Source organism: Lacinutrix venerupis (assembly GCF_001971745.1).
Classification (GTDB): domain Bacteria; phylum Bacteroidota; class Bacteroidia; order Flavobacteriales; family Flavobacteriaceae; genus Lacinutrix; species Lacinutrix venerupis.
This window is the reverse complement of sequence record NZ_CP019352.1, coordinates 1,235,857-1,351,199: the sequence shown is the minus strand read 5'-3', so window position 1 is coordinate 1,351,199 and position 115,343 is coordinate 1,235,857. Positions and strand designations below refer to the sequence as shown.

Sequence of the window (115,343 nt, the reverse complement as noted above, 5' to 3'; positions counted from 1 at the left end):
TATGGCTACCAACGTATTACAGACCGTATAGATAGTTTAAAAGAAGTCCAAAATATTTATAGTATTTCTCTGGCTACAGATTATTATTACACTTGGGTTATAGAAAAAAACTGGTTTGTTACTCCTGCAATTTCTCCAGGTATAGGTTTACGTTTTACAGATTATAATTTAGATAAATTTAATGAGCAAAACACCTTATTTACCACTGCTTTAAATTTAGGGTTATACTTTGGTTATACTTCGCCAAATATGGTTATTGGAGCTAACTTTAATTTCGATTCTAAAGCATCGAATGCAAAAACTAAAACAAATATTATTAGCGATAGAAGTTATGCTAAGCTTTATTTTGGCTATAGATTTAATGCACCAGCTTCAGTAAAAAAACAAGTAGATTGGATAAAAGATAAAGTAAAAAAATAATAGCTTAAAGATTCATTTCTTTAATACTTTTAATACGGTTTCTTTCTAAAAAGGCATCGATAGTTTCAAAATGTTCTATAACACGTTGATCTTTAAATTCGAATACTTTTTGAGATAAACCTTGTAAAAAATCACGATCGTGAGATACTAAAATTAAAGTACCATCAAAACTTTGAAGCGCTTCCTTTAAAACATCTTTACTTCTTAAATCTAAATGGTTTGTTGGCTCATCCAGAATAAGCAAATTAACAGGCTCTAATAATAGTTTTACCATTGCTAGCCTTGTTTTTTCACCACCGGAAAGCACACTTACTTTTTTATCTATATCGTCTCCTTTAAACATAAAACGACCTAAGATATTTTTTATTTGAGTTCTTACATCTCCTTTTGCTACTGCATCCACAGTTTGAAAAACAGTTAAGTCTGTGTCTAATAAAGCGGCTTGATTTTGCGCAAAGTAACCTACTTGCACATTATGCCCTAAACTACACTTCCCTTCTACTTCAATTTCGCCTAAAATAGATTTAATCATTGTAGACTTTCCTTCTCCATTTCTACCAACAAAACAAACTTTTTCGCCTCTAGCTATAGAAAAACTAGCATCTTTAAAAACAGAAACATCGCCATAGCTTTTAGATAAACCTTCTACAATTACAGGATAATCTCCAGAACGTTGTGCTGGTGGAAACTTAAGTTTTAATGCAGAATTATCTACTTCATCAATTTCAATAATTTGTAATTTTTCTAGCATTCGCTCTCGAGAAGATACTTGGTTTGTTTTAGAGTAAGTTCCTTTAAAACGTTCTATAAAAGCCATATTATCTGCAATAAACTTTTGCTGTTCTTGGTAAGCTTTTATTTGGTGGCTTCTTCTATCTTCTCGTAATTGTAAATAGTGAGAATAATTTGCTTTATAATCGTAAATACGTCCCATAGTAACTTCTATAGTACGATTTGTAATATTATCTATAAACGCACGGTCGTGAGAAATAACCATAACCGCATTAGCTTTATTAACTAAAAAGTCTTCTAACCAAATTACAGATTCTATATCGATATGGTTTGTAGGCTCATCTAAAAGAATTAAATCTGGTTTTTGAAGTAGTATTTTAGCTAATTCAATACGCATACGCCAACCTCCAGAAAACTCGTTTGTTAACCTTGTAAAATCTTCTTGTTTAAAACCTAAACCTTTTAAAGCTTTTTCTACTTCGGCATCGTAATTTACATCTTCTAAAGCATAGTATTGCTCACCTAACTCACTTACCTTTTCTATAATAGACATGTACTCATCGCTCTCGTAATCTGTTCTAGTTTCAAGTGCTTTATTTAATGCGTCCATTTCGCTTTTCATTTTAAAAATGTGAGCGAATGCTTTAGATGCTTCTTCAAAAACAGTACAATTATCTTCGGTTAACAAATGCTGCGGAAGGTATGCGATTACAGTATCTTTTGGATGACTTATTTTACCTCGAGTAGCATTTTGTACTCCTGCAACAATCTTCATCATAGTAGATTTTCCGGCACCGTTTTTTCCCATAAGTGCAATTTTATCGTTAGGGTTTATAACAAAATTAACATCGCTAAATAAAGTTGTACCACTAAATTCTACTGCTAAATTATCTACTGTAATCATGTGTAATATTTTGTAAAATTTTAAGCTGCAAAACTAAGAAAAAGCTAAAGATTACTTTTATATATTTTATTAAATTAAGCATTACAAGTTTCTTTTAACATTATTAAAACCTTAATAATTTTAATACAGCAAAAAACTGCCCTTTACATTTTGTTTATTAGTTTATATTTACACTTCGCTTAACTTTTTATGAAGAAAATAATTGCCAAATACAAAGACAGTAAATTTAGAATGTTTATAATGGAGCATAAAAAATATGCACCAATATTTTTTTTTATAGCTGGTTTTATTTTCGATACTTTAACACTTGGGCGTGTAGATAGGCTTTACGATACCGTAGTATTGTGCCTACACATGACCTTGCTTACTGTTACAATTTACTTGTATAATTTAGCAGATGACGGTAAGTGGCAAAACACATTGTTAGGACGCTACGAACTCTATTTACCACTAGCTATACAGTTTTTTTTTGGTGGCCTTTCTAGCGCATATGTTATTTATTTTTTTAGAAGTGTTTCGGTTTCTAAAACAGTTTCGTTTTTTATTTTATTGCTTTTATTGCTGTTTGCTAATGAGTTTTTAAAAAAACGAATTGCAAATAAGTATCTACAATTTAGTGTGTATTTTTTTATAAGTTTTACATTCTTTTCTTTTATAATTCCAGTGTTTATAAAAGAAATGAATACTTCTATTTTTCTTCTCTCTGGCTTTGTTAGTTTAGGTATTACTTTAGCATTTATAACATTTATTTATGGCTCAAGCCCAAGTACTAGATTAGAAATACACTATGCAAAACTTGTTGGCATTATTATATCTATTTACATATTTATAAATTCATTTTACTTTTTAAACCTTATTCCTCCAGTACCTTTAGCATTATCTAATGGTGTTGTAGCACACAGCGTTATTAAAAGAAATAATAAATATATTGTTACATACGAGGCAGAAGAATGGTATATTTTCTGGCGAAAACACAGAGAAAAGTTTATACACAAACCAAACGATAAAGTTTATATTTTTGCTTCTATTTTTGCTCCAACCGATTTAAAAAAGCAAGTACTACACAGGTGGAAATGGTATAACAAAAACACTAATACTTGGGAAACTATTGAAGATATTGGCTACAATATTACAGGAGGAAGAGATCATGGTTTTCGTGGTTATACTTACAAAAGCAATGTAAAAGAAGGCCTTTGGAAAGTAGAAGTTATTACCGAAGAAGAATTAGTTTTAGGTGTTATAGATTTTGAAATTATTACCGATAGATCGTTACAACCAAAACGCTTGGTTGAAAAGCGGTTTTAAATTGCAGTGACATGATTTCATTAAAAAAATACACTAAATTCGTCTATCGTCTGATATAAAACATTAAAACGATTTCATATCTGGCAGAACATTGGCAACAAGCTGAAACAATTGAAAGAACCTTATGAAAAATTTAATCATTCTACTTTTTCTTATGCCAGTTGTATTAATGGCACAAGATAATTCTTTGACAATATTTAAATCATTGGAAAATTATACTTGGAAAGCAGAAGGAACTTGGGGAGATGGAAGCAAATTCAAACAAGAGATAAGTTTGAAATTTTCATTAGACAACAAAATAGTTATAGTTGAATCCTTGGGATTCACGAATAAAGAACAAACTGAATTCGGTTTAAGAAATCACGGAATCAGACAATATGACGAAAAATTAAAAAAAATAAGGTTTTGGGAGTTCGATATTTTTGGCAATCTAACAGAAGGAACTGTGGAAAGCGAAGAAAAAAACTTGAAATACATGTATGATTACGGAGGAACATTTGTTACGGAAATGTGGATTTATAAAGATGAAAAAACATACGACTTCATTGTAGGAGTTTATGAAAATGGAGAATGGAAACAAAAATTTCTTGAAACTGAATTTAAAGGTAAAAGTAAATAAAGCCTGACAGCCAACAAAGACTATAATTAGTTACTTGTTCTCACCTACTTCTGAAAATCCTTGCGGACTTTCTATTCGGTTTTTTATTTGCTAATTTAGGTACTTAAACACGTAACCTCCCATACACAAAAATTAAATTTTATAAAGTTGACTTGGTTAAAAAAATACAATAACTTCGTCTATCGTCTGATATAAAACATTAAAACGATTTCATATCAGGCGGAACATTGTAATGCATTAGACGAAACCAAAACTGCATGAATTTATTTAAACATTTAAAACCTAAAAACGAAAAAATTCAAGTTAACCTCGGAATTAAGGAATTAAAAAAAACACTTGATTCAAAAGGAAAGAATTTTCATTTTAAATGGCTATCTGAAAATAGTTTTATAATCAGTTTGAATTTTTCTTTTGGTTCAAACCTTCTGTTTGACGTTAATTATGCAAATACAAAAAGTGACATAATTGCTGAGGGAAAAATAGCTGAAATAAATGATTCTGAATCGACAATAATTTTAAAAACGAAAAGCAAATATTGGCTGACTTTTATTCTTTTTCTGCCAGTTTTAGTACTGTTTTTTGAATTGACTTTTGATTTAGGTATTCCTCTTCCATTTTTCTTTGTTTTCCCGATTGGTTATGTCATCCTAATAAACTTCATAAAAACTGAGGACGAAAAGCTGATTAATAAATTTAAAGAACACTTAAACGAGGAAATAAATAACGCATTACAACAAAGTATATAAAAAATTGCTATTTTGTGCTTAACCAATGTTAGTTGCTTTGTTTGCTAGCTTCTGATTTTCCTTCGGAAAATCCTCGCACACAAACACGCAACTTTCCATATACGTAACCGATAGACGAAATTCCTAAAACAGACTTTTAAAGTTTATCAAAATTACGCTGTATGTTTCTAACCAATTCTTCTAAACCATTTAATTTAAGCATATAAACGGTTTCAAGCATTTCGCCTAATTTTCCTTTTGGGAAACCTTTGTTATGGTACCAAACCACGTAATATTCTGGCAAATCTATTAAATATCGACCTTCGTATTTACCAAAAGGCATTTTTGTATGAGCTAATTTAATAAGGAAGGTTTTATCTGGCTGAAGTTGCATTATCTGGATTTAAACTTTTCTAAGCGTTTTAATTCTGTATTTACAAAAGTCACCCACTTTGCTTGTTCCTCTTTGTTAATAGAGTAATTGGTTTCTGTATCGTACAAATTTTGCATTTTAGACAAATTTATATTGGCTTCTTTATGTAATTTATCTAAATCTTTAGCTACAGTAGCAGATGTTTTTAATTTAGAAATATCTTCGCGTAAATATCTTACGTTTAATTCGGTTATATTAAAATGAAATTGCTCATGATTTAATATATGGTTATTTACAACCTCTTTTTTACACCATGAATGTTCTGGATAGAAATGAGCAAAAACCTTTGTTTTAAAACCTGTAACACCACGAATACTGCTTTTTTCTATAGAGTAACTAAACGTTATGCCAGATGCTGTTACAGCTGCTGCATGAGAATTTATATCTGGCTCACCTTTAAAATCGGACCATTTTAATTTATGGCTTTCTTGCCATGAAAATTCTGAACGGTCGCTTTGAAAACATAATAAAAAACCAATAATAAAAAGAAATTTACCCATAAACTTAGTTATATATAACCAATTGAAAACGAATAAATTCTGCTATTTATTGCTTAACTTCTTCAATTACTAAGTCTTTGTATTGTACTAAATACACGCTCTCATTGTAATAGCCACCAAACAATTTCTTTTTGTAAGCAAATTTATTCTCTATATAAGAGGTCATTGGAGCGTCTTCTACAGATTGGTATAAATCCTGAGAGGTTGCCAAACGTAATACCACATCCATTGTTAAATCGAAACCACGAATGGCATAAGCATTTGGAGAAATATTATATTTTTCTTTATACTCTTTTACAAATGAATTATTAGTTTCTGAGTTTAACATTTTTGAAATTGAAGGATAAGTAAAATTTAAATTAGATAAATGATAGTTATCTACCTCATCATGCTCAAAAGCTTTATTTTCGTTGGTAGTTGCTAAAGTAATTTTTGTGCCTTCTACTTGTAATCCATTAAGTAAGCTTGATACATTAGACACAAAACCAGCATTATCGGTTTCTAAAAACACAACGTTATTACCAGGCTTTATTACGCTTACTAAATCTTGCTCTACTACAAAATATTCATCCTTTTGTGTTTTCTTGTCTAAACGAGAATTTACTAGTTTTGCATTAGCAAATTTATTTTTAAGGTTTGTACTTGAGGCTTTTCTTTTTAAATCTGAAACTATTATAATTTGAGCAGTAGAATCTGCTTTAAAATAATCTATAATTTTAGATTTTAAATCGGCATCATTTGGTCTAGACTGAAAAACATTACGACCAATATTTACAGTTTTAACAACTGGCGAAATTATTGGAATATTATCTTGTTCTAAAGCACTTGCAGCTGTATTAAAATTATTTGGTAATAAGGGTCCTATAACTGCATGCGTGTTAGAGAAATCGTTATTTCTTATAATAGAACTTACTTCGCTTAATCTATTTTGCGTATCGTAAACATCTACTTTTAAATTTACACCTAATCTTTTAACAGAGTCTAAAGCTATTAATACACCAGAGTAAAAATCTAAAGTAACACCTAATGTTCTATCATTTTTAATTTTTGATTTTGAATCGAAAACAGAATCTGTATTAATTTTATTTAGCGTAAAAGGTAACATTACAGCTATATTTTTAGTACTACTGTCTGTTACATTATTAGATAATTGTACAATTTCTGAAACATTATCAATGCCATTAGATTGTGAGTTATCTATAGTTGTATTATTTGCAATAGTATCTAAAGGTACTTTTAAAATCATACCTTCTTTTAATCCTGTTGTGGTAAGTTCAGGATTTAAACGTTCTAAATCGGCTTGTTCTAAACCTAATTTTACTTTTAATCTATAAAAGCCTTCTTTTGGTAATACTTTGTAATAACTGTATTGCTCATCGAAAGTTTTTACTTTATTGCTCTCTAAATTTGGAACATTTATTGTTTGACCAGGCTTTAACATGCTAGGCATGTTTGGATTTAATGCTTCTAGTTCTTGTACTGTTATACCATATTTATATGCTATTCTCCATTTTCCTTCCTTAGGTTGTACAACATATGTAGCATTTTTTGATTTTATATATTTAGTTACCGTTTTAAAAACAGGAATTTGAAGTTTGTCTCCTTTTCTAAGATTATTGGCATATAAAAATGTATTATGCTTTTTAATATCTTCAATCTCTACATTGTACTCTTTTGAGATGCTAAACAAGGTTTCTTTTCGTTTTGTTTTATGCTTAATGTAATGGTCGAAAGTTTTTTCTACAATGGTATCTTGGGCTGTTTGTACTGGTGCTACAGAGGTAACTGCTTCACTACTTTCGTTTGGGATAATTAAAATAGCATTAGGCCTCAATTTTTCTTTAGCATCTGGATTTAGTTTTAAAATGTCTGTAGTAGATACTTTATAATCTTTAGCTATTGTCTCTAATGTTTCTCCAGATTTAACTCTATGTGTATTATACTTTTGTGCATTTACAGAGGCACAAGTAAAGAATAATAATAGGCTAAGTATATATATTATTTTTTTCATATGTTTATTATACGTTAAAAGTTGCGTTAGCGGTTGCAGTGGCATCCTTTTTTGCAAAGTAATCCCAAAACTAGTTTGGGATTACTTTGTAAAAAAGATATAACGGAAAACGTGACCCTTGTGGTAACGCCCAAAAATTATTACTAATTTATATATATTATAATGTTATTAATAATAAAAGAGTGTGTTACTCCCACTCTATTGTTGCTGGTGGTTTACTACTAATATCGTAAACTACTCTATTAACACCTTTTACTTTATTTATTATATCGTTACTGGTTTTTTGCAGAAACTCGTATGGTAAATTTACCCAATCTGCAGTCATTCCATCTGTGCTTTCTACTGCTCTAAGTGCTACACATTTTTCGTATGTACGCTCATCTCCCATAACACCAACACTATTAACTGGCAATAAAATTGCTCCTGCTTGCCAAACTTTATCGTATAAGCCAGCATCTTTTAATCCGTTTATAAAAACGGCATCTACTTCTTGTAAAATACGCACTTTTTCTGGAGTAATATCTCCCAAGATTCTTATGGCTAAACCTGGTCCTGGAAAAGGATGACGCCCTAACAGTTGTTTGTCCATTCCCATTGATGCTCCTACTCTACGTACTTCGTCTTTAAACAAGAGTTTAAGTGGTTCTACAATTTTAAGTTTCATAAAGTCTGGCAATCCACCAACGTTATGATGACTTTTAATTGTTGCACTTGGTCCTCCTGTTGCACTTACACTTTCTATTACGTCTGGATAAATTGTGCCTTGTGCTAAGTAAGTAACGTTTTCTATTTCGTGTGCTTCATCATCAAATACTTCTATAAATACACGACCTATTGCTTTACGTTTTTCTTCTGGATCACTCTTTCCTGCAAGTGCATCCAAAAAGCGTGCCGAAGCATCTACACCTTTTACATTTAAGCCCATACCTTTGTACTGCTCTAAGACATCGGTAAATTCGTTTTTACGTAATAAGCCGTTATTTACAAATATACAGTACAGGTTTTCACCAATAGCTTTATGCAATAACATTGCAGCTACAGAAGAATCTACACCTCCAGATAAACCAAGAACTACTTTATCGTTTCCTATTTTATTTTTAAGTGCTTCTACTGTTTCTCCCACAAATGCATTTGGTGTCCAATCTGGATTAACATTAGAAATATCTATAAGAAAATTTGATAGTAATTGTTTTCCATCTGTTGAGTGGTATACTTCTGGATGAAATTGTATTGCGTATGTGGTTTCACCTTCTATTTTATATGCTGCATTTTTAACATCGTGTGTACTTGCTAAAAGCTTTCCGTTTTCTGGTAAACTTTTTATAGTATCACTATGGCTCATCCAAACTTGGCTTCCTGATGAAATGCCTTTTAAAAATGCATCATCTTCCACAAAACTTAAATTTGCTCGACCATATTCTCTAGTATTAGATTCTGCCACTTCACCTCCTGAAAAATGAGCCAAATATTGCGCTCCGTAACAAACAGCGAGCATTGGTTTTTTTCCACGGATACTTTTTAAATCTGGATGAAAAGCATCTTTTGATCTTACAGACATTGGACTTCCTGAAAGGATAACCGCCTTGTAATCATCAATATTTTCTGGAATTTTATTGAAAGGGACTATTTCGGAATAGATGTTAAGCTCTCTAACTCTGCGCGCAATAAGTTGTGTGTATTGCGATCCGAAATCTAAAATAAGTACTTTATCGTGTTGCATGCGCAAAAATAGTAATAGATTTTTAATTTACGAATGTAGACTTGTGAATTTTAAATTAAATTGTTAACACAGTAAACTCGCCGTCTAAAGGTTTTAAATTTTTTATTAATTCTGGTATTAAATCTTCTCCAAACTCTAAATACAATTCGCTAAAATTAGTATTACGCTCTTGTAAACTTTTATTTGGAAACAGCTCATTTTGCAAATCTGTTATTCGCATAACATGATCTTTTAGTTTTCTCTTTTGTGCTGTTAATAAACGTTTTTCTAAATTCTGCAAACCATTTATTTGCTTTTTTTCTTGTGAAGATACTGCTCCAACAAAAGACTCATCGGTTTGTTTAGCTAAATTATATAAATCTTTAAATTGATTTTTAAGATGATTTATTTGTGGCGAAAAATCGATATCTATATTAGAAATTTCTCTTACCTTTTTGTTTATAAAAGATTCTCGTTTTAAGAAAATATCTTTGTTTGATATATTTAATTTTTCGAGCTTTTGAGCTTGTTGTTTTGTTTTTATTAAAACAGAATTACGTAGCAACAACATAGGAAAAACTACATGATGTGCTTTAAAATTAGATTTTAATTGAAACCAATACGCTAGTTCTCCTCCTCCACCAATATAGCATAGATTTGGTAAAATAACTTCTTGATATAATGGTCTTAATATTACATTAGGACTAAAACGCTCTGGTACCTCATCGAGATGTTTTAACAACTCACTCTTACTCCAGCTTATGTTTGTATTTAATACTTTATAAACATTGTTTTCTAAAACAATACGCTCCCTAATACCTTCTCCAATATAAAATAAATTTATTGCTCTTGGGTTTACTTGTATTCCAAAATCTAATGCTTCAATTTTAGCATTAGTTTCTAATACATTTTGTTCTGAAATTTGCTCCAACAATTCTTTTTGCATATGCGGAACAAATAATCGTTTTAGCGCTGTATTATTAGCTTCTACAATTACTAATCCATAGTCTTTAAATAACTCGTTTGCTATGTAAAATGTAGCTTTTGCTAACGTATTATGCTCTAAATAACCTTTTTTAAATAGAGCCCTTAGAGTTTCGGCATTTTTACCAATACCTAATTCTTTAGAAAAAATATTAAACACATCTTCTAAGCCTTCGGTTTTTAATTCTCCAACTGCGCCTGAAGCTTCAAGGTTCCATTGTATTTTTTTCCCTTTGAAATTGAAATAATTTATTTCATCAAAATCATGATCCTCGGATGCCATCCAATATATTGGTACAAAATTATGGTCTGGAAATTCTGTTTTTAATTGTTTAGCTAAATTTATTGTAGATACAATTTTATGTAAAAAATATAACGGTCCTGTAAATAAATTTAATTGATGTCCTGTTGTTACAGTAAACGTATTACTACTTTGCAGATTATTAATATTACTAAAAGTAGTTTTAGATGTTTCAACACTTTTATATTGTTCTTTTAAAACATTTACTAAAACGTCTCTAGTTTCTTGCTTAAAAGCAGTGCTTTTTTCTTTAATTTGAGCCTGAAAATTTTCAAGTTTTGGAAAACGATTATAAAAAGGCTTTAGCGTTTCAGCTTCAGCTAAATAATCACAAATAAGTTTAGAAAAATATCCTGTGTCTTTAAACGAAATATTTTGTACTGGCATAAAAAAAGGTAATTCGGTGTAAATATAAGACTCTTTAGACGAAGTATAGTCTTAAAATTAACATAAAAAATGAAGATAATCTCCTTTGGTTTCCTTAACTTTAAATGGTATATAATTACGCTACAGCATGATGAATAACAAATATTTTACAGCAAATAAACTTTATATTTTAATTTCTTTTTTTTTATTAATCTTTTCTTTTGGTTTTGCACAAAACATAGTTGAGTTTAAAGGAAAAGTGGTTGATACAGATACTAATAATGCTTTAGCTCTAGCCGATTTAATTGTTATTGGCACAAACATTAGTACGATTACAAATAGTGAGGGAGAGTTTTTACTAAAAGTACCTACAGAATATATGGACAAATCTGTTTTGGTATCTTATTTAGGTTATAAAAAACTACAAATACCGCTTTCTAAATTTAAAGAATATAATACTAAAATTGAACTAGTTATTGCTGCTACAGTGCTTGCTCAAGTAGATGTTAACGCACCAAAAGACGCCTTAAGTTTGGTAAAAAAAACATTAAGTCTTAAAGCAGAAAATTACTTAAATAATGAAACTGTAATGACTAGCTTTTATAGAGAAACTATAAAAAAAGGAAATAGAAATGCTTCGCTTTCTGAAGCTGTTTTAAAAATTTACAAACAACCTTACACATCTGGTAGAAAAGACGTTATTGAACTTGTAAAAGCCAGAAAAAACACAGATTACTCCAGATTAGATACTCTAGCGCTTAAACTACAAGGTGGTCCTTATAGTGCATTAAGCACAGATTTAATAAAGTATCCAGAGTTTGTTTTTAACGATACAGATATTAATGATTATAACTTTAGTTTTAATAAATCTACACAAATAAATAATAAACTGGTTTTTGTGGTTAATTTTAAACAAAAAGAAAATATATACAGACCAATGTATTATGGTAAATTATATATAGATGCAGAAAATTATGCACTAACAAGTGCTATATATAATTTAAACGTAAGCAACAGAGAACTATCAAGCCAACTTTTTGTTAGAAAAAAACCTAATAAAGCAACTGTATATCCTACAAATGCATCGTTTCGTGTAAATTATAGAGTAAAAGATGGAAAATGGTATTATGGTTATAGTAATATAGAACTTTCATTTAAAGTGAAGTGGGAAAACAAATGGTTTAATAGTCGTTATACTTTACAAAGTGAAATGGCTATTACAGATTGGAATAGAAATATTACAGAAGATGTAGGCAAACCAAAAAATAGGTTAAAAAGATACAGCATTTTAGCAGATGAGGCTTCTGGTTTTGCTGATTCTGAGTTTTGGGGAGAATACAATATTATAGAACCCGAAAAATCTATAGAATCTGCTATTAAGAAAATAAGCAGGCAGTTAGAAAAATCTTAAATTATTATAAATACTCACGGTATTGAAGCACTCTAAAATCGAAAGTATTAAACTTAGGATTGCTAGCTTTAAGTTGCTTGTATAAAGGATTACTACCTATTGAAATATTAGCAGCGCCAGAAGAAGATGTTAAAGAAACTGTTTTAACAACTCTATTTTTTAATGCTTTTTTTGAATCTTTGTTTTCATTATTGATAACAAATTCATGAATTTTAGGAGTATCGTTAGATATTAATTGTAGCTTTAAATTATATGCTTTTATATGCTTTCTAAAAAAGTACTCTGGACCATTTTTAGAACGTCCTCCAATAAAAAGTAGCGTTTCTATATTTGGATATTTTTTTAGATACCCAATAATATCTCTAAGTTTAATATTTTTCATTCCTAAATCTGAAGCATCAATTTTTTCACGCTCGCAACTTTCTACAATGTCGCAAACACCTATTTTATTATTAATTAAAAAATTTTTTCTTTGTTGTATAGCTTCTTGAGAATTATCGTAACGTAAATTGAGATTGTGTATTTTATCTATAAATAACCATAAACTATTATAATAACTACCATAACAAAAATCAACATCTTTTTCTAGTAAATTTCCAGTAGTAAATCTTGGAGGTGGTAATGTTCCAACAATAAGTTTTTTAGTGTCGTGTTTAATAAATGGTTTGTATGGATGCTTGTGCTTAAACATTTAATTCAAACTTTTTATAAGCTTTTCTACCTCATTAATAGTTGACCTGTATTTATTTTTGTTAGGCTTAGTCATGTGCTTAGACTCTGTAGATATTTCATTTAAAATATCTTTTGCTGCTTCTAGTTTATTATTCTCTATATAAAATTTTGCTAATACTAATCTCTCGGTGTAATTAGAATAACGCTGATCTATAGATTGTAAATGCTTTTCGGCAGCATTGGTTTGTCCTGTTTTATGTAATGCCAAACCATAAATAAATTCTGACTTCGATTGTTTAAATTCCGGATGACTTTTAAGCTTTGCGCCGTAAGAAATGGTATTATTATAATCTTTTAAATTATAATATGCAGCTATTAATTTTTCTAATATAAAATAATTGTTCTGGCTTTTATCTTGTAAAGCCACTTCGTAATGCGTTATGGCATTTTTATAATCTTTCATTTCAAAAAAAGCGTCTGCTAGATCTAATCTATTTTGAAATGTCTCTGAAAAATGAAGTCTTTTCTCTAAATCTTTAACCTTTTTTGTTGGTATTAAAACCGAAGTTAAATTCTCTTTAATAATATTAGCATCGCGCTTATTATAAACTTGAGTTACTAAATATATTAAACAACCAATTACAGGGATAAAAAGGATTAAAAAAATCCAGTAATATTGATTTCTATATTTTATAACATGATAAATACAAAAAGCTTGTAAAGCAAAAATTAAGTAATAATACATTAGTTAAAATTAATTTAAAGTGATAAATATACTAAAGTAACTCCTAAAATATTTGCTATCTTTAATCAATTCAATATTATATAGAACTATGGGAAGAGGAGATAAAAAAACAAAACGCGGCAAAATTAGCAGAGGAACTTTTGGTGTTAGACGACCAAAAATTAAAAAGCGAGTGCGCCCTGAAACTAAAATTGAAATTAATAAAAAAATTAAGCCATAATTATCTTGTAAATACCAAGTGGTTTTTACTAGACAACTCATCGCTTAATCCATAACCTTCGGTTTTAAATCCTTTTAAATCGTCTATTGTTTTTGCGTTAGTATCTACAATATATCTAGCCATTAAGCCTCTTGCTAATTTAGCATAAAAGGCTACAATTTTATATTTTCCGTTTTTAAACTCTTTAAAGTCTACAGTTACAACTGGTACTTTTAACGCCTTAACATCTATTGCTTTAAAGTATTCTTTACTTGCTAAATTTACAAAAACCTCATCGTCTTGTAATTCTTCATTAAGTGCTTTTACAACGTCTTTTTTCCAAAATTCATAAAGATTCTTTTTGGTACCAATAGGCAATTTAGTTCCCATTTCTAATCTATATGGCTGAATTAAATCTAAAGGTTTTAAAATACCATACAAACCTGAAAGTATTCTTACTTTATCTTGTAAAATGTCTATTTTATCTTTTGAAATAGTATAAGCATCTAATCCTTTATAAACATCACCACTAAATGCGTAAGCTGCTTGCCTTGCATTCTCTGTAGTAAATGGCAATTGCCACTCTTGATTACGCTCGTAATTAAGCTGCCCTAAAGCATCACTAACATGCATTAATTCTGAAATTCCTTTAGCAGATTTCTTTTTAAGTACTTTGCTAATTTTCTCAGACTGATTTAAAAATTGAGCTTCTGTATAATTCTCTGTTGGTAATTTGCTTTCAAAATCTAAAGATTTTGCTGGTGATAATACTAATTTCATAAATTCTTTTTTCTATTACGAATTTACAATTTACCTTATAAAAATTAACTCAATAAAAATGAATTGTTCTATACAATTATAAATATTGATTATAGGTTAATTGCGTTAGGGATTGATGCGGCATCCTTTTTTTGAGACACGTAAAAAAAAGATATAGCGGAAAGCCCGACCTTTAGGTAACGCCCAACTAAGATTCTAAGTGCGTACTATAACCTCTCCACTTCTCTATACAATCTTGCATATCCTTTGGAACAGGCGTTTCAAAACGCATAAATTCTCCTGTTTTAGGATGCTCGAAACCTAAAGTTTTTGCATGCAGTGCTTGTCTTGGTAAAATTTTAAAACAGTTTTCTACAAATTGCTTGTATTTGGTAAAGGTTGTACCTTTTAAAATACGCTCACCGCCATAACGCTCATCGTTAAAAAGCGTGTGCCCAATATGTTTCATATGTACACGAATTTGGTGTGTTCTTCCTGTTTCAAGCTTGCAACTTACTAAGGTTACATAGGTTAAACGCTCTAATACTTTGTAATGTGTTACGGCAGGTTTTCCTTTATCTGCTTCATCATCAAAAAACACAGTGTTTTGTAATCGGTTTTTAGGATGCCTACCAATGTTGCCTTCAATGGTACCTTCATCATCAGTTATATTTCCCCAAACAATAGCCACATATTCGCGCTCACTGGTTTTATCTTTAAACTGTTTAGATAAATGTGCCATGGCATGTTCGGTTTTTGCAACCACTAATAAACCACTAGTATCTTTATCTATTCTATGTACTAAACCTGGTCTATCGCTAGAATTTTTTGGTAAATTATCGAAATGATAAATTAAACCATTTATTAATGTTCCAGAATAGTTTCCATGTCCTGGATGCACTACAATACCTGCTGGTTTATTAACTACCAAAAGTGTATCGTCTTCGTAAACAATGTCTAAAGGCATATTTTCTCCAACCAATAAATTCTCGAATGGTGGATGAGAAAACAGTACACGAATTTCGTCTAAAGGCTTTACTTTATAATTAGATTTTACAACAACATCGTTTACATAAATATTACCATCTTTAGCAGCTGCTTGAATTTTATTTCTTGTAGCATTTTCTACTTTATTCATTAGCCACTTATCGATGCGTAAAGGCCCTTGACCTTTATCTGCTGTAAATGCATGATGCTCGTAAAGCGTTTCTCCTTCTTCGTTTTTTTCGGGTAATTGCGGTGTGTAATCTGCCATTATATTAGTTTGCACGATTTCCGTTTCCTAAAACAACATCTATTTTAGAGTGCTTAGGCAACAAGGTTCCTGGTTTTAATACTTTTCCGTTATAGCGTAAGCTTAAAACCTCATCTTTTCCAATATTATCTATGTACGTTTTTTTACCAATTTCAAATTCTAAAGATTCTAAAGTTGGTCTTGCTTGACGAAATGTACGGTTTATAATATCTGGCACAGGAATTTTACGATAACCAGAAGGATTAAGTGTAATGTAAATTTTTCTATTTTCTTTTACGTTTTCTCCTGCTGGAGGATCTTGTTCTATTACAGAATATTTTGGGTAATCTGGATTAAAATTTGCTGAATCTTGTATTTCCATAACCAAGTTATTTTCATCTAATTCAATTTTTGCAACATCTATAGATTTTCCTGTTAGGTTTGGAACTGTTTCAAAATTACCATGGTTGGTAGTAAGATTCAACCATTTAAAAATGATAAAACATAAAACTAATACTGCAACTATAGCTAAACCTAGTTGTTTAAAAAACGTTTTACTAGTAAGAAATTTAATTATACTCATTGGTTGATTTAAGTTAAAAATACTGTGGCAAATATATAAAAACAAAAAGGTTTTCGTTTGCTATAAAATAAATGATATTTTAGCTAAACTAATAAATTGCGAGCTTATTATTAAGCTTTAATATTATTATACGAAGTTTAACTGTTTTAAGATTACCGTATTTACGGAAACTAACAATGAAAAAAAATATTGCCATAATAATGGGAGGCTATTCTAGCGAATACCAAATTTCTTTAAAAAGTGGAAATGTAGTTTATAATACTTTAAGTAAAGAAAAATATAATGTTTACAGAATACATATTTTTGAAAACAAATGGGTTTATGTAGATGATTATGATACTGAATTTACAATTGATAAAAACGATTTTTCTGTTTTGGTTAACGAAACAAAAATTAATTTCGATTGTGTTTTTAATGCCATTCATGGCTCTCCTGGAGAAGACGGATTTATGCAATCTTATTTTGAGTTAATTGGCATACCACAAACAAGCTGCAATGCTTATCAAGCTGCTCTAACTTTTAACAAACGTGATTGCTTGAGCGTATTAAAACCATATGGTATTTTAGCAGCAGAAAGTTATTATCTAAACCTAGGAGATAGTATAAATGAAGAAGATATTATTACAAAGGTAGGTTTACCATGCTTTGTAAAAGCTAATAAAGCTGGTAGTAGTTTTGGAATTTCTAAAGTACATAAAAAAGAAGATTTAAAAACCGCTATAGACCATGCTTTTAAAGAGGATGATGAGATTATTATAGAATCTTTTCTTGATGGCGTAGAGGTTTCTGTTGGTGTTATTACCTACAAAGGAGAAACTAAAGTTTTACCTATTACCGAAATTGTAAGTGAAAACGATTTTTTCGATTATGAAGCTAAATACCTTGGCAAATCTCAAGAAATTACTCCTGCAAGGTTAACTAAAACACAAGAAGATAAAGTAAATACTCTTGCCAAAAAGGTTTACGATGTTTTAAAAATGAAAGGCTTCTCTAGAAGCGAGTTTATTTTTAAAGATGATGAACCACATTTATTAGAAATAAATACTGTTCCTGGTTTAACTAACGAAAGTATTTTACCACAACAAGCCGCAGAAGCTGGCATTTCTATGGCAGAATTATTTGAAAGCGCTATCGACGAAGCTTTAAAATAATTTAATAAAGATATCTAACTTTAGATTGTGTTTAAAGTTAAATACATTGCAAAAACTAAACAATTTAATTATATTATAATTACTTAGAATAAAACTATTAAAACAACAATCATGAAACGTGCACTTTTTCCAGGATCTTTTGACCCTATAACTCTTGGACATTATGATATTATTAAGCGTGGTGTAAAACTTTTTGACGAGGTTATTGTTGCCATTGGAGTAAATTCTGAAAAAAAATACATGTTTTCATTAGAAGACAGGAAGCGTTTTTTAGAAGAAGCTTTTAAAAACGAACCTAAAGTAAAAGTTGTTACTTATAAAGGATTAACCATAGATTTTTGCAAAGAAATGGAGGCAAAATTTATTTTACGTGGTTTAAGAAATCCAGCAGATTTTGAGTTTGAAAAAGCTATTGCACATACTAATAGAAAACTCTCTAAAATAGAAACCGTTTTTCTTTTAACTGCTGCAAGAACATCATTTATTAGTTCTAGCATTGTTAGAGAAGTAATACGCAATAATGGAGACTACACTGTTTTAGTTCCAGATAGTGTACGGGTTAAACAATAAATTCTAAAAAAAAAGCGAGCCAATTGGCTCGCTTTTTTTTAGAATTTATATTCCGAAAGTGGTTTTGGAAATTCCTCTGGATTAGCTGCTAAATGGTAGCGAGGATCATCTATATCCTCAACAATTACCTCTCTAAACTTTGGACTAGCTTTATATAGTAAAATTTTACAATCTTCACTTAAATGTTTTAGCTTAATCTTTTTTCCTTCTGTTTCATATTTTTCTACTAAATTAAAAATAGCTTCTATTGCAGAGTGATCACTTACACGAGATTCCACAAAATCAATCTCAATATTTTCCGGATCGTTTTTAGCATCAAACTTTTCGTTAAATGCTTGAATACTTCCAAAAAATAACGGTCCCCAAATTTCATAAACTTTAGTTCCATCTTCTTTAATACGCTTTCTTGCTCTAATTTTCTTAGCGTTTTCCCAAGCAAATACTAAAGCCGATATTATAACTCCTACAAATACCGCTACTGCTAAATCTACAAAAACAGTTACTAAAGACACAGTAATAAGTACAATAGCATCAGACATTGGTATTTTTTTAAGTATTCTAAAACTAGACCATGCAAACGTTTCTATAACCATCATAAACATAACTCCTACTAAAGCAGCAATTGGCACCATTTCAATTAATTTATCGGCAAAAAGAATAAAAGATAATAATGTTACAGCCATCATTATTCCCGATAAACGTCCTCGACCACCAGCATTTATATTAATTACCGTTTGACCAATCATACCACAACCACCTGTTCCACCAAAAAGACCAGAAACTATATTTCCAGCACCTTGTGCCACACATTCTCTATTTCCATTCCCTCTAGTTTCGGTTAACTCGTCTACCAAATTCATAGTCATTAAAGACTCTATTAAACCAACAGACGCAGCTAAAAATGCAGGTAATGCAATAAACTTTAAAGTATCAAAATTAAAAGGCAATTTTTCCCAAAGCTCTAAATTAGGTGTTGGAAACTCTCCTTTTAAACCAGTTCCTCCTCCTTCTACTATGTAAGATCCAACCGTAGAAACATCTAAATTAAAACCTACAACTATAAAACTAGTAATTAAAATTGCTGTTAACGCTGCAGGAACTTTTTTAGTTATTTTTGGGAGCACCCAAATTATTCCCATAGTTAAAAGCACTAAACCAATCATGGTATATAACTCTGAACCTTGCATGTAAGTACTTACATACTCATTTACACCAGCATCTGATACTTGTAAAGATTTATGAGAGAACATTTTTACTTGAGCCATAAAAATAACTATAGATAAACCGTTTACAAAACCCATCATTACTGGATGCGGAATCAAACGTACAAAACGTCCTAATTTAAAAACTCCAGCAAATATTTGTATTATTCCCATTAATACAACACATGCCATAAGGTAAAAGAAACCCATATTTTCTATAGGCGTATCCATTAACATACCTTTTGTATGTCCATCTGCAATCATACTAACAAAAATAACTGCAACTGCTCCAGCTGCTCCAGAAATTAAACCTGGTCTACCTCCAAAAATTGCTGTAATTAAACCAATTATAAAAGCACCAGATAATGCCATTAACGGATCTATTTGTGCAACAAACGCAAAGGCTACAACCTCAGGTATCATAGCTAACGAAACGGTAATTCCGGCTAAAACATCATCTTTCGCATTGGGTACTATTTTTCTAATAAACTCTGTCATTGTCCTATTTTTTGAAGCTGCAAAAGTACGTTTAATTACTAGATAGACAAAGTCGCTTATTCTATATTTGTTTACTTTTAATTTTTAAAATAATTAATATGAAAAAAATTGTTGCGCTTTTACTTGTTGTGTTTAGTTTTAATTGTAAATCTAAAAAAGAATATAATTTTACATCGGTTTTTGAAAAATCTAATGGTATAGAAACTGCTACTTACTTTGAAACTATTGAGTTTTACAAAAACTTAGCTGCTGTTTACCCAACTATTTCAATTGATTCTATAGGTATAACAGACGCTGGAAAACCACTTCATATTATAACCTATAATAAAGATGGCGTTTTTAAATTTTCGGAAATAAGAAAAAACAAAAATATACTTTTAATAAACAACGGAATACATCCTGGAGAAAGTGATGGTATAGATGCAACTATGTTACTCTATAGAGATTTAGCCGAAGGAAAAATAGAAACTCCTAAAAACACGGCTTTAGTTACTATCCCTATTTACAACATTGGTGGTAGTTTAAATAGAAACTCTACAACACGAACAAACCAAAACGGACCTAAAGCATACGGATTTAGAGGAAATGCTAGGAATTTTGACTTAAATAGAGATTTTATAAAATCTGACACTAAAAACGCTAAAACATTTGCACAAATTTTTCACTTAGTAAAACCAGATGTATTTATAGACAACCACGTAAGTAATGGTGCAGATTACCAATACACATTAACACATTTATTTACACAACACAATAAACTTGGTGGAGATTTAGGACATTATCTACACACTAAAATGATGCCTAATTTAGAACAAAAACTTGCTGAAAAAAAATGGGATATTACTCCATATGTAAATGTCTATAATAAAACTCCAGACAATGGTTTTTCTCAATTTTTTGATTCTCCTCGTTATTCTACAGGCTACACAACTTTATTTAACACACTTGGTATGATGGTGGAAACACATATGCTAAAACCCTACAAGCAACGTGTATATGGTACTTATGAATTAATGAAAAGTATGATTGAAATTATTGAAAATGATGGCGAAACAATAAAAAAGTTACGAGTTGAAGCATATAATAAACTTATGGCTCAAAAAACATATCCTTTACATTGGGAAATTGATACTACCAAAAATTCTCAATTAAAATTTAAAGGCTATGAAGGAGAAATGATTACCAGCGAAATTACTGGCAAAAACCGTCTAAAATATAACAGAAACAGACCTTTTGAAAAAACTGTTAATTATCAAAATTATTTTAAACCAACAACAGAAATTACTGTTCCAAAAGCATATATAATTCCGCAAGGTTGGTATAACATTATCGAATTATTAAAACTGAACAATACAGAAATAACTAAACTTAAAAAAGATTCTACGCTAGTTGTACAGAGCTATAAAATTGAAGATTATGAAAGCCGTAAAACACCATATGAAGGTCATTATCTTCATTTTAATACTTCAGTGTCTACAACTAAACAAACTATTACATTTAAAAAAGGAGATTACTTGGTTAAAACAGACCAACCTAACTACAGGTATATTATAGAAACTTTAGAACCTCAAGCATCAGATTCATTTTTTAACTGGAATTTTTTCGATACTATTTTACAGCAAAAAGAAGGATTTTCTGCTTACGTATGGGAAGACAAAGCTTTAGAGCTTTTAAAAAGTAATGCAGAATTAAAAATAAAGTTTGAAACTAAAAAAGTAAAAGACTCACTGTTTAAAAATAACTGGTATCAACAATTAAATTGGCTACATAAGCATAGCGAAAATTATGAGAAAGCTCATTTACAGTATCCTGTTTATAGAGTACTTAATTAATTTTTAAATAAAAAAAGACCACTAAATTAATAGTGGTCTTTTTTTTATAGTTTAATAACTATTCAAGCTTTAATGTAAAACTTGAACTTTTTTACTAAAGCTTCTAAAGTTAGATTTAAAGTTTATAATATATAAACCGTTAGAAAGACTATTAACATCTACTTTAGTTTTACCAAAGGTAGAATTATCAAAAGTTCCTCTAAGTACTTGTTTTCCATTTATACTATATACTGTATAATGCATAACCTCTGCATCTAATAATAACAATTCTACATTTAAATTGTTGCTAGCAGGATTCGGATATAATTTAATATCTGTACTATTATCTAAAACAGGTTTAAACTCTTCTTCAGTTGCTTCTTTTTCAATAATTACATCTTTAACAATAGGATCTTTAACATCTCCTGATGCATCATCATTATTTGTTGAAGCTTGTTTTGGTGGTGGTGCTATTACTAAAAATTGCACTCCTACCTCTTCTAAAGAAGCACATAGGTTATTAGAACTTATTAAATTCTCAACATCTGTTGCAGTAGTTTGTTGTAATTGTATAGTAGCTAAATCAAGAGTTGCAGGATTAAATACTAAAACATGTACTCTATAAACACCTAAATCTTGTAATCCTGAAAAAGTAAACGAATTACTTGTTCTCGTCCATCTTTTTATTACTAACTCACCATTTAAGTTAGGTTGAGATAAAATAAATGCTTTATCAAATCCTGATGGTACAACAGCATCTCCATTTAAAGATATATTAATTGCAACAGTAGAACTTAAATCTAATATTGGTAATGTATTAGTACTTAATGATATTGTTCCAGAATCTGCTTCACATGTAACATCCTCTATATCGCTTATTGTAATAGTAATTGTTTCTTCATCACACAGTGTACTGTTACAATAGTTTCCAGAATACATAGAAGCTTTAATTTCAAAAGTACCTGTTCCTAAATTCCAAGAACCTCCACCTGCTGGATAAGTATATGGAATATAGTTTTCAATTATTGAGTATTGTTGGTTTGTTTCTACATTTTCAACTTCAAATCTAACACTTTCTGATGCTCCAGATACAATTGCATCTACATAGAAATTAGATGGTAAATCACTTAACTGATAAGTTGCTCCATCTGTTAAAGTTGTTGTCTCTGTACCATTAGTGAACTGTAATTCTGTTATATCACCACAGTTTTGTTCGTACAATGTAAAGGTGTAACAAATGTAATCGCATTGTGTACCATAACAATTGTCGTATTTGTACACTTTAGAAATAAATTGAAATGTTCCTGTTCCTAAAGACCACGCACCATTTCCACCCGGATAAGTATATGGTAATATATTTTCAGTATTTGTGTAAACTTGACCAGTGTTTAAGTTTTTTATTTTATTGTATGCACTATCTGTCATACCAGAAACAACTACATCAACATAAAAGTTATATGGTAAAGTTGCAATATCATAACTACCTCCATTGCTAATATTAACAGTGTTTGTTCCGTTAGAGAATACTAAACCATCAATTTCACCACAAGAAGGAGTATTAGTTAGCTTAAACCTGATTTTTTCTTTATCACAGTACCATCCAGAGCAACTATTATATTTATAAATTTTTGCTTCAATTTCATAATAACCTGGTCCATAACTCCAAGCACTTCCGCCGTTAGGAAAAGTATATGGTAAATAGTTTTCTTGAATATAAGCATACTGTCCTGTGTAAAGGTTTTTAACCTTAATTCTAGCACTTCTAGAATAACCAGACACTAATACGTTTATATAAAAATTGTTTGGCAAATCTCCAATGTAATATTCTCCACCATTTGTTATAGTTGTAGAAGAATTTCCATTAGAAAATTTAAAACCAGAAATAGAACCGCACCAGGTATCTTCATTAGATATTAAGGTTTCTTCGGTTGTTGCGTAAGATTGTAATGAAAAACACAACAATATTACTGCTAAAAAGTTTTGTAACCTTTTAACTTGAGGGAGTTTTTTAGGTAGTTTTTGTTTCATGATTAATTAATTTAATTTGTAATAACAATCAAACTTAAATAATCATAAATTTATCTTAAAATTTCTCGGTCATAATACATTATTATTCTACGAATGGTGTGAAAAGCAAGATTAAATAACCTGTAAGAAAACTCTCTAAAACAAAACGCTTATATTTTATTACTTTTTGCTTTTTATTAACAACTTAATATTTGAGTAAGAGTTATTTAACGCTTCTAGAGATTTTTCCTTATTTAGCCATTGTACTTTAGTAATACCTTCGGCTTCTTGCGGATATAATTCACCTTTAAAATTGGTTTTCATTTTAAACCAATAGGTAATTTTAATTTTCAATTTATCGTTTCTTTTAAAAAGATGATAAGTAGTCTCTAATGGTTTAACAATTTTTAAACCAGTAACTCCTGTTTCTTCTTCTACTTCACGAAGTGCAGTTTCCTCGATACTTTCATTTTTTTCTGCTTTACCTTTTGGTAAATCCCATTTATTGTTTCTAAAAATAAACAATACTTCATTATTATTATTGTAAACTTTTCCTCCTCCAGCAATAACGTTAGGTAATTTTTTTAAAAACTTTTTTAGTATAGTTTCTTCGTTGTGATGAATAAGCCTAATAGAATTAATTTTCTTTTTTTTAAGTACTTTTATAGCTTCTTCAATATCTACATCTTTTAACAAAAAGTTTTTAAAATCGGTTTCTTTTTCAACTATGGTTGTTAAAATTATAGGTTTGTTGTTTACAAAAATGTAATACATATTTTAGCGTCTAGCAATTGGTTAGCTTTGGTAAAAATATTATTTTTATTTTAGTTTCTTACGTCTTAAAAAAATATTTTTTTAGATTTATAACTAAGCCATAAAGTTAAATTATTGTTTATTTTTGCAATTATGATTTTTGACAAACACATCGCCAGACAAGCCGCAAAGGTTTTACTACAAGTTAACGCTATTAAATTAAGCCCAAAAGAACCATTTACATGGGCTTCTGGATGGAAATCTCCTATTTATTGCGACAATCGTATTATTTTATCATTTCCACCTATAAGAAATTATGTACGTGAAGAAATGGCTAAGTTTATAGAACAGCAATATGGCAAACCAGATGCAATAGCAGGTGTTGCTACAGGAGCCATAGGTATTGGAATGTTAGTTGCAGAATATTTAGGCTTACCTTTTATATATGTAAGACCAGAAGCAAAAGGCCATGGCCGCCAAAACCAAATTGAAGGTTTTATTGAAAGCGGACAAAATGTTGTTGTTGTAGAAGACCTAATTAGCACCGGAAAGAGCAGTCTTAATGCAGTAAAAGCATTAAAAAAAGCAAATGTAAATGTAAAAGGCATGATTGCTATTTTTACTTACGGTTTTGATATTGCCAAAGAAAATTTTGAAGCAGAACATATAGATTTACATACTTTAAGTAATTATGAAAATTTACTTATTGAAGCTGCCGAAACAAATTATATAAAAGAAGATCAATTAGAAACTTTGTCTGCTTGGAATAGTAATCCTAGCGAATGGAATGCTTCTTGATATCTAAATACTATAAAAGAATAATAAAAAATCTAATATGAATTTAGAATCTAAAAAAGTTACTTTAAATAAATCTGCCGAAGACGCTTTTAATTTTTTAAACAACGTTAAAAACTTCGAAACACTTATGCCAGAAAACATAAGTAAATTTGAAATTCTTGACGAAGATAAATTTTTATTTGCGTTAAAAGGCATGCCAGAAATTGTACTTAAGAAAAAAGAAACTGTACCACACAGCAAAATAATTCTTGGAGCTGCTGGCGGAAAATTAGATTTCTCTCTAATTGCAAATATTACAGAAATAGATAGCAATACTAGTGAAGTGCAACTAAACTTTCAAGGAGAATTTAATGCTATGATGGCAATGATGATTAAAGGTCCTATAAGTAAGTTTATAGACACTTTAGCTGGAAACATGACTGTAGCTGTTTAATATAATAAGGTTATTTCGTTTAAAGTAAATTCTTCTATAATTTCATCCTCTAATAAGAGTACTAAATTACCACTTGAAGAAATACCTTTAATAAAACCAGAAAACAAATTACCTTCGGCATTTTTAAATGTTGAAGGTTTATTTTTTCTAAATAATTTTGATTCATAGTCTGCTTTTAATGCTTCAGTAGCACCAGAATCTAAACTTTTAAATGCAATTTTAAACTCAACTATAAACTTATGCATTACTTCATCTAAATCAAAAGTTCTACCACAACTATTTTTTAAGGATGTAGCACTAATTAAATCATTAAACTCTGTTTGGTTAACATTTAAACCTATACCAATAATAGAATATTCTAATTTGCTTTTTTTTACAATATTTTCAATTAAAATACCTGCTATTTTTTTATTCGCTGACAAAATGTCGTTAGGCCATTTTACAAATAAATTAGGAACATTATAATATTTTAATGTTTTATATAATGCAAGCGAAGTAACAATACTAAGATAAAACTGATTAGAAAACTGCAAGTTACTTATACGTTTAAACACACTAAACGTAAGGTTTTCTCCTGCATTAGAAGCCCAAACTTTGCCCATTTGCCCACGTCCTCTATTCTGTTGTTTAGCAACAACAATAGTGTAATCTTCAAGAGTATCTGCGCTACTAATCTCTTTTAGAAAAGTATTTGTAGAATCGATGGCATCAAGTTTGATTATACGCATATAAATTGGTTATCTTCGTTGTTTAAATTTTATAATTAATCTTTATAAAAATTTTAAAGTATAAAGAACCAAAAAATAATAACTTTGCACAAATTAAATATTAGTTAATGGCTAAAAAACAAGTAAATGACGATGCATTAATAACTACAATTATTAGTGGTATTGAAGATGTAAAAGGAAAAGAAACAACTATTCTAGACTTAAGAGAAATTGATAATACTGTTTGCGATTATTTTATTATTTGCGAAGGTACCTCTAATACACAAGTAAATGCAATTGTTAATTCTATTCAGAAAAAAGTAAGCAAAGAGCTTAAAGATAAGCCTTGGCATATAGAAGGAGAAGACAATGCAGAATGGGTTTTAATGGATTATGTAAATGTTGTTGTACATGTTTTCCAAAAACATATTCGTGAATATTATGACATTGAAAGTCTTTGGGGAGACGCTAAAACTACACTTATTGAATCTAAATTTTAAACCCATACATGGCAAATAATAATAAACCGCAAGCTCCAAAAAAACCTAAGTTTAATCCGTATTGGATTTCAGGAGCTCTTTTAATTGCATTAATCGCTTTTCAAATTTTTGGAACAGGCGATACTAATGACAATAAAAAAATAACACCAATAGAGTTTTATCAAATTTTAAAAGATGGTGACGTTAAACAATTTGATGTCATTAAAAACACTGGTTTTGTAAAAGTATACCTTACAGATGCAGCCGAAAAACTTGAAAAACACAAAAAATCTGTTTCAAATAATTTTAGTTTTAGTGCTACTAAAACACCTAACTACATTTTTCAATACGGTAGTTTAGAAAATTTTGAAGATAAGTATACAAGTATTATAGACGAAAATAATCTTAATACAGTTTACGATAACGACAGAGAAGAAAATTTGTTATCAGATTTGCTTTTTAGTTTACTACCATTTATCCTTTTAATCGCTGTCTGGATATTTATCATGCGTCGTATGTCTGGTGGTGCTGGAGGAGGCGCTGGTGGTCAGATTTTTAATATAGGAAAATCTAAAGCCAAACTATTCGACGAGAATACTAAAGTAAAAACAACTTTTAAAGATGTTGCTGGTTTAGAAGGTGCCAAAGAAGAAGTACAAGAAATTGTAGACTTCCTTAAAAATCCAGAAAAATACACTTCATTAGGAGGAAAAATACCAAAAGGAGCCTTACTTGTAGGACCTCCAGGAACTGGTAAAACTTTATTAGCAAAAGCTGTTGCTGGTGAAGCAAAAGTGCCATTTTTCTCATTATCTGGATCAGATTTCGTTGAAATGTTCGTAGGTGTTGGAGCCTCTAGAGTAAGAGACTTATTTAAACAAGCCAAAGAAAAATCTCCTGCAATTATATTTATTGATGAAATTGATGCCATCGGTCGTGCAAGAGGAAAAAATGCAATGTCAGGAAGTAACGATGAACGTGAAAACACATTAAACCAATTACTAACAGAAATGGATGGTTTTGGTACAAACACAAACGTTATTGTATTAGCTGCTACCAATAGAGCCGATATTTTAGATAAAGCCCTAATGCGTGCTGGTCGTTTTGACAGGCAAATACATGTAGATTTACCAAATCTAACCGAAAGACGTGCTATTTTTGAAGTACATTTAAGACCGCTTAAAAAAGTAGACGGTTTAGAAGTAGATTTCTTAGCAAAACAAACACCAGGATTCTCTGGTGCAGATATAGCAAACCTTTGTAATGAAGCTGCATTAATAGCAGCTAGAAACAACAAAAAAGCAGTAGATAAACAAGATTTCTTAGACGCAGTAGATAGAATTATTGGAGGTTTAGAAAAACGAAGTAATTTATTCTCTGTCGAAGAAAAGAAAACCATTGCTTATCACGAAGCAGGACACGCAACTGTAAGTTGGTTCTTAGAACATGCAGATCCTTTAGTTAAAGTAACTATTGTACCTCGTGGACGCTCATTAGGTGCTGCATGGTACTTACCACAAGAAGCCTTTATTACTAGAACAAGCAAATTTTTAGACGAAATTTGTGTAACTATGGGTGGTCGTGCTGCCGAAAAAATTATTTTTAATGAAATCTCTACTGGCGCATTAAGCGATTTAGAAAATGTAACCAAAAAAGCAAAAGCTATGGTTATGATTTATGGCTTAAATGAAAAAGTAGGTAATATTACATATTACGATCCTGCTGGAGAAAGTGGTTTTGTAAAACCATATAGTGAAAATACAGCAGAACTTATAGATAACGAAATTAAAAACATAGTTGAAACGCAGTACCAACGTGCATTAGAACTCTTAGAATCTAAAAGAGATGTGCTAGATAAACTTGCCGAAAGATTAATTGAAAGAGAAGTTATTTTCAAAGATGATCTTGAAGAAATATTAGGTAAGCGTCCTTTTGATACTACTTCTGAAAAACCATCAGAACTATTAAAAAAAGAAAACAATTCTAAAAAAGAGGAAGAAGAATAAACCTTATTTTTATAAAATAGTCTTAAAATCTCAAATTAACGCTATAGTTAATTTGAGATTTTTTATATTTGGTAATTACCTTAGCAGAATAGGTTAATAGCAAAGTTATAAATGAGCATTTTTAAAAACATTTTTCGTTCTAAATCTGATAAAGAAAAAAAAGATATTAGTAACGAAACAAGAGGTAAATACATGCCTCAAGAAAAACTACCAATTGACGAAAGTTTTACTATAAACTTTAAAGCAAACGGTGGTAAGTTTTTATATTGTGAAAATTTAGATGAAATTTACGAAAACTTAAATCTTATTCTTGAAGAAAATAATTGGACAGAAAAAGCTGGTTTTTTTTACGACAAAAACCTAAAAGAACGTTTTAAAAGTTTAAACTTAAAAACAGATGCTTTAAATGCTGCAACTTATTTTTTTACAACTTGCGAAAGTTTAATTGCTAATGATGGTTCTTTACTTATATCATCTCATCAAATAGCAGAATCTAAACTTAGAGAGTTCCCGAATAATTTTATTGTTTTTGCTACTACAAGTCAAATTGTCACAAATATTGGAGAAGGTTTAAGAAAAATTAAAAACAATAACACACAAAAAATACCCACAAACATTACTACAATAAAACACTTTAAAGATCTTGATGAAAAAGACTTTTTAACGTATGGTAGTGCCTCAAAAAACTTATATTTGCTACTTCTTGAGGATTTATAATAAGAACTCATTTATTTTTTAATGAAAGAAACTATAACTAGAGCATTATCTGGAGTACTTTATGTATTACTACTACTTTCATCACTATTAAATCAGCATGCATTAATCATTCTGTTTTTTATATTTGGAATTATATGTATTGCAGAATTTAAAAAACTAATTAGTTTAAAAAGTTTTGTTCCTTACATTATTTTCACGGTTTTATATTTTATTTTTGGGTACTGGCAATTACTCATGAATTCTTCAAAAGGTTTAGACGAAGCCACGCAAATACTTCAAGTTATTACCATATTTGTTCAACTTCTTTTAATTAAAGATTTATTTTCAGAAAAAGTTATTCCACTATTTATAACAAAGCGTTTTATATTAACCACGTTTTATATTTCTAGCGGCTTTGTTTTTTTAATATTAATAGCAAACCATAATCATACCTTTACACCAAAACTTTTATTTGGTTCATTTATTTTGGTTTGGGTAAACGATTCTTTTGCCTATTTAGTTGGAAAAAACTTTGGTAAACAAAAGTTGTTTTCAAGTATATCTCCTAAAAAAACTGTAGAAGGTTTTCTTGGAGGATTATTATTTTCTTGCATAGCAAGTTATTTTATAGCAACATACACGCATACTTTAAATTTTAATAATTGGCTTATTTTAGCTGTAATTATTAGTGTTATAGGTACTATTGGAGATTTAATAGAGTCTAAATTTAAACGTCAAGCAAATGTTAAAGACAGTGGTGTAATTATGCCAGGTCATGGAGGTTTGTTAGACCGTTTCGATAGTATTATATTTGCAGCACCATTTATATATTTATTTTTAAGAATATTACATTATGTTTCATAAAGAAGGCCATAAAATTATTGTCATAACTTTTATACTTATAATCGCGTCTTACATAGCTGTAGATTACTTTATAGATATTAATTGGCTTAAATATATACTGTTTTTCACTTTAGCAATATTTTTATATTTAATTCTTCAATTTTTTAGAAATCCTAAAAGAAACACAATAAATAATAACAACAACGTTTTATCTCCTGTAGATGGTAAAGTTGTAGTTATTGAAGAAGTTTTTGAAAAAGAATATTTTAAAGAAAAAAGACTACAAATAAGTGTGTTTATGTCTCCTTTAAATGTTCATGTAACACGCTATCCTATTAATGGAAAAGTTTTATTTAGTAAATATCATCCTGGTAAATATTTAGTTGCTTGGCATCCAAAAGCGAGTGAAGAAAACGAGCGAACAACTGTTGTTGTAGAAAATGAATCTTACGGTAAAGTATTATATAGACAAATAGCTGGAGCATTAGCAAAACGTATAGTAAACTACGCTAAAGTTGGTGATGAAGCCGTACAAGGTACCGATTCTGGTTTTATAAAATTTGGCTCGAGAGTAGATTTATATTTACCTTTAGATACTAATGTAAAAGTAAGTTTAAACGATAAAGTAAAAGGTGGCGAAAGTATAATTGCCGAATTATAATGACTTCTGAAGAAATAGATATCGCATTTCAAGAAGCTGTAGAGCGTATTAACTCGCATACAGAACCTTTTCCAGCAGACTTTTTGCTACGCTTATATGCGTATTTTAAAAAGGCTACAAATAATTACGAAAGACCAAGCAGCCGCACACCAATAATTAATGCTTTTAAAACTAATGCTCTATTTCAAATTCAAGGCATTACAGAAGACCAAGCAAAACAAACCTACATAGAGCTTGTAAATAATTACTTTTTATATAGAAAGTAAACTTATTATATTTTGGAACAACTAGAATATTTAATTAATCCACTTTCGCTTAGCGGCATTGTATTTATTATTTTAGGAATAATTATGTATAAATTTCCTCCTAAAAAAATAAATATGTTTTATGGATATAGAACAGATACTTCTATGAAAAACCAACAAACATGGGATTTTGCACAAAAGTATTCTTCAAAAAAAATGGTTTTTTGTGGTTGTATAAAATTACTATTAGGTATAGCAATTATTGCATTTAATATATCAAATAAAAATACAATAATTATTAGCTTAATTATTATTGGAGCAAGCGTACTCTACATGCTTTTAAAAACTGAAAAAGCCTTAAAAAACAAGTTTAAAAACTCTTAAATAAAAAGTCGTAAATTATTTTGCGCCAAATATTAATCTATAACAAAATCTAAAACATTTCCTGTGGCTCCATTTGGGAAACTAATTCCTAATAGAGCAGAGATTGTAGGTGCTATATCTGTAATTTCTGTTTTAGTTAAGGTACTTCCTTTTTTAATTCCATTTCCATAAAAAAGTAAAGGAACGTGAGTATCGAAAGTAGAACCAGAACCATGAGTAGAACCTGTTTTACTGTAGCTTATCACAGCAGGATCTTTAACTAAAATTATATCTCCAGAACGTTTTTGGTGATATCCGTTTTGTAACAACGCTTCAATTCCACCAAAAAATGTAGAACTTTGCATGGTTTTAGCAGAATATGCTTTATCAATATGGTTGTAATTTATAACTTCGTTTACAATCGCATATTGTACATCTTCTAACTTTAAATTAAACTGTTTTAAACGAGCTTTATTTAAAAATATTTGATCGTTACTTATATTTTCTATTAAATCTGAAGCCGAAAATTCTTTTACTAAAAAGTTGTTTAATTTTGTTTTAAATTCATCTCTATTAAAGTAACCTGCAGGAATTTTTACACTTTGTAAATAAGCAGGAACCTCTACAGCTCCATGATCTGAAGTTAAAAATAAAGTATACTCTCCTACTCCAATTTTCTCATCTAATGCCTTAAATAAACGTGCTAAATCTTTATCTAAACGAATATAAGTATCTTCAATCTCTTTAGAGTTCACACCAAAATTATGGCCAACATAATCTGTGCTCGAAAAACTAACCGTTAAAACATCTGTAATATTATCTTGCCCAAGTTGCTCTCCATCTATTGCTTTAATAGCAAAATCTGCTACAATACTATTGCCAAATGGTGTTGCCTTAATAATATCGAAACCACCATTTTTATCTTTTAATGTTGCTAAATCATAAGGAAAAGTAGCATTGTCTTTACCTTTAAAACCTGTTTCAAAAACATTTAAATCACTCCCACTTTCTGTATATGTATTAATATCGTATAATGTATTCCATTCGCGTAAATAGCTTTCTGCGGTAGTAGTTGCATTAAAATCGTTTACCCATTGAGGCAGACTATTCATGTAGTAATTTGAAGTTATAAAATTCCCTTCATCTTTTCCTCTAAACCAATATGCAGCATTAGCAGAGTGACCTGCTGGTAAAATTGCACCTCTATCTTTAATAGAAATACCAATGGTTTTTCCTTTTAATTGTGTGTGAAGCCTGTTCTCGTCTGCAAAACTAGTAGTCTTCATTCTACGAGGAGACATTTTCTCTTGGTCTGTATCACTACCAACTGCTACAACTGTAGAATCTTCTGCACAATACACCATTTTTTTACTAAATTTATTGTACCAATTATTAGCAATTATACCATGATTTTTTGGTGAAGTTCCTGTATAAATTGAAGCATGACCTGGACCTGTAAAGGTTGGCACATAGTTATAATGATTATTTTTACAATTAAAGCCATCGTTAATTAATCTTTTAAAACCATCATTTCCATATTTATTATAAAAACGTGTTAAATAATCGTAACGCATTTGGTCGACAACAACACCAACTACTAATTTAGGATTAGCGTTTAAAGTAACCTCTTCTTGAGGTTTAACTTGTATAACACTACTTTGCGCATTACAGTTAAATAGGAATACCGATAAAAATATAATTGATAAAAATCTCATTTTCTCTTATTTTATTTAAGATTTCAAAAATAAACTTTTTTAAATATCTTAACTTAAAATTATCGTTAAATACTTTACAGATTTTTATACATTAGCAATTAATACAATTCAAGTTATTACCTAGCACATAAAGTCTAATCGTTTTAATAATTTTATGCAGTATCTAAATAATATAGGAACATATTTTTTAATGATTATAGAGCTATTTCGTAAACCTACAAAATGGTCTGTAATGCGTCATCTTATTTTAAAAGATATAGACGATTTAATTATTGGTTCTTTAGGCATCGTATCTTTTATTGCTTTTTTTGTGGGAGGAGTTGTTACTATTCAAACAGCATTAAATATAGACAACCCGTTAATTCCAAAAACGCTTGTTGGTTTTGCCACTAGACAATCTATTCTTTTAGAATTTGCGCCAACATTTATGTCTATTATTATGGCTGGTAAAGTAGGCTCTTTTATTACCTCTAGTATAGGAACCATGAGAGTTACAGAACAAATTGATGCTTTAGAAGTTATGGGTATAAATTCTTTAAACTATTTAGTTTTCCCTAAACTTGTTGCCATGGCTTTTTATCCTTTTGTAATTTCTATTGCTATGTTTTTAGGTATTATAGGTGGTTTAACTGCTTGTGTTTACGGCGGATATTCTTCGGTAGATGATTTTATTACAGGAATACAACAAGACTTTCAACCTTTTCATATTGTTTATGCATTTATAAAAACGTTTTTATTTGCATTTGTTTTGGCCACAATACCATCTTACCATGGCTATTATATGAAAGGTGGAGCCTTAGAAGTAGGAGAAGCTAGTACAACCTCTTTTGTTTGGACCAGTGTTACTATTATTTTATTAAACTATTTAGCAACTCAATTATTATTAAGCTAATGATAGAAGTAAAAAATTTACACAAATCGTTTGGAGATGCTCATATTTTAAAGGGCATTAGCAATACTTTTGAACAAGGAAAAACCAACCTAATTATTGGGCAAAGTGGCTCAGGAAAATCGGTATTTTTAAAATGCTTATTAGGCTTATACGATTACGAAGAAGGAAGCATTGAATATAATGGAGAAGTTTTTGCTAATTTAAGTGAAGACAAAAAAAGAGATATGCGTGCCAAAATTGGAATGGTATTTCAAGGCAGTGCATTATTCGATTCTTTAACAATAGAAGAGAATGTTATGTTTCCATTACGCATGTTTACAAAGCTAAAAAAAGACGAAATGCGAGAACGTGCATCCATTGTTTTAAAACGTGTAAATCTTGAGGATGCCCACAAAAAAATGCCAAGTGAAGCTTCTGGAGGTATGCAAAAACGTGTTGCTATTGCGCGTGCAATTGTAAATAATCCGAAATATCTATTTTGTGATGAACCAAACTCTGGTTTAGATCCTAAAACAGCTATTGTTATAGATAATTTAATTCATGAAATTACAGAAGAGTACAATATAACAACTGTAATTAATACACACGATATGAATTCGGTTATGGAAATTGGCGACAGTATAATGTTTTTAAAAGATGGTTTAAAAGCTTGGGAAGGCAGCAAAAAAACCATTTTTAAAACAGATAATAAAATTGTTACAGACTTTGTTTACTCTTCAAACTTATTTAAAAAAGTACGTGAAGCTGTTTTAAAGGAACAAGGTTAATTAATTATGCTCTATATATACTGTATCTACTTTTATTTCCTTTTTTAACCATACACTTAAGGCTTTTTCATTTTTTCTAACTAAACTGTCACTTAAATTTTTATTCCATTTAACACGAGCTACTGGCATAGTATCTATTCTAATAAAATCTCTAGATTCTAACATAGTTGCATAACTAAAGAACTCTAAATCTTTAAATGTAATTTTAGCATCTTTAGCTAAAGTTGTAAAAGACACTGCTCCTTTTAAGTTATTTTTATTTTCTAATTCTAAGTTAAGTGTATTAATATTATTTTGTAATTCTTCAATTTGCTTTTGTAAACCAGCAATAATATTATCTCTTCTATCTAAATCATCGTAAGCACGATCTAAAGATTCTGAAATTCTATCTATACTTCTAGATTTATTAGCGTTAATTACTAATTCAAAATCTTTAAGATTACCGTAATTATTTCCTTTTTTTAATTCATTTTTCAAATCTGAAATTGTAGCTTCTCCTATTTCGCCATTAAAAAACAAACTAATCTTTTTTGTTGCTATATCCATGTTTTCTCGCTGTAACCATAAATTATCATTAGCAACAATTTCATTTTTTATAAAATTATCGTAATCCATTTCATACTTACTTTGTTGTAGTACATTAATAAATGTATAAATAGCAGGAATCATAACCACAATAGCTACTAAAGAAGCAAATCTTGCAATACGCTTACGCTTTGCAGAATTTGCATATTTAAGCATAGGGAAACGTAGTATTTTTAGAACCAAAAATGTGGCAAGAGCAATAAATATAGTATTTATAGTAAATAAATACATTGCACCTCTAAAATATACCCAATTGCCTTTTGCTAAACCATATCCTGCAGTACAAAGTGGTGGCATTAATGCTGTAGCAATAGCTACACCAAATATTACCGAAGCTATTGTTCCTTTTTTTGTTCTTGCAATTATTAGTGCTAATCCACCAAAAAAAGCAATAAGAACATCTCTAATATCTGGACTTACACGACCTAAAAGCTCTGATGTATCTTCACTTAAAGGAAAGAAATAAAAGAACAAAAATGCGGTTAATAAACTTAAAACAATCATGGTTGCTAAGTTTATAAGTGAACGTTTTAACGTATCGATATCATTAATAGCAATAGCTAAACCAACACCTAAAATTGGCCCCATTAGTGGAGAAATTAACATGGCTCCAATAACTACTGCTGGTGAATTTGCATTTAAACCAATTGAGGCTACAAAAATAGAGCATATTAAAATCCATGCTGTTGCTCCTTTAAATGGAATATCGGCTTTTATTGCTGCTATTGTAGCATCTCTATCTGTATCGTGCCTAAAATCTAAAAGTTCTGTAAAGAATTTTTTTATACTCTCGTAAAAGCTTTGCGCCTCTTTTTTTACTGTTTCCTTAGACTCTTTTACAGCTTCATCTTTTCTTGCCGCTTCGGCTTTTGCTGCTTCAATTTTAGCTTCCTCGTCTTTTTCAGACTCGTTAGTAAAGTTAAATTTATTTTCGTCACTCATAGTTTATCCTAAATGGTCTCCAAATTTGTTTTTTACATTTTGGAGTACTTTTTTAATATCTTGTTCTTTTGCTTTTGGAAAGATAAGCAAAACTTCGTCTTTATCTACAATAATATAATCTTGTAAACCATCAACAACTACAACTTTATCTGCTTTGGTTCTTATCATGTTACCTGTAGCGTCTTCGGTTATTGTTCTTGCGTTAACAACAGCATTTGCGTTATCATCTTTTTCTAATTTATCGTATAGGCTTCCCCAAGTTCCAAGGTCGTTCCAATCGAAAGTTGCTGGAATTACATAGACATTTTTAGACTTTTCCATTATAGCATAATCTACCGAAATATTTTCGGCTTTGCCATAATTATCTTTTATAAAATTGTCTTCAAAATCTGTATTATATGTTGCAATTCCATTTTCAAAAAGATTAAATAAATCTGGTTGATTATTTTTAAAAGCCTCTATAACACTTTTTACACTCCACATAAAAATACCTGCATTCCACAGAAAATTACCTTGAGAAATAAAACTTTTTGCGGTATCGTAATCTGGTTTTTCTCTAAACTGTGCTACTGGTTTTATATTACTGTCTGAAGCTTTATTATATTCTATATAACCATAGCCTGTATTAGGAAATGTTGGTGTTATACCTAATGTCATTAAAGCATTATTATTTTCACAAAAATTAAATGCTTGTTGTACATTGTTAGCAAATGCTTTTTCATCTTCAATCCAATGGTCACTTGGTGCCACAATCATTATTGCATCTTTATTTTCCTTTTGTATTTTTAATGATGCATATAAAATACAAGGTGCTGTATTACGCATTGCAGGTTCTAAAACTACTTGTCTTTTAGTAACGTCTGGAAGTTGCTGGAACACCAAATCGTTATAGCGTTCGTTTGTTAAAATAAAAATATTTTCTTTTGGTATTAAAGTAGCTAAACGATTAAATGTTTTTTGTATTAACGTCTCACCAGTTCCTAACATATCATGAAATTGTTTAGGAAAATCTTGTGTACTTACTGGCCAAAATCTTGAGCCTACTCCACCTGCCATTAATATGGCGTAATAATTTTTGTTCATCTTATTGGTTCTACTTCTGCATTTGGGTTAAATAAATATACTTTACCTGTTTTAAGCTCTGTACATTCATAGCGTTTTGTTCGTTTTTTACCTTTTTTAAAAATCTTATTATTTCTAAATATAAAGGTTTCACCCAAAGGTAATTCAAATATAAAGGTTTTATTTTTTGGTTCGTCGAATTGCCTTAAACTTAAGGCGAGTTGCGTGTCTGTATCGCTAGATGCTTTGGGATTTTTAAAGTGTCTAGCCAATAACGGTAGTAAATCCATAGGAAATATTTCTGGATTAATAAATGGCAACATTAAATGTTGAAATGTTCGCTTCCACTCTAAGCCATGAGGTTTTATATGTTTACCATATGTTTTATAAGTTTCGAAATGTGCAATTTCATGAATAAGTGTAATTAAAAATCTGTAGCTATTTAAATTCTCGTTTATAGTTATTTGGTGTTTACCGTTTGGCAATTTCCTATAATCTCCGTGTCTTGTTTTACGTTCTTTCTTTACTAAAACTACTAAATCGTCATGCTCTAAAAGTTTTAAAACTCTAGGTATAGCCTGACTTGGGACGTGGTTTTGTATTGTATTCTCCATTACCACAAAAATAGAATTTATTTTTGATAAAATTACGTAGTTCTACGTATTGTGCTTTGTAAAAATTAGCTTTAGCTTTGAATGATTAACAAACCAAAAAGTGCTTTTAACATATTAAATTTAACGTCTAGTTCCCTATATTATGTGATATAAAACATTGAAATAATTTTATTTTAATGTAACATATTAGCCATAAGTTAAAAAAAGACCTGAATGAAACATTTATTAATTTTATCGTTATTTATTTTAAACACTACTAACCAAATTCCTAAAAACGATAAAATTTATTTAGCTCATGGTTTAGAGCACGGTATAAATCATCTATATGGAGTTTCTGAAATAATAATAAAATCTGATTTTACTTTCTCTTGGAAAACTTATAATACCAATAAAGTTAATTGGAAAAATTATCTTAATGGAAAAAAAATAATCCACATCAATGGAAAGGTTTTAAAAGAAAATGATTTATATGTTCTTAAAGAGGTTGGATCTAATACAAAAGGGCAAAATGAATGGATTGTAAATATTAAAAAAGAGAAAATTGAATTTTATATTAAAGAGAATTCTAAAATAATAAAAACTAAAACTGAATATAAACGAATTAAAACTATTGACAAATAATGTACAACCACAATTACCAATACTAGTCAACTTATAAAAATCCTCACATATTTCTATTCGGTTTTAATTTAATAAATTAGTACTTTAAAAGTTACTAAATTTATACACTTCACTATTGTAGCCAATTAAAACGAACATAAAATGTCAATAACAAAAGAATCGGAATTAAATAGGAATGAAAAAAATTAGTAAAGTTTTTGGAACTACACTAAAACTAATGAGAGAATATGCAAAAATGGGATGTCTACTTAAGAATTGGACTAATATGGTAGTAAAATTCTAAAATCCTACGGAGCAAAATCTTAACCTTATAAAACTTATAATTTTCCTGGATGCACTTACATAAGTATAAATGAAGAAGCTGCTTATGGAATTAATTTGTTAATAAAATTTAGCTACAAAACTCTTAACTAGCCATATCTAAACACGATAAGCTAACTTTTAAAATAGACGCTTTAATTCTATTAAAACTATAAAAAATTAGCTCTATACCACTCTACTTGAGCTTTAACACTCTCTAACAAAGTTGTTTTTGGGTTGTAGTTTAATAATTTTCGAGCTTTATCTATATTAGCTTTAGTACGTAATTGATCTCCAGCTCTAGCCTCTACATTATTAATTTTAATAGTTTTTCCTACTATTTTTTCAACAGCATGAATACCATCTTGTGTTGTATGCTCTACTTCGGTTCCAAGATTTATAATTTCGCCATTTACTTTAGCATCATTACCTATAACACTTGTAATACCATCTACAATATCGCCTACATAAGTAAAACTTCTTAGGTGTGTTGCACTACCATTATATAAAGGAAACTCGGTATTATTAAATGCACAAGCTATTAATTTAGTGTACATTTTTTCTGGGCGTTCACGTGGACCAATTACAGAATATAGTCTTAAAGAGCATGATTTAAATAGTTGCTCTCTACTTTTTTGAAGCACTAATTGCTCTGCTGCTAATTTAGTAACACCATAATAAGATGCTGGTTTAGGTAAAATTGTTTCAGCAAAAGTTGCCTCTAAGCCATAAATAGAAGATGTGCCTATGTTTACAAATAATTTTAAATCTGGTAGCTTTAAAGCATAATCTATTAAATTTTTTGTACCAATTACATTATTGCTTAAATAGTCTTCAAAACTCGATGTGCTTGATAAACCTGGCTGCGCTGCAAAATGAAAAATATAATTTATATCCTTTGGAAGCGCTTCTGCAAAAGCATTATCTCGCAAATCTTTTTTAATTATAGATATATTCTTTTTATTAAGCGCATTTTCATTTAAATGCTTTAGCTCTAAATTATAATATGCCGAAAAATTATCTAAACCTATTACTTCATGACCTAAACCTTTTAATCTCTCACAAGTGTGAGAGCCTATAAATCCTGCTGCTCCTGTTACTAATATCTTCATATTTCTAAATATACAAATACAAAGAAACATATTTTATTTCACACCTAATTTCTATTCTTAAAAAAACAATACATTTGCATTAAATTTTAATTATTAATGACTTATCAATTTACCATTGTTGTTCCTGTTTATAATGAAGAGGAAAATTTATTACGAGTAGAAAAAGAACTCTTGGCATATACAAAAATTGCTACTAAAGCAACTAAAATTTTGTTTGTTAATGATGGTTCTAAAGATAAAAGCCAATCTATTATTGAAACTATTTGTAATAGAAACGATATGTTTTCATTTATTAAATTTAAAGAAAATAGAGGCTTAAGCGCAGCTATTAAAGCTGGTTTTGATTATACAGAAACTGAATTAGTAGGTTATATAGATAGCGATTTACAAACGGCTCCAGAAGATTTTAATTTACTTTTAAAACATATTGGCGAGAATGATTTAGTTACAGGTGTTCGTGCTAATAGAAAAGATAGCTTTGTAAAAAATATGTCGTCTAAAATTGCAAATGGTATTAGAAGAAGTTTTACACACGATGGTATGGACGATACTGGCTGTCCGTTAAAAGTAATTAAAACCGATTTTGCAAAACGTATTCCAATGTTTAAAGGTTTACATCGTTTTTTACCTGCCATGATTTTATTACAAAACGGAAAAATAAAACAAGTTCCTGTACAACATTTTCCTCGTGTTGCTGGTGAAGCAAAATTTGGTGTTTGGAATAGATTAATAGGACCTTTAATGGATTGTTTTGCCTATTTATGGATGAAGAAAAAGTATATAAATTATCAAGTTTCTAAACAAGGTTAATGAGCGACTGGATTATATATAGCATTGGGTTTTTGGCTCAAATTTTATTTTCCTCACGGTTAATTATACAATGGATTACAAGTGAAAAAACAAAACGTGTAGTTACACCAACATTGTTTTGGACATTAAGCTTAATTGCTTCCTTTCTATTATTTATTTATGGATATTTAAGAGATGATTTTGCAATTATGCTTGGACAAACACTTACCTATTTTATTTACATTAGAAATTTACAACTACAAAATCAATGGAAAAAAATACCAGTAATTTTACGATACATATTACTGTTCATGCCACTATTTGTAGGTATATTTTATTTTAATAACAATAGAATAGATGTAAATATTTTCTTTAAAAATGAAGATATTCCTTTTTGGTTATTAGCTTTAGGTATTGTATCTCAAATTATTTTTACTTTACGTTTTGTATACCAATGGTTATATTCTGAAAAACATAAAAACTCTACATTACCTTTTGGTTTTTGGGCATTAAGTTTAATAGGCTCTTTACTTATTTTAACTTACGCCATTTTTAGAAAAGATCCTGTACTTTTTGTGGGCCATATTTTAGGAACAGTAATCTACATTAGAAATTTAATTCTTTTAAAAAATCAAAATGCCAAAATCGCTTAAAATCTATCCGGTTCTTACTATTTGTTTATTTGTAGCAATTATGTTATTGCCAAATTTAGAAGTATTACAAGTATCGATTATGGAAGCGAGAAATTTTATTACTGCTCGCGAGATGCTAAATAACGACCATTGGCTTTTAACCACAATGAATAATGTTGCACGTTACCAAAAACCTCCTTTACCAGCATGGTTTTCGGCTTTTAGTAGTATTGTTTTTGGTACAAAAAGCCTTTTTGCAATGCGACTTCCTGCGGTATTAATGGTTATGCTTGCTGGTAGTTTTATGTATTATTTATCGCGAACTATTTTAAAAGGAAAAACACATAGCATAATTAATGCGCTTATTCTATTAACCTCCTTTTATGTTATTGGGATTACATTTGAGGCGCCATCAGATATTTTTACACATGCTTTTATGCTTGTTGCTATATATTATTTTTTTAAAATTTTTAAAACCGAAAACTATACATGGAAACATGCCATTAAAGCTGGCTTATTTTTAGGGTTGTCTATACTAGCAAAAGGTCCTATTTCTATTTACGCTTTATTTTTACCTTTTTTAGTTGCTTATGGCTTTAGTTTTAAGTATAAAAATTTAGCAAAAAAAACGCCATATCTTATAGGCTCCATTATACTAGGAATTGCCATTGGAGGCTCCTGGTATTTATATGTAAAATTACAGGATGCAACAACATTAAATGCTATTGCAAGTAAAGAAACCAGTACTTGGGGAAACTATAATATTAGACCATTTTACTATTATTGGAGCTTTTTTACACAAAGCGGCATTTGGACTGTTCCTGCCTTTATCTCTCTACTCTATCCGTATTTAAAAAAGCGTGTTAGCCATTTTAAAGCTTATAAGTTTAGCTTAATATGGACTTTAGTTGCTGTAGTTTTATTATCTGCAGTACCTATGAAAAAGTCACGATATTTAATGCCTGTTTTAATTCCTTTAGCATTTAATATTGGATTTTATATTGAATATTTAATAAGAAAATTTAAGGTTTTAAAAGACAAGCGCGAAACCTTTCCTGTTTATTTTAATTTTGGTTTAATTGGTATTATAGGCATTGCTTTTCCAATAGTTATGTGGCTTCTTTTTAAAGAGCAGTTACAAAACCATATGTTTAAATTTATAGTAGCTTCAATTGTATTATTTGCAATTGGAATATTAATTTTTATGCAGCTAAAAGCTAAAGAAATTAAAAATGTATTTTTATTAACTGTTCTGTTTTTTGCTTCAGCATTTATTGTGGTTTTACCTTTAACAGAAGCTTTTAAGAATGAAAATTACAAAAGCCTTTCTACTTTAAATAAAGAAAACCAAATGCGTAATATTAATTTATATGCTTTAGATTATGTTGCTCCAGAATTTATTTGGGACTATGGTGATATAATTCCAGAAATTAAAATAGAAAATAATAATTACACCTTTCCTTTAGATAATTCTTTTGGTCTTTTGGTAAACACTATGACTCCAGAAATTGAAACTAAACTAAGTTTAAATTACAATATAAAAGAAATAGGAACTTATAATTTAAATCGATTTGGAAGCGCTCCAAAACAAGATAATTGGCGTTTAAAAAGTGTATTCTATATACTTAGTCGTAAATAAAATTATACTTTATTATAAATAAAACGCTGCTGAAGATATTTATCTAATCTATAAAATGCGTAACCAGATAAACCACCAAATACAAAACCACTTAATACATCTAGTGGGAAATGTACACCAATGTATATACGGCTGTAACCCATAAACAATGCCCAAATAAGCATAAAATAGATTAAATATTTATACTTATCTTTTAATAATATTCCTGTAAATATAGCTACTGCCATAGCATTGCTTGCATGTCCGGAAAAATAACCAAATTGTCCACCACAATAAGATTTAACTAAACGCATACTGTCTATTAATTTAGCATTATGGCACGGTCTTAATCTGCCAACACCAGATTTAAATAAGTTTGCAACTTGATCTGTAAACGTAATCATAAACACAATAACAATTAATGTAAGTATAAACATTTTACTGTTTAATCTTCTATACATTAAATACACTAAAAGAGCATAAAAAGGAATCCAGTGAAATTTAGCGGTATAAGCCATCCAAAAAGCATCCCAATATACATTACCTAAACTGTTTAGGTATAAAAATAGTTCGTGATCTAATTCTACTAATTGTTCTAACATTTGTTATTTATTCTATTAAGCTGAAGAGATTGCAGTATAGTTTCTTCGTTTTATTTAAGCAATACCGTTATTTTATTCTTCGTAACGCGCTACTTCTCTATCGTAAAAAGCGGTTGCTTCTTTAATCATGTTTTCGGTTTCCATTTCCAATTCCTTTTGGTCATGCTGATCGAAATCTTCTAACCACTCCACTTCATCATCTTCAAGATTAATAATAAACATAGGGAATTCTGTGTGGATTACAAAAATTGCGTTGGGAAAATCGGTATTATCGCCTAATATAAATTTTGGAAGTGTCATTATAGTTTGTCTTTATTTATTTGTTATTAGTCTGTTAGACAAAATTAGTTTTTTTGTAAGATAGTTAAATCTTAAATACAATAAAATTGAAGCAGTTGTTAAACCGGCTAATAAGCCTAACCATATCCCAAAACTTGCATAAGCCTCTTCTTTACCTAAAAACCAACTAATAGGAAAACCTACTAGCCAATAAGAAATAAAGGTTATTATGGTTGGTATTTTTACGTCTTGTAAACCTCTTAAAGCTCCCAAAACAACAACTTGAATACTGTCGCTTATTTGAAAAACTGCTGCTGCTAATAATAATTGTGACGCTATAGACACAACTTCCATATTGTCATTAAAGTTAATGGCATCATCAAAATCTACATAAATTCTTGGTAAATAATCATGAAACAAAGCAAATATTAATGCAAAACCAACAGCAAAAAGAGTTCCTAAAAGAAATAATGAAAAAGCAATACGGCGTAACTCGTGATATTTTTTTAATCCTTTTTGATTTCCAACTCTAATCATTGAAGCTACACTTAATCCCATTGCAACCATAAACGTCATAGAACTTAGGTTTAAAGCTATTTGGTTTGCTGCTTGAGGATTTTTACCTAACAAGCCACTTAACCAAATAGCCGCAGTAAAAATAGCTACTTCAAAAAACATTTGCATAGCACTTGGTGTACCTAAACTTATTATTTTTTTAAGCATTAATTTATCTAAAACAAATAGTTTTATATTGGTTACAAAATCCTTCGATTTGTCTTTTTTCTTGAGCAAATACCATAAATACCATAACATAATAAATCTTGATGCTAAAGTACCATAAGCTGCACCTACAATACCTAACTCTGGAAAACCAAATTTTCCAAAAATAAATAAATAGTTAAGTACCACATTTACAACATTACCAATAATGGTTGCATACATAGGATACTTGGTCATAGACAAGCCATCACTAAATTGCTTAAAAGCTTGAAAAATAATTAATGGAATTAAAGAAAATGCAACCAAATCTAAATATGGTAATGCTAATTCTACAACCTCAACAGGCTGTTTCATTAAATACATTAATGGTTTTGCAAAAAATACAAGTAGAAATAATAAAATACCTAAAACCGAACATAAAAAGATACCATGTTTTAATGCTGATTTTCCTCCTGCAAAATCCTTTGCTGAATCTGCTTCTGCAACTAATGGTGTAATGGCTGTACTAAAACCAATTCCTAACGACATAGCAATAAACATAAAACTGTTTCCAAGCGACACCGCAGCTAATTCTGCAGTACCCAATTGCCCAACCATAATATTATCTATAAAGCTTACAAAGGTATGGCCAAGCATACCCAACATTACTGGTGCCGCCAGCTGCCAGTTGTATTTAAATTCTTTAGTGTAGTTGCTTAAAACCATTTGGCAAAAGTACTGCTTAGGTTTTGGTTTTTGAAGATAATTTTAAAAAGATTAACTTGATGTTTCTACCAAATAAAATCGCTTAGGCATATTATACATTAAGATAATATTAATAACACAATAATAAACGTGTATTTACATAATAATTAAAGTGCCACAACATTTGTTTTTGCTTCTTCAAATTCAGCAATCATTTCTTCCACAATTGTTGCAACCGGTTTTATATCGTGTATTAATCCTGCAATTTGTCCAATTTCTAATTCTCCGTCTTCAAGATCACCTTCAAACATACCTCGTTTAGCTCGTGCTCTACCTAATAATTCTTTAAGCTGTTCTGGTGCAGGCGCTGTTTTATAAAGTTCTTGTAAATCGTTATAAAACTTATTTTTTACTAAACGTACAGGTGCTAATTCTTTTAAAGTTAATTGTGTATCACCTTCCTTTGCATCTACCACAACTTGTTTAAAAGCCTGATGCGCACTAGACTCTTCACTAGCAACAAAACGACTTCCTACCTGCACAGCGTCTGCTCCTAAAACCATACAAGCTAGCATAGCTCTTCCTGTAGCTATACCTCCAGCCGCTATTAAAGGAATTTGCAACTGCTCACGTACCATTGGTATTAATGTTAAGGTTGTAGTTTCGTCTCGACCATTATGACCTCCTGCTTCAAAACCTTCGGCAACAATAGCATCTACTCCAGCCTCTTGAGCCTTTAAAGCAAACTTTACACTACTTACAACATGTACTACTGTAATACCTTTGTCTTGCAACCATTTAGTCCAAGTTTTTGGGTTTCCTGCAGAAGTAAATACAATCTTTACGCCTTCCTCTACAATAATATCCATAATCTCTGTAATATTAGGATATAGCATTGGCACGTTTACACCAAAAGGTTTATTTGTAGCTTTTTTACATTTTTGAATATGCTCTCGTAACACATCTGGGTACATACTTCCTGCTCCAATTAAACCAAGAATTCCTGCATTACTTGAAGCTGATGCTAATTTCCATCCTGAGTTCCAAATCATTCCTGCTTGAATAATTGGATATTTTATATTGAATAGCGTAGTTATTTTATTTTTCAATGGAATTGTTTTATTTTTTTAATTTCTAGATTTTTTTTAATCGAACACACTAATTAACAACTAACTTTAATGTTTTAGCTAAACCTGCAGCTTCAACTTTTAAAAGGTAAACTCCTTTAGAAAAAGAACTCACATTAACTTTGTTGTTAGTTTGAGAAATAGCGCTTTCTAATACTTTTTTTCCTATAACATCATACAAAGTTATTTGTCCTGTTTCGTAAGCGGTTGGTAATTTTATAAATAAGTTATTTTTAACAGGATTTGGATACACTATTAAATCTGTAGTTGTTTCTGGAAAATCTTGCACGGATAATCCTTGAGCTAAAGCCAACGATAAATCTGGAATACCATAACCTAAAAAATAATCTGGATTGTTATATTGTGATGCTGTTTCTCGAACCAATTGCATAATTTCGGCATTAGTAAAATCTGGTAATGCCTGCCATAAACAAACTATACCGCCTGCCATAATTGGTGAACTAAAAGAAGTGCCATTTGCTGTTGATATTGCACCACTTTGACTAATAACATAACTCCCTTGTCCTTGTGCGGCAACATCTGGTTTTTGTGTTAACTGTATAGCACTACCTTGCGAACTAAAGCTTGCATAATTCTCATTACTATCTACAGCTGCAATAGTAAAACTTCCTGGTGCATCACCTGGAGCACTTACTCCATTTGCTCCCGAATTTCCTGCAGAAGTAACCATAAGCATACCTTTTTCGAAAGCAATATTCGCTCCTTTAGAAATATATGTTGTTAAACCATCTAAATCGGCATCGGTATGAGAGTAGTTAGTATTATCATAGTCTTTATAACCTAACGATGTATTTACAACATCTACACCTAAGCTATCTGCACGTTCTACTGCTTCTACCCAATAACTTTCTTCAACCGGATTTTCATTTGGTGCATGTTCTGTAATAAACAAATAATACTCAGCATCTGGTGCTGTACCTACAAAATCATTTTCTATATAACCTACCATATCACTAAGCACTAAAGTACCGTGATTACTGGATGTATTATTATAGACATCTATATCTCTATTTACAAAATCGTAAGTCCCTAAAATATGAGAAGAATCTCTTACACGCTGAAATCCAGCTATAACATCTACTCCTGGAAATCCTGAATCTATAACAGCAACCGTCATTCCTGTTCCTGTATAATCTGAAATATGTAACTGGTCTCCATTAAACATTTGAATTTGGTTTAATGCGTTTCCATAATCAAAAATAACTTGTGCGTTTTCCGTTTTAAAACTTGAAGCTGGTGAACTTGTATTAGTATTTTCTGTTCTAGCGTTTAAACTATCGTCTGCAAAAATAATTTCATCTACAAAAGCTAAATTTTCTAAAGCATTAATATCTGTTTCTAATCCTCGAACATGAACAGCATTAAACCATTTAGATTTAGCTAACACCGTAATTCCTGTTTGAGTTTTTAATTGTGAAATGTAATTTTCGTTTACTGGCACATCTCGTTCATCTATAGGAATATTATGTGCCGCTTTTCGATCAATTGCTTTTTGAGTAAGTATAGAAATTGGGTTTGCTATAGAAGTTTGAACATTTTCTTTATCTAATAAATATACCCATGCATCTTCTTGGGCTAAACTATTTAGTTGAAATAATAAAAAAACGAAACATACAATATTTCTAAACATAACAGAAGGTTTATTTACTGCAAGTTAAGAAATTACACCTGAACCAACTAATTCGTCTTCTAAATACCAAGCTACAAATTGACCTTCGGTAATTGCAGATTGTAAATTTTCAAATTCTACATACATTCCAGACTCTACCTTATGCAATATGGCATTTTCTAAAGGTTGTCTATACCTAATTCGTGCTAAAACTTTTAATGTTTCGTCGGTTTTTAACATTAAATCTGGTCTTATCCAGTGTAACTCTTCGTTAGAAACATATAATGCTTTTTTATAAAGACCAGGATGGCCTTTACCTTGTCCTGTATAAATTACATTCTCTTTTACATCTGTATCTATAACAAATAAAGGCTCAACTTTTCCGCCAACAGAAAGGCCTTTACGTTGTCCCTTTGTAAAATAATGTGCTCCTTGATGCTTTCCAACTATTTCGCCATCTGAAATGGAATACTCTGCTTTTCTGCTTAAATATTGAAGTTCTTCGGTTTTAGATTTAAAAGAGGTTTGAGTTGTTTTGTAATGAAAATTATCTTTAGGAATTTCTACTATAACACCATCTTTTGGTTTTAATTGTTGTTGAAGAAAATCTGGCAATCTTACTTTACCTATAAAACAAAGACCTTGTGAATCTTTTTTGTCTGCTGTAATTAAATCGGCTTGTTTAGCAATTTCACGTACTTCACTTTTTTGTAACTCTCCAATTGGAAATAATGCTTTTGCTAATTGATCTTGAGATAATTGGCATAAAAAATAAGATTGATCTTTATTATTATCTTTTCCAGAGAGTAATTGATATACCTGCTCTCCGTTATTCTCTATGGTTCCTTTTCTGCAATAATGTCCAGTAGCAACGTAATCTGCTCCAAGATCTAAAGCTATTTTCATAAAAACATCGAATTTTATTTCTCTGTTACATAATACGTCTGGGTTTGGTGTACGTCCTTTTTCGTATTCGTTAAACATGTAATCTACAATGCGCTCTTTATATTGCTCACTTAAGTCTACCGTTTGAAACGGAATACCTAATTTTTCGGCAACAAGCATTGCATCATTACTATCGTCTAGCCATGGACACTCATCTGAAATGGTTACAGAATCGTCATGCCAGTTTTTCATAAAAAGACCTATAACCTCATAACCTTGCTCCTTTAACAAATAGGCTGCAACACTAGAATCTACACCACCTGAAAGTCCTACAATTACTCTTTTTTTCATATTATTTTTTCTGCAAAAGCAGTGATATTATTTATAACATTTAGGCATTAATTTACCGTTTGCAAAGATACAAGATTTTAATTTTTTATTACTTATAATAAAAATTTTCAAAGCATGACTTTATTTTTGTTTAATCTTTTTAAAAATACATTTAACAAATATTTTACATATTTTGTTTAATGTTTTTATATTTTTGATAAACAAAACAACAAATAAAATATAATTATTATGAAAAATCTAAAGAAAATCTCTCTTGCTTTATTAGCAATTACATTATTTTGGTCTTGTAGTGATGATGATGACGCGACATCTACAGTACCTGTAACACAACCATTAAACATTGTAGAAACTGCACAAGCTACACCAAGTCTAAGTGTTTTAGTTGATGCAGTTATACAAGCCGGATTAGTTGATGCTTTATCTGCAGATGGAGAAAGAACTGTTTTTGCTCCAACAAATGCCGCATTTACATCTTTTTTACAAGCTAAAGGTTTTTCTTCTTTATCTGAAGTGCCTAACGATGTACTTACACAAATATTATTAAACCACGTTATTGCGGATTCCAATATAACATCTACTGCATTAGCAAATTCTACAGGTTATGCAACTACTATGGCTAGCGGACCAAATAACAGCAATTTAAGTATATTTTATAATGGTAATTCTGGAGTACAATTAAATGGAGTTGCATCTGTTACCACTGCAGATGTTTCTACTACTAACGGTATTGTACATATTGTAGACGAAGTTATAGACTTACCAACTGTAACTACTTTTGCCGTAGCAGACCCGAATTTTGATACGCTTCAAGAAGCTTTAACAACACTAACGCCACAAACAGATTTTGCCAGCATTCTTGCAAGAACTGAAAATAATGCAGATAATATTAATCCAGATTTTACTGTTTTTGCTCCTACAAACGATGCTTTTAGCGATATAACAATTCCTACAGACGAAACAGTATTAACAAATATTTTATTACACCATGTAATTTCTGGTGCCAACGTAAGATCTACAGATTTAACACCTAATGGAGATACAACAGCTCCTAGTCTTGAAGGAGATAATATTACTGTTACACTTCCTGGAACAGGAAGTAATATTGCAGATGTAACAGATGGATCTGGAAATACAGATATTGGTATTATTGCAGTAGATGTTCAAGCAACTAATGGTGTAATACATGCCGTGAACAAAGTATTATTACCTATGTAAATGATATAGTATTTTAATATGAGGCATAAAAAAAACGTTAGATAGATTAATAGCAAGAGTTCTTAATATTAAAATCAAAAGCGCTTAGATAATTATCTAAGCGCTTATTTTTTTACTTTTTCTTATATGGATTTTTACTACGTCTTGTAAAATCTTGCTCTTTTATAAGTTTACCATTTTTATAGAATTTCCAAATGCCGTGTCGTCTATCTTTTTGGTAGACACCTTCTTGTTCTATATTTCCCTTTGTATCGTATATTTTTGCAGGCCCATGTAATTCTCCATTTTTATAATTAAAAACTTTTAAAAGTTTTCCCGACTCTGAGTACCATTTGGATTCTCCATCTACAATACCAGAATTATAATTTTCTTGTTTTGCTAATTGACCACTTAAATAATACGTTTTCTTTAAACCTTCTAGTTTACCTTTAGTATCGTAAAACTCCTCCGTCATGACGACTTTAGATTTGTTGTGGTAATAAACCCATTTTCCTACAAAGGTTTTGCCTCTCATTTTTCCTTCGCTTATTAAATGCTTGGTAGATGAGAAAAATTTTACATCGGCTAAATCACTTGTTTCACTAAATGTTCTGGTTGCAGTTAAAACAGGTTGGTTTTCAATATTTTTATAAAACTTAAATGTTCCAACTTCTTTACCGTGGTTAAATTTACCTTCATAGCGCAATACTTTTGTTCCTTCAAAGTTTTTTTTCCAAACACCATGACGATTACCATCTGCATCCATTTGATTAATATTTTGTGCAGATAAGGTAAATGAGACTAATGCTAATATTAGCAACAAAATTCTATTCATTTTTATATTTTATTTTTTTTGCATCCTTTTAAATAAAGGAGTAAATATACATACGGTTAACGTATTTTTCTTTTTCTAATTGTATAAAACAAAAAAAGCTGCCAAACTTAATATTGTATGGCAGCTTTTATAAAAATTTAATAATATTATTTTTTATTACGTTTTTGAGCTTGTTTTTGCTGCTCTGCCTGTTCCATCATTTCTTTCATTTTTTTCTGGAATTTACTTTCTTTTTTAGGCTTTGCTTTTTGCTCTTGAATTTTAGCATGAATTTTATCTTCATCTAAAATAAAGTTTTTGATAACTATTAATATACCAATACTAATTAAGTTAGATATAAAATAATATAAACTTAATCCTGATGCATATTTATTAAAGAATACCATCATCATTATTGGCGCAAAATAAATCATGTACTTCATCATTTTTGCCATATCTGGCATACCTTCTTGTTGTGGTGCAGACATTTGCTGTTGTCCTGTTGTCATTTTCATATAAAAGAAAATTGCTATAGCTGCTAAGATTGGGAATAAACTTATGTGATCTCCGTAAATAGGAATATCGAAAGGTAATTTTGCAATAATATCGTAAGATGATAAATCGTCTGCCCAAAGAAACTTTTTCTGTCTTAAAGCAAAAGCTGTTGGGAAAAACATAAATAAAGCATAGAAAACTGGCATTTGTATTAATGCTGGTAAACATCCCGCCATTGGGCTTGCACCTGCTTTATTTTGTAGCGCCATAGTTTCTTGTTGCGCTTTCATTTTATTGTTTTTATGTTTTTCGCGAATAGCATCTAATTCTGGCTTAAGAATTTTCATTTTCATTTGCGATAAATATTGCTTGTATTGCACAAAAGACATCGCTAATTTAATAAGCACCGTCATTACAATAATTGCAATACCAAATGGTAAAAATGAGCTTAAAAAGCCAAATAATGGTATAAATAAATATTCGTTAATCCAGCCAAAAAGTCCCCAACCAAGAGGAATACTTTCTTCTAAGTTTTTATCGTAAGGTTTTAAAACTGTACTGTCTGTTGGGCCGTAAAAAAGACCAAAGTTTTGGTTTAATTCATTTCCTTGTAATGCTAAGGTTGTTTTTGCACCAAATGTTTTTGTAAATAAAGTATCTATTGTCTCTTCTTCTACTAAGTCTTTAGAAGTTAACATTACAGATTTTAATGGCTTATCGGCCACTAAAATAGAACTAAAGAAATGCTGTCTAAACGATAACCAATCTAAGTCTTCTACCGTTTCTTCATCTTCACCAGATTGCGATAGTTTGTCTATATTGCCTCCATCATGCTGATAAGTTAAACGTGTATAACGGTTTTCGTAACTTATACTTTGATCGTGACGTTTACTTGTTTGTTCCCAATTTAAATTAATGTCTTGAGATCCATTGATTACATTACTTAATCCTTGAGATTTAATTGTGAAATCTATCATGTAATCGTTAGGTTTGATTACATACAAGTATTCTAAAAACTTAGTTTCAGACACTTTTAATTTCATAGAAACTAAAGTGTTTTCTCCGTTTTTAGTTACATTAGATTGAAACGGTAAATCTTTAGTATTTAATATTCGGCTATCTGTTGTTCCAAAATTAATGTTGAAACTTGCATTATTATCTTTTACTAAATAAATTGGAATAGAATCGAAATCTACAAACTTATTAAGCTTTACTTCAGATAAATGTCCACCTCTTTTAGAGAATGTTAAATCTAAAACACCATTGTTTACAGTAACATCTTCAGAATTTAATCCGGCTCCATATGCAAATGCTCCAAATTTATTTTGGTTTGCTATTTGTTGTAATGAATCTCCTAATGTTTCGTTAGAGAAATCGTCTGCTGTTGTTACTTTAGTATTATCGTTGGCGGCAGCTTCTTTTGCTTTTTTATCTGCTTCAATTTGCTCTTGTTTTGCTTTTTCTTCAGCAGCAATTTCTTCTGGTGATGGCTGGTTTTGCCACATCATGAATAATAAAATACCAAATATAAGTACAAAACCTATAATCGATTTTACATCTAATTTTTTTTCTTCCATATTACTTAAGCTATCTCAAAATAGTTGAGATATAATCTAGTTAGTTTTTTAAAAAGTATATTTTGGACTCTTCAAAAAGTAATCCGTTATTTAATTTATGCCAAACTGACACTTTATTTATTTGTTTTATGCTTTAAGGCTGCAGCTACAAAAGCCACAAAAAGTGGATGCGGGTTTGCAACTGTACTTTTATATTCTGGATGGTATTGTACGCCAACAAACCAAGGATGACTAGGAATCTCTACAATTTCTACAAGACCTGTTTCAGGATTTAAACCTGTAGCAATCATACCTTTAGCTTCTATTTGAGATTTATAGTCACTGTTAAACTCATAACGGTGTCTGTGACGTTCTTTTATAACATCTGTATTGTATAGTTTTCCTACAATACTGTCTTCTTTTAATTTACAATCCCAAGCTCCTAAACGCATAGTCCCACCTTTGTCTGTAATGTTTTTTTGCTCTTCCATTAAATTAATAACAGGATTAGGTGTTTGCTCATCCATTTCTGTAGAATTTGCGTCTTTTAAACCTAATACATTTCTAGCAAACTCAATAACTGCCATTTGCATACCCAAACAAATACCTAAAAACGGAATATTATTTTCTCTTACATACCTAACGGCATCTATTTTACCTTCAATACCACGCTCTCCAAATCCTGGTGCTACTAAAACACCGTCTAAATGAGATAACATGGCTTTTGCATTTTCACCATTTAAATATTCAGAATGTACAGATTCTATAGTAACATTTACTTCTTTTTCTGCACCTGCATGAATAAAGGCTTCTAATATTGATTTGTATGAATCCTGAAGTTCTACATATTTACCAATTAAACCAATGGTAACTTCAGATTTTGGATTTTTATGTCTTTTTAAAAATTCATTCCATTGTGTTAAATCTGGAGTATGGCTTTCTAAACCTAATTTTCTTAAAACAACAGTATCTAACCCTTCTTCTAGCATTAAATTTGGCACATCGTAAATTGTAGATGCATCTATAGATTGCATTACAGAATCTGGTGTTACATTACAAAAACGTGCTAATTTATGGCGAATATCTTGAGACAATTCATGCTCTGTTCTACATACTAAAATATCTGCCTGTACACCACTTTCCATTAGTGTTTTTACACTATGCTGTGTTGGCTTTGTTTTTAATTCTCCTGCAGCAGCTAAATATGGAATTAAGGTTAAATGGATAGATAAAGTATTATTCTCTCCTAATTCCCATTTTAATTGTCTTACACTTTCTACGTAAGGTAAAGACTCGATATCACCAACGGTTCCTCCAAGCTCTGTAATAACAATATCGTAATCTCCAGAACGTCCTAAAAGTTGAATTCTGCGTTTAATTTCGTCTGTTATATGTGGTATTACTTGTACAGTTTTACCTAAAAACTCACCTCTACGTTCCTTATCTATTACACTTTGATATATACGACCTGTTGTAACATTATTAGCCTGACTTGTAGGTACATTTAAAAAACGCTCGTAGTGACCAAGATCTAAATCTGTTTCTGCACCATCATCTGTAACATAGCATTCGCCATGCTCGTATGGATTAAGTGTTCCAGGATCTATATTAATGTATGGATCTAATTTTTGAATTGTGGTTCTATAACCTTGTGCCTGAAGAAGCTTTGCTAAAGATGCTGCTATAATACCCTTTCCAAGTGAAGAAGTTACTCCTCCGGTTACAAATATGTATTTTGTTGAATTTGCCATAGTGCGTTGTTAAACGCGAGCAAATTTACGATATTTTATGAGAATGTTTAAGGTTTAAACTTTTATTTTAGAATGAATTTATTCTTAAATGTTAACCATTTTTATTATAAAACATTAAGTACATAAACAATGTACTGTGAAACTTCTTAATGAAACATAAAGTAAACAATATATATTGTCTCTAAAAAGAAACATTAAGAATATATAAAAAGCGTTTGGCCAAAAATGTATAAAATCATTTTTTAACTAAACGCTTAGTTTTTTAGTACAATAAACGTTGCCTTAAAAAAAATACGCGAACTTCAAATTTAATTTTACCTTTACATAAAACATTAAAAATCTTACCATTATAATTTTAAAATGATAAAACAAAAAAATTACTTGATTGTTATTTGTTTATTAATTTCATTGTTTAGTTTAAAAGCATATTCCCAAATTAAAAAATCTAATAATGAACTTTGGATTGATTTTAAAAACTCGGCTCACAAAATAGGATTTTGTATTTATCATGTAAAACAAGAAGTTTGTAAAGAGCATTTGCTAATAAAAAATGAATTAAAAAAAGTTAGTAAACAAGAATCTGATTCTGACATTTATTATTTTTTATTAAATCCTAAATGGGCAAAAAAGAGGCTTATTGATTACTCGGAAAATAATGACTCTAAACCAGAAGATTTTTTAATACTATTTGATATTGACCAGAATTCTTTTAAAAAATTATACGATTCTACTAAAACATCAAATTCGTATAAAATGTTTTCTATTCTTAACCTAAACGACAAATTTGAATTTAAAACACATAGAGAAACAAATTCTAACATAATATTTTATATTTCTTCAAGCAGAACAAATTCAATTTTAAGTAATACAATGTGGAGAGAATTTATGAGCAATAGACTTGGTCGATTAGATTCAAAAATTGAAATTTCAATAACTGGAGTTAATGCGCTAAATGATTATCGCTATTTTAAAAATTCATTTTTGACTTTTATTGAAAAATAAAAACAATAAACTGTATAATTTCTTTGCCTGTACTTAGACTATAAACATAGTTTAAAATAAAAGTTTAAACTCCTAAACCACCTCAAAATAAAACTTCTACAAATAAATGCATTCAAAATCCAAAACAAAAGAGTACTTTCGCGCAAAAATTAGAATTGCATTATTATGAAGCGCATAAACGAGTATAAAAAGTTATTTGAAGTTGAAGGACAGCCAACACTTAGCGAACTTAAAAAAAAGTACAGAAATCTTGTAAAGGAATGGCATCCAGATAAATTTCAAGATAATGATGCTAAAGCAGAAGAGGCTGAAATTATGAGCCGTAAAGTTATTGATGGCTACCATTTTTTAGTAAGTATTGCTCCTGAAACTAAAGCTGCTAATTTAGAAGAATATAATACCACAATCTCTACTCCTATTATGGATTGGAAACACAAAGGATTGCTTTTAGAGGTTACTTTTTTAGATGGTAACACTTACGAGTACTTTGGTGTAAACAAAGCGTTATATATTAAATTTGCTCAAAGCGATAAGCAAACACGTTTTGCAAAACGTAGTATTTTTAACTCTTTTACTTACAGAAAAATAAAGAAACAAGATGTTGTTGCTTAATTAAAAGTAATTGCTTAATCTCATAAAAAAAGCCTCAAAAAATAATTTTTGAGGCTTTTTTATGTTTTAAAATGTAGTAAAACAATTTGTGTTATTATTCTTTAACACGTTGTAAGTCTAAATCTTGAAAATCGAAACTAAAATCTATATTAGGAGAGATTCCTTTTATTTTAATTCCTTGTGCTTTGCCTTTTTTATCTAAAGCAAATGTTACAAAAGCATCGGCATTCATGTCTTGGTATTCCCATTTTACTGCAAAAATATTCTCTTTATAATACTGTAATTCTCCATTAAGTTTAGGAGATCGCAAAAACCTAATCCATAATTGTCCTTCTTTTTTAAATACCTCTGCTTTACCAAACCAATTGTCTCTATAAAAGCCAATAAAGTTTTTTTGTTTTATCTGTGAGGCATCTGCTGCTGCAACTTCGTCCCAAACTTTTTTAGTAAAATCATCGTTTCCTGTTGAGCGTTGTGTAAAATAATTAGCGTATTTATCTACCCAATTAAAATTGTCTAAACCTAAATAATCATCTGTAATTGCATTTGCTACTGCAGAAAATAATCCAGCACCATCATCGCTAGTATTAGTTAAAATTACCACACCTAAATTTAAATCTGGAATCATTACTGTGTTAGATAACATTCCTGGTAAACCTCCTGTATGTTCTACTTTCATATTGCCTTTTACGTCCGATAAAAACCAACCCAAACCATAACCTGCAAAATGAGAATTATATCTTGGATTTGGATCTGTACTCATTACAGTATGTATACGCCACATTTCGCGATGGCTTTTTTCTGTAAAAAGTTGCTTATTTAAACTATCGCCATACTTACCTTTATTTAATTGTAGCAACATCCATTGAGAAATATCATCTGCATTAGAAAATATACCTCCTGCAGCACCATTCATCATCTCTTTAAAAGTTGGTATTACTCTAATATTTCCATTTTCTACAGTATGAGAGGCAGCTAAATTACTAGTATCTTTTATGTCTGCTAAAGACGCATAACTATTATCCATATTTAAAGGCTTAAGAATGTTTTTTGTAATAAACTCTTCCCAAGTCATGCCGCTTTTTCTAGCAATAAGCTCACCAGCGACTAAGTATAGTAGATTATCGTAATCCCATTTTGTTCTAAAAGCAGATTCTGGTTTAAAATATTGAAAACTGCTTAATAAATCTTCCATTTTAAAATCGGCACCATCTGGAAAAAACATTAAATCTCCCATACCTAAACCTAATCCACTACGATGTGTTACTAAATCTTGAATATTAAAATTATCTTCTACATATTGATTATACATTCTAAATTCTGGAATATGATCTTTTACTTTATCTAACCAGGTTATTTTTCCTTCTTCCACTAAAATAGCTAATGCTGCTGTAGTAAACGCTTTACTGTTTGACGCAATAGCAAATTGCGTATGTTTATTTACAGGTTCTTTTGTTATTATAGATTTTACTCCATATCCTTTATTATGAATTACTTTTCCATCTTTAACAACAGCTACAGCACAACCAGCAACATTAAACTTACTCATTGCATAATTTACTAACGAATCTACTTGTTTAGTATTCATTTGAGCTTTCACCAATGAGGCAAATAGCAAACACACTAACAATATTATATTTTTAAACGCTGTGCTTTTCATAAATATAGTTTTAAATTTAATAGCATAACTATTTCTTATTTTTCTCTTCTATCCACTTACTCATAAACTTAGTACTTTGCAAAGTATGATGCATGAGCATACTTCCAGTAAAATTATTTCTCCTATGTAATTCTATGGCGTTCTGGGTATTTTCTACTTTAAATAAAAAATCTTTAGTGTATAATAATTTATCAAAACGAAGATTAACAATTTTTACACCTAACTTTTGCTTTCCTGCCCAGAAAATTTTATTGGTATAAAGTTCTACTGCTTTTTCTGCAAAATCTTCTGGTGCATCTTCTATAAATCCATTAGGTTCTAAGTTACCATACATTCCTTCTGCTCCAATACTTGTTGTTACACATGGAACTCCATTAACCATTGCGTCTAAAATTTTACCTTTTAAACCTGCTCCGTAACGCAAAGGTACTAAGCAAATTTTGTAATCTTTCATTAGTGTATTTAAGTCTTCTACATAACCTTTTATTAAAAAACCTTCTTTTTCGTTATTTAATTGTTTTGCTTGTTCTGTTACATAAGCACCGTAAATATGAATTTCGGCTTTAGGTAATTTTTTTCTAATTAATGGCCATATATTTTGTTTTAAATGGATCAAGCCATCAACATTAGGTTTATGCAAAAAATTACCAATAGTTATAAAGTGTTCTCTCTTTTTAAAATCTGGTAAAGCTTTTTGTGTTTTTTGAGAAATAGATTCTACCAAAAAAGGGAGATAGCATAGCAAACCATCGTTTACTAAAAACTGCTGCCTTAATATTTGCATTTCTACTTCCGATATTATAATGGTAAGATCGCATCTATAAATACTAGCTACTTCACGCTTTGCAGTATCGTTATACAAATAACTAATATCAAAAACGGTGTTATCTTTTAAGGCCTGTTCTCTTCCTCTTCGTAAACAATGTAAATCTTCTGTATCTAAAATTCTTAACGCTTTTGGGCACTGCTCTGCCACTCGCCATCCATATTGTTCTTCAATCATAAACCTATCAAACAACACCACGTCTGGATTTAGATCTTTTATAAAACTATCGAAACTCGAATTGTTAATTTCAATGTTTTTAGTTTTTATGTTTATTGTCTTTAAATCGAAAGCATTTTCACTTTTTGCACAAGCAGTAGCAAAAGTAATGTCGTAATTTTTAGATTTAAAGATTTCAATTAATTGCATCATTCGACTTCCTGCGGCAGAACTATGAGGTTCTGGCCAAACGAAACCGATAATAAGAAGTTTTTTATTCAAGAGGGATTATTTAATAATGTTCTATTAATATAACGTTTTTTTATAAATTATTGAGGTCTTGGTTGCAATGCATACATTGTACGCACTTGGTTTGCCCATTTTAAAACATCTGAAATTTGCTGGTCGCTTAATTTTGCATCTCCATGTGCCCAAGTGTAAGAAGGTAAAGGCATTTCTTTATCTTCTACCATTTCTATAAGTTCTTCAAACTTATGATCTTTTCTTTTTACTGAAGAGCCTTCCCAAGCAGAGACATTAAAATGTTTTTTCCCATCTTTTACGTGGTTTGATAACCAATAATTTACAGGTGTAATATTACTATACCAAGGATATCTTGTTACATTACTATGGCAATCGAAACAAGTTTCTACCAATATTGTTTTTACATGTTCAGGAGGTTTAGTTTCTTCTAAAAAAGCAGTTACAGACTCTAACGAACCTTCATTTTTTTCAGGCCCAAAAAATTGAGCAACTACAAAAACCACTAATAAAAGTAGTAGAATTTTTTTTACAATCTTCATATAGCTTATTTTTATTTTAAGTTGTTACAAGACCGAAACAATTTACCTAAAAGCTTTATTAAAAAACACTTAAATTATTGTTTCGTTTTCCTTAATTTTATTCCTTAAAAGTAATAATTTCTATTGACTACTGAAGCTTTATACCAAGAATTAAATTATGTAAATCACTCTCGAGAGAAGCGATTATACTATGCTAATTTAATAATTAACAATCCAGATTTATTACCTAAGCTACTGGATATCATGTTTATGGTAGACAATAAAATTTCACCTCGTGCTGCTTGGGTTTTAGAGTTTATGTGCGGAAAAAAATTAAATAAAATAATCCCTTATTTAGATTATTTTACAACAAACATTAGTAAAATACACATAGATTCTGCCGTAAGACCTGTTGCAAAAATTTGCGAATATTTAACAGTAGCATTGTATAACAAGCAAGATAACGACATAAAACACGCATTAACCGCTTTCCATAAAGAAAAAATAATTGAAGCTTGTTTCGATTGGATGATTAACGATGAAAAGATAGCGCCTAAAGCTTACTCTATGAATAGTCTTTTTTTATTAGGTCAAGAGTACGACTGGATACATCCTGAATTGGCAATTATTTTAGAACGCGATTACCAAATGCAAAGCTCTGGGTTTAAAGCTAGAGCCAGACAAATTTTAAAAAAAATTAAGAAATAATAGATTAGTTAATAACTACCTAAAACTTATTTCTTCTAACTTTATACTTTTAACTTTGTTAGCTATATTTGTTGCTTTCAAAAAATTGAAACAAAACAACACACAAACTATGTCATTATCTGCATTAAATGCCATCTCACCAATAGATGGTCGTTATAGAAATAAAGTTGAAGCCTTAGGTAAATACTTTAGCGAAGAAGCCCTTATTAAATACCGAGTTTTAGTTGAAGTAGAATATTTTATCGCACTTTGCGAGCAGCCTTTACCTCAACTTAAAAGTATTGACACTTCTGTTTTTGAAGATTTACGTAAAATTTATAGAGAGTTTAATGCTGAAGATGCTCAAGCAATAAAAGATATTGAAAGCATAACAAACCACGATGTAAAAGCTGTTGAGTATTTTATAAAAAAAGAATTCGACAAACTTGGTTTAGAACAATATAAGGAGTTTATTCATTTTGGATTAACCTCTCAAGACATTAACAACACTGCAATTCCTTTAAGTATTAAAGAAGCGATGAACGATGTTTACGTGCCTCAATATTTTGAAGTATTAAAACGCTTAGAAGCTTTATCTAAAGAATGGGCTACAATACCAATGCTTGCCAGAACACACGGTCAACCAGCCTCTCCAACACGTTTAGGAAAAGAGATTGAAGTATTTGTAGTACGCTTAAAAGAACAATTTAATTTATTAAACGATATCCCAAGTGCAGCAAAATTTGGAGGTGCTACTGGTAATTTTAATGCACATAAAGTAGCTTATCCAACTATAGACTGGAAAGCTTTTGGAAGCCATTTTGTTCAAGAAAAACTAGGATTACAACATTCATTCCCAACAACTCAAATTGAGCATTACGACCATATGGCAGCTTTGTTTGATTGTTTAAAACGTATTAATACTATTATTATAGATTTAGATCGTGATATCTGGACTTACGTTTCTATGGATTACTTTAAACAAAAAATTAAAGCTGGCGAAGTAGGAAGTAGCGCGATGCCACATAAAGTAAACCCAATAGATTTTGAAAATTCTGAAGGTAATTTAGGTATAGCTAATGCTATTTTTGAACATTTATCGGCAAAATTACCTATTTCTCGTTTACAACGTGATTTAACAGACAGTACTGTTTTGCGTAATGTAGGTGTCCCTTTTGGGCATACATTAATTGGTTTTTTATCTACTTTAAAAGGGTTAAACAAACTACTATTAAACGAATCTAAATTTGCTGAAGATTTAGAAAATAATTGGGCTGTGGTTGCAGAAGCTATACAAACTATTTTACGTCGCGAAGCTTACCCAAATCCATACGAAGCCTTAAAAGGTCTTACAAGAACAAATGAAGCTATTACAGAAGCATCTATTTCAAATTTTATTGATACCTTAGAGGTTAGCAACGAAATAAAAACGGAATTAAAAGCCATTTCGCCAAGTAATTACACAGGAATATAATATGCTAACAGACAGACAATCTTTATTTGTAGGAGGCATTGTTGTTACTCTATTTTTTATTGGAGGTTTAACAAATTTGCTAAATAATTTAATTGTAAAGATTATTTTAGGTACTATGTTTTTATTAGTAATTGTAAATATATTTATACCTAAAAAAAATTTGGATGATACAGATGAATCCGAAATAGACAACACTAATTTATTTAAATAAAAAAAGGCTTATCGAGAGATAAGCCTTTTTATTTTTTAGAAACCAAATTACAAATATTAATCTTTAAAGTAATCCATAACTTTTTTAAGTTGACCTTCGGCCACGTCTGCCTTTTGAATTTTAGAAATTAACTTATATAATTTTTCTGGTTGCATATCTTTACCTAAAACTCTTAATACTGCAAACCCAAGTTCTTTTGAGCTTGCTAATACTAAAAACTCATCAACATCATTATTATCGCCTACGGTATTAACAATAAACTTTGTACCATTGTCGCTAAACTCCATTAACTCATTATATCTCTCATCTTTAAAAATAGTTTTTATTTTTTCTAATTCTTGAGCGTAGGTTTCTTTATTTCCTTTTGAAATTTTATATGCTAAAATATTTACTTTCTCAAAAGACTCGTAAACTTGTTTTTGTTCTTCGTCTAATTCTACTTTAGATATATCTAACATTTTTAGAGAAAGATCTAAAGTTAAAAATTCTGGTTTATCTTGATTGTCTACAAAATAACTTTGTATTGATGCTTCGTCTTTACAACTTACTACAGCAAGAGCTAAACATAAGCTTAAACAAACGGTTTTTATAATTGATTTCATGATATTTATAGGTGATGATTGATAAAAAACTAATAACTTATTATTTTTTCTTTTTGTCTAATTCTTTTCCTCCTGGTAAATCGAAAGCATTAATTAGCTTAGATAATTGATTTAAATCTATATCTCCTGTAAAAGAAACTAATACAGATTCCATACCTCTTTTCTTTCCGTTTACATTAACATCTAAATCTTTAGTAACTGCGTCTAAACCATTAACGAACATTAAAAGTTCTGCTACAAAATTTTCATTTCTACCTTCTTTAACATAAAATTTTACAACTACACCATCATCTTTAATTTCCATTAATTCTTCAAGAGATCCAGAGCGTGCTTTAACCCATTTTGCAATATCTCCAGCTACATTTTTATCGTCTGTTGCCAAAGTTTTAAAACTAGTAATACTTTTTACCATTTTCATGTACTCTTGAGCTTCCTTACTATCTGTTTCAATATCAATTCCTGCTAACATTTGAAACATTTTTGGCTTTATAGATGCATATGTTACATTATCACTATTGCTATATTTTTCAAATATATCGGTTTGCGCCATTGCTGTTAATGGCATTAATAGTATTGCTAATGCTAATACAACTAAAGATTTTTTCATCGTGTTTAATTTATTTATTGTGTTCATTTTTCTAATTTTTAAAGTGTTATTTATATAAATGATGTTGAGATTTACTTTAGAATTTATTTATAGTTTTTAAATTCATCACATCACTTTTTATTTTTTATTTTTAAATAAGCGATCCATAGGATTGGTTATTTCTTTTAAGTAGTCAACTTGTGTGCCAGCCTTATTAATTGCTCCTAAATAATTTACTTGCGCTGTACCTTGATTAAGGTGTTTAGACATAATTGCTAAAGCTTCTTTAGCATTTTTAATTTCTGTTTTTTCTGCCGCTGTAAGCATTAGTTCTTCATTATTAAAAGGTTTAGTTATAAAAATTGACACCATTAAAACCGCAACTGCTGCAATAGATAGCCACTTGTAATTAAATACCTTTTTAGATTTTAGTGGTAATTGCTTAGTAAACTGTTCTTTTTGGTTTACTACAAAATATTGAAACATTGGTTTATACATTTCTAAATGTGGCGCTACAGTTTCTTGAGAAAAATAGTTTTTTAACTGCTGCTCTTCTTTTAGTGATGTTTCACCATTTTCGTATTTTTCTAATAAATGTTCTATATTATTTAACACCATAATTATGTGTTTTCGTTAATTTTTCTCGTATTGTTTTTCTTGCTCTTGATAAAGCTACACGTATTGCAGTTTCATTCATATCAAGCATTTTTGCTATATCTTTAAAATCGTACTGTTCTATATCTCTTAATTGAACTACCATTTTTTGTTGCTCTGGTAGCTCTTGCATAATTTTTTCTACCCAATTTAAACTATCATTTAATTCTACTGCTTTTTGTAGAGACACATTATGGTCTTGATAATTATTATGTACAATTTTTAAATTTTGTGCTTGTTTAGACTTTAACTTATCGAAACAAAAATTCTTTGTCATCGTCATAGAAAAAGCTTCAACATTTTTATAATCTTTTATTTTTGCTTTATTTTTCCACAGTTTAATTAAAACTTCTTGTGTTGCATCTTCAGCCTCTTCTCTAGACACAAGCAAACGTTTTGCTAGTCTAAAGACTTTATCTTTAAAAGGCGTTACAACATTTAAAAATTCTAACTGTGTCATTTCTTTTGGTTGGTTTATGTTATTACGACGAACCACTTTCTATTTTGTTACAAAATATTTTTACTTAAATTAAAAATAAGTACTTTTAAGCTGAAAAAGAAAAATTATATACTTATGAAAACTCCCAAGATACTCTTTCTTGCCTTGTTATTACCTACTCTTTTTACAAGTTGTTTTGAAGATTTAGACGACAAAGCTATTAGCTCTATAGATATTAATGAATTTGTCTATCGCGGTTTAGATGCCTATTATCTTTATAGAGATTCTGTTAACGATTTAGTTGAAGATAAAGCCAATAGCGCTGGTTACACAGATTATTTAAACAACTTTAGTTCTCCAGAAGCTTTATTTGAAAACTTACTTTTTGACCGAGAAAATACTGATAGATTTAGCTGGATAACAGACGACTATATTGCTTTAGAACAACAGTTTGATGGTATTACAAAATCTAACGGAATGGAATTTGGGCTTAAACGCTACACGCCTGGTGGTAGCAACCTATATGGTGTAGTACGTTTAGTATTACCTAATACAAGCGCCGAAGCTACTGGTTTAAAACGTGGCGATTTATTTAATGCAGTAAATGGCACACAGTTAACCATTAATAATTGGAGGACGCTGTTAAATCAAGATAATTTCACATTAAATCTTGCCGAATATAATACCAATGGTACTCCAGAAATAGATGACGATACTATTGATACCTCAACAAATACAGTAAATCTATCTGCAATACAATACACGGAAAATCCTGTTTTTAAAACGGCAATACTAAATGTCGAAGGTGAAAACGTAGGTTATTTAATGTACAATGCTTTTACAAGTAATTTTGACAATGCGCTAACTGCTGCTTTTAGTGAGTTTCAAGCTAATAACATACAGCATCTAGTATTAGATTTACGTTACAATCCTGGAGGTTCTGTAAATAGTGCCGCTCATTTAGGCAGCTTAATTACTGGACAATTTTCTGGTCAGGTTTTTGCCAAACTACAATACAATAGCTTGCAACAAGACGATAACTTTAACTATACTTTTACAACAAATACTAGCAATAGTTTAAATTTAAATAAGGTATACATACTAGCAACTGGCTCTTCGGCTTCGGCTAGTGAAATGGTTATTAACAGCTTAAATGCATATATAGAAGTTGTACAAATAGGAACACAAACAGTAGGAAAGTCTCAAGCTTCAATAACACTTTACGATTCTCCAAACTTTAGAAGAACCGAAGCCGACCCAAGACATACGTATGCAATGCAACCTTTAGTGGCTATTACAGTGAATAAAGATAATACCCAAGTACCTGCACAAGGTCTTACTCCTTTAATAGAAATAGAAGAAGAAATAAACAACTATGGTATTTTAGGAGATGAAAACGAACCACTTTTAGCTGAAGCTCTAGCACATATTGCCGCAACTAACCGTATCTCTAACACTCCAAAAGGTAAAAAGACTAAAACTGTTTTTGATAGTAACGATTTGCTTCCGCATACAAAAGACATGTACATTGAGCGTTAAAACCTATTTTAATTGGAGCACAGGAAAAGACTCTGCTTTGGCTTTACATTACTTATTAAAAGATCCTGATTTTTCGGTTGAAAAGCTAGTTACTACAGTAAACGTGCATTACAATAGAGTTACTATGCATGGCTTACCAGTTGCATTATTAAAAAAGCAAACTGAAGCTATTGGCATACCACTTCAAACCATTAATCTTCCCGAACAACCAAATATGGAAGATTACGAAACCATTATGGCAAAAGCTATAAATAATTTAAAAGCTGAAGGCTTTACGCATAGTGTTTTCGGTGATATTTTTTTAGAAGATTTAAATCAATACCGAGAAGATAATTTAAAAAAAGTTGGTATTTCTACAGTATTTCCACTTTGGAAAAAGCACACTAAAAAATTAATTACCGAATTTTTAAACTTAGGCTTTAAAGCTATTATTGTATGTGCTAGTGCTAAATATTTTTCTGAAGATTTTGTTGGTAAAACTATTACTAAAGAATTAATTGATAATTTACCTAAAGCAGTAGATCCTTGTGGTGAAAATGGAGAGTTTCATACCTTTTGTTACGACGGCCCAATTTTTAAAAAACCAGTTCCATTTACAATAGGAGAAAAAATTTATCGCGAATACAATACACCAAATACCGAAACTGAAAAATCTGGATTTTGGTTTTGCGATTTAATTACTGAATAATAAAAAAGCCTGCTAAATAGCAGGCTTTTTTTATTTATATATAGCTTATTTAAGCCTTACATTTAGTTGAAGTAAAAACCATTTGGCGCAACACCAGCTACATTTTCCGATAGTAATTCTCCAGATGTAGAATATTCGTAAAATGTACCATCAGAAGAAAAATCTGCTCCATCACCAATGTATATAACATCATTATTTACAGCAAAACCATACATTACACCATAAGCAGAATCAGATTGATACGTTAGAATAGGTGTTTCAGATACCGTTGTTTCTCCTAAATCAAAACTATAAACAGATGCATCTGAAGTGAAATAAACGGTATTATTATCAATATCTAAGTTTTTTGTATTAGTAATTGATGTTGGAATATCTAATGTATTGGCAACAGTATTATTTACTACGTCTATTTCTATAAACTTACCAGATCCAGTTAAAACGTAAACATCGTCATTAACTACCGCTATAGAGTTTGATGTATTACCATCTCCTAAATCTACATCTGTTACCGTTAAAGTATTTGTATCTACTATAGATACAGAATGCTCTGTCCCATACTGATTATTAGTTGTAATAACCTTGTCTCCCACTGCAGAAATTCTATCTAAGTAGTTTCCAATTAAAATTTGAGAAGTTGAGTAATTAGACAAATCTATTACCGTTAAAAAATCGTCTGTAACAGAACCAAAATCTCCGTTGTTTGTAACATAAGCTTTTCCGTTTACAACTACTCCATATCTTGGCGCTTCTAAATCCGTACTAATAGTAGTAATATATTCAAAAGAATATCTATTTACAACAGTTACAGATCCACTTCCTGCAACTATAAATGCTCTTGTGTCATCAAAAAATATGTTTTGAATAAATGTACCTAATTCTTCAGCATCCGGATTTTCTATTCTAAATACATCGTTTGTTCTAATACCATCATTACTTATAAAAATTATAGAATTTGTTGCAGCACTTCCTCCTCCTTCGTTTAATACAAAATATCCATTTTCATAATCTCCTAAAGGTATCGATGGGATATCGACAAAACTATCATCATCATTACTACAAGAGGTTAAAAAGAAAGCACTTGCTAATGCTAAAAACATTATTTTTTTAAATTGTTTCATTGTATAAATATTTATTAGTGTTTAAAAATTAAAATTTAAGTAAGTATTAAAATGTGTTCCTGGCATAAAACGTCCTAAAACACTTTGGTAATTATGATTGAAAATATTATTTACTTGAGCACCTAACCTGAATTTTTTATTACTTCCAAAAGTATAATCAACTCCAAAATGAGAAAGATAATAAGCATCTACATTATACTTTTTATTATTATCGGATTGTGTAAAAACCTCTCCAACATACAACTGTTGGTAGTATGCCGATAAGCGTTTATAATTATAACTCAATGTTGCTGTAGCCTTATGGTATGGCACATAAATAAGTTGTGTTTCTCGTTCTTGATCCTCGGAAACTGTATAAGCATAAGTACTTGAAAATGATAAATGGTTTTCTCCAAACGATTGCTTAACGTTTAAAGCAGTTTCAATACCATATGTTTTAACATGGTCGGTATTAATTGGCATCCAAATGGTACCGGTTGGCAACCACCTAATCATATCTTTTATATCGTTATAATAACCTGTAAGTGATAAATCTAAATTTTTATAAGTAAAGGTATTTCCTATTTCTACTTGATAAGAAGTTTCTGGTTTTAGGTTTAAGTTCCCACCATCTTGCCAGTACAAATCATTAAAAGTTGGTACGCGATAATTTTTAGAACCATTTATAGATAAAGTATACAAGTCTGAAAAACTGTATTTTAAGCCTAAGCTATATAATAAAGGACTATTGTAATTATTTGTTATTTCTTGTCGTGTTGTAATTTCATATAAAAAACGTTCTCCAATATTATGTTTATACAATAAATTAAAGCCTGTAACATCACGTTTTACCTTATTTATACTAGAACCTTCTCCACTATTTTGAGTGTAATCTATAACAGGATTAATTGTAATATTTTCACCTAACTTATAAGATAAATCGTATTTTAAAACTAAACTATTAACATCGCCATCTGTATAAGTATCTCTTGCTATATTAGAAAAGTATTTATAATTTTCTGTTATATAAGCAACTTTTAACTTTGAAGTAAATTTATCTGTAAGCACAACATATTCTATTAGATTTCGAGTATCTCTATTCTTATATTTTGAAGGTGTTTCGGTAGAAGTTTGTAAAGCAAAATGGCGCTGTCCATCATAAAAACTACTATATACCTTAAGTATATTATTGTCGTTAATTTTATAACCTAGATTTAAACTAAAATTATTGCTATAAAATGCACCGTTTAAATTACTTCTATTGCTATCTACATAATCGTAATCATTTTCAGATTGTAAATAACTAACATTAGCATTAACACTTAATTTGCTTGTAGAATAATGACCTTTATAAGTTGTATTTATAGTACTAAAAGATCCAAAACTTGTACTTATATAATTTGTGTTTTCATTATTATATCTAATCTCATTATTTAAATGTACAGAGCCGCCAATGGCTCCACTTCCGTATAACACGCTTCCACCTCCACTACGTACATCTATATTATCGAAAATTCCAGTATTTACCGTACTAAAATCTGTTTGACCATTAAGTTGAGAATTAATATTTATGCCATTCCAAACAACAGCTGTTTGTTGCGCAGTAGTACCTCTAAAAGAAGCCGAGGATACCATGCCATAACCGTTTTCTTTAAAATAAATAGGCGTATTACTATTTAATAAATGAGTTAAAAGTGCATTTTGTTTTTTTATAACACTGTCTGTTATTTTTAAAACAGACTGCGTATTAGTAAACGTTTTTAATTTACTATCACTCAAAATAACTTCGTCTAAGTTTTGAATAGAGTCTAGCTTAGTTTGAGCCAAACAGCTTAAACTACAAATAATTGTAAATAAAATTAGAATACTTTTTTTCATAAATCTTAAAATCTTTCTCCCGAAGATTCTTTTGATATTGAATTTGGCAGGTCTCCTGACTTTTTTAATGTTATTCTACCTTCCCAGAATTTTTTTCCAGTGGTTTTGAAGTTAATAACACCCTTAAAAAGGCACTCAAACAAGTTGAGCATAAAATTACAGTTGCGGGAACAGTTCAAGTTTTGCACTTGATTCCCTTTTAATCAACTATGCTTAATTGCATAATCGAACCAAAATTCGACGCAAATCTACTCTTTTTGTTTAATCTAACACACAAAAGATTAAATAATCTTATTTTTGAAGTGTAAAAACCTAAGATTTTGAAAAATATACTATTCCTTTTTGTTGCAACTCTTATTTTTTCATGTAAAGAAGAGAAAGCTAATAATATTGAAATACCTCCAGCACATGTTGATAAAAATGAAAATAAAACGATTACTCATGCTGAAGGTTTTACAATTACAAAAAACAAAAACCACTCTATTCTAGAGATTAAAAGTCCATGGCCAAACAGTACACAAACTTTTAAATACGTATTAATTTCAGCAGAAGAAGCTGCAAAAACTACGTTTATAAAAGAGGAATACGATGGTATTTTAATAACACCTATAGAAAAAATAGTAGTAACCTCTACAACACACATTCCTGCTTTAGAACTTTTAAATGTTGAAGAAACCCTAATTGGGTTTCCTGGAACAAATTATATTTCTTCTGAAAAAACAAGAGCTAGAATTGATAGTAGCCTTGTTAGAGAATTAGGAAAAAATGAAGGCATAAATACCGAAGTGCTTTTAAATATAAATCCAAATGTTGTTATTGCTTTTGGAGTAGATGGAAAAAGCAAATCTTTAGAAACCATAAAAAAAGCTAATATTCCTGTAGTTTACAATGGTGATTGGGTAGAAAAATCGCCGTTAGCAAAAGCCGAATGGATTAAGTTTTTTGGTGCTTTATATAATAAAGAAAAACAAGCCGATTCTATTTTTAATCAAATTGAAAAAGATTATACTCAAGCTAAAAAGCTAGCTTTAAATGCTAAAAACAAACCTACTATTTTATCTGGTGCAATGCATAAAGATGTTTGGTATTTACCAAATGGGACAAGTACAGAAGCACAGTTTTTAAAAGATGCTAATACAAACTATTTATGGAGCAATACAACCGATAAAGGAAGTATTGCCTTAAATTTTGAAGTCGTTTATGAAAAAGCAAAAAATGCCGATTTATGGCTGAGCCCTTCTTATTACAAAAGCTTGGAAGCCTTAGAAGAAGCTAACCAGCACTACACTAAATTTGATGCATTTAAAAACAAAAAAATCTATTCTTTTTCTAATACAACTGGAGAAAACGGAGGTGTGTTATATTATGAGTTAGGAACAATAAGACCAGATTTAGTTTTAAAGGATATTATAAAAATTTGTCATCCAGAATTATTAGAAAATTACGAGCCATTTTTCTTTAAAAAACTAGAATAATTGGTAACATCAAAATCATATAAACTGTCTTTTATCATTTTAATAATTGTACTTATTGTACTCTTTTTTGTGAATGTAAGTTTAGGCTCTGTATCTATTCCTTTTAATACGGTTTTTAAAAGTTTAATTGGTAGTACAGACAATTACATTATTCAAAACTACAGGTTACCAAAAGCTATTACGGCTATTTTGGTTGGTTCTGGCTTAGGCATTTCTGGTCTATTAATGCAAACCTTATTTCGTAATCCACTAGCTGGACCTTTTGTTTTAGGTATTACCTCGGGAGCAAGTTTAGGCGTTGCACTAATTATTATGGGATCATCAGTTTTAGGTGGTTTTTTTACAACATTACTTATCTCAAAATGGAGCTTAGTAATTGCCGCAAGTTTAGGTAGTTTTTTAGTTTTACTCACCGTTTTAATAGTATCTTCTCGCGTTCGTGATACTATGGCTATATTAATTATTGGCCTTATGTTTGGCAGCATTACAGCCGCAGTAGTTAGCGTACTATCCTATTTTAGTTCTGCCGAAGATTTACAACAATACATTTTTTGGGGATTCGGCAGCCTTGGCGATTTACAATGGAACGAACTTAAAATATTTGCATTAATTTATAGTTTAGGTTTACTATTTAGTATTGCATCAATAAAAGCATTAAACACATTATTATTAGGCGAAAACTATGCAAAAAGTTTAGGTTTAAACATTAAACAAAGCCGCTTGATAATTATAATAGCAACCAGTTTACTTGCAGGAACAATTACAGCTTTTGCAGGACCAATTGCTTTTATTGGCTTAGCAATACCACATCTTACAAGGCAGGTTTTTAATACATCAAACCATAAAATATTATTACCAGCAGTTTTTTTATTTGGCGCTATAATAATGCTTATTTGCGATAGTATTGCACAATTACCAAACACAGATTACACCTTACCAATTAACGCTATAACTAGTTTAATTGGTGCTCCAGTAGTCGTTTGGTTATTAGTTAGAAAGAAAAAAATGGTGTTTTAACATGGCTAAAGAAACTAAAAATATAATTTTAGAAACCAAAAACTTATCTATTGGTTACAAGTCTAAAAAGACCGAAAATACTATTGCTTCAAATATAAATATAGCACTTAAACAAGGTGAATTAATAGCTTTAGTTGGTGCAAACGGTATTGGCAAATCTACTTTACTACGCACACTTACTAATGTACAACCAAAATTAAATGGCGCTATAACTATTAACGCTAAACCGTTGCAAGATTATGCACAGGTTGAACTTGCAAAAGTGCTAAGTTTGGTTTTAACCGAAACAGTATCATCTAAAAACCTTTCTGTATTCGAACTTATTGCACTTGGCAGACAACCATATACCAATTGGGTTGGAAATCTATCTAAAAACGATATAGACATTGTAAACAAAGCCATTGCACAAACAAATATTGAAGAATTAAAACAGAAAAAATGCTTTGAATTAAGCGACGGACAATTACAAAAGGTAATGATTGCGCGTGCTTTAGCACAAGATACATCACTAATTATTTTAGATGAGCCAACCACACATTTAGATATGTACCACAAAGCATACATTTTAAAATTGCTTCAAAAATTGGCTAAAGAAACTGGTAAAACCATATTATTTTCTTCTCACGAAATAGATTTAGCTATTCAGCTTTGCGATAATTTAATTGTCTTGAGCCATAACAGTTGTATGCAAAACACACCAGAACAACTTATAAATCAAGGTGCATTTAACACTTTGTTTCCAAACGATTTAATAGTTTTCGACCAAACAACAAAAAGTTTTAGAGTAAAGAAATAATAGAAAACTATTACCTTGTTTCTACCTCTTACAACTAAAAAAATTATCTTTGATAAAATTCAATAAAAATAAATGAACGACAACATCATTCTCATAATTGCCATACTAATCGCTGCTATAATTGGTGCATATTTAGGCATGTTATTCACTAAACTTAAAAGTAAGAGTGAAAAAAGTACTTTAGAAGAACGTAATGCTAATTTACAACAGCAGTTTAATGATTTTAAGCAATTTTCGGAAACTGAAAACCAAAAACAGAATCAGAATTTCGAAAATAAAATAGAAGAATTAAAGACGTCGCTTTCTAAAATTGAAGCTGAACGTGAAGAGATTAGACGTGAAAAAGACTTTTTAAGTACCGAACTAGCTAGAAGAAATACAGAATACGAAAACCTTCAAAAGCTAAATTTAAAAAGAGATGAAGAGTTAGAAGAACGCCAAAAACAACTGCGTACAGATTTTGAAAACTTAGCAAATAAAATTTTAGATGCTAAATCTGAAAAATTTACACTTCAGAATAAAGAAAACATAAAGAATATATTAAATCCGCTACAAGAGAAAATTCAAATTTTCGAAAAGAAAGTAGACGATACACACAAGGAAAACTTTGGTTTACATTCTGCTTTAAAAACCCAATTAGAAGGTTTAAAAGAGCTTAATCAACAAATGACAAAAGAAGCTACAAACCTTACTAAAGCATTAAAAGGAGACAATAAAATGCAAGGTAATTGGGGAGAACTTGTTTTAGAACGTGTACTCGAAAAATCTGGTTTAGAAAAAGACAGAGAATACTACGTACAACAAAGTTTTACACGCGAAGATGGTACAAGAGTATTGCCAGATGTTGTGTTGCATTTACCAAACAACAAACGTATGATTATAGATAGTAAAGTATCTTTAATTGATTATGAGCGTTTTGTAAATGCCGAAATGGAAGACAGAAGTCAATATTTAAAGGCTCATATCAATTCTATTAAAAAGCATGTAGACCAATTATCAGACAAGAATTATCAAGATTTATACGATATAGAATCTCCAGATTTTGTATTACTTTTTATACCTATAGAACCTGCATTTGCTATTGCAATTAATGAAGACAATTCACTATATAACAAAGCTTTTGAGCGTAATATTGTAATTGTTACACCTTCTACTCTATTAGCTACATTACGTACTATAGATACGATGTGGAATAACGAAAAACAACAACAAAACGCTATTGAAATTGCAAAACAAGCTGGTTCTTTATACGATAAGTTTGAAGGTTTAGTAAGTGATTTAATGGGTGTTGGCAAAAAAATAGATGCTGCTAAAACAGATTATTCTGCTGCCATGAATAAACTTGTTGAAGGTAAAGGAAACCTTGTTGGACGTGTAGAAAAACTAAAGAAAATGGGTGCTAAAGCAAAAAAAGCATTACCAGAAGCTATTATAAAACGTGCAAACGAAGAAGACTAAACACCTAAAATTAACTAACATAAAATTATATGAAATTTTTAATTAAAACACTTATAGTCATACTGCTAATAATAGCAGGTTATTTTGCTTTTGTTTATTTTGTAACTTACAGCGAAGGTGTTAGAGCTGGAGAATTAGTTAAGTTTAGTAAAAAAGGTGTTTTATTTAAAACTTGGGAAGGCGAAATTAGCCAAGGTGTTAGTGAAGCACAAATATTTAAATTCTCGGTAGAAGATGGAGAAACTCAAGTTATAGAAGACTTAAATAAATACCAAGGTCGTTTAGTAAAACTAAGTTATTTTGAGCGTTACAAAACTTTATTTTGGTTAGGAGACACACACTATTTTGTAACTAAGGTAGAGCTTAACACAACAGAAAACCAGTAACATTATGCCAAACTATATTAAAGTAGATAATTCACGTATTACCATTTCGGAGTTAATGGTGCCAGCACACACAAATTTTAGTGGGAAAGTTCATGGTGGTTATATATTAAGCTTAATGGACCAAATAGCATTTGCTTGTGCAAGTAAACATTCTAAAACATACTGTGTAACAGCATCTGTAGATACTGTAGATTTTTTAAACCCAATAGAAGTTGGTGAGTTAGTTACTATGAAAGCTTCTGTAAATTATGTAGGTAGAACCTCAATGGTTGTTGGTATTAGAGTAGAATCTGAAAACATACAAACAGGAGAAAAAAAACATTGTAATTCTTCTTATTTTACAATGGTTGCAAAAGATGAAAATGGAAAATCTGTTGAAGTTCCTGGCTTAATTTTAAACGATAAAAACGAAGTAAAACGTTATTTAAAAGCCATTAAACGAAATGAAACTAAAAGAACCAGACAGGCAGAATTTAACGATCAAAATTTTTCACATCACAACTACTTAGATCAACTTAAAGATTTAAAAGTGAAAATAGAATTACCTGATAATTTTAAATAAAAAAGCACTTTAAATTAAAGCACTTTTTTTTCATTTTAATATAAAATCTAAAGCTTTACAAAACGCTTAGTTAATTTTATATCTTGATTATCTGATGTTAAGCGTACCAAATACATGCCGCTTTTCCATTTACTAATATTTAATTTTGTATTTAAGCCATTTAAATATTCACTGTAAACACGTTTTCCTAGCAAATCAAAAACTTCTAATTGTAGTTCATCACTTAATGTTGGTATATTAATATTCATTTCATTATTTCCTGGATTTGGAAAAATTGAAAACTTAGTTGGTGTTTCAAATTGTTGTACTCCTAATGTACCTTCTGGAACAACTGTTATTGTCCCAAACATATTTCCAGAATGTGGTTGACAAACAAAATCTGTAGATCCTAAATTTGTAAAAGTATAAGAAAAATTGACACCTGGCGTACTGGTTGTAGCACCACTATTAAAAGTTTCTGTTCCTCCAGAAGACACAACATTATGAGAACCCGAAGCGTACCAATTCCACTCTACCGTATCTCCTATTTCTATAGTTCTATCTGTATTAGCGTTACCAGAAGCACTTGGATTAGAACCAAAACTCCAATCTATTGTAACGGTTTCAACTTGTGCCGCTAAACTTAGAGACATAGTTATGCTTAAAATAAAGAGTAATTTTTTCATCATATTAAGTACATTTATTTATCTAAAAGTACAAAAAAATAATAAAAAAAGCACAGGTTTTAAAAAATAAAAACCTGTGCTTCAGTTAATTAAAAAATTTAATAAGCTTATTTACTTAAATACATTTTACGTCTTGAGTATAAATTGTAGAATTCATCGTCTTTTAAATCGTCTATAAATAAGATGCTTTCTCCAGTACTTTTCATTTCTGGACCTAATTTTTTATTTACATTATGAAACTTATTAAAAGAGAATACTGGTTGCTTAATTGCATATCCATTTAACTTTGGATTAAAGTTAAAATCAGTAATTTTTTTCTCGCCTAACATTACTTTAGTTGCAAAGTTAACATAAGGTTCTCCATAAGCTTTAGCTATAAAAGGTACCGTTCTAGAAGCTCTTGGGTTGGCTTCAATAATATAAACCTTATCATCTTTAACAGCAAATTGTATGTTTATTAAACCTACTGTATTTAATGCTAAAGCAATCTTTTTTGTATGGTCTTTAATTTGTTGCATTACTAAATCTCCTAAGTTAAAAGGAGGTAATAAAGAGTTACTGTCTCCAGAGTGAATACCACATGGTTCAATATGCTCCATAATACCAATAATGTATACATTTTCTCCATCGCAAATGGCATCTGCTTCAGCTTCAATGGCACCATCTAAATAATGGTCTAACAACAGTTGGTTTCCTGGCATACGACTTAATAAGTCTACTACATGCTTTTCAAGTTCTTCTTTATTAATAACAATTTTCATGCCTTGACCTCCAAGTACGTATGATGGCCTTACTAGAATTGGAAAATCTAAAACATCTGCTATTGCAGAAGCTTCGTCTGCTGTTGTAGCAATATCAAATTCTGGATAAGGAATTTCTAATTCTTTTAATAAAGTAGAAAAACGACCTCTATCTTCGGCCAAATCTAATGCTTCAAAACTAGTACCTAATATTTTTACACCGTAACGTTCTAGTTTTTCGGCTAATTTTAAAGCGGTTTGACCACCAAGTTGTACTATTACACCTTCTGGTTTTTCATGCTTAATTATATCGTAAATATGTTCCCAGAATACTGGTTCAAAATATAATTTATCTGCTGTATCAAAATCTGTAGAAACAGTTTCTGGATTACAGTTAATCATGATGGTTTCGTAGCCACATTCTGCAGCAGCTAATACACCATGAACACAACAGTAATCGAACTCGATACCTTGCCCAATACGGTTTGGACCAGATCCTAAAACAATAACTTTTTTCTTATCTGTAACAATACTCTCGTTTTCTGCTTGACGTACACCATCTACTGTTTCAACATCGTTTTCAAATGTTGAGTAATAATAAGGTGTTTTTGCTTCAAACTCTGCTGCACAGGTATCTACCAGTTTATAAACACGATTAATATTTAATTCTTCACGTTTATTATATACTTCACTTTCTAAACAGCCTAACATGTGAGCTATTTGTCTGTCTCCGTAACCTTTTTGCTTTGCTTCTAGTAATAAATCTTTTTGTATAGTATCTATTGTAAAGGTTGAGATTTCTTTTTCAATAAAGTATAACTCTTCATATTGCTTTAAAAACCACATATCAATTTTAGTGATTTCATGAATACGACTTAATGGAATTCCCATTTGAATGGCATCATAAATAGCAAATACACGATCCCAACTAGCATGTGTTAATTTATCTATAATCTGGTCGTAGTTTTTATAACCTTTACCATCTGCACCTAAACCATTACGCTTAATTTCTAGCGATTGTGTTGCTTTGTGTAAGGCCTCTTGGAAACTTCGTCCAATTCCCATTACTTCTCCAACAGATTTCATTTGTAAACCTAAAGTTCTGTCTGATCCTTCAAACTTATCAAAATTCCAACGTGGTATTTTTACAATTACGTAATCTAAAGTTGGCTCGAATAAAGCAGATGTAGATTTAGTAATTTGGTTTTCAAGTTCATCTAAATGATAACCTAATGCTAATTTAGCTGCTACTTTTGCAATAGGATATCCTGTTGCCTTACTTGCTAAAGCAGAAGAACGTGATACACGCGGATTAATCTCGATTGCAATAATGTCTTCTTTTTCATCTGGACTTACAGCAAATTGTACATTACAACCTCCTGCAAAGTCTCCAATATTACGCATCATATGGATAGCCATATCACGCATTTTTTGGTATGTTTTATCACTTAATGTTATTGCTGGAGCAACCGTAATTGAGTCTCCTGTATGAATACCAATAGGATCCATATTTTCAATGGCACAAATAATAACAACGTTATCATTAGAGTCTCTAAGTAACTCTAACTCGTATTCTTTCCAGCCAATTAAGGCCTTATCTATCATAACTTCGTGAATTGGAGAAATCTCTAAACCACGAGTTAAAAGCTCATCAAAATCTTCTTCTTTATATACAAAAGAAGCTCCTGCTCCACCTAAAGTAAAAGATGCTCTAATAATTAATGGGAAACCAAATTCTTGAGCAATTTCTTTTCCTTTTAAATAAGAGGTTGCTGTAGCTTGTGGCGCCATAGGAATACCAATATCAAGCATTAACTCTCTAAACTTCTCTCTATCTTCGGTAATATTTATGGCATCGATATTAACACCAATAATTTCTACATCAAAATCTTTCCAGATACCTTTTTCATCTGCTTCAATACATAAATTTAAAGCAGTTTGTCCTCCCATAGTAGGTAAAACAGCATCAATTTGTGGATGCTTTTTAAGTATTTCTATTAGAGATTTTGTAGTAAGAGGTAACAAATATACATGATCTGCCATTGAAGGATCCGTCATGATAGTTGCTGGGTTAGAATTTATTAAAATAGTTTCTATTCCGTCTTCTCTTAACGAGCGTAAAGCTTGAGTTCCAGAGTAGTCGAATTCACAGGCTTGTCCAATTATAATAGGACCTGAGCCAATAATAAGTATTGATTTTAATTTAGAGTTCTTTGGCATTGTTATTAATTATTATGTGGTGCAAAAATAGTAAAACTTAGATACAAAAAAAGGCGTTACACCTAAGTAACGCCTTTAATATATTAACAATTGTTAATCATTATTTTTTATGTCTAGTTTCAGTTGAAACAGATAATTTCTTTCTTCCTTTTGCTCTTCTACGAGCTAATACCTTTCTACCATTAGCAGAAGCCATTCTTTCTCTAAAACCATGTTTATTTCTTCTCTTTCTTTTCGATGGCTGAAACGTTCTTTTTGGCATTGTCTTATTTTTTTAAATCTGAATTGTAAAATCTATCTCATTTTTGTTTTGAGCATTCCCCAAAACTGAGCGCAAATATACAACGACTTTTTTATTTAGCAAACCTTATTTAAAAAATATTTTATTATGATTTGTTTTCTTAGCAAAAATAAAGGCTTTTGCAAGAAAATAAGGGTATAATAACGTATAATTACATTTTTTAACTAAGGATATTTCAGAAAAATTGAGTTTCTTTGCAGTCTTAAAACAGAAAAATAACGCTAGAAATATGTAGAGCGTTATTAAAACAATAAATATATAACAATGTATAATAAAGTATTTAAATTAATAATTGCAGGTTTAATTTTAGCTACTGCTATTTGGCAGTTTACAGAAGGTGGTATTGGAAACGGTATCATGCTTATTTTTTTAGCTTTAATTTTTGTGTTTCTATATTTTAAAAATGAATTTATTTTACTTGCCTTTTTAAAATTGCGTAAACAAGATTTTCCTGGTGCTCAAAAATGGCTTAATAAAATTAAAAATCCAGAAGCAGCCTTAGTAACTAAACAACAAGGTTACTTTAATTATCTGCAAGGTATTATGGTTTCTCAAACCGATATGAATCTTGCTGAAAAACACTTTAAAAAAGCTGTAAATTTAGGTTTAAGTATGGACCAAGATATGGCAATGGCAAAATTAAACTTAGCCGGAATAGCTTTTTCTAAAAGAAGAAAACAAGAAGCTACTATATTAATTAATGAAGCTCAAAAACTAGACAAAAACAACATGTTAAAAGAGCAAATTAAAGAAATGAAAGCAAACATGAAACGTGCACAAGGAGCACCAAACCAACATTTTGGACAAGGTGGCTCTATGAGAGCGCAGCGTAGAGCATCGCGCAGATAAGTTTTATTAAAATATTTTTACTAAAAGCTCACGATTGTGAGCTTTTTTTATTTTATAATAATGGCGCCCAAAGCTTACAATAAGCTTCTTTTAATTTTTGAATTTTAGATCTATTTTTCCATTCTTCAGGATCCATTTCTATTGCATCTTTTAAATCTTCCATAAAAATAGATTTTAACTCTTTACTTTTATCTTTATCGTAAATAACAGCGTTAATTTCGAAATTGATATTAAAACTTCTATAATCTAAGTTTGAAGTTCCTATTGTAGAAAACACATTATCTACAACCATTGTTTTTGCATGAATAAATCCTTTTGTGTAACGATATACTTTAATGTTTGCGTTAAACAAACGTTGTAAATAAGAGTTTGTAGCATGTTTAGCAATAATAGAATCGCTTTCGTCTGGAATAAGTAGTCTAACATCTATACCACTACGAGAAGCAATTTGTAATGCCATAATAATCTCATCGTTTGGAATAAAGTAAGGTGTTGTTAAATAAACATAATCGTCTGCAGTAGTAATTGCAAAGAAAATAACATCCATAATATTAGACCAATCTGTATCTGGACCACTAGCAGCAATTTGCACCGCTACTGTATCTTTACATTTTTTATTTGGAAAATATTCTTTTGATAGATCTTCTATTTTAGAGTCTGACACAAACTGCCAATTGGTTAAAAACTGTACTTGCAAAGTTATTACTGCCTCACCTTCTAATCGAATATGTGTATCTCTCCAATATAATTTTTTACCTGGTTTATTTACATAATCGTCTGCAACATTTATACCTCCCACATAACCTATAGCACCATCGATTATGGCAATTTTTCTATGGTTACGGTAATTCATTCTACCAGTAAATTTTGGAAATAAAACTGGCATAAAAGAATAAAACTCGACACCTGCGCTTTTTAATTGGTGTTTCATTTTTCGAGAAATACTTGCACCAACATCATCTACACTTAAACGTACTTCTAGACCTTCTTTTGCTTTTTCACATAATAAATTTAATAACTGTGTACCAATATCGTCATCTTTAACAATGTAATATTCTATATGTAAATGGTGTTTTGCTTTTTTTATATCCTCAAATAATCGTTTAAACTTATTTTCACCATTTTTAATAATTTCTACACTATTGCATCTTGTTAATGGTGCTTTATCGCTTTTTTGGAGTAATTGTGCTAAACGAATTTTATCTTCAAGAAAATCGTCTTGTAGTTCTTTTAACTGCTTATTATTTTGTTCTAAATCTTCATTTAAAGATTTTATAATTTTTTGATTTAAAACATTTTTACGGTTAAATATTTTATTCTTTCTATATTCTTGACCAAATAAATAATAAACCAAAAGTCCTAAAAAAGGAAAAAACACTAACACAATAATATATGTTAGTGTTTTTGTTGGATTTAAATTTCTAAAAAGTATTGTAATTACTGCAGAAATTGCAAGTAAATAATTAATTGAAATTATTATTACAAACCAATTATTTTTTAAAAATTCTATCATTTATGGAGTTGTAGAATAATAACCTTTTTCAGGTATATCTATAAAATATTGTTTTCTAGACGCATTATTAAGTTTGTTTTCTCGTAACCAAGGATTATGAATTTTTAATATTTTATAGTTAATTCCCATATCCTTTGCAAACTGAGCAAAATCTGTAACAGCAGTATCTACAGCCACTTTATATGTTGGTATCGCAGAATACAAATCTTTAGTTCTAAAGTTAAAACCATATTTTGCAGGATTAGATAAAATCTCTTTTAAAGCTATTATTCTAAAAACATAACGTCCGGTTTCTTCACCTAAAAGCAAATCGTAATAATTATCTACTTTTTGTTCTTCTAATCGTCTTGAAACACCATAATTTCCGGCATTGTAAGCAGCAGCAGCATTTGTCCAAGAACCTAAACGTTCTTTAGATTTTTTTAAATAATCGCAAGCTACTTGGGTTGCCATTTCTAAATTGTAACGCTCATCTACATTACTATTTACTTCTAATCCATTTTCTTTACCAGTAGCTTTCATAATTTGCCAAAATCCACTTGCTCCAGCAGGAGAACGCGCATTTGTTAATCCGCTTTCTATTACTGCTAAGTATTTAAAATCATCTGGAATACCGTTTTTTGCTAAAATAGGTTCTATAATAGGAAAATATTTTTGAGCACGTTTAAACATTAGCAAGCCATTAGATTGCCAATAGGTGTTTACTAACAACTCTTTATCCATACGTTCTAATATATCCGGATTTTCTAAAGGTACGCGCTCTCCTGCAAAATCTAAATAATCTGGTACTTGTAAGGCATAAACATTATAATCGTTAATAATTTTCTTTTCTAAATTCTCATCTGTTGGTGCTTCTTGTAAAGCATTAATAAATAATAATCCTAAGCATACAAGACCAATACCTGCCAATACTTTTTGTGCAATTTTCATCATCATTTCGTTTTTTATAAATTTATAATAATTTAATTAAAAATTATTCTTTTTCACCTAAAATTAACTTTGGTAAATTTTCGTTAAACCATTTGTATTTATCTATTATCATAATATGTGTTCCATTTTTTACAGTAATACAATTTGTTATGCAATTGTGCGGAAACACTTTGTCTTTTTCTCCATGAATATGAATGGCTTCTGGAATGACTTTATCTTGCTCCCAATTAATAACTTGCTCTATAGACCAATCTAAATAATATTTATCATTAACAGAAAGATATTTTTTATATAAATCTATACGTTTTTTAATTAAATCTCCAAACGAAAATTTTGCCAATAAATCGAGGTTACTTGCTAATTGTGTTGGTAATAACTTATATGCTTTAGTTGTTTTTAAAATTTTAAATCTATTAGGAAGCTCATGCTTAGTTTTTACACTAGAGACTACAAACAATTTCCTTAATTTAATATGTTTACTCATCTCTTGCACTAAAATACCTCCAAAAGAGACGCCTAATAGCACAATATTTTCATGTTTAATATTATTAATCATCCTTAAAGCATAATTACTTAATGTTTCATTTTTAATAGGAATTTCCCATGTAAGTTTATGTAATTGAAACTGATCTTTGGGAAGCGAAATATTATCAAAAATTGAAGGATTAGCCGCCATGCCAGGCATTAAATAAACATGTATTATATCTTGACTCATAAGCTTTTAACAGTAATTAATAATCACTTAAGGATAATTTTACGTATTTTTGTAATGCGTAAAGCTATAAAATAGATGGCACTATTTTTGCTCCCTTAACAATAAATTAAACTTATTATAATATGACTGATGCTGCTGAACTAGTTGACAATGATTTTCTACGTCAATTCGAATTAAAAACCGGGAATGATTTTGCTAAAATTGAATATTCTTTACAAGAACGAAAGATATTTTTAACAAAATTAATTATTCCTGAAGAAGTTACAGACCAAAACTTTGCCGGAAATTTTTTAAAATTGGTTTTTGAAAATGTTGAAGAACGCAACCTAAGTGTTGTACCTACAAGTCCTGAAATTGCTAAGTTTATTAGGCGTAATAGGCAGTATAAAAAATTACTACCTGTTGGATTAAGAATATAATTTATAGATAAACAAAATTAAAACTGAAATTAACGTTTCAGGTTTTTTTATACCAAAATGTTTTCAAATTCAAATCTTACCAAGCCATCATCATCTATACTTTTAAGCTTTACTTGATGGATAGTATTTACTAAATATGGATCCCAAGGTGCTTTTACTTTTACATAATTTTCTGTAAAACCATGTATATAACCTTCTTTGTTTTCGCTTTCAAACAATACACTTCTTGAAGTGTTTATTTGCTTTTCATAAAAAGCACGGCGTTTTTTTGCACTTAAACCGCGTAACATTTTACTACGCTTACTTCTTATATTTTTTGGCACTACATTTTTAAAACTTGCAGCTTCCGTATTATCTCTTTCGGAATATGTAAACACGTGTAAATATGAAATATCAAGTGCATTTAAAAAATTATATGTTTCTAAAAAATGCTCTTCGGTTTCTCCCGGAAAACCAACAATAACATCTACACCTATGCAAGCATGAGGCATGACCTCGTTAATTTTTGCTACACGATCTACATACAGTTCTCGCATATAACGACGTTTCATTAATTTTAAAATATCGTTATGTCCACTTTGTAATGGTATATGAAAATGTGGTACAAATGCTCTAGACTTACTTACAACATCTATTGTTTCATTTTTTAATAAATTAGGTTCTATAGACGAGATACGTAATCGCTCGATACCTTCTACTTGATCTAATTCTTGAACTAATTCTAAAAAAGTATGCTCGTGTTTTTTATTACCAAATTCACCTTTTCCATAATCACCAATATTAACTCCTGTTAATACAATTTCCTTAATACCTTTTGCTGAAATTTCTTGAGCATTTTTTATAACATTTGCTAATTCATCGCTTCGCGAAATTCCTCTAGCTAAAGGAATAGTACAATAGGTGCATTTATAATCGCAACCATCTTGTACTTTTAAAAAAGCACGTGTTCTATCTCCTATAGAATAGCTACCTACATAAAAATCGGCATCATTTATATCGCAAGAATGTACTTCTCCAAAATCATTTTTAGTAAGATCGTTAAGGTAATCTGTAATTTTAAATTTTTCTGTAGCACCTAAAACCAAATCTACACCATTAACATCTGCTAATTCCTCTGGTTTTAATTGCGCATAACAGCCAACTGCAGCTACAAAAGCTTCTGGATTTGCTTTTTGAGCTTGCTTAACTATAGTTTTAAAACGTTTATCGGCATTCTCGGTTACAGAGCAAGTATTTATTACATAAATATCTGCGGTTTCAGAAAAATCTACGCGCTCAAATCCTTCATCTTTAAAACTCCTAGCAATTGTAGATGTTTCAGAAAAATTAAGCTTGCAGCCTAAAGTGTAAAATGCGACTTTTTTATTCATTTTATAGTTTTATCTTTTCCTTACAGAAAGAAATCTCATTATATTTACCAATTAACTCTCGTTTAAAGGAAACGCAAATTTACAATTAAATTACAAAATGATAAAATTGAAAAACAAGCAATATTTTAGTTTAATTAACTATTTAACAGCAACTTGCCTTTTCTTTTTATTTTTTTCTTGTAATAATAAGCATAACACCATAGACAATACTCTTGTTTTTAGATATAATGAACATAAAAACATAGGTTCTTTAGATCCTGCTTTTGCTAAAGACAATGCAGATATTTGGGCTGTAAATCAGCTATTTAATGGTTTAGTGCAAATGGATAGCAACTTAAATGTAAAACCTAGTATTGCAAAAAATTGGTCTATTTCCAAAGATGCACTTACCTACTCTTTTACTCTTAGAGATAATGTTTATTTTCATAAACATAAGCTGTTTGGTAAAGATTCTACACGCACTGTAAAAGCTTTAGATTTCGAATATAGTTTTAATAGACTTATTGACAAAGAAATAGCGTCTTCTGGACGTTGGGTTTTAAATAAAGTAGAGCATTTTTATGCAGAAAATGATAGTACTTTTAACATTAAACTAAAACAACCATTTCCGGCATTTTTAGGTTTATTAACCATGAAATATTGCTCTGTAGTACCAAAAGAAATTGTTGAACATTATGGTACAGAATTTAGAGCAAACCCAATTGGCACAGGTCCTTTTAAATTTAAACGTTGGGAAGAAAATATTAAGTTAGTTTTTAGAAAGAATAATAATTATTTTGAAAAAGATTCTAAAGGAAATAGTTTGCCTTATTTAGAAGCTATTGCTATTACTTTTTTGCCAGATAAACAAAGTGAGTTTTTACAGTTTATTCAAGGTAATTTAGATTTTTTAAACTCATTAGATGCTTCGTACCAAGATGATATTTTAACCAGCAAAGGCGAGTTAAGATCAAAATACAAATCTGCTGTTAATATGATTCGAGGTCCATATCTAAATACAGAGTATTTAGGTTTTTATATGGATTCTGAAATTCCTGAAATACAATCGGAATACATAAGAAAAGCTGTAAATTATGGTTTTGATAGAAAAAAAATGATGACTTATTTACGTAATGGCATTGGCATTCCTGCAAATGGTGGTTTTATACCCAAAGGTCTACCAGGTTATAATGCAGAAATAGGATATTCTTTTAATCCTGAAAAAGCCAAAACACTTATAAATTTATTTAAAAAAGAAACTGGTAATAATACGCCAGAAATTACTATAACTACAACTAGCAATTACCTTAATTTTTGTGAATATATACAACGTGAATTACAAAAAATAGGACTTATAGTGAATATAGATGTTATACCTGCTTCTACTTTAAAAACCGCTAAAGCTAATGGTAAATTAGATTTTTTTAGAGCTAGTTGGGTTGCCGATTATCCGGATGCTCAAAATTACTTATCACTATATTACAGCAAAAATTTTGCACCAAATGGTCCGAATTATACTCATTTTAAAAATGAAAATTTTGACACTTGGTACTCACAATCTTTTACAGAGACTAACAATAAAGCAAGAGAAATATTGTATACTAAATTAGATAGTTTAATTATGCAAGAAGCTCCTATAGTTCCTCTGTATTATGATGAAGTAGTTAGGTTTACTAGGCAAGATGTAAGAAACTTAGGTATAAACCCAATAAATATGCTAGATTTAAAACAAGTCTCTAAAGCAAATATTCATTAGCTATAAATCTATTTTTATATTATACCAATTTTTCTTTTATCTTAACCTCTATTAAAATACCATACACAATTAAATATACACCTATTGCATAAAATAACATTACAGATATATCTTCAAATGGAAGAGGTGTATAATATGTTTTTATTCCCATATTAATTTCAGAAAGCAACAAAAAAATCATAGATAATATTACAACTCTATAACTCTTATTATTTACATCGTTTTTTCTTAGATATGCGAATAAACTTAATAAAAGAGAAACAAAAAAGTAAATTAAAACAGGTATAAAAAACTTACCCAAACCATTATATATAAGATAAAAAACAGAAAACATTAAAATAAAACATCCCACAAAAAAAGGAAATAATTTTACTATACTAAAGTCTCTATAATTAGTAAAACGCAAACAGAATAATATCTTTCCTAAAATAAAAAACAACATGCCTAAAGAAAACATAATATCGTTTAAATGATTAATTACAGCAACACTTGCAACCGTAAAACATATTAAAGCTAATAATGTATAATTATAATTTTTGCCTCTTTTTAACTTCTGATTTTTTAAATAAAAAATTATTAGTAAAATCATTATTATTGGCTTGGTAAAATATCTATACGGAAAAATTTCTAAATTTAGTTTTACCCAAAGGTCTAAGAAAACAAAAGCAAAATAAACAATTATAAAATAAGATTTTTTAATTTCAAAAATTGCTTTTAACATTTAGTATTACAATTATTTATTATCTACTTCTTTTAAAATTCCAAACACAATAAGATATTGCGCTAAACAATAAAAAAACATTATTGTTAGTTTATTGTATGCTATTAATGGATTATAAAACATCTTAAGCATATTAATACTATCTGCAAACATAAATGCTACAACTCCCACCATTACTAACCAAAAACTTTTAGAATTCACTTCTTCTTTTCTTAAAAAAGCAAATTGCATCAATAACATTGCTACAAATAAATAGATAAGAAATGGTATAAAAAAACCACCTAAATTACTATATACAAGAAACATAATTACACTCATATAAGTAAAACAGAACAGTAAAAATGGAACTAATTTAGATATTTTAAAATCTTTATTATTTAAAAACCGTATAGAGTAAAATATTTTTGCAATAGCAAATAATATTCCTGCAATAACAAAATGTATAATATTATTATCGTTACCTCTTATAAAAAAAAAGTCTCCTAAAATAAATAAACTTAATGCAGTAATAACAAGTTTCTTTTTATTAGAGTCTTTTTGTTTAGTATTATAAAGATAAAACACAAGCAAACTTGAGCTTAACAATATTTTTGAAACATACCTACAAGAGTATAAAACATCGCTATTCTTAAAAAAGGCGTCTAGAATATATAAAATAAGATATATAATTGTAAACCTAAATGGATATTTAAAAATAAATTTCATATTCGCATTTGGAATATCGAATATAAAATTTTTAATTTAATTTTAACAAAAAAATACGCACAAAAAAAATCTTTAAATACTCATTTTCAACTATTAAAGTTTAGTCTCTTCTAAACTTTTTAGTCTCTTCAAAAACATGTTCTAAAATAGATTGATCCATATCTGTAAACTCTAATGCTCTTCTAGACATTACTACTTTACACACTTCAAAAGCCTTTTTAGTTAAATATGTTGTAAAGCCTCCACTTCCTCCCCAACTATAACTTGGGACAAAATTTCTAGGAAAACCACTACCAAAAATATTTGCATTCACACCAACTACAGTTCCCGTATTAAACATAGTATTAATACCACATTTACTATGGTCTCCCATCATTAATCCACAAAACTGCAATCCTGTTTTAGCAAAACCTTCAGTTTCATAATCCCAAAGTCTTACTTCTGCATAGTTATTTTTTAAATTAGAATTGTTAGTATCTGCTCCTAAATTACACCATTCTCCTAAAACTGAATTCCCTAAAAAACCATCATGACCTTTATTGGAATAGCCAAACAAAACTGAATTATTAACTTCTCCTCCTACTTTACTATGTGGTCCAACTGTTGTTGCTCCATATATTTTTGTTGCTAATTTTAAGGTAGCATTATCACATAAAGCTAATGGACCACGCACTACAGAACCTTCCATAATTTCTGCATTTTTTCCAATATAAATAGGACCTGTATTTGCATTAAGTGTTGTAAATTCTAACTTAGCACCTTCTTCTATAAAAATATGTTCTGCACCAATTATATTATTAGATTTTGGAATTGGTTGAGACGTTCTATCTTGAGTAATTAATTTAAAATCTTGAGTAATTGCCTCGGCGTTTTTTGAAAAAATATCCCAAGTATGTTCTATTGTTATAGTTTCATCTTCAAATTCGATAGCTTCAAAAGTAGACAAATCTATATCTTCTTGTCCTTCTTTCGTAAAAAAGGCAATAACTTCTTCATCTTTAAAAATGGCTTGATTTTCCTTTAAACCTCTAATTTTTTCAACCAAAGCCTCTGTTGGACAAAACGACGAATTAATCATCACATTTGTTTCCAACTCAACCATTGGCCATTTTTCAGACAAATAATCTTCAGTAACTGTAGTTGTAGTAGTTTGCAAATGCTTTTCCCATTTTTCTCGAATGGTTAAAATACCAACTCTAATGTCTGCAACTGGTCTTGTGTACGTAAATGGTAGCAATTGGTTTCTTGCTGGACCATCAAAAAGAATATAATTCATAAGTAAATTGAAAGGTTTAAGAATTATAAGTTAAAAGCTTTACCATTAACTTAAACTAAAGATTAAAACAAAAGTAGCTTAAATACCGAAAACAAAAAAGCCTTTCATAATTATGAAAGGCTTTTAAATATATTGTAAGCTAAATTATTTTTTAAATTTAGCGTATTTGTTTTTAAACTTGTCAATACGACCAGCCGTATCAATTAATTTAGATTTACCTGTATAAAAAGGGTGAGATGTTCTAGAGATTTCCATTTTTACTAATGGGTACTCAACACCATCAACTTCTAAAGTTTCGCTTGTGTTAGCTGTAGATTTTGTTAAAAAAACGTCTTCGTTAGACATATCTTTAAATGCCACTACTCTATAATTTTCTGGATGTATATCTTTTTTCATCGCTAAATGCTTTTATTGTATTCTAAATTCGAGGTGCAAATTTAATCATTTTTTATAATTCTACACTATTTTTTTAAAAATAATTTAAACTTATTTCTGTAACGTTTTTTTATCTTTGACTACTAACTACTATAATCAACAAAAAAAACACAAAAATATGGAAACTACAACAAAATCATCTGCTACTAATTATGGGTTATATTTAGGTGGAGTATTAGCTCTTGCAACAATATTAGTTTATGCTTTAAAGCTTGAGCTTTTTGCAAGTATAACATTAGGAATTATTCTTTTTGTAATAACATTAACCTTTGGAGTAATTTCAATTATTAAATCTAAAAAAATACAAAATGGTTTTATTAGCTTTAAAGAAGCTTTTACATCTTACTTTATAACAGTGCTTATAGGTATAGTAATTAGTTCTTTAATTTCTTTTATAATTTTTAATTTTGTTGACCCAGAAGCTGCAGAAACATTAAAAGAAATAGCATTAGAATCTCAAGTAGAAATGTTAAGAAACTTTAATCAGCCAGAAGAATCTATTGAAATGGTAGTTGAAGCTTCAGAGAAACAAGGCAACTTATTTTCTATTCAAAATGTATTTACATCTTTAATTGGATACATTATATTTTATAGCATTATTGGACTTATTATTTCTTTAATAATGAAAAGAAAGCCTGAAAACGCATAATAGTTTTATATTTGAAGTATTAATTTCGAAATAATACATGAATATATCTGTAGTCATACCACTACTTAACGAACAAGAATCTCTTACAGAATTACACGATTGGATTGCTAAAGTTATGCAATCCAATCGTTTTTCTTATGAAATTCTCTTTATAGACGATGGCTCTACTGATGAGTCTTGGAAAACTATAGAAACATTATCTAAAGCTAATGCAAATGTAAAAGGCATACGTTTTCTTAAAAATTTTGGTAAATCGCAAGCACTTCATGCTGGATTTGAAAAAGCCAAAGGAGACGTTATTATTACTATGGATGCCGATTTACAAGACAATCCTGAAGAAATACCTGCTCTTTATAACAAAATTACAAAAGATAATTTCGATCTTGTTTCAGGCTGGAAAAAGAAACGCTACGATAATAAATTTACAAAAAATTTACCTTCAAAACTCTTTAATTGGGCGGCCAGAAAAACATCTGGTGTAAAACTAAACGATTTTAATTGTGGCCTCAAAGCCTACAAAAATGTTGTTGTTAAAAATATTGATGTAAATGGTGAGATGCACCGCTACATTCCTGTTTTAGCAAAAAATGCAGGTTTTACTAAAATTGGAGAGCAAGTTGTGCAGCATCAAGCTAGAAAATATGGTGAAACTAAATTTGGAATGGAGCGTTTTATTAATGGCTTTTTAGACTTAATTACCATTTGGTTTATTTCTCGTTTTGGAAAAAGACCAATGCATTTATTTGGCGCATTGGGTGTTATTATGTTTGCTATTGGCTTTGTTTTTTCTGTATATTTAGGAATAGATAAGTTGTTTTTTCATAAAACTGGAAGATTAATAACAGAAAGACCGCAATTTTTTATTGCGTTAACAACAATGATTATTGGTACACAGTTTTTTATTGCTGGTTTTTTAGGCGAAATTATTTTACGTTCTAAACAAAACAAAAAACGATATTTAGTAAAAGAAGAATTAAATTTAAACAACACTGTAATTAACTAACCACTATGATACATATAGAGCCAGAATTGCTAAATAGAGTTAATACTTGGTTAACTCCTACTTTCGATAATGAAACACAATTATATATAAAAGATCTTATAGGTAGCAATCCTAAAGAACTTAAAGAATCTTTTTATAAAGACTTAGAGTTTGGTACTGGTGGCATGCGTGGTGTTATGGGTATTGGCACTAATAGAATTAATAAATATACTTTAGGAAAAAACACTCAAGGTCTTAGTGATTATATGCGCAAAGTGTTTCCTAACGAGAATTTAAAAGTAGCAATAGCTTTTGATTGTAGACACAACAGTAAAACCTTAGCAAAGGTTGTTGCAGATGTGTTTTCTGCAAATAATATTGAAGTTTATTTGTTTGAAAATCTTCGTCCAACTCCTGAGCTATCTTTTACATTAAAACACTTAAATTGCCACTGTGGTATTGTATTAACAGCATCTCATAACCCACCAGAATATAATGGCTACAAAGTATATTGGCAAGATGGAGGACAATTAGTACCTCCTCAAGATGGTGAAGTAATTTCACTTATTAATAAGTTAGATTATGCTGATATTAAATTTAATGCTAATGAGAAACTAATTAACTATATAGGTAAAGAAGTTGATGATGTTTTTATTAATGCATCAGTTAAAAATGGAAGTTTTAACACATTAAAAGAAGCAAAAGAAAACTTAAATATTGTATTTACTTCTTTACACGGGACATCTATAACAGCAATACCAGAAACGTTAAATCGAGCCGGCTACACAAACGTAAATATAGTTGAAGAACAACGCGAACCAAATGGTGATTTTCCAACTGTAGTATCGCCAAATCCAGAAGAACCAGAGGCTTTAAAAATGGCTATGGCATTAGCTAATAAAGTTGAAGGAGACATAGTAATTGGTACAGATCCAGATTGCGACAGATTAGGCATAGTTGTTAGAGATTTAGAAAACAATCTTGTTATACTTAACGGTAATCAAGCCATGATTTTAATGACAGATTTTTTATTAAAACAATGGCAAAGTGAAAACAAAATTAATGGCAATCAATTTATAGGAAGCACTATCGTTTCTACACCTATGATGGGCGTTTTAGCCAAAGCATACAATGTAGAATGCAAAATAGGCTTAACAGGCTTTAAATGGATTGCTAAAATGATTAAAGATTTTCCAAACCAAGACTTTATTGGTGGTGGCGAAGAAAGTTTTGGCTTTATGGTTGGCGATTTTGTTCGCGATAAAGACGCTGTTACTTCTACTCTACTCGCTTGCGAAATTGCAGCTCAAGCAAAAGCAAAAGGCAGCAGCTTATATCAAGAATTAGTCAAATTATATGCAGAACATGGTTTATATAAAGAACGCTTAATTTCTTTAACCAAAAAAGGAATTGAAGGCGCTCAAGAAATAAAACAAATGATGATTGATGCTCGCGAAAATCCGCTTACAGAATTAAATAATTCTAAAGTTGTTTTAATTGAGGATTACCAATTATCAACTTCAAAAAATACAGTTACAGGAGAAACTACTGTAATAGATATTCCAAAATCTAATGTATTAATTTACCACACAGAAGATGGTAGTAAAATTGCTCTAAGACCAAGTGGTACAGAACCTAAAATAAAATTCTACATTAGTGTAAATACTTCTTTAAACAATGTGTCTGCTTTTAAAGAAACGGAACAACAATTGGAAAACAAGATTGATGCTATCATTAAAGATTTGAAATTAAATTAAATGAAAACTCTTACACTATTTAAAACTTTTTTTTTTACTATATTAATTATATCGTGCACTAGCGATGATTCTAGCACTATTGTTCAAGAAGACACTGAGCAAATTTCGCAAATATTAATAAATTCATACACTCCCAATCAAGGTTTTCCCAATGACGTAATAACAATTAATGGAGAAAATTTTAATACTCTAATTTCCAATAATACGCTTTTATTTAATAATGTTATTGCAAATATTACGTCTATTACTACAACCCAAATAAAAGCTGAAATTCCAAATGAACCTGCAGGAAATTATAACATTTCTTTAAATGTAAATGATGAAATTTTTACAATTGGAAATTTTGAAATACTTGATAACTCTAAAATTCTTGTATACTCTCCATTAGGGCAAATACATGAAGTATATACTGGATCTGGAGAATGCAATTTAATAAATACCATTAATTATGATTTTTGGAGTCAAGGAAATTTAAATGTTATAGATTTTTCTGAAGACATTTTATACATTGCCGATTTTTCTTCATCAGAATTTAGAATACTACAATATAACCTAAGTACAAATACTTTAGAAACTACTTCAAATACTTTTAGTAATATTCCTGAACTTACAAGTACAAATTTCCCAGCAATAACAGCTATTAATTTTAATATAAGTGATGGATTACTATATTTATTATTTGCCGGTGACGATCAAGCAAATGAAAGTTTTCCATATTATTTATATACATTTAATCCACAAACTGAAGAATTTTTAAACGCTAACTTAAGTTTTAATTTAGATATAATACGTTCTGCATACATATCTAATAACACTTGGTATTTATCTTCTAATAATAGCTTAATAATAAATATAGACTTACAATCTAGTACAACATCGTCTCAACTAATTAATAAACCATTACATAAAACGTTTAAATATAACAATTTACTATACGGTATATATAAAAACCCTTCTCAAATTGAAGCTACCTTAACGAGTCTGGAAACATCATCTGGAAATTTAACAGATATTTCTAATAATACTTTAGGCTTTTTAAACCCGTCTGGTTCTGGTTTTATAAATACTCAAAACCAGTTTATAGATTTTACAATTGTTTCAAACGACAACAATGGATTTACTAATAACGGAATTTATAAATATAATTTACAAGATAATACACTATATAAGGTATATTTAGAAAACCAAGATTTAGGCTATGGTACTAAAATTTTAAAAGAACTAAATTAAAATTTCAAATTACATAAAACACAAACTTAGACAATGTGTCTGCTTTTAAAGAAACGGAACAACAATTGGAAGCTAAGATTGATGCCATTTTAAAAGACATGCAGCTAAATTAGATGAAAAAAATATTAAATCAATTATTACCTTTTATTAAAAACTACAAAAAACACGTTATTTTAAATGTAGTTTTTAATATTTTAAATGCCTTATTTACAACACTTTCATTTGTTGCTTTAATTCCAATGCTAAATGTTTTGTTTGACAAAACAAATAGAGTTACCAAGGAACCAGAATGGACTGGAATTGGTGGTTTAAAAGATTATGGTAACGATTTACTTAATTATAAAGTAAGTAGTTATTTAGATAACAATAATGCCCAAATGGCTTTAGTTATAGTTATTGCCATAGTAATTATAACCTTTGCATTAAAAAACTTATTTGGCTATTTAGCAAACCAACATGTTATGTATTTAAAAAACGGAGTCTTAACAGACTTACGTAATGATATGTACGATAACATTATTAATCTTCCATTAAGCTTTTATTCTAAAAGACAAAAAGGAGATGTAATGGCTAGAATATTAGGAGATATTGCCGAAATGCAAAATTCTTTATTTATAGTTCTAGAGTTAATAGTTAGAGAGCCTTTAAATATTCTCTTTGCATTAGGAACTATGTTTTACATAAATTGGAAACTATCAATTTTTGTATTAGTATTTATTCCAACAGCCGGATTTATTATATCAAGAATAGGAAAGAGACTTAAAAGTCAATCTTTAACAGCTCAACAAGAATCTGGTAGATTAATTTCTACAGTAGAAGAAACACTAACAGGTTTAAAAATTGTTAAAAGTTATAATGCAGAATCTGTGTTTAAAAACAGTTTTAAAAACTCTGCAAACAGATTATTAAAACTTTCTAATAGTATAGGTTTAAAAAACAACCTAGCTGGACCAGTTAGTGAAATTTTAGGAATAACTACAATAGCCATCTTATTATGGTATGGTGGTAAATTAGTATTAATAGATCAAGTTATAGAAGGCACAACATTTATTGGTTTTATGCTTCTTGCATATGGTATTTTAACACCTGCTAAAGCTATTAGTAAAGCATCATATCGTGTAAAAAACGGAATGTCTGCTGCAGATCGTGTTTTTGAAATTTTGCATCATAAAAATGAGATGCCAGATTTACCAGATGCAAAAGAGTTAACATCATTTAATAATGAAATTACCATTAACAACATTTCCTTTAAATATGAAAACGACTTAGTATTAAAAAACTTTTCTATAAAAGTACCTAAAGGAAAAACCGTAGCATTAGTAGGGCAATCTGGAAGTGGAAAAAGTACTATTGCAAACTTACTAACACGATTTTACGATGTTAACAACGGTAACATATCTATTGATGGTAATAACATAAAACATGTTACAAAAAAATCTTTACGAGCTTTAATGGGATTGGTAACACAAGACTCTATACTATTTAACGATACTATTAAAAACAATTTATTAATAGGTAAAGAAGACGCTACAGAAGAAGAAATAATTGATGCCCTTAAAATTGCAAACGCATGGGAATTTATACAAAACTTACCAAAAGGGATAGAAACTAATGTAGGTGATGCTGGAAACAATTTTTCTGGCGGGCAAAAACAACGCTTAAGTATTGCTAGAGCAGTATTAAAAAATCCTCCAATAATGGTTCTGGATGAAGCTACCTCTGCCCTAGATACAGAAAGCGAACGCCTAGTACAACTAGCATTAGAAAATATGATGAAAAACAGAACCTCAATTGTTATCGCACATAGGTTATCTACAATACAAAATGCAGATGAGATAATAGTGATGCATAAAGGTGAAATTGCAGAACAAGGCAAACATAACGAACTTATAGCCTTAGATGGTATTTATAAAAAACTGGTAGATATGCAGAGTTTTGAATAATTACTATTATTATAAAATTAAAAAGGATAAACAAATGTTTATCCTTTTTTTTGTTTATGTATAGAATTGGGGCTCTAAAACATAAGTATTATTTTCTAATGTAAACATAATTTAAAAAATGTTAGAAAACAAACATTTTGTCTTTTAATCGATAAAAAACATCTTTTAATCGTATTTTTAGTTAAAAATCAGATTAAACAGAAAGCTGTTAAATAACATGTCTTTCTTAAAAAAAAAAAAATTAAATTATATTTAAACCAAATTAAAATTCTGCAGTCTAAAAGAAAATAGCTTAAGTGACAGAAGAACTAGAACTCATATCTCAATTACAATCTAAAGGCAACAAAGATGCTGCATTTAGAGTACTTGTTGCGCAATATAAAGAGCGATTATACTGGCATATTAGAAATATTGTAAAATCGCACGACGATGCAGACGATGTATTGCAAAATACATTTATAAAGGTTTATAAAAATATCGAGAAATTTAAAGGAGAAAGCAAACTTTATTCTTGGTTATATAGAATAGCAACAAACGAAGCTATTACACTAATAAACAAAAATGCAAAACTATTACAGATTACAAATGAAGAGGCACAAAATTTAGCATTAAACAATTTGGAATCTGATGTATATTTTGAAGGAGACGCCATCCAGCTAAAACTTCAAAAAGCAATTGCAACATTACCAGAAAAACAACAATTAGTTTTTAATATGAAATATTTTCAAGAATTAAAATATAATGAAATGTCTCAAATTTTAGAAACAAGTGAAGGCGCTTTAAAAGCTTCTTACCATATAGCAGCAAAGAAAATTGAAGCCTATTTAAAAAACAATTAAACTATTTAATAAATATAGAGTCTTATTAATAGAAACAAAAGAGTTTCCATATTTGGAAAGAAACATGAAAAATGAAAATTTAAATAACGTAAAAAAAACTGGATTTAAAGTCCCTCAAAATTATTTTGAAGAGTTTGAAAATTCAATTTTAACCGAAGCTAAACTTAAAAACTTAGTAAGCGATTCTGGATTTAAAGTTCCAGAAGGCTACTTAGATAACTTTAGTGTTCCTATTGAAAAAGAAACAAAAGTTATTTCTATTTTTAGTAAAAAAAATATGCTATTAGTTTCAAGTATTGCTGCAGCTATAGTTCTATTTTTTAGTTTAAATGTGTTTGATAATTCACCACTATCTTTTGATGATTTAGATACAACAACAGTAGATAATTATATTTTAAATGAAACCGAAATTGGTGATTTAACATCTTTATTTCAAGATAACGAGTTAAGCGAAAATCAATTTATAGATTACTCTTTAAGTGACGAAGCTCTAGATAACTATATAGAAAATATAGATTTTAACGACTTATATTCAGAATAAAAAAATAAAAAATAATGAAAAAAATAATATTAATACCGGTTTTTGCTTTACTACTATCCATAAGTAGTTATGCACAAAAACTTGACAGAGAAAAAATTAAAGCTTTAAAAATAGCACATATTACAGAGCAAATGGATTTATCTGCAAAAGAAGCGCAAGCTTTTTGGCCAATTTATAACACAAAGGAAGAAGCAGAAAATAAATTAAGAGAACAATCTTCGAAAAGACGAAAAGATAAGAAAGTAGAAAATTTATCTGAGACTGAAGCTAAAGCTCTTCTTTTAGAAATGGTTGAAATTGAGAATAAAAAACAAGAATTACATTCAAAATTTATAACCGATTTACTTAATATTCTACCAGCAAAAAAAATAATTGCATTAATGCAAGCCGATCATTCTTTTAAAAAGAAAATGATTCAAGAATACAGACAGAGACATCAAGCAGATAAATCTAAAAAATAAAAAAAAGGCAGCTAATCAAGCTGCCTTTTTTATTATCTAAAAGTTAATTTTGCTATCCTTTTGCTTCCTCCAGCATAAGCCACACTATCATTTATAAAACGTAAAGTATAAAAACCTTCATCGCTTAAATGCGTCCAGCTTTCGCCAGCATTGTTAGAATAATCTATACCTTTAAAACCAACAGCAACTAACTCTTTTGCATCTCGACCAGGAATATATTGCACACAACTTCTGTAACCTGGGCTTTGATTTTGCGCAACTAATTGCCATGTTTTTCCTCCATCTTGTGTTCTTATTTTATTTGCTGTGCTATCTCCTGCTTTTGTGTAGTCTCCACCAATAGCAAAACCATTTTTATCATCATAAAAATCTAGCGAGTAAATACCCGTAGTTTCTTTACCTTGTACTATTGGAGTCTCGAAAACCTCCCAAGTTTTACCTTTATCTGGAGAAAATAATATTCTACTTGCCTTTCCTCCTGTGGCTACCCATGTATTATCACCAACTATAGCAATATTTGTATCGCTTGCTGCAAAAGCTGCTTCACCTTCTTTTGTTTTTGGTAGCACATCGCAAGAGAGCTTGTTCCATGTTTCTCCTCCATCGCGAGTAATTATTATACTCATACAATTTTCTGTGGGATCACCAATAGCAATACCTTCTTGGTTGTTCCAAAAATCGATAGAATCGTAGAATGCTTTTTCATGATTTTCTTGGTAAACTATTTTTTTACCTGAAGCACCTTGTTTAACGAGGTAAGCTGGCGAACCTATTGAAAGGAAAAACGCTGCATTATCTGTATTTGATACTGCTCTAAAATTGAATTTGAGTGAATCTATATTAATGTTATAAGGTGGTGTTATCCAATAACTATTTCTATCTGAGTCATAACTATAACTACCATAACCACCGCTAGCATTTCCATATAACATTTCATCCTTCTCAAGGATTTCTATAGCTCTTACATTTAAAATAGAATCTCTCAATAACATACCTATTTCAACTTCTTTAAACGCTCTTGGTTCTGTTATTTCTTCTTCAACATCAATATCTTTTTTTTCTGTATCTTTTTTACAAGAAACAATAGCTAAAGCAATACAAATTATGGTGATTAGTTTTTTCATATTTAATTGTAAATTTCTATAAATGTAAAAAAGCTTTACGACATAATCGCAAAGCTTTTTACCAATCAATCAAAAAACTAATTTAACCTTGTTTCTTCAAGGCTTTAACATCTACTATTAATTGTGCCATTGAGGCTCTATTTAAACCATTATAAATACCTCTTATATGTTTATTCTTGTCTATTAACAAAAAATTCTCTGTGTGCAAAAAATCGTCCATGGTTTTAGGTGCTCCTAAATCGTTTTCTATAAAATATTGAGTTCTACCAAGATTATAAATAACTTGTTTATCTCCTGTTACTAAATGCCATTTATTATCTATTACACCATGTTTTTGGGCATAATTTTTTAAAACAGGAACAGAATCTTTTGTTGGTGTTACGGTATGAGATAAAAATAACACCTCATCATCGTTTAAAAATGCTTCTTGTAGTTGAAACATGCTTCCCGTCATTTGCGGACAAATTCCTGGACAGCTAGCAAAAAAGAAATCGGTTATATAAATTTTATTTTCAAACGTTTTTTGAGACACTTCTTCTCCCAATTGGTTTGTTAATGAAAAGTCTGGTATTTTATGAAAAGTTTGCTCTTCTTCTGTTTCTGGCGTTAACCATTTTGGTGTAAAAGATGCTTCGTTATAATATGGTAAATACTCTACTCTACTGGTTTCTTCGGCTTTACTAATTTCCTTTTTTACAGTTTTTTTACAACCTGTTACTAATAAGGTTAAACTTAGTAAAAGTAATAGCAGCCTATTTTGAAATAATAACTTTTTCATTTTCTAATTTATAACATGAGTTCGCTCGCATTAAACCAAAGGTTCTACCGTTTTTTGCTTCGTAATTAACATAAAGTTGTCCTGTTGGTAACCAAGCTTTTTGAATGCCGTTTTCTTTACCGTCTTTTAACAACCTTAATTTTGATAGTTTTCCGTTAGAATACCATTGTTTTTCTTCTCCTTGCTTTTTTCCGTTTACATAATTAACTTCTAAGGCTAGGTTACCATTTTCCCAAAAACTTTTATAAACACCAACCAACTTGTTTTGGTTGTAATAAGACTTTATACGAAGTACTCCATTTTCCGACCACGTTTTTGCTACACCTTGACGTTTTCCGTTATAGAAACCAAGCTTTTCTTTTATAGTATTATTTTCGTGATACTTTAAAGAGTAGCCATTGTACGGCTTATTATTATAATACCAAACGCCTTGTAGTTGGTTTAAAATTAATTCTGATTTAAGAACTTCAACATCTTTAATTGTTATAATATTTTCACTTTTAATTGTATTATTTTCTTCAGAAAAATTGTTTTCTGTTGATTGCTTACAATTCAAAAAAGACAGAACAAGTATAACTGTAAAAAATGTTTTCATTATTTTAATAACCTTGGTAAGGTCCTGCAAATGCTAAATAAGATCCTGTATTAGAATATACTTCGTTAATTATATGGTAGTGGTATTCTTCTTCTCCATCTGTATATTGTGTTGTAGATGTATGTCCGCCTGAAACATCTAAATCTTCTGGGTAAGAACCTGTAGCACTACATTTTCTTCCGTAAAGAAAAACACCGTCTAATAACACACCTATTAACGCATCATCATCATTAGAAAAGGCTTTTGGCTCTAAATGATAGTGGTATACACCTGGCCCAATATGTGCGCCTGTAAAATCTAAACTTGCTGCTGCTTGGTTTAAAGGTCCGCCACCTTCTTGATCGTTAAAAATTGAAGCGCCACTAACGGCAATACCAATAGTATTAAATGTTGTAGACACTGTACTTCCTGTTAAATTTGGTGTAGCATCTACAGTTATGGTTACTGCATTATTATTGCTTGACATTATACTTGGCGTTAATTCTACATCTGGCTCTTCTATATAAAGCGGATGTCCTTCTCCCCAATAAACGGTTTGATGATTTGGTAAACCTGTAGTTTCTATTACTACATTTGTTCCTGTTTCGTCTATATAAATTGTTGTAGCATCTGTATTAAATGCAGAATAAGCTGCGTGAAGCTCTGTTACAACTTCATCTTCTGTAACAGTGGTTGCACTTGAAGAATCATCATCTGAAGTACACGCAATATTTAATGTAAACACTGTTAACATTAACAACATTAGTTTAAATAAGTTTTTCATTTTATATATTTTTAATTTGTTTGTTTATTTAGATGCTTATATACAAATAAACTTGCGCTAATTTTTAAATTAATTGTGTTTAGGTGGATTTTGTCTATCTCTACCTCCTATTTTTTCTAGTTCTTCTTTAGAAAGTAAACCATCACTATTAGTGTCTATTTTAGAAAAATCTTCTTTTAAAGGTCCTTTAACTTCCTCTTGAGATAGTTTTCCGTCTTTATTAGCGTCCATTTCTTTAATAGTTTGGGTTGCGTTTGGTCTTCCTCCTTGACCATTTTGAGGTCTTCCTTCTCCACCACCTTGCATGCCTAAACTTCTTTTTTCACTATCATTAACTTCTCCCATTACACAACGGCTTATATATGGAAACTCTTTAGTTACCAGGTACATATAATTTCCGTCTATGGTAATACCATTACACTCATCTAAATCTCCATAACCATCAACAAACTCGAAATCTGAACCATAAGTACCATCGTGGTGTCCTCCTACCGAAATGTCTATAGATTGGTGCGGATTCTCATAACTACAGTCTTCACCTTCTCGATCTCCATCTAATAATTTATAGCTTGGTTTATATTTTCCGCTTTTAGAATAGTACATAGGAAAACCATCGTGAGCAAAACCAACGTGTACTAAATCTTCTCCAGAATCGAAGTTTTGTATAACAGATGTTGGAGTGCCGTGATAATGGTAAGCTCCTGTTGGTTGTACATGTGCATGATTAAAATCTAAACCTAAATCAATAACATCTTGTAAAGCTTCTACTCGATAATTTTCTCCAGTTTCGCATTGTACTACTTCTGCAGTGCCTGGCTCGAATTTTATACCGTTTAATGCTACTCCTGGTTCTCTAATCCATTGTGCTATTTCTCCTTTTTTAGGGTTTAACGGAAACGTATACGTTCTATTTTGAGCTTTTATAGCATTTGGATTACCTGGGTTTGGAAATGTACCTGTTTCATGGTTTGGTAATGCATTGGTTACCATTTTACGTGTATTTGCATCTACAGTTACAACTGTTTTTGTACCATATTCTTTATTTATTAAAGAATAGTTTCCAAAATAGTTGCTTGGTGTATTTGCAACGTCGTTATCATGGTTGTGAACTGCTATACCATCATGACTATGAGCGTTTGAGCTTTTTTGAGTATTACAACTCATTAAAATACTTGCTATTAATATTACAACATAATATTGATTTTTCATTTTTGCTTGTCTTATTTTTTATGTTTTATCCTTCAACAGACATAGAGCCAGAAACACCATGTAAACAACCTAAAACTTGATTACTTCCAGCATCTCCCGCATGATAATGATAACCTCTTACATCATCATAATGTCCATTACAATTATCTAAATCGTTGTATGTTTTTCCACTACTATCTTTGTGTGCATAAATTCCGAAACCATCCATTGCGTAGCCAACCATTGGCGCATGAGTATCTTTTTGGGTTACCTCTTTTGTTTTACCAGTCGCTGCATGATAATGATAGCCTCCATGCGGATTTACATGACCTCCAGCATCATCTAAAGGTGCCAATGTATGTGCTTCAAGAATGGCATGTGTTGGTGCTGGTGCATCGAAATTTACACCGTTAAAAGCAATACCAATACCATTTCTTCCTAATGGATTTGAGTTTTCTAAATACAACGGTTTTACTGGAATATAAAATGTAGATACTTTTTCTTTGTAGTAATCTGGCAAACATTCTACACAGTAGTTGTTATATTCCTCATCAACATCTGGTTTAGCTGCACCTTCACATTCTTCTTGTGTTTTAGTTACTTTTACAGAACCATCTTCGCGAAATAAAGCCCATTCTTCGTCACTATAAAATTCTTTAAGATTTGCAATAAAATGGCCATCTACATCATACACTTTACCTTCTTTAAACCAAATACCACCTTTATCTTTCCCATCATTTATATGAGTTGGACACCATGGTCCCATATCATGTTCTTGCGGTCTTGAAGATGTTTTTATAACATAACACATTGCCTTTATACCGTTTTCTAATGTGCGTTCTTCTTTTGTTATTTCTGCAAGCAAACTTTCTTTTATAAAAAGTGAAGGATCTACATTTATAGTTACATCAAAATCTTTTTGAACATTATTCTTATTACTTATATTTTTGTCTCTTGGTCCTCTTCTCTCTGGTTTTGGAGCATTTTCTATTTCTTTTTTTGAAAGAAAACCATCACTATTTGTGTCTATTTTAGAAAAATCTTCTTTTAATGGTCCATTAACTTCGACTTGAGATAATTTACCATCGCTGTTCGTATCCATTTGTTTTAATAATTCTGCTACTCCTGGACCTTGGTCTTGTTTATTAGTAATTTCGCTTTCTTTTGTTTCTTGCTTACAGCATAGTAAAGCTAAAGGAATTGTAATGAATAATACTTTTCTTAAAATTTTTGGATGTTTCATATTCCTATGGTTTAAAGAGTTAAGTCTATAATTTAAAAAAAGTTACACATTATTAGTCTTTTTTCTTTCTTTTTCTCCCACTATCATCCTCATTATTAGCATAAAAAGCCTCTAATTCCTCCAAATCTAGCTCACCATCTTGATTTACATCTATTTTACTAAAATCTTTAATTAATTGACGATTATCTTTTGCTGCTACCTCTAATTCATTTAATGTTTCATCACCATTATCATCTATTTGTTTTATTAATTTTTTAGGCGCTATTTTTTTTGGTTTTTTTCTAGAACTTCGGCTATTTAATGAGTCACTTAGTTCGTCTATATCTATAAAACCATCATCGTTACTATCTATCTCTTCAAAATCTTGAGATATTTTACCTCTTTGGTCTTGAGAGGCTTCTTCTGCTGAGATTTTATTATCGTTATCTGTATCTAATTTTGAAAATATTTCTGATGCATCTGGCTGACTTCCTCTTTGTTGGCCTCTTCCGCCTCCTTGTCCTCTCCCGCCACTTGGAGGTCCTTGAGCGTAAACACTTGAAGTTAATAATATTGTAAATACAATTAATACGGCTTTTAAATAATTATTTTTCATTTTAAATTGGGTTTGGTTTATTTTTTTAGATGTGTTCTCACATAAAAACTTGCGTTTAGTTTTTAATATTTTCTAAGCACCTAATTCTGCATTTAATTTAGAGCTTATTATTTTAGTTTTATCTCTTAAACCTATGCTATTTTCTAATTGTATTTCTGTTTGTATTAAACGATCTACAAGTGCATTTTGATAAGCTCTACTATTTAACAAGTTTATATAATTAGATTGTGCAACAGAGATATTAGAAGTTTTAAAACCTATATCTCGATTAGAAACAATATCTAACAAAGAGATATGCTCTTCTATTTCTGGTTTTAAACGATTAGTTATTATATTTTCTATTACAGCTTCTTGACTTTTAAAATTATCTAATTCGTTTGGGTAGGAAGCAATTAAATCTTTTAATAAAACACTTTGAATAAACTCAAACTTATTAGTGCTATTTATAGAGTTTATTGCTCCATCATGTAATTGTGTAATTCTATAATTAACTAAAACAATATCACTTTTTAAATCTTCTGAAATCTCCTCTGGCTGCAAGCCTATATTTCTTATAGTATTACTTATCGATTTTATATTTTCTGTGTATCTATATATTGAAGAATCTAATATTTTTAAATTAGAATCTAATTCTTCATTTAAACTTTGGTAAATTTTTAATTCTACAATTTTGTTTTTTCTAATTTCATTTAAATCGTTAATTTTCCAAGCGATTAAAATACCAATTACAATAAGAACAATTTCTCCAAAAGCATATAATAGATAATTTCTTGTTTTACCCGATTGAATTAAAGTTCTTCTAATTTTTCTAAATATTCTCATAACTTTATAATTAATATTTTTTTTTAATGAAAAAGACTCCATGACTTTTACATCATGAAGCCTTTAACCACTACCAACCAAAAAAAACTAATCTAAATAATTATTTACTGCTGTTGCTCTTGATGCCACATGTGAGTTTAACTCGTTAACAGCGTTTTGAAAATCTGAACTGTTATTTAAAAATGTATAACCATCTACCTCTGAAATTGCATAAGGTTGCACCATAGAAGCATAAGTTGAATAAGTAGATTGCATTGTGCTAGTATTAAAAGCTCCATCTACAACCTCCTGTACATAATTATTATATATTGTTTTGTACACCAAATCTTGGTATAAGTAACCTATTAATGGCCACTCTTCTGCATTTAAGCCAGAAAAATCTAACGGAAGCGATCCTTCCATATTTCCTGTTTGTAGAGATTCATTATTATCCCAAGGAATCCACGTTAATTTATTAGTATCTGGATTGTTATATAAATAATAATTATGTGTCATTCTTCCATAAGTATCCCAGTTTTGAATTACTGTATTTACAGCCAAATATTTTAAAAATACATCTGTATCTAAAACGGCATCTAAATTAGCTCTCCATGTTGCAGCATCTGTTAATCTTGTTCCATCATGTAAAACAGATAAAAGGTTAGCAACATCACTAAAGTCTGCTTCATCTTCATTTGTTTTCTTTACATATTCAGATTCATTATATGTTCCTTCTGCAAAACTCGCCGCATCTCCATCTGGTTTATATAAATTACCGTCATTATCTGAGAATTGTTCGTCTAAAACAGTATCATCTACCTCTTCAACCATTGTATAAACTCCAAAATATTCTGGTCCATTACCATGATCTACATAAAGTGCATAAATTGCTGCATGAGAAGACACTAATCCTGCATTTCTAAAAATATCTGTTGCTACTTTCTCTCTTAACATGGACTTATCGTTAAAATTATTTTTTAAACTTAATTTTTTAAATCCATAAAAACGTTGATTATCAATTTGTGGATAATCGTCTTCAAACTCATCAAAATCTAATTTAAACGATAGTTTCAAGATGCCATTTTGCCAACTTGTTTGCAAACTTGAATTTCCCTTAAAGCGTACACCAACTCTATACCATTCTTTATCTTGATAAAATACTTCGGCAGGAACAAAAATAGGATCTTCATCTACTTCTGTTGTTCCTACAGGTACACCTCCGGGACCGCCACCTGGACCTCCCGCTCCTGCTCCAAATGGACCATAAAGATTCGTCATATCGTCTAACATGCTTTCCCAACGCGATTCTGTTATAACTATGTCTAGCCTTTTTACTTCTGTATCACTAAAAACTTCTTCAAAATTTGGATCTGCATCATTACTATGCGTTTCTGTAGTCCAATCTGCAGGTTCAAAATCTGAATCATCAACATCTTCTTCTACTGCTTCGCTAACAACTTGAGCAATATCATCGTCACTACTACAAGCATTTATGCTTATTATTGAAGCTGAAAATATTAATGCTACAAATAATAGCTTTGTGGTTTTTTTTATACTTTTCATCCTATTTTAGTTTTTAGCATTTTCATTTAATACAGCGCTTATTTTCTTTCTCTTCTTTTAGGTTTTGGAGCTTTTTTAAATTCTTCTTCAGAAATAAAACCGTCTTCATCTGTATCAATTTCAGAAAAACCTTCTTTTAAAGGCCCTTTTACTTCTGTTTTTGAAAGTAAACCATCCTCATCTTTATCCATCTCTTTTATTAGCTCGCTAAATGTTGGAGGTTTTTTTTCTTGTCTTTTTTCAGATTGACCAAATGAACTATTTGAAATTAATACTGCTATTCCAAATGTTAATACTACTGTTTTAAACGTGTTATTATTCATAATCTAATTTTTTAAAATTGTTTTGTTATATAAGTTTAGATGATGTAATTGAAAATAACTTGTGCTTTATTTTGTTAAATAAAACACAAAAAAAAAGACCTTATTTTATAAAGGTCTTTTTTAAAATTATAAAGAATATTAATATTATTTTTAAGGTCTTTCAGGCCTTTCTCCTCGACCTGATCCTTCGGGTCCATTGCCATTAAAACGTCTAGCTTTTTTTAAAATATCGCTAAATCGTTTTTTTTGATTTTCGTCACAAATCTCATAAATGCCTCGAAGCTTATTAAAAAGTTCTTTTTCTTTTAATAAATCTGCTTTAGAAATTTCAATTATTAAACTATCAACTTTATTTCTATCTATTGTAGGTGCTGTAATTTTTGTGAATAACTTGTCTTTATTTACTTTAATACCATCTCCAATTTTTTGCATTGTAAAATGATGATTTTCTTCTAGTTGCTTAAATTTTTCTAGTTGAGAAGCATCAAAATTTAATTCTTTTACAATAAAAGCACTTGACTCTTTTACTCCTTTATGCTGCGGCCTTCCTAAATAATTGAATAGAAAAAAACCATTCATTATTATTAATACAATAAGCAGCACATATAAAACTGTATTTTTTTTCATTTTTTAAAAATTGAAAATTGATGATTCTTGTTCTCCAGCAATTCCATAATCTGAAGCAAAACTTGAAATTGATGATTCGTATTCAGAATTATTTATTTCTTTAATGGCATAAAAATTAACCAATACAACACATACTAAGGTAGCTAGTTGTAATTGTGGTGTAAACCAGCTCCAAAATAATGGTGTAACTTTTTCTTCTTTTTCAGCAAATAAAAGCTGCATGGTTTTATCCTTAAAAAAAGGTGGTGCTTTTACAGTGTCCATTGTATCAAATACTTCTAAAGTCTTTGTTACCTTTTCTTCTATATTCATATTTGTTTTCATAATCTATATTTTTTTAGATGCACAAGCGTAAAAAAACTTGCGCTATCTATTATTTTCATAAAAATTTTCTAATACCTTCTGTAAGTTTTTTTTAGACCTAAACATTAAAGACTCTACAGACGATAAACTTTTATCTACAATTTCACTTATTTCATTATAACTTTTACCATCTATTTTATGCAACGTAAAAACAATACGCTGTGCATCTGGCAATTGGTTTATAGCAGCAAATAACACCTTGCTAGTTTCTTTGTTTTCTAAAACTATTCCAGGATGGTTCATCTCTGTAAAATAGTTTGTCATATCAACAGGAATTGCATTTCCTGTTATAGACTGTAAAAAAGCAAAACGCTTTTTAGTGTTTTTTTTACGTATAAATTCTAAACATTTATTAGTAGTTACTTTATAAATCCATGTAGATAGTTTAGACTGCCCTTTAAATTTATGTATAGAATTAAATACTTCAACAAAAACCTCTTGCGCAATATCTTCGGCATCCTCTGTATTTGGCACAAAAGAGATACAAGTAGCATATACCTTTTGCTGGTAGTCATCTAAAAGCTTACTGTACGCCTGCTCGCTTTTGCTCTTTAGCGCTTCTATAAATTTGGTTTCAGTCAAAAATTAAATTTTATTGTAATATAATTTAGATGCAGTTTTTAATTAAAACTTGCGGGAAATTTTAAATAATTTTGAAAAGATAGCATTTTACTGTTAACAAATAAACATCTCACCTTATTTATACCAAATTATTCTATATAAAACCGTACCTTTGCACGCCGAATTACGAGTCATAATAAGTTGATTTATAATTCAATTAAATACAAAAAATGAGATTACATAGAAATTTATGCTTTGCCACAGTTGATGGATTATTACTAATCTTTAACGAAGGCAATTATGCCGATAAAGTTGTACAACAACTACTTAAACGCGACAAACGTTGGGGAAGTAGAGATAGAGGTTTTGTTGCCGAAACCACTTACGATATTGTACGATGGAAACGTTTATATGCTGAAATTGCAAACGTAAAAGAACCTTTTTCTAGAGACGATATCTGGCGTTTATTTGCTGTTTGGGCAACTTTAAAAGGTATAAAATTACCAGATTGGAAGTACTTTGAAAACACACCTACAAGAAAAATTAAAGGTCGTTTTGATGAGCTTTCTCAAATTAGAAAAATTAAAGAATCGTTTCCAGATTGGATAGATGAGTTAGCCGAAAAAGAATTAGGTGAAACCGTATGGAACAAAGAAGCTGCTGCACTTAACGAACAAGCAGATGTTATTTTAAGAGCAAATACGCTTAAAACTACAAAAGAAAAATTAAAATCAGAATTATTTGATTTAGATTTTGATACCGAAGAAATTAAAGGTTATCTAGACGCTTTAAAACTTAAAGAAAGAGCTAATGTTTTTACTACAGAAGCCTTTAAAAAAGGATGGTTTGAAGTACAAGATGCATCATCTCAATTAGTCGCAGAGTTTCTTGATGTAAAACCAGGCATAAAAGTTGTAGATACTTGTGCAGGTGCAGGTGGTAAAACATTACACATTGCTGCTTTAATGGAAAATAAAGGTCAAGTAATTGCTATGGATATTTATGAAAATAAATTAAGAGAACTAAAACGACGTGCAAAACGTGCAGGTGCTCATAACATAGAAATGAGAACCATAGACTCTACAAAGCCAATTAAAAAACTTTACGATAAAGCAGATCGTGTACTTATAGATGCACCATGTTCTGGTTTAGGAGTTTTACGTAGAAATCCAGATGCAAAATGGAAACTTGAAGCTTCATTTTTAGAAAGAATTAAAACCACACAACGCGAAATTTTAAGTAGCTACTCTAGAATGGTAAAACCTGGAGGAAAACTGGTTTATGCAACATGTTCTATATTACCATCAGAAAACCAAGAACAAGTTAAACATTTTTTAACATCAGAATCTGGAAAAGAGTTTACTTTTGTTAAAGAGAAAAAAATACTATCGCACGAATCTGGTTTCGACGGATTTTACATGGCATTATTAGAAAGAAAAAACACAAAATAATCTTATTTTCATGAAACATATTTACTTAACTATATCTTTTTTATTAGTAACTTTTATAGGGTTTGCGCAAATTCCTGCAAATTATTATGATAGTGCTAATGGTTTAGATGGATATACTTTAAAAACAGAATTAAAAAATATTATAACTTCTGGACACACCGACCAAGGTTATGGAGGACTATGGATTGCTTACCAGACCACAGATATCGATAATACAAACCAGTATGATAATGATGGTTTTATATTAGATATTTATTCTGAAGATCCAGATAACCCAGAACCTACATATCTAAATTTTACATACGGTTCAGACCAATGTGGAAGTTACAACAGCGAAGGTGATTGCTACAATAGAGAGCATCTTGTACCACAATCTAGTTTTGGTGAAGCTTCACCAATGAAAAACGATGTACACCATGTCTATCCTACAGATGGATACGTTAATGGTGGACGCGGTAGCTTTCCTTTTGGCATAGCCGCTTCTGGAGGAACTACTTATACAAACGGATCTAAAAGAGGTAGTAGCTTAGTTTCTGGTTACTCAGGAACAGTTTTTGAACCTATTGATGAATTTAAAGGAGATATTGCAAGAGCATTACTATATTTTGCTACTCGATACGAAAACAATGTAGACAATTATACTAGTTTCGATATGTTTAACGGTTCTAATGACCAAGTTTTTCAAGATTGGGCAATAGATTTATTATTAGATTGGCACTATAATGTTGATCCGGTTAGTCAAAAAGAAATTGATAGAAATAACGCAGCTTATAACTTTCAAGGTAATGCAAATCCGTTTGTAGATCATCCAGAATATGCTAATTTAATTTGGAATCCAAATCCAGATATACAAGCACCAACAGTGCCAACAAATTTAACAGCATCTAATCCTACATCTAATTCTGTAGATTTAAGCTGGACAGCATCTACAGATAATGTAGCAGTTACAAGTTATGATATTTATGTAGATGGAACATTTTATGTTTCTACAAACTCAAATTCAACAGCTTTTACAGTTACAGGTTTATCTCCAGAAACAAATTATACATTTACAGTTTTAGCAAATGATGATTCTGGAAACGCATCAACGCAAAGTGCTTCTGCCAATGAAACTACATTAGCAGGAAGCTCTAGTGCAAATGATTTATTCTTTTCAGAATATATTGAGGGTTCTAGCTTTAATAAAGCCTTAGAAATTGCGAACTTTACTGGAAGCACAATAGATCTTTCAAACTATACTATTCTTCGAGATGGAAATGGTAGTGGCACTTGGGATTCAGGTATAACACTATCTGGATCGCTTGCAAGTGGACAAGTATATGTTATTGCTAACGCATCAATAGACGCTTCATGTCAAGGTTCAACTACAATCGATCTTTCGATACCACAAAGTAATACTCCTACTAACTATAATGGTAATGATCCTATCGGACTTTTTAATAATGGAACCTTAATAGATATTATAGGAACTTTTGGTGGTGGATCTTCAAATTTTGCCCAAAACACCACTTTAGTTAGAAAAAATAATATTGATAGCGGAAATACTTCTTTCAATATTAACGAATGGGATCAATTCCCATCAGATACCTGTACATACTTAGGATCTCATTCTACAACATTAAGCGTAAATGAAATAAACCTTTCAGAATTTAAAATATACCCAAACCCAATTAAAGGAAATCTTTTAAATATTGAAGTAAAACAAAACACTCGTTTTGAAATTTATGATATTTTAGGAAAGAAAATTTTAAAAGGAAATGTAACACCAACAAATAGTAAAGTAAGTGTTTCAACATTAAATAAAGGTGTTTATATTTTAAAACTTAATACACCTAACGGAAGTATAACTAAGAAATTAATTAAAAGTTAATTTTTAAAAACATATAGTTTTAAAAGCGATTCAATAAGAATCGCTTTTTTTTTGGTTAATAACCACGTGAATAACTATAAAATTTAGATGCATTTTTACTAAAACTATTCCGCTAAAAAAACTAAATTTGTGCTTTTAAAAACAACTTCAAACTAATTATATAATGATTCATTTCTTCGGAAACCAAAACAGTAAAGTTTTTGCTGTTCAAGCAACAAAAGAATTATCAACCCAAACCGTTTCAAAATTGACATGGTTATTTGGCAACCAGCCAAAAATAGAACAAGCATCATTGGATGCTTTTTTTGTTGGACCAAGAGCAGCAATGATAACGCCTTGGAGTACAAATGCTGTTGAGATTACTCAAAATATGGGTATTGAAGGTATCATTAGAATTGAAGAATTTATTGCTTCAAATAAAGATTTCAAGGATTACGATCCTATGATTTCAGAAAAATATAACGGTTTAAATCAAGAATCGTTTACTATTGAAATTAAACCAGAATCTATTCTTAACATCGAAGATATTTCGGCATACAACCAACAAGAAGGTTTAGCTTTAAACGATGAAGAGATTGAATATTTAGAAGGTGTTTCAAAAAAAATAGGAAGACCATTAACAGACTCTGAAGTTTTTGGATTTTCTCAAGTAAACTCAGAACACTGTCGCCATAAAATTTTCAATGGTACTTTTATTATAGATGGAGAAGAAAAAGAAACTTCTCTTTTTAAATTAATAAAAGAAACCTCAAAGCAACATCCTAACGAAATTGTTTCGGCATATAAAGATAATGTAGCTTTTATTAAAGGTCCAAAAGTAGAGCAATTTGCGCCTAAAACTGCAGATAAACCAGATTTTTATGAAACAAAAGATTTCGATTCTGTAATATCTTTAAAAGCAGAAACACATAATTTCCCTACAACTGTAGAGCCTTTTAACGGAGCTGCAACAGGTTCTGGTGGAGAAATAAGAGATAGATTAGCTGGTGGAAAAGGATCTTTGCCTTTAGCAGGAACTGCTGTTTACATGACATCGTATTCTCGTTTAGAGGAAAACAGACCTTGGGAACAAAAAATGGAAGCTAGAGATTGGTTATACCAAACGCCTGTAGATATTTTAATAAAAGCAAGTAATGGCGCTTCAGACTTTGGAAACAAATTTGGCCAGCCATTAATTTGCGGTTCAGTATTAACATTCGAGCACGAGCAAGATGCAAGAAAACTTGGTTTCGATAAAGTTATTATGCAAGCCGGTGGAATTGGTTATGGTAAAGCAGAACAAGCCATAAAAGCTACGCCAGAAGCCGGAGATAAAATTGTAATTCTTGGCGGTGAAAATTACCGAATTGGTATGGGTGGCGCAGCTGTATCAAGTGCAGACACTGGAGAATTTGCTTCTGGTATCGAGCTTAATGCGGTACAACGTTCTAATCCGGAAATGCAAAAAAGAGCAGCAAATGCAGTACGTGGCATGGTAGAAAGCGATGAGAATTATATTGTTTCTATTCACGATCATGGTGCTGGCGGACACTTAAATTGTTTAAGCGAACTTGTAGAAGATACTGGTGGAAATATAGATTTAGATAAACTTCCTGTTGGCGACCCAACATTATCTGCAAAAGAAATTATTGGTAACGAGTCTCAAGAACGCATGGGACTAGTTATTGCAGAAAAACACTTAGAAACTTTAAACAAAATAGCAGATCGTGAACGTTCGCCAATGTACACTGTTGGTGATGTTACTGGAGAACACCGTTTTACTTTCGAGTCTAAAACCAAAGGAGACAAACCTATGGATTTAGCTCTTGAAGACATGTTTGGAAGTTCGCCAAAAACAATAATGAACGATGTTACTGTAGATAGAAATTATGGTGGCATTTCATATAATACAGATAATTTTTACAACTATCTAGATCAAGTATTACAATTAGAAGCTGTTGCTTGTAAAGACTGGTTAACAAATAAAGTAGACCGTTGTGTTGGTGGAAAAGTAGCCAAACAACAATGTATTGGACCATTACAAATACCACTAAATAATGTTGGTGTAATGGCTTTAGACTATAAAGGAAAAGAAGGTGTTGCAACCTCTATTGGCCACTCGCCTATTTCAGGATTAATAAATCCTGTAGCAGGAAGTCGTAATAGTATTACAGAGGCTTTAACCAATATTATTTGGGCGCCATTAAAAGATGGTTTACAAAGTGTTTCACTATCTGCAAACTGGATGTGGCCTTGTAAAAATGAAGGTGAAGATGCACGATTATACGAAGCCGTACAAGCCATTTCAGAATATGCAATAGATTTAGGAATCAATGTTCCAACAGGAAAAGATTCGTTATCTATGAAACAAAAA

114 protein-coding genes and 1 riboswitch (2 of these 115 only partly in view) are annotated in these 115,343 nt (G+C 30.0%); of the genes, 52 read left to right on the top strand and 62 right to left on the bottom strand.

All coding sequences use genetic code 11. The features are described 5' to 3' along the window. On the top strand, positions 1-420 hold the 3' end of the coding sequence (locus BWR22_RS06140) for a DUF4421 family protein (protein ID WP_076732644.1). The gene continues 537 nt to the left of window position 1, outside the view; only the last 420 of its 957 coding nucleotides appear in the window; its start codon lies off the left edge, out of view; its stop codon occupies positions 418-420. A gap of 4 nt (positions 421-424) precedes the next feature. Here the strand turns inward: BWR22_RS06140 and BWR22_RS06135 are convergent, their stop codons facing one another. After that, positions 425-2,056, bottom strand: a complete 1,632-nt coding sequence (locus BWR22_RS06135; protein ID WP_076732641.1) for an ABC-F family ATP-binding cassette domain-containing protein — start codon at positions 2,054-2,056, stop codon at positions 425-427. Positions 2,057-2,245: 189 nt separating this feature from the next. Here BWR22_RS06135 and BWR22_RS06130 point away from each other — a divergent pair, with 189 nt between their 5' ends. From BWR22_RS06130 to BWR22_RS06120, 3 genes are all read left to right on the top strand, one after another. Then, positions 2,246-3,361, top strand: a complete 1,116-nt coding sequence (locus BWR22_RS06130) for a DUF2914 domain-containing protein (RefSeq protein ID WP_076732639.1) — start codon at positions 2,246-2,248, stop codon at positions 3,359-3,361. A gap of 124 nt (positions 3,362-3,485) precedes the next feature. Next, on the top strand, positions 3,486-3,980 hold the full coding sequence (locus BWR22_RS06125; RefSeq protein ID WP_156875578.1) for a hypothetical protein: 495 nt from the start codon (positions 3,486-3,488) through the stop codon (positions 3,978-3,980). A 257-nt stretch (positions 3,981-4,237) separates the two neighbouring features. Further along, positions 4,238-4,726, top strand: a complete 489-nt coding sequence (locus BWR22_RS06120; protein ID WP_076732634.1) for a hypothetical protein — start codon at positions 4,238-4,240, stop codon at positions 4,724-4,726. 136 nt (positions 4,727-4,862) lie between these two features. On the opposite strand, the gene BWR22_RS06115 is transcribed toward BWR22_RS06120, so the two are convergent. From BWR22_RS06115 to bshC, 5 genes are all read right to left on the bottom strand, one after another. Next, positions 4,863-5,099: a DUF3820 family protein gene (locus BWR22_RS06115; protein ID WP_076732631.1), complete on the bottom strand. Its 237-nt coding sequence runs from the start codon at positions 5,097-5,099 to the stop codon at positions 4,863-4,865. Beyond that, positions 5,099-5,638, bottom strand: coding sequence for a hypothetical protein (locus BWR22_RS06110; RefSeq protein ID WP_076732628.1), 540 nt, complete (start codon positions 5,636-5,638; stop codon positions 5,099-5,101). The genes BWR22_RS06115 and BWR22_RS06110 overlap by 1 nt, the downstream gene beginning before the upstream one ends. Positions 5,639-5,684: 46 nt before the next feature. Beyond that, a complete protein-coding gene (locus tag BWR22_RS06105; protein WP_076734382.1) occupies positions 5,685-7,649 on the bottom strand; it encodes a PBP1 and LysM peptidoglycan-binding domain-containing protein in 1,965 nt (654 codons plus the stop codon). Positions 7,650-7,836: 187 nt separating this feature from the next. Further along, entirely contained in the window at positions 7,837-9,369 is a 1,533-nt protein-coding gene (guaA, locus tag BWR22_RS06100) for a glutamine-hydrolyzing GMP synthase (RefSeq protein WP_076732627.1), read from the bottom strand. A gap of 55 nt (positions 9,370-9,424) precedes the next feature. Continuing rightward, positions 9,425-11,020, bottom strand: coding sequence for a bacillithiol biosynthesis cysteine-adding enzyme BshC (gene bshC, locus BWR22_RS06095; RefSeq protein WP_076732624.1), 1,596 nt, complete (start codon positions 11,018-11,020; stop codon positions 9,425-9,427). Positions 11,021-11,147: 127 nt separating this feature from the next. Between bshC and BWR22_RS06090 the strand changes: the two genes are divergently transcribed. Further along, positions 11,148-12,410: a carboxypeptidase-like regulatory domain-containing protein gene (locus BWR22_RS06090; protein WP_083678221.1), complete on the top strand. Its 1,263-nt coding sequence runs from the start codon at positions 11,148-11,150 to the stop codon at positions 12,408-12,410. A gap of 4 nt (positions 12,411-12,414) precedes the next feature. Here the strand turns inward: BWR22_RS06090 and BWR22_RS06085 are convergent, their stop codons facing one another. Next, a complete protein-coding gene (locus BWR22_RS06085) occupies positions 12,415-13,101 on the bottom strand; it encodes a uracil-DNA glycosylase family protein (RefSeq protein WP_076732619.1) in 687 nt (228 codons plus the stop codon). Further along, positions 13,102-13,827 carry a tetratricopeptide repeat protein gene (locus BWR22_RS06080; RefSeq protein WP_076732617.1) on the bottom strand — a complete coding sequence of 242 codons (726 nt, stop codon included), beginning with the start codon at positions 13,825-13,827 and terminating at the stop codon, positions 13,102-13,104. It lies immediately after the preceding gene. Between the two features lie 88 nt (positions 13,828-13,915). Here BWR22_RS06080 and BWR22_RS06075 point away from each other — a divergent pair, with 88 nt between their 5' ends. Continuing rightward, positions 13,916-14,047 carry a 30S ribosomal protein THX gene (locus BWR22_RS06075; RefSeq protein ID WP_076732614.1) on the top strand — a complete coding sequence of 44 codons (132 nt, stop codon included), beginning with the start codon at positions 13,916-13,918 and terminating at the stop codon, positions 14,045-14,047. Here the strand turns inward: BWR22_RS06075 and yaaA are convergent, their stop codons facing one another. The 3 genes from yaaA to BWR22_RS06060 form a co-directional block, all read right to left on the bottom strand. After that, positions 14,048-14,806 (bottom strand): peroxide stress protein YaaA, encoded by a 759-nt coding sequence (gene yaaA / locus BWR22_RS06070; RefSeq protein WP_076732611.1) that lies wholly within the window; start codon positions 14,804-14,806, stop codon positions 14,048-14,050. Positions 14,807-14,993: 187 nt separating this feature from the next. Continuing rightward, positions 14,994-16,040 (bottom strand): RluA family pseudouridine synthase, encoded by a 1,047-nt coding sequence (locus tag BWR22_RS06065; RefSeq protein ID WP_076732608.1) that lies wholly within the window; start codon positions 16,038-16,040, stop codon positions 14,994-14,996. Between the two features lie 4 nt (positions 16,041-16,044). Continuing rightward, a complete protein-coding gene (locus BWR22_RS06060; protein ID WP_076732605.1) occupies positions 16,045-16,602 on the bottom strand; it encodes a PASTA domain-containing protein in 558 nt (185 codons plus the stop codon). Between the two features lie 176 nt (positions 16,603-16,778). Between BWR22_RS06060 and BWR22_RS06055 the strand changes: the two genes are divergently transcribed. After that, positions 16,779-17,753, top strand: coding sequence for a D-alanine--D-alanine ligase (locus BWR22_RS06055; protein WP_076732603.1), 975 nt, complete (start codon positions 16,779-16,781; stop codon positions 17,751-17,753). A gap of 111 nt (positions 17,754-17,864) precedes the next feature. Next, positions 17,865-18,323, top strand: coding sequence for a pantetheine-phosphate adenylyltransferase (coaD, locus tag BWR22_RS06050; RefSeq protein ID WP_076732600.1), 459 nt, complete (start codon positions 17,865-17,867; stop codon positions 18,321-18,323). Between the two features lie 38 nt (positions 18,324-18,361). Here the strand turns inward: coaD and BWR22_RS06045 are convergent, their stop codons facing one another. Then, complete coding sequence (locus tag BWR22_RS06045) at positions 18,362-20,023, bottom strand: SulP family inorganic anion transporter (RefSeq protein ID WP_076732597.1); 1,662 nt, start codon at positions 20,021-20,023, stop codon at positions 18,362-18,364. 98 nt (positions 20,024-20,121) lie between these two features. Between BWR22_RS06045 and BWR22_RS06040 the strand changes: the two genes are divergently transcribed. Next, positions 20,122-21,855 (top strand): M14 family metallopeptidase, encoded by a 1,734-nt coding sequence (locus tag BWR22_RS06040; protein WP_076732595.1) that lies wholly within the window; start codon positions 20,122-20,124, stop codon positions 21,853-21,855. A gap of 69 nt (positions 21,856-21,924) precedes the next feature. On the opposite strand, the gene BWR22_RS06035 is transcribed toward BWR22_RS06040, so the two are convergent. Together BWR22_RS06035 and BWR22_RS06030 are read right to left on the bottom strand one after the other, a co-directional pair. Further along, the gene (locus tag BWR22_RS06035; protein ID WP_076732592.1) at positions 21,925-23,862 is read right to left on the bottom strand and encodes a T9SS type A sorting domain-containing protein; all 1,938 of its coding nucleotides are present in this window, start codon (positions 23,860-23,862) and stop codon (positions 21,925-21,927) included. Between the two features lie 159 nt (positions 23,863-24,021). After that, positions 24,022-24,615 carry an NUDIX hydrolase gene (locus BWR22_RS06030; protein ID WP_076732590.1) on the bottom strand — a complete coding sequence of 198 codons (594 nt, stop codon included), beginning with the start codon at positions 24,613-24,615 and terminating at the stop codon, positions 24,022-24,024. A gap of 132 nt (positions 24,616-24,747) precedes the next feature. Here BWR22_RS06030 and pyrE point away from each other — a divergent pair, with 132 nt between their 5' ends. Beyond that, positions 24,748-25,392, top strand: coding sequence for an orotate phosphoribosyltransferase (gene pyrE, locus BWR22_RS06025; protein WP_076732587.1), 645 nt, complete (start codon positions 24,748-24,750; stop codon positions 25,390-25,392). A gap of 37 nt (positions 25,393-25,429) precedes the next feature. After that, the gene (locus tag BWR22_RS06020) at positions 25,430-25,825 is read left to right on the top strand and encodes an orotate phosphoribosyltransferase (protein WP_076732585.1); all 396 of its coding nucleotides are present in this window, start codon (positions 25,430-25,432) and stop codon (positions 25,823-25,825) included. On the opposite strand, the gene BWR22_RS06015 is transcribed toward BWR22_RS06020, so the two are convergent. After that, positions 25,822-26,553, bottom strand: a complete 732-nt coding sequence (locus BWR22_RS06015; protein WP_076732583.1) for a biotin--[acetyl-CoA-carboxylase] ligase — start codon at positions 26,551-26,553, stop codon at positions 25,822-25,824. The two genes, BWR22_RS06020 and BWR22_RS06015, sit on opposite strands and share 4 nt — an antisense overlap. Positions 26,554-26,660: 107 nt before the next feature. Between BWR22_RS06015 and rsfS the strand changes: the two genes are divergently transcribed. From rsfS to BWR22_RS05980, 7 genes are all read left to right on the top strand, one after another. Beyond that, positions 26,661-27,032 (top strand): ribosome silencing factor, encoded by a 372-nt coding sequence (rsfS, locus tag BWR22_RS06010; protein ID WP_076732580.1) that lies wholly within the window; start codon positions 26,661-26,663, stop codon positions 27,030-27,032. Between the two features lie 8 nt (positions 27,033-27,040). Then, positions 27,041-29,017: an ATP-dependent zinc metalloprotease FtsH gene (gene ftsH, locus BWR22_RS06005; RefSeq protein ID WP_076732577.1), complete on the top strand. Its 1,977-nt coding sequence runs from the start codon at positions 27,041-27,043 to the stop codon at positions 29,015-29,017. Positions 29,018-29,128: 111 nt separating this feature from the next. Next, positions 29,129-29,734 (top strand): LUD domain-containing protein, encoded by a 606-nt coding sequence (locus tag BWR22_RS06000; protein WP_076732574.1) that lies wholly within the window; start codon positions 29,129-29,131, stop codon positions 29,732-29,734. Between the two features lie 21 nt (positions 29,735-29,755). Then, positions 29,756-30,577 (top strand): phosphatidate cytidylyltransferase, encoded by an 822-nt coding sequence (locus BWR22_RS05995; protein ID WP_076732572.1) that lies wholly within the window; start codon positions 29,756-29,758, stop codon positions 30,575-30,577. Further along, positions 30,567-31,217 carry a phosphatidylserine decarboxylase family protein gene (locus BWR22_RS05990; RefSeq protein ID WP_076732569.1) on the top strand — a complete coding sequence of 217 codons (651 nt, stop codon included), beginning with the start codon at positions 30,567-30,569 and terminating at the stop codon, positions 31,215-31,217. Before BWR22_RS05995 ends, BWR22_RS05990 begins: the two co-directional genes overlap by 11 nt. Continuing rightward, positions 31,217-31,483, top strand: coding sequence for an acyl-CoA-binding protein (locus BWR22_RS05985; RefSeq protein ID WP_076732566.1), 267 nt, complete (start codon positions 31,217-31,219; stop codon positions 31,481-31,483). Before BWR22_RS05990 ends, BWR22_RS05985 begins: the two co-directional genes overlap by 1 nt. A 12-nt stretch (positions 31,484-31,495) precedes the next feature. After that, on the top strand, positions 31,496-31,846 hold the full coding sequence (locus BWR22_RS05980) for an SdpI family protein (protein WP_083678219.1): 351 nt from the start codon (positions 31,496-31,498) through the stop codon (positions 31,844-31,846). 32 nt (positions 31,847-31,878) lie between these two features. Here BWR22_RS05980 and pafA read toward each other — a convergent pair whose 3' ends face one another. Beyond that, a complete protein-coding gene (pafA, locus tag BWR22_RS05975) occupies positions 31,879-33,540 on the bottom strand; it encodes an alkaline phosphatase PafA (protein WP_076732563.1) in 1,662 nt (553 codons plus the stop codon). A 154-nt stretch (positions 33,541-33,694) separates the two neighbouring features. On the opposite strand from pafA, the gene BWR22_RS05970 reads away from it, so the two are divergent. Together BWR22_RS05970 and BWR22_RS05965 are read left to right on the top strand one after the other, a co-directional pair. Beyond that, positions 33,695-34,432, top strand: a complete 738-nt coding sequence (locus BWR22_RS05970; RefSeq protein WP_076732560.1) for an MlaE family ABC transporter permease — start codon at positions 33,695-33,697, stop codon at positions 34,430-34,432. Continuing rightward, a complete protein-coding gene (locus tag BWR22_RS05965) occupies positions 34,432-35,199 on the top strand; it encodes an ABC transporter ATP-binding protein (protein WP_076732557.1) in 768 nt (255 codons plus the stop codon). Before BWR22_RS05970 ends, BWR22_RS05965 begins: the two co-directional genes overlap by 1 nt. Here the strand turns inward: BWR22_RS05965 and BWR22_RS05960 are convergent, their stop codons facing one another. The 3 genes from BWR22_RS05960 to BWR22_RS05950 are packed head-to-tail and all read right to left on the bottom strand — an operon-like array spanning position 35,200 to position 38,402. Then, entirely contained in the window at positions 35,200-36,726 is a 1,527-nt protein-coding gene (locus BWR22_RS05960; protein ID WP_083678217.1) for a DUF389 domain-containing protein, read from the bottom strand. Positions 36,727-36,729: 3 nt separating this feature from the next. Further along, positions 36,730-37,809 carry a mannose-1-phosphate guanylyltransferase gene (locus BWR22_RS05955; RefSeq protein ID WP_076732554.1) on the bottom strand — a complete coding sequence of 360 codons (1,080 nt, stop codon included), beginning with the start codon at positions 37,807-37,809 and terminating at the stop codon, positions 36,730-36,732. Continuing rightward, a complete protein-coding gene (locus tag BWR22_RS05950) occupies positions 37,806-38,402 on the bottom strand; it encodes a SprT-like domain-containing protein (protein ID WP_076732551.1) in 597 nt (198 codons plus the stop codon). The genes BWR22_RS05955 and BWR22_RS05950 overlap by 4 nt, the downstream gene beginning before the upstream one ends. 213 nt (positions 38,403-38,615) lie before the next feature. On the opposite strand from BWR22_RS05950, the gene BWR22_RS05945 reads away from it, so the two are divergent. Then, positions 38,616-39,023: a hypothetical protein gene (locus BWR22_RS05945; RefSeq protein ID WP_076732548.1), complete on the top strand. Its 408-nt coding sequence runs from the start codon at positions 38,616-38,618 to the stop codon at positions 39,021-39,023. A gap of 470 nt (positions 39,024-39,493) precedes the next feature. On the opposite strand, the gene BWR22_RS05940 is transcribed toward BWR22_RS05945, so the two are convergent. After that, entirely contained in the window at positions 39,494-40,435 is a 942-nt protein-coding gene (locus BWR22_RS05940; protein ID WP_076732545.1) for an NAD-dependent epimerase/dehydratase family protein, read from the bottom strand. A gap of 96 nt (positions 40,436-40,531) precedes the next feature. On the opposite strand from BWR22_RS05940, the gene BWR22_RS05935 reads away from it, so the two are divergent. From BWR22_RS05935 to BWR22_RS05925, 3 genes are read left to right on the top strand one after another with little or no spacing between them, the layout of a single operon-like run. Then, positions 40,532-41,245, top strand: a complete 714-nt coding sequence (locus BWR22_RS05935; RefSeq protein ID WP_076732542.1) for a glycosyltransferase family 2 protein — start codon at positions 40,532-40,534, stop codon at positions 41,243-41,245. Then, on the top strand, positions 41,245-41,877 hold the full coding sequence (locus tag BWR22_RS05930) for a lipid-A-disaccharide synthase N-terminal domain-containing protein (RefSeq protein ID WP_076732538.1): 633 nt from the start codon (positions 41,245-41,247) through the stop codon (positions 41,875-41,877). The genes BWR22_RS05935 and BWR22_RS05930 overlap by 1 nt, the downstream gene beginning before the upstream one ends. Then, positions 41,861-43,495 (top strand): ArnT family glycosyltransferase, encoded by a 1,635-nt coding sequence (locus BWR22_RS05925; protein WP_076732535.1) that lies wholly within the window; start codon positions 41,861-41,863, stop codon positions 43,493-43,495. Before BWR22_RS05930 ends, BWR22_RS05925 begins: the two co-directional genes overlap by 17 nt. A 2-nt stretch (positions 43,496-43,497) precedes the next feature. Here the strand turns inward: BWR22_RS05925 and BWR22_RS05920 are convergent, their stop codons facing one another. The 6 genes from BWR22_RS05920 to mnmA form a co-directional block, all read right to left on the bottom strand. Beyond that, positions 43,498-44,076, bottom strand: a complete 579-nt coding sequence (locus BWR22_RS05920; RefSeq protein WP_076732532.1) for a phosphatase PAP2 family protein — start codon at positions 44,074-44,076, stop codon at positions 43,498-43,500. Positions 44,077-44,148: 72 nt separating this feature from the next. After that, a complete protein-coding gene (locus tag BWR22_RS05915) occupies positions 44,149-44,376 on the bottom strand; it encodes a hypothetical protein (protein WP_076732530.1) in 228 nt (75 codons plus the stop codon). A 12-nt stretch (positions 44,377-44,388) separates the two neighbouring features. After that, positions 44,389-45,780: an MATE family efflux transporter gene (locus tag BWR22_RS05910; RefSeq protein WP_076732527.1), complete on the bottom strand. Its 1,392-nt coding sequence runs from the start codon at positions 45,778-45,780 to the stop codon at positions 44,389-44,391. A 146-nt stretch (positions 45,781-45,926) separates the two neighbouring features. After that, the gene (locus BWR22_RS05905; RefSeq protein ID WP_076732524.1) at positions 45,927-46,868 is read right to left on the bottom strand and encodes an NAD(P)H-dependent flavin oxidoreductase; all 942 of its coding nucleotides are present in this window, start codon (positions 46,866-46,868) and stop codon (positions 45,927-45,929) included. A 49-nt stretch (positions 46,869-46,917) separates the two neighbouring features. Next, complete coding sequence (locus tag BWR22_RS05900) at positions 46,918-48,537, bottom strand: S8 family serine peptidase (protein WP_076732521.1); 1,620 nt, start codon at positions 48,535-48,537, stop codon at positions 46,918-46,920. A gap of 24 nt (positions 48,538-48,561) precedes the next feature. Further along, a complete protein-coding gene (gene mnmA, locus BWR22_RS05895; protein WP_076732518.1) occupies positions 48,562-49,752 on the bottom strand; it encodes a tRNA 2-thiouridine(34) synthase MnmA in 1,191 nt (396 codons plus the stop codon). 228 nt (positions 49,753-49,980) lie between these two features. On the opposite strand from mnmA, the gene BWR22_RS05890 reads away from it, so the two are divergent. Beyond that, positions 49,981-50,967: a fasciclin domain-containing protein gene (locus BWR22_RS05890; RefSeq protein WP_076732515.1), complete on the top strand. Its 987-nt coding sequence runs from the start codon at positions 49,981-49,983 to the stop codon at positions 50,965-50,967. A 112-nt stretch (positions 50,968-51,079) separates the two neighbouring features. On the opposite strand, the gene BWR22_RS05885 is transcribed toward BWR22_RS05890, so the two are convergent. From BWR22_RS05885 to BWR22_RS05875, 3 genes are all read right to left on the bottom strand, one after another. Beyond that, positions 51,080-51,781: a toxin-antitoxin system YwqK family antitoxin gene (locus BWR22_RS05885; protein WP_076732513.1), complete on the bottom strand. Its 702-nt coding sequence runs from the start codon at positions 51,779-51,781 to the stop codon at positions 51,080-51,082. A gap of 146 nt (positions 51,782-51,927) precedes the next feature. Further along, positions 51,928-53,832 (bottom strand): membrane protein insertase YidC, encoded by a 1,905-nt coding sequence (gene yidC, locus BWR22_RS05880; RefSeq protein ID WP_076732511.1) that lies wholly within the window; start codon positions 53,830-53,832, stop codon positions 51,928-51,930. Between the two features lie 113 nt (positions 53,833-53,945). Beyond that, complete coding sequence (locus tag BWR22_RS05875; protein WP_076732508.1) at positions 53,946-55,562, bottom strand: CTP synthase; 1,617 nt, start codon at positions 55,560-55,562, stop codon at positions 53,946-53,948. Between the two features lie 360 nt (positions 55,563-55,922). On the opposite strand from BWR22_RS05875, the gene BWR22_RS05870 reads away from it, so the two are divergent. Both BWR22_RS05870 and BWR22_RS05865 read left to right on the top strand, forming a co-directional pair. Then, positions 55,923-56,564 (top strand): hypothetical protein, encoded by a 642-nt coding sequence (locus tag BWR22_RS05870; RefSeq protein ID WP_156875577.1) that lies wholly within the window; start codon positions 55,923-55,925, stop codon positions 56,562-56,564. Between the two features lie 165 nt (positions 56,565-56,729). Then, positions 56,730-57,176 (top strand): KTSC domain-containing protein, encoded by a 447-nt coding sequence (locus BWR22_RS05865; RefSeq protein ID WP_076732504.1) that lies wholly within the window; start codon positions 56,730-56,732, stop codon positions 57,174-57,176. A 94-nt stretch (positions 57,177-57,270) separates the two neighbouring features. Here the strand turns inward: BWR22_RS05865 and BWR22_RS05860 are convergent, their stop codons facing one another. From BWR22_RS05860 to BWR22_RS05850, 3 genes are all read right to left on the bottom strand, one after another. After that, positions 57,271-58,764, bottom strand: coding sequence for a serine hydrolase (locus BWR22_RS05860; protein ID WP_241828233.1), 1,494 nt, complete (start codon positions 58,762-58,764; stop codon positions 57,271-57,273). 100 nt (positions 58,765-58,864) lie between these two features. After that, a complete protein-coding gene (locus tag BWR22_RS05855) occupies positions 58,865-60,100 on the bottom strand; it encodes a glycosyltransferase (protein WP_076732502.1) in 1,236 nt (411 codons plus the stop codon). A gap of 47 nt (positions 60,101-60,147) precedes the next feature. Further along, entirely contained in the window at positions 60,148-60,621 is a 474-nt protein-coding gene (locus tag BWR22_RS05850; protein WP_076732500.1) for a heme-binding domain-containing protein, read from the bottom strand. Between the two features lie 123 nt (positions 60,622-60,744). Between BWR22_RS05850 and BWR22_RS05845 the strand changes: the two genes are divergently transcribed. The 3 genes from BWR22_RS05845 to BWR22_RS05835 all read left to right on the top strand — a co-directional run bounded on the left by BWR22_RS05845 (position 60,745) and on the right by BWR22_RS05835 (position 62,972). Continuing rightward, complete coding sequence (locus BWR22_RS05845; RefSeq protein ID WP_076732498.1) at positions 60,745-61,308, top strand: adenylosuccinate lyase; 564 nt, start codon at positions 60,745-60,747, stop codon at positions 61,306-61,308. Between the two features lie 109 nt (positions 61,309-61,417). Beyond that, positions 61,418-62,761, top strand: coding sequence for an adenylosuccinate lyase (gene purB / locus BWR22_RS05840; protein ID WP_076734379.1), 1,344 nt, complete (start codon positions 61,418-61,420; stop codon positions 62,759-62,761). Between the two features lies 1 nt (position 62,762). Continuing rightward, positions 62,763-62,972, top strand: a complete 210-nt coding sequence (locus BWR22_RS05835; RefSeq protein ID WP_076732496.1) for a hypothetical protein — start codon at positions 62,763-62,765, stop codon at positions 62,970-62,972. Positions 62,973-63,028: 56 nt separating this feature from the next. On the opposite strand, the gene BWR22_RS05830 is transcribed toward BWR22_RS05835, so the two are convergent. From BWR22_RS05830 to BWR22_RS05815, 4 genes are all read right to left on the bottom strand, one after another. After that, positions 63,029-63,574, bottom strand: coding sequence for a DUF4252 domain-containing protein (locus BWR22_RS05830; RefSeq protein ID WP_076732494.1), 546 nt, complete (start codon positions 63,572-63,574; stop codon positions 63,029-63,031). Positions 63,575-63,614: 40 nt separating this feature from the next. Beyond that, positions 63,615-64,208: a DUF4252 domain-containing protein gene (locus BWR22_RS05825; protein WP_083678215.1), complete on the bottom strand. Its 594-nt coding sequence runs from the start codon at positions 64,206-64,208 to the stop codon at positions 63,615-63,617. 90 nt (positions 64,209-64,298) lie between these two features. Next, complete coding sequence (locus BWR22_RS05820; RefSeq protein WP_076732493.1) at positions 64,299-64,778, bottom strand: hypothetical protein; 480 nt, start codon at positions 64,776-64,778, stop codon at positions 64,299-64,301. Then, positions 64,765-65,274 carry an RNA polymerase sigma factor gene (locus BWR22_RS05815; protein ID WP_076734377.1) on the bottom strand — a complete coding sequence of 170 codons (510 nt, stop codon included), beginning with the start codon at positions 65,272-65,274 and terminating at the stop codon, positions 64,765-64,767. The genes BWR22_RS05820 and BWR22_RS05815 overlap by 14 nt, the downstream gene beginning before the upstream one ends. Positions 65,275-65,388: 114 nt before the next feature. Between BWR22_RS05815 and BWR22_RS05810 the strand changes: the two genes are divergently transcribed. Continuing rightward, entirely contained in the window at positions 65,389-66,792 is a 1,404-nt protein-coding gene (locus BWR22_RS05810; RefSeq protein ID WP_076732492.1) for a S41 family peptidase, read from the top strand. Next, positions 66,782-67,480 carry a Dph6-related ATP pyrophosphatase gene (locus BWR22_RS05805; RefSeq protein WP_076732491.1) on the top strand — a complete coding sequence of 233 codons (699 nt, stop codon included), beginning with the start codon at positions 66,782-66,784 and terminating at the stop codon, positions 67,478-67,480. Before BWR22_RS05810 ends, BWR22_RS05805 begins: the two co-directional genes overlap by 11 nt. A gap of 62 nt (positions 67,481-67,542) precedes the next feature. Here BWR22_RS05805 and BWR22_RS05800 read toward each other — a convergent pair whose 3' ends face one another. After that, positions 67,543-68,598: a DUF5074 domain-containing protein gene (locus BWR22_RS05800; RefSeq protein WP_076732490.1), complete on the bottom strand. Its 1,056-nt coding sequence runs from the start codon at positions 68,596-68,598 to the stop codon at positions 67,543-67,545. A gap of 21 nt (positions 68,599-68,619) precedes the next feature. Then, positions 68,620-70,455: a TonB-dependent receptor plug domain-containing protein gene (locus tag BWR22_RS05795; RefSeq protein ID WP_076732489.1), complete on the bottom strand. Its 1,836-nt coding sequence runs from the start codon at positions 70,453-70,455 to the stop codon at positions 68,620-68,622. Between the two features lie 28 nt (positions 70,456-70,483). Beyond that, a riboswitch (cobalamin riboswitch) is annotated at positions 70,484-70,705 on the bottom strand. A gap of 70 nt (positions 70,706-70,775) precedes the next feature. Between BWR22_RS05795 and BWR22_RS05790 the strand changes: the two genes are divergently transcribed. The 6 genes from BWR22_RS05790 to BWR22_RS05765 all read left to right on the top strand — a co-directional run bounded on the left by BWR22_RS05790 (position 70,776) and on the right by BWR22_RS05765 (position 76,149). Continuing rightward, positions 70,776-71,930, top strand: coding sequence for an ABC transporter substrate-binding protein (locus BWR22_RS05790; RefSeq protein ID WP_076732488.1), 1,155 nt, complete (start codon positions 70,776-70,778; stop codon positions 71,928-71,930). Then, a complete protein-coding gene (locus BWR22_RS05785) occupies positions 71,931-72,947 on the top strand; it encodes a FecCD family ABC transporter permease (protein ID WP_076732487.1) in 1,017 nt (338 codons plus the stop codon). It begins immediately after the preceding gene. Between the two features lies 1 nt (position 72,948). Beyond that, the gene (locus BWR22_RS05780; RefSeq protein ID WP_076732485.1) at positions 72,949-73,743 is read left to right on the top strand and encodes an ABC transporter ATP-binding protein; all 795 of its coding nucleotides are present in this window, start codon (positions 72,949-72,951) and stop codon (positions 73,741-73,743) included. Between the two features lie 72 nt (positions 73,744-73,815). Further along, a complete protein-coding gene (locus BWR22_RS05775; RefSeq protein ID WP_076732483.1) occupies positions 73,816-75,201 on the top strand; it encodes a DNA recombination protein RmuC in 1,386 nt (461 codons plus the stop codon). Between the two features lie 29 nt (positions 75,202-75,230). Next, the gene (locus BWR22_RS05770) at positions 75,231-75,587 is read left to right on the top strand and encodes a 6-phosphogluconate dehydrogenase (RefSeq protein ID WP_076732480.1); all 357 of its coding nucleotides are present in this window, start codon (positions 75,231-75,233) and stop codon (positions 75,585-75,587) included. Between the two features lie 4 nt (positions 75,588-75,591). Further along, complete coding sequence (locus BWR22_RS05765) at positions 75,592-76,149, top strand: acyl-CoA thioesterase (RefSeq protein WP_076732478.1); 558 nt, start codon at positions 75,592-75,594, stop codon at positions 76,147-76,149. A gap of 47 nt (positions 76,150-76,196) precedes the next feature. Here the strand turns inward: BWR22_RS05765 and BWR22_RS05760 are convergent, their stop codons facing one another. From BWR22_RS05760 to rpmH, 3 genes are all read right to left on the bottom strand, one after another. Further along, positions 76,197-76,817: a T9SS type A sorting domain-containing protein gene (locus tag BWR22_RS05760; protein WP_083678212.1), complete on the bottom strand. Its 621-nt coding sequence runs from the start codon at positions 76,815-76,817 to the stop codon at positions 76,197-76,199. 104 nt (positions 76,818-76,921) lie between these two features. Continuing rightward, a complete protein-coding gene (carB, locus tag BWR22_RS05755) occupies positions 76,922-79,774 on the bottom strand; it encodes a carbamoyl-phosphate synthase large subunit (protein ID WP_076732471.1) in 2,853 nt (950 codons plus the stop codon). A gap of 100 nt (positions 79,775-79,874) precedes the next feature. Beyond that, positions 79,875-80,036 (bottom strand): 50S ribosomal protein L34, encoded by a 162-nt coding sequence (gene rpmH / locus BWR22_RS05750; protein WP_034059443.1) that lies wholly within the window; start codon positions 80,034-80,036, stop codon positions 79,875-79,877. A 303-nt stretch (positions 80,037-80,339) separates the two neighbouring features. On the opposite strand from rpmH, the gene BWR22_RS05745 reads away from it, so the two are divergent. After that, positions 80,340-80,924, top strand: coding sequence for a hypothetical protein (locus tag BWR22_RS05745; RefSeq protein WP_076732469.1), 585 nt, complete (start codon positions 80,340-80,342; stop codon positions 80,922-80,924). A gap of 52 nt (positions 80,925-80,976) precedes the next feature. Here the strand turns inward: BWR22_RS05745 and cls are convergent, their stop codons facing one another. The 3 genes from cls to BWR22_RS05730 are packed head-to-tail and all read right to left on the bottom strand — an operon-like array spanning position 80,977 to position 84,082. Next, positions 80,977-82,437 (bottom strand): cardiolipin synthase, encoded by a 1,461-nt coding sequence (gene cls / locus BWR22_RS05740; RefSeq protein WP_076732466.1) that lies wholly within the window; start codon positions 82,435-82,437, stop codon positions 80,977-80,979. Then, positions 82,438-83,367: a lytic transglycosylase domain-containing protein gene (locus BWR22_RS05735; RefSeq protein WP_076732463.1), complete on the bottom strand. Its 930-nt coding sequence runs from the start codon at positions 83,365-83,367 to the stop codon at positions 82,438-82,440. 43 nt (positions 83,368-83,410) lie between these two features. Further along, on the bottom strand, positions 83,411-84,082 hold the full coding sequence (locus tag BWR22_RS05730) for an alpha/beta hydrolase family protein (protein ID WP_076732460.1): 672 nt from the start codon (positions 84,080-84,082) through the stop codon (positions 83,411-83,413). 122 nt (positions 84,083-84,204) lie between these two features. On the opposite strand from BWR22_RS05730, the gene BWR22_RS05725 reads away from it, so the two are divergent. Next, complete coding sequence (locus BWR22_RS05725; RefSeq protein WP_076732457.1) at positions 84,205-84,501, top strand: N-acetyltransferase; 297 nt, start codon at positions 84,205-84,207, stop codon at positions 84,499-84,501. A 47-nt stretch (positions 84,502-84,548) separates the two neighbouring features. On the opposite strand, the gene mtaB is transcribed toward BWR22_RS05725, so the two are convergent. Beyond that, positions 84,549-85,871, bottom strand: a complete 1,323-nt coding sequence (mtaB, locus tag BWR22_RS05720) for a tRNA (N(6)-L-threonylcarbamoyladenosine(37)-C(2))-methylthiotransferase MtaB (protein WP_076732454.1) — start codon at positions 85,869-85,871, stop codon at positions 84,549-84,551. A 97-nt stretch (positions 85,872-85,968) separates the two neighbouring features. Here mtaB and BWR22_RS05715 point away from each other — a divergent pair, with 97 nt between their 5' ends. Next, entirely contained in the window at positions 85,969-87,606 is a 1,638-nt protein-coding gene (locus BWR22_RS05715; RefSeq protein WP_076732452.1) for an ABC transporter substrate-binding protein, read from the top strand. Between the two features lie 19 nt (positions 87,607-87,625). On the opposite strand, the gene BWR22_RS05710 is transcribed toward BWR22_RS05715, so the two are convergent. The 4 genes from BWR22_RS05710 to BWR22_RS05695 form a co-directional block, all read right to left on the bottom strand. After that, the gene (locus BWR22_RS05710) at positions 87,626-88,195 is read right to left on the bottom strand and encodes a lysoplasmalogenase family protein (protein ID WP_198033396.1); all 570 of its coding nucleotides are present in this window, start codon (positions 88,193-88,195) and stop codon (positions 87,626-87,628) included. Positions 88,196-88,339: 144 nt separating this feature from the next. Continuing rightward, positions 88,340-89,032 (bottom strand): lysoplasmalogenase, encoded by a 693-nt coding sequence (locus BWR22_RS05705; RefSeq protein WP_076732450.1) that lies wholly within the window; start codon positions 89,030-89,032, stop codon positions 88,340-88,342. 100 nt (positions 89,033-89,132) lie between these two features. Next, entirely contained in the window at positions 89,133-90,308 is a 1,176-nt protein-coding gene (locus BWR22_RS05700) for a GlmU family protein (RefSeq protein ID WP_076732449.1), read from the bottom strand. 144 nt (positions 90,309-90,452) lie between these two features. Next, the gene (locus tag BWR22_RS05695) at positions 90,453-90,704 is read right to left on the bottom strand and encodes a type B 50S ribosomal protein L31 (protein ID WP_076732448.1); all 252 of its coding nucleotides are present in this window, start codon (positions 90,702-90,704) and stop codon (positions 90,453-90,455) included. A gap of 157 nt (positions 90,705-90,861) precedes the next feature. Between BWR22_RS05695 and BWR22_RS05690 the strand changes: the two genes are divergently transcribed. The 8 genes from BWR22_RS05690 (at position 90,862) to BWR22_RS05655 (ending at position 99,145) form a co-directional block, all read left to right on the top strand. After that, the gene (locus BWR22_RS05690; protein WP_076734376.1) at positions 90,862-91,392 is read left to right on the top strand and encodes a DUF4199 domain-containing protein; all 531 of its coding nucleotides are present in this window, start codon (positions 90,862-90,864) and stop codon (positions 91,390-91,392) included. 37 nt (positions 91,393-91,429) lie between these two features. Continuing rightward, the gene (locus BWR22_RS05685) at positions 91,430-92,395 is read left to right on the top strand and encodes a glycosyltransferase family 2 protein (RefSeq protein ID WP_076732447.1); all 966 of its coding nucleotides are present in this window, start codon (positions 91,430-91,432) and stop codon (positions 92,393-92,395) included. Between the two features lie 5 nt (positions 92,396-92,400). Continuing rightward, positions 92,401-94,131: a phospho-sugar mutase gene (locus BWR22_RS05680; RefSeq protein WP_198033395.1), complete on the top strand. Its 1,731-nt coding sequence runs from the start codon at positions 92,401-92,403 to the stop codon at positions 94,129-94,131. Beyond that, positions 94,132-95,361, top strand: coding sequence for an IPT/TIG domain-containing protein (locus tag BWR22_RS05675; protein WP_076732446.1), 1,230 nt, complete (start codon positions 94,132-94,134; stop codon positions 95,359-95,361). It begins immediately after the preceding gene. 113 nt (positions 95,362-95,474) lie between these two features. Next, positions 95,475-97,304, top strand: coding sequence for an ABC transporter ATP-binding protein (locus BWR22_RS05670; RefSeq protein ID WP_076732445.1), 1,830 nt, complete (start codon positions 95,475-95,477; stop codon positions 97,302-97,304). A 296-nt stretch (positions 97,305-97,600) separates the two neighbouring features. Continuing rightward, on the top strand, positions 97,601-98,143 hold the full coding sequence (locus BWR22_RS05665; RefSeq protein ID WP_076732444.1) for an RNA polymerase sigma factor: 543 nt from the start codon (positions 97,601-97,603) through the stop codon (positions 98,141-98,143). 64 nt (positions 98,144-98,207) lie between these two features. After that, positions 98,208-98,684 carry a hypothetical protein gene (locus BWR22_RS05660; protein ID WP_076732443.1) on the top strand — a complete coding sequence of 159 codons (477 nt, stop codon included), beginning with the start codon at positions 98,208-98,210 and terminating at the stop codon, positions 98,682-98,684. 14 nt (positions 98,685-98,698) lie between these two features. After that, the gene (locus tag BWR22_RS05655; RefSeq protein WP_076732442.1) at positions 98,699-99,145 is read left to right on the top strand and encodes a hypothetical protein; all 447 of its coding nucleotides are present in this window, start codon (positions 98,699-98,701) and stop codon (positions 99,143-99,145) included. A 32-nt stretch (positions 99,146-99,177) separates the two neighbouring features. Here BWR22_RS05655 and BWR22_RS05650 read toward each other — a convergent pair whose 3' ends face one another. The 13 genes from BWR22_RS05650 to BWR22_RS05590 all read right to left on the bottom strand — a co-directional run bounded on the left by BWR22_RS05650 (position 99,178) and on the right by BWR22_RS05590 (position 109,690). Then, positions 99,178-100,269 carry a WD40/YVTN/BNR-like repeat-containing protein gene (locus BWR22_RS05650; protein ID WP_076732441.1) on the bottom strand — a complete coding sequence of 364 codons (1,092 nt, stop codon included), beginning with the start codon at positions 100,267-100,269 and terminating at the stop codon, positions 99,178-99,180. A gap of 82 nt (positions 100,270-100,351) precedes the next feature. Further along, positions 100,352-101,047, bottom strand: coding sequence for an SCO family protein (locus tag BWR22_RS05645; protein ID WP_076732440.1), 696 nt, complete (start codon positions 101,045-101,047; stop codon positions 100,352-100,354). Beyond that, a complete protein-coding gene (locus BWR22_RS05640; RefSeq protein WP_076732439.1) occupies positions 101,022-101,642 on the bottom strand; it encodes a toxin-antitoxin system YwqK family antitoxin in 621 nt (206 codons plus the stop codon). The genes BWR22_RS05645 and BWR22_RS05640 overlap by 26 nt, the downstream gene beginning before the upstream one ends. Before the next feature lie 4 nt (positions 101,643-101,646). Then, entirely contained in the window at positions 101,647-102,405 is a 759-nt protein-coding gene (locus BWR22_RS05635; protein WP_076732438.1) for a YHYH protein, read from the bottom strand. A 69-nt stretch (positions 102,406-102,474) separates the two neighbouring features. Further along, on the bottom strand, positions 102,475-103,614 hold the full coding sequence (locus tag BWR22_RS05630) for a YHYH protein (protein WP_076732437.1): 1,140 nt from the start codon (positions 103,612-103,614) through the stop codon (positions 102,475-102,477). Positions 103,615-103,639: 25 nt separating this feature from the next. After that, on the bottom strand, positions 103,640-104,836 hold the full coding sequence (locus BWR22_RS14465; RefSeq protein WP_076732436.1) for a YHYH protein: 1,197 nt from the start codon (positions 104,834-104,836) through the stop codon (positions 103,640-103,642). 52 nt (positions 104,837-104,888) lie between these two features. After that, positions 104,889-105,431: a hypothetical protein gene (locus BWR22_RS05620; RefSeq protein WP_076732435.1), complete on the bottom strand. Its 543-nt coding sequence runs from the start codon at positions 105,429-105,431 to the stop codon at positions 104,889-104,891. 72 nt (positions 105,432-105,503) lie between these two features. Next, positions 105,504-106,253 (bottom strand): hypothetical protein, encoded by a 750-nt coding sequence (locus BWR22_RS05615; protein ID WP_076734374.1) that lies wholly within the window; start codon positions 106,251-106,253, stop codon positions 105,504-105,506. A gap of 87 nt (positions 106,254-106,340) precedes the next feature. Beyond that, entirely contained in the window at positions 106,341-107,795 is a 1,455-nt protein-coding gene (locus tag BWR22_RS05610) for a CotH kinase family protein (RefSeq protein WP_076732434.1), read from the bottom strand. Positions 107,796-107,833: 38 nt separating this feature from the next. Next, positions 107,834-108,118 (bottom strand): EF-hand domain-containing protein, encoded by a 285-nt coding sequence (locus BWR22_RS05605; protein WP_076732433.1) that lies wholly within the window; start codon positions 108,116-108,118, stop codon positions 107,834-107,836. Between the two features lie 150 nt (positions 108,119-108,268). Continuing rightward, positions 108,269-108,745 carry a hypothetical protein gene (locus BWR22_RS05600; RefSeq protein ID WP_076732432.1) on the bottom strand — a complete coding sequence of 159 codons (477 nt, stop codon included), beginning with the start codon at positions 108,743-108,745 and terminating at the stop codon, positions 108,269-108,271. A 3-nt stretch (positions 108,746-108,748) separates the two neighbouring features. Beyond that, positions 108,749-109,069, bottom strand: coding sequence for a hypothetical protein (locus BWR22_RS05595; RefSeq protein WP_076732431.1), 321 nt, complete (start codon positions 109,067-109,069; stop codon positions 108,749-108,751). Positions 109,070-109,111: 42 nt separating this feature from the next. Beyond that, positions 109,112-109,690, bottom strand: a complete 579-nt coding sequence (locus tag BWR22_RS05590) for an RNA polymerase sigma factor (protein ID WP_076732430.1) — start codon at positions 109,688-109,690, stop codon at positions 109,112-109,114. A gap of 209 nt (positions 109,691-109,899) precedes the next feature. Here BWR22_RS05590 and BWR22_RS05585 point away from each other — a divergent pair, with 209 nt between their 5' ends. From BWR22_RS05585 to purL, 3 genes are all read left to right on the top strand, one after another. Next, positions 109,900-111,120 carry an RsmB/NOP family class I SAM-dependent RNA methyltransferase gene (locus tag BWR22_RS05585; protein ID WP_076732429.1) on the top strand — a complete coding sequence of 407 codons (1,221 nt, stop codon included), beginning with the start codon at positions 109,900-109,902 and terminating at the stop codon, positions 111,118-111,120. A 10-nt stretch (positions 111,121-111,130) separates the two neighbouring features. Beyond that, entirely contained in the window at positions 111,131-112,990 is a 1,860-nt protein-coding gene (locus tag BWR22_RS05580) for an endonuclease (protein WP_076732428.1), read from the top strand. 163 nt (positions 112,991-113,153) lie between these two features. Then, a protein-coding gene (gene purL, locus BWR22_RS05575; protein WP_076732427.1) for a phosphoribosylformylglycinamidine synthase crosses the window boundary here: on the top strand, positions 113,154-115,343 show its 5' portion. 1,473 nt of this gene lie beyond the right edge of the window; the window shows 2,190 of its 3,663 coding nt (coding positions 1-2,190); it begins with the start codon at positions 113,154-113,156; its stop codon lies off the right edge, out of view.

Excerpts from the sequence above, each read along its gene's own strand:
- BWR22_RS06135 (WP_076732641.1), bottom strand. The coding sequence starts at position 2,056 with ATGATTACAGTAGATAATTTAGCAGTAGAATTTAGTGGTACAACTTTA.
- BWR22_RS06130 (WP_076732639.1), top strand. The coding sequence starts at position 2,246 with ATGAAGAAAATAATTGCCAAATACAAAGACAGTAAATTTAGAATGTTT.
- BWR22_RS06125 (WP_156875578.1), top strand. The coding sequence starts at position 3,486 with ATGAAAAATTTAATCATTCTACTTTTTCTTATGCCAGTTGTATTAATG.
- BWR22_RS06120 (WP_076732634.1), top strand. The coding sequence starts at position 4,238 with ATGAATTTATTTAAACATTTAAAACCTAAAAACGAAAAAATTCAAGTT.
- BWR22_RS06115 (WP_076732631.1), bottom strand. The coding sequence starts at position 5,099 with ATGCAACTTCAGCCAGATAAAACCTTCCTTATTAAATTAGCTCATACA.
- BWR22_RS06110 (WP_076732628.1), bottom strand. The coding sequence starts at position 5,638 with ATGGGTAAATTTCTTTTTATTATTGGTTTTTTATTATGTTTTCAAAGC.
- BWR22_RS06105 (WP_076734382.1), bottom strand. The coding sequence starts at position 7,649 with ATGAAAAAAATAATATATATACTTAGCCTATTATTATTCTTTACTTGT.
- guaA (WP_076732627.1), bottom strand. The coding sequence starts at position 9,369 with ATGCAACACGATAAAGTACTTATTTTAGATTTCGGATCGCAATACACA.
- bshC (WP_076732624.1), bottom strand. The coding sequence starts at position 11,020 with ATGCCAGTACAAAATATTTCGTTTAAAGACACAGGATATTTTTCTAAA.
- BWR22_RS06090 (WP_083678221.1), top strand. The coding sequence starts at position 11,148 with ATGATGAATAACAAATATTTTACAGCAAATAAACTTTATATTTTAATT.
- BWR22_RS06085 (WP_076732619.1), bottom strand. The coding sequence starts at position 13,101 with ATGTTTAAGCACAAGCATCCATACAAACCATTTATTAAACACGACACT.
- BWR22_RS06080 (WP_076732617.1), bottom strand. The coding sequence starts at position 13,827 with ATGTATTATTACTTAATTTTTGCTTTACAAGCTTTTTGTATTTATCAT.
- BWR22_RS06075 (WP_076732614.1), top strand. The coding sequence starts at position 13,916 with ATGGGAAGAGGAGATAAAAAAACAAAACGCGGCAAAATTAGCAGAGGA.
- yaaA (WP_076732611.1), bottom strand. The coding sequence starts at position 14,806 with ATGAAATTAGTATTATCACCAGCAAAATCTTTAGATTTTGAAAGCAAA.
- BWR22_RS06065 (WP_076732608.1), bottom strand. The coding sequence starts at position 16,040 with ATGGCAGATTACACACCGCAATTACCCGAAAAAAACGAAGAAGGAGAA.
- BWR22_RS06060 (WP_076732605.1), bottom strand. The coding sequence starts at position 16,602 with ATGAGTATAATTAAATTTCTTACTAGTAAAACGTTTTTTAAACAACTA.
- BWR22_RS06055 (WP_076732603.1), top strand. The coding sequence starts at position 16,779 with ATGAAAAAAAATATTGCCATAATAATGGGAGGCTATTCTAGCGAATAC.
- coaD (WP_076732600.1), top strand. The coding sequence starts at position 17,865 with ATGAAACGTGCACTTTTTCCAGGATCTTTTGACCCTATAACTCTTGGA.
- BWR22_RS06045 (WP_076732597.1), bottom strand. The coding sequence starts at position 20,023 with ATGACAGAGTTTATTAGAAAAATAGTACCCAATGCGAAAGATGATGTT.
- BWR22_RS06040 (WP_076732595.1), top strand. The coding sequence starts at position 20,122 with ATGAAAAAAATTGTTGCGCTTTTACTTGTTGTGTTTAGTTTTAATTGT.
- BWR22_RS06035 (WP_076732592.1), bottom strand. The coding sequence starts at position 23,862 with ATGAAACAAAAACTACCTAAAAAACTCCCTCAAGTTAAAAGGTTACAA.
- BWR22_RS06030 (WP_076732590.1), bottom strand. The coding sequence starts at position 24,615 with ATGTATTACATTTTTGTAAACAACAAACCTATAATTTTAACAACCATA.
- pyrE (WP_076732587.1), top strand. The coding sequence starts at position 24,748 with ATGATTTTTGACAAACACATCGCCAGACAAGCCGCAAAGGTTTTACTA.
- BWR22_RS06020 (WP_076732585.1), top strand. The coding sequence starts at position 25,430 with ATGAATTTAGAATCTAAAAAAGTTACTTTAAATAAATCTGCCGAAGAC.
- BWR22_RS06015 (WP_076732583.1), bottom strand. The coding sequence starts at position 26,553 with ATGCGTATAATCAAACTTGATGCCATCGATTCTACAAATACTTTTCTA.
- rsfS (WP_076732580.1), top strand. The coding sequence starts at position 26,661 with ATGGCTAAAAAACAAGTAAATGACGATGCATTAATAACTACAATTATT.
- ftsH (WP_076732577.1), top strand. The coding sequence starts at position 27,041 with ATGGCAAATAATAATAAACCGCAAGCTCCAAAAAAACCTAAGTTTAAT.
- BWR22_RS06000 (WP_076732574.1), top strand. The coding sequence starts at position 29,129 with ATGAGCATTTTTAAAAACATTTTTCGTTCTAAATCTGATAAAGAAAAA.
- BWR22_RS05995 (WP_076732572.1), top strand. The coding sequence starts at position 29,756 with ATGAAAGAAACTATAACTAGAGCATTATCTGGAGTACTTTATGTATTA.
- BWR22_RS05990 (WP_076732569.1), top strand. The coding sequence starts at position 30,567 with ATGTTTCATAAAGAAGGCCATAAAATTATTGTCATAACTTTTATACTT.
- BWR22_RS05985 (WP_076732566.1), top strand. The coding sequence starts at position 31,217 with ATGACTTCTGAAGAAATAGATATCGCATTTCAAGAAGCTGTAGAGCGT.
- pafA (WP_076732563.1), bottom strand. The coding sequence starts at position 33,540 with ATGAGATTTTTATCAATTATATTTTTATCGGTATTCCTATTTAACTGT.
- BWR22_RS05970 (WP_076732560.1), top strand. The coding sequence starts at position 33,695 with ATGCAGTATCTAAATAATATAGGAACATATTTTTTAATGATTATAGAG.
- BWR22_RS05965 (WP_076732557.1), top strand. The coding sequence starts at position 34,432 with ATGATAGAAGTAAAAAATTTACACAAATCGTTTGGAGATGCTCATATT.
- BWR22_RS05960 (WP_083678217.1), bottom strand. The coding sequence starts at position 36,726 with ATGAGTGACGAAAATAAATTTAACTTTACTAACGAGTCTGAAAAAGAC.
- BWR22_RS05955 (WP_076732554.1), bottom strand. The coding sequence starts at position 37,809 with ATGAACAAAAATTATTACGCCATATTAATGGCAGGTGGAGTAGGCTCA.
- BWR22_RS05950 (WP_076732551.1), bottom strand. The coding sequence starts at position 38,402 with ATGGAGAATACAATACAAAACCACGTCCCAAGTCAGGCTATACCTAGA.
- BWR22_RS05945 (WP_076732548.1), top strand. The coding sequence starts at position 38,616 with ATGAAACATTTATTAATTTTATCGTTATTTATTTTAAACACTACTAAC.
- BWR22_RS05940 (WP_076732545.1), bottom strand. The coding sequence starts at position 40,435 with ATGAAGATATTAGTAACAGGAGCAGCAGGATTTATAGGCTCTCACACT.
- BWR22_RS05935 (WP_076732542.1), top strand. The coding sequence starts at position 40,532 with ATGACTTATCAATTTACCATTGTTGTTCCTGTTTATAATGAAGAGGAA.
- BWR22_RS05930 (WP_076732538.1), top strand. The coding sequence starts at position 41,245 with ATGAGCGACTGGATTATATATAGCATTGGGTTTTTGGCTCAAATTTTA.
- BWR22_RS05925 (WP_076732535.1), top strand. The coding sequence starts at position 41,861 with ATGCCAAAATCGCTTAAAATCTATCCGGTTCTTACTATTTGTTTATTT.
- BWR22_RS05920 (WP_076732532.1), bottom strand. The coding sequence starts at position 44,076 with ATGTTAGAACAATTAGTAGAATTAGATCACGAACTATTTTTATACCTA.
- BWR22_RS05915 (WP_076732530.1), bottom strand. The coding sequence starts at position 44,376 with ATGACACTTCCAAAATTTATATTAGGCGATAATACCGATTTTCCCAAC.
- BWR22_RS05910 (WP_076732527.1), bottom strand. The coding sequence starts at position 45,780 with ATGGTTTTAAGCAACTACACTAAAGAATTTAAATACAACTGGCAGCTG.
- BWR22_RS05900 (WP_076732521.1), bottom strand. The coding sequence starts at position 48,537 with ATGTTTAGAAATATTGTATGTTTCGTTTTTTTATTATTTCAACTAAAT.
- mnmA (WP_076732518.1), bottom strand. The coding sequence starts at position 49,752 with ATGAAAAAAAGAGTAATTGTAGGACTTTCAGGTGGTGTAGATTCTAGT.
- BWR22_RS05890 (WP_076732515.1), top strand. The coding sequence starts at position 49,981 with ATGAAAAATCTAAAGAAAATCTCTCTTGCTTTATTAGCAATTACATTA.
- BWR22_RS05885 (WP_076732513.1), bottom strand. The coding sequence starts at position 51,781 with ATGAATAGAATTTTGTTGCTAATATTAGCATTAGTCTCATTTACCTTA.
- yidC (WP_076732511.1), bottom strand. The coding sequence starts at position 53,832 with ATGGAAGAAAAAAAATTAGATGTAAAATCGATTATAGGTTTTGTACTT.
- BWR22_RS05875 (WP_076732508.1), bottom strand. The coding sequence starts at position 55,562 with ATGGCAAATTCAACAAAATACATATTTGTAACCGGAGGAGTAACTTCT.
- BWR22_RS05870 (WP_156875577.1), top strand. The coding sequence starts at position 55,923 with ATGATAAAACAAAAAAATTACTTGATTGTTATTTGTTTATTAATTTCA.
- BWR22_RS05865 (WP_076732504.1), top strand. The coding sequence starts at position 56,730 with ATGAAGCGCATAAACGAGTATAAAAAGTTATTTGAAGTTGAAGGACAG.
- BWR22_RS05860 (WP_241828233.1), bottom strand. The coding sequence starts at position 58,764 with ATGAATACTAAACAAGTAGATTCGTTAGTAAATTATGCAATGAGTAAG.
- BWR22_RS05850 (WP_076732500.1), bottom strand. The coding sequence starts at position 60,621 with ATGAAGATTGTAAAAAAAATTCTACTACTTTTATTAGTGGTTTTTGTA.
- purB (WP_076734379.1), top strand. The coding sequence starts at position 61,418 with ATGTCATTATCTGCATTAAATGCCATCTCACCAATAGATGGTCGTTAT.
- BWR22_RS05835 (WP_076732496.1), top strand. The coding sequence starts at position 62,763 with ATGCTAACAGACAGACAATCTTTATTTGTAGGAGGCATTGTTGTTACT.
- BWR22_RS05830 (WP_076732494.1), bottom strand. The coding sequence starts at position 63,574 with ATGAAATCAATTATAAAAACCGTTTGTTTAAGCTTATGTTTAGCTCTT.
- BWR22_RS05825 (WP_083678215.1), bottom strand. The coding sequence starts at position 64,208 with ATGAACACAATAAATAAATTAAACACGATGAAAAAATCTTTAGTTGTA.
- BWR22_RS05820 (WP_076732493.1), bottom strand. The coding sequence starts at position 64,778 with ATGGTGTTAAATAATATAGAACATTTATTAGAAAAATACGAAAATGGT.
- BWR22_RS05815 (WP_076734377.1), bottom strand. The coding sequence starts at position 65,274 with ATGACACAGTTAGAATTTTTAAATGTTGTAACGCCTTTTAAAGATAAA.
- BWR22_RS05810 (WP_076732492.1), top strand. The coding sequence starts at position 65,389 with ATGAAAACTCCCAAGATACTCTTTCTTGCCTTGTTATTACCTACTCTT.
- BWR22_RS05800 (WP_076732490.1), bottom strand. The coding sequence starts at position 68,598 with ATGAAACAATTTAAAAAAATAATGTTTTTAGCATTAGCAAGTGCTTTC.
- BWR22_RS05795 (WP_076732489.1), bottom strand. The coding sequence starts at position 70,455 with ATGAAAAAAAGTATTCTAATTTTATTTACAATTATTTGTAGTTTAAGC.
- BWR22_RS05780 (WP_076732485.1), top strand. The coding sequence starts at position 72,949 with ATGGCTAAAGAAACTAAAAATATAATTTTAGAAACCAAAAACTTATCT.
- BWR22_RS05775 (WP_076732483.1), top strand. The coding sequence starts at position 73,816 with ATGAACGACAACATCATTCTCATAATTGCCATACTAATCGCTGCTATA.
- BWR22_RS05770 (WP_076732480.1), top strand. The coding sequence starts at position 75,231 with ATGAAATTTTTAATTAAAACACTTATAGTCATACTGCTAATAATAGCA.
- BWR22_RS05765 (WP_076732478.1), top strand. The coding sequence starts at position 75,592 with ATGCCAAACTATATTAAAGTAGATAATTCACGTATTACCATTTCGGAG.
- BWR22_RS05760 (WP_083678212.1), bottom strand. The coding sequence starts at position 76,817 with ATGATGAAAAAATTACTCTTTATTTTAAGCATAACTATGTCTCTAAGT.
- carB (WP_076732471.1), bottom strand. The coding sequence starts at position 79,774 with ATGCCAAAGAACTCTAAATTAAAATCAATACTTATTATTGGCTCAGGT.
- rpmH (WP_034059443.1), bottom strand. The coding sequence starts at position 80,036 with ATGCCAAAAAGAACGTTTCAGCCATCGAAAAGAAAGAGAAGAAATAAA.
- BWR22_RS05745 (WP_076732469.1), top strand. The coding sequence starts at position 80,340 with ATGTATAATAAAGTATTTAAATTAATAATTGCAGGTTTAATTTTAGCT.
- cls (WP_076732466.1), bottom strand. The coding sequence starts at position 82,437 with ATGATAGAATTTTTAAAAAATAATTGGTTTGTAATAATAATTTCAATT.
- BWR22_RS05735 (WP_076732463.1), bottom strand. The coding sequence starts at position 83,367 with ATGAAAATTGCACAAAAAGTATTGGCAGGTATTGGTCTTGTATGCTTA.
- BWR22_RS05730 (WP_076732460.1), bottom strand. The coding sequence starts at position 84,082 with ATGAGTCAAGATATAATACATGTTTATTTAATGCCTGGCATGGCGGCT.
- BWR22_RS05725 (WP_076732457.1), top strand. The coding sequence starts at position 84,205 with ATGACTGATGCTGCTGAACTAGTTGACAATGATTTTCTACGTCAATTC.
- mtaB (WP_076732454.1), bottom strand. The coding sequence starts at position 85,871 with ATGAATAAAAAAGTCGCATTTTACACTTTAGGCTGCAAGCTTAATTTT.
- BWR22_RS05715 (WP_076732452.1), top strand. The coding sequence starts at position 85,969 with ATGATAAAATTGAAAAACAAGCAATATTTTAGTTTAATTAACTATTTA.
- BWR22_RS05710 (WP_198033396.1), bottom strand. The coding sequence starts at position 88,195 with ATGATTTTACTAATAATTTTTTATTTAAAAAATCAGAAGTTAAAAAGA.
- BWR22_RS05705 (WP_076732450.1), bottom strand. The coding sequence starts at position 89,032 with ATGAAATTTATTTTTAAATATCCATTTAGGTTTACAATTATATATCTT.
- BWR22_RS05700 (WP_076732449.1), bottom strand. The coding sequence starts at position 90,308 with ATGAATTATATTCTTTTTGATGGTCCAGCAAGAAACCAATTGCTACCA.
- BWR22_RS05695 (WP_076732448.1), bottom strand. The coding sequence starts at position 90,704 with ATGAAAAAAGATATACATCCAGAAAATTATAGAGTAGTGGCATTTAAA.
- BWR22_RS05690 (WP_076734376.1), top strand. The coding sequence starts at position 90,862 with ATGGAAACTACAACAAAATCATCTGCTACTAATTATGGGTTATATTTA.
- BWR22_RS05685 (WP_076732447.1), top strand. The coding sequence starts at position 91,430 with ATGAATATATCTGTAGTCATACCACTACTTAACGAACAAGAATCTCTT.
- BWR22_RS05680 (WP_198033395.1), top strand. The coding sequence starts at position 92,401 with ATGATACATATAGAGCCAGAATTGCTAAATAGAGTTAATACTTGGTTA.
- BWR22_RS05675 (WP_076732446.1), top strand. The coding sequence starts at position 94,132 with ATGAAAACTCTTACACTATTTAAAACTTTTTTTTTTACTATATTAATT.
- BWR22_RS05670 (WP_076732445.1), top strand. The coding sequence starts at position 95,475 with ATGAAAAAAATATTAAATCAATTATTACCTTTTATTAAAAACTACAAA.
- BWR22_RS05660 (WP_076732443.1), top strand. The coding sequence starts at position 98,208 with ATGAAAAATGAAAATTTAAATAACGTAAAAAAAACTGGATTTAAAGTC.
- BWR22_RS05655 (WP_076732442.1), top strand. The coding sequence starts at position 98,699 with ATGAAAAAAATAATATTAATACCGGTTTTTGCTTTACTACTATCCATA.
- BWR22_RS05650 (WP_076732441.1), bottom strand. The coding sequence starts at position 100,269 with ATGAAAAAACTAATCACCATAATTTGTATTGCTTTAGCTATTGTTTCT.
- BWR22_RS05645 (WP_076732440.1), bottom strand. The coding sequence starts at position 101,047 with ATGAAAAAGTTATTATTTCAAAATAGGCTGCTATTACTTTTACTAAGT.
- BWR22_RS05640 (WP_076732439.1), bottom strand. The coding sequence starts at position 101,642 with ATGAAAACATTTTTTACAGTTATACTTGTTCTGTCTTTTTTGAATTGT.
- BWR22_RS05635 (WP_076732438.1), bottom strand. The coding sequence starts at position 102,405 with ATGAAAAACTTATTTAAACTAATGTTGTTAATGTTAACAGTGTTTACA.
- BWR22_RS05630 (WP_076732437.1), bottom strand. The coding sequence starts at position 103,614 with ATGAAAAATCAATATTATGTTGTAATATTAATAGCAAGTATTTTAATG.
- BWR22_RS14465 (WP_076732436.1), bottom strand. The coding sequence starts at position 104,836 with ATGAAACATCCAAAAATTTTAAGAAAAGTATTATTCATTACAATTCCT.
- BWR22_RS05620 (WP_076732435.1), bottom strand. The coding sequence starts at position 105,431 with ATGAAAAATAATTATTTAAAAGCCGTATTAATTGTATTTACAATATTA.
- BWR22_RS05615 (WP_076734374.1), bottom strand. The coding sequence starts at position 106,253 with ATGAGAATATTTAGAAAAATTAGAAGAACTTTAATTCAATCGGGTAAA.
- BWR22_RS05610 (WP_076732434.1), bottom strand. The coding sequence starts at position 107,795 with ATGAAAAGTATAAAAAAAACCACAAAGCTATTATTTGTAGCATTAATA.
- BWR22_RS05605 (WP_076732433.1), bottom strand. The coding sequence starts at position 108,118 with ATGAATAATAACACGTTTAAAACAGTAGTATTAACATTTGGAATAGCA.
- BWR22_RS05600 (WP_076732432.1), bottom strand. The coding sequence starts at position 108,745 with ATGAAAAAAAATACAGTTTTATATGTGCTGCTTATTGTATTAATAATA.
- BWR22_RS05595 (WP_076732431.1), bottom strand. The coding sequence starts at position 109,069 with ATGAAAACAAATATGAATATAGAAGAAAAGGTAACAAAGACTTTAGAA.
- BWR22_RS05585 (WP_076732429.1), top strand. The coding sequence starts at position 109,900 with ATGAGATTACATAGAAATTTATGCTTTGCCACAGTTGATGGATTATTA.
- BWR22_RS05580 (WP_076732428.1), top strand. The coding sequence starts at position 111,131 with ATGAAACATATTTACTTAACTATATCTTTTTTATTAGTAACTTTTATA.